Below are 115,343 nucleotides of genomic sequence, written 5' to 3'. Positions count from 1 at the left end.
AGTCCATCTCGAGCAGGGGCCCGTAATGCGGGCCGCCGGCCGTCACCATCACATGGTCGATCGGTGACGACAGATCCTGAAAGAACCCCTGCAGGGAAGCGGTGTCGTTGGCGTCGAAGGCTGCGGCGCGTTGCGCGCCGAGTTCCCGCGCCGCCTGCTCGAGCCGGTCGGGATCGCGGCCGGTCAGGATGACATCGGCGCCCTCCGCCCGGGCGCGTCGTGCGGTCTCGAGCCCGATGCCGGCGGTGCCGCCGATCACGACCACGCTCTGCCCGAGCAGTTCCGGTTGCCGCGGCTTGGATACGGGACTGGTTCCGCTGGTCATGATCCCTCCGAAAGGTGGTGTCGTCGCCCGATGCCGGGTCGCCTCTCGTCCCGACATGCAATCGCCAGCCGGCGCCCCGCTATCCGATGCTTCTACAGCCACCGCAGCAAGGCAAGAAGCACTCCTCCCGTGCCAGCTGGGCGCACCCAGATCAAATACAGTCGCGGCCGTTGACGGGCGATCAGCGTCGTCCAGCCGATCCCAGGTAACGCCCGCAGGGTAGTTTCCAGGTCCCACACGGCCACCCGTCTTCGAGCGGTTCCGGTTCGTCGAACCAGGGGTCCCGAGACGGGCCCACCGCGGTCAGAAGGGCATTCAGCGCCTCCACCTGGTGACCAGGATCATGTGCGGGTCCGTCGGCATGCGGCCGCCGAGCAGCCGGAGCCAGGCTCTCTCGCAAACGGAGGAGTTGAAGGCCCCGAGTTTGAGGCGTGTAGTAGGAGTGGGCGTCGCTTCCCGGCGGCGCACCCGAAATGAGAATCGCTGAAGCGACCAGGATTCGCGCACGACCGAGCTTTGCCGGTTTGCCTATGGAGACGGCTTCGCCTGGGTGCGGACGTCGCCCCGTCTCTCGATCTCTTCGGCGCGACGGAAGGTACGACCGTGCTCACACAAGCGAAGAACAAGGACCCGAGGCGTCTTCTGGCGACGATTGTCACCATCGGAGCACTTGCTGCGGTTCCCATGGTTGCCGTGGCACCACCCGCGGCGGCCGCCCCGGTGTCGGGGATCGTGCAGGTCGATCGGAACTGGCAGCACCCCCACGGCGGGGACGACGAGGACCAGGACGAGCAGGACCGGCAGGACCAGAACGAACTCGGCCCCTTCGGTGGCCTGTTCGGTCAATCCAATCCGTTCGGCGACCTGCTCGGCGGTCTGTTCGGTGGATCGAATCCGTTCGGCGGATCGAACCCGTTCGGTGGCCAATTCGGTGGAACCAACCCGTTCGGCGGTCTGTTCGGCAGCAGCTGAGCCGGCCGGACAACGCCGCCGCCAACCGGGGGGCGCCCCGTCGCGGGGGACGCACCAGTCGGCGTCCGAGAATCCTCTCCGAGGTTCGAGTCAGCCCGGGTTCGACTGCCGTTCACCACTGCCCGTCGACGTGGTTGCGGTCTTCGCCGACTGTCGGGTCGCCGAGCGCGCGGATTTGGTCCGCCGCGGGCGTGCCCGCCCCCTCGATGACCGCCGCTGTCCTGCGGCCCCGTCCTCGTCCGCGGTCGGTGTGTCCTCGCCTCGTTCGCCCTCGGACGCTGTCGTGTCCCCGGACGACACGGATGCCGCCTTCCCTCGTCCTCGTCTCGCGCGCTTCCCGGGTGGGGTGGGCGAGACGGCCGCCGAGTGGTCGACCTGTCCGTCCTCGTCTTTTCCGGTGCCGGGTTCCTCGTCGGCGGTGGCGGTAGCGTCGACGTCCGGTCGGTGGGCGCGGTCGCGACGGCCGATCCGCGTCAGTCCGGCCAGCAGGTGCTCGCCGCGGGTCACGACGCTCGCCCCACCGGCCCGGAGGCGGTCCCGGAACGAATCGCTGTGCCCGCTGCCGGTCTCGGCCGCGGCGGCGGTCGCCGTGGCGTCGAGCAGTTCGCTGCGGGCCTGCTCGCCGAGCTTGGCGATCTCCGGGGAGGAAGCCAGCAACTCCGATCCCCGGACGAGCAACTCATGGGGTCCCCGAGGGGTTCGCCCGCCGGCTCGGGCGAGTGTCACGGCCGTCGTCAACTGGCGTGTGCGCCCCAGCAGGTATCCGGCGCCGACCGCTGCGGCCAGTTCATTTTTCGTTGTCGTTGTCATGATCGAACCCTCTTGCTGTCCCTGGCCGGCGCGTTCAGGATGGGCGCGCCGATGCGCGCGGGGCGTACTCGGCGACTACCCGGCGTTCGGGGCACCCAATCACCGGCGCACGTGCGGTGCGGTCGGCGCACTCACACCGCCCATGCTCGCGGTGACCCGGTGCGGCAACGGGGTGCGGCTCCCCCGCAGGTGTGGCCTCGACCGCAGGCATCTCCCAGGCTCGGCGCGCGGCGTGTAGCTGTCCCCCGAGCAGGCCTGCCGTCAATTCACTCACAGGAAGGGATCATCCACCGTCGGTCATCTGGTCGAGGATCGCCTGTTGTGCCTGCAGTTCCTCCTCCTCGGTGATCTCCCCCCGTTCCCGCGCCTCCTCGAGTTCCTCGAGTGCCCGGCGGGCGCGCGCCGGATCGTGCATCTCCTGCTCGACCTGCCGCTGGATCAACTCCGCCAACGAGATGACCCCCTTGACCGGCTGCAGCGGCAACGTGACGATGAACGAGAACAAGCCCATGCCTCAGCCCTACCCTTCCGGCTTCTGTGTCACCACGAAGTCGTACGCCGCCTGCGGTCCGAGCAGCTTTATCTCCACCCGGCCCTCCCAGTTCTCGGCGAGTTGCCCGACGACCTCTTCGAGCTCTTCCTGACGCTCGACGTCGGCGAGGACCGCCACCTGCACGGCCTCCTCCTCGTGCGTGGGCTCGCGCATATTGACGGACTCGACGAGGTCGTCGAGCGCCTCGACGGTGGTCTGGGTGTCCTGGTCGCGTTTGGCGGCGATCGCGTTGCTCACCAACTCCCCGAGCGCCATCCGCGCGTCGCGGCCGGCGTCCTCCGACTTGTCGCGGATCGCGTCCCTCAGTTGCGCGGCCTCCTCGCTCTCGTCGATGATCTCCCGCAGAATCGCCTTCTCCACGTACCGACCCTTGACGATGTACTGGGCCTTTCCCGCCAATTGGTCGAGTGCGGACGCGAACTCGTCCGCATGCGCCGACAGCAGTTCCTCCTTCACAGCGTCGGCGTCGCTGAGCACGGCACCGAACCGCAACGGCAGCACCGGCGCGACCCGGGCCGTCCCGTCCAGCAGGTCCGCATGCGCCCGCAAGTCCTCGGGCTTCCCGAGCGCCCGATCCACCGACAGTTCACTGACCAGGGCGGCGATCTCACCCTGGGTGACGAGGTCCACGGTGCCGTCCGCGACCCCGGTCGCCTCCTCGGCGATCTCGATGTCGGCCGGGACGATGCCGTAGACGTACACACCGGTCATCTGTTTCGTCTGCTCCGAGGTGGCCATCACCTGTCACCTCGAGTCGACTTGCGTGACACTCGTTCCCGTTCCGGTTGTTCCTCTTCTTCCCCGCCGCCCAGCAGGCCGCCGAGTTTCTCCCCCGCCGATTCGAGGGCGCCCTTCGTCTTGTGCTTGGCGGCCCCCTCGATCCCGCCCGAGACGATGTCGGACAGGCCCTTCGGCTCGCTACCGATCTCGAGCCGGTTCACCGCCTCCGCGAACCGGAGGTAGGTGTCGACACTCGCGACCACCACCCGGGCATCGATGGTCAGCAGTTCGATACCGACCAACGAGACCCGCACGTACGCGTCGATCACGAGGCCCTTGTCGAGGATGGTGTCGATGACGTCGGCGAGACTGCTCGAGCTGGGTCCACCCGCCGTAGTCATGTCGATGCTCCTCTCCTGCGCCGCGCAGGCGCCTTCTTCGCCGCGGTCCGGGTCGACTTTGCCCCGGTGCGGGTCGACTTTGCCCCGGTCCGGGTCGACTTTGCCCCGGTCCGGGTCGACTTTGCCCCGGTGCGGGTCGACTTCGCCGCGGTGCGGGTCGACTTCGCCGCGGTGCGGGTCGACTTCGCCGCGGTGCGGGTCGACTTCGCCGCGGCCTTACGGGGACGGCGTCGAGGTGGTTCGGGCTCCTCCTCCGCCTCGTCGGGTTCCTCGGCCTCGTCCTCAGGTTCCTCGACCGTTTCGCCCTCATCGGTTTCGTCGCCGGGTTCCTCGCCCGCGTCCTCCGGCTCTTCGCCCTCGTCCTCCGGCTCTTCGTCCTCGTCCTCCGGCTCTTCGTCCTCGTACTCGGCGTCCTCGTACTCGGCGGTGTCGTCGGTCTCGTCCTCAGGTTCCTCACCCTCGTCGGTCTCGTCCTCCTCCGGCTCCTCAGACTCGTCCGTTTCGGTGGGCTCGTCGTACTCGTCCTCGTCGCCCGCGTCCAGCTGCGCTTCGTCCTGCTCGTCCTCGTCGGGCTGCGCTTCGTCCTCGGCCGGTTCCTCGTCGTAGTCCTCGGACTCCTCGGGTTCGACTACCTTGCCGTCCCGGATCTCTCCGCGCCAGCCCTCGACCTCGTCGGGATGAAGGATCGACTGCGTCATGACGTGGCGTCCGAAGTGCTTCAACTCCAGGCGCGCGCGTCGCCCCTGCGCCCGCCACAGGTTCCCCGTCCTCTCGAACAACCCCTTCGGGTGATATTCGAGGATCAAAACGATGCGGGTGAGATCGGGGGTCACCTCGTGGAACGTCACCGCACCGTCGATGAAACCCTTGGCACCCTTCGACCGCCACACGATCCGCTCGTCGGGAACCTGCTCGAGAATCGACGCTTCCCAAGTTCGGTGCGAGAGGAATATCTGAGCCTTCCACTCGAGCTTCTCATCCGCCTCCTGCTCCACCCGCTCGACCTTCTTCATGAACGACGGGAAGTCGGCGAACTGGGTCCATTGGTTGTAGGCCAGCTGGACCGGCACCCCGACATCGATCGTTTCGACGATATTGGTGAGCTTGAGTTTCTTGCCCTTGCCACCGCCACCGCCGCCGGTGATCTTGTCCTTGAGGTCGGACGCCTTCTCCTTCACGGTGTCGGTCAGCCCGGAGAGGAACGACTTGCCGTCACCGTTGCCGTCCCCGTCCCCGTCCCCGTTCCCGTCGCCGTTGCCGTCGCCGTTGCCGGTGATCGCGGACAGCAGGCTTCCGCCGCCGCCCTCGGCGTAGTCGTTGAGCCGACCGGTGGCGCCCGCCACCTTGTCGGACACAGCGGAGACCGCCCTGTCGGTCACGGTGCCGAGCAGGCCCTGCGCCGCCTTCTGCAGCGGCGACACCGACGCCGCCTCACCGGACACCCCGGATACGTTCTTGCGCAGCTTCTTCGCCGCACTGTCGAGATTCGAAGTCATCACTGATCACCTCCGGGTCCGTCGTACCGGGGTGGAATCGGTGCTCGCCTTGGCACGCGTCCTGCGGACCCGGGCGAGCTCGTCGTCATCGTCGTCGGCCGACGACCGGGACCGGCCGGGCCGGGACGTGCCGCTACCCGAGGACCGGCGGCGCGGCGCGGGGCGCTTCCGGGCCCGGGGCTTGTCCTCGGTGTCCTCATCCGGCTCCTCCCCCTCATCCGGTTCCTGGTCCGATTCCTCCCACTCGACCTCCGCGTCCTCGTAGTTGTCGTCCTCGTAGTCGTCCTCGGGTTCCTCGCCGCGGCGCCGCGTCGACTTCCTCCCGCCCGCGGCGTCGCCGAGCAGGCTCTCCCCGGACTGCAGCCGCGAATTGAGCGAGTCGATGCGCTGACTGGCCGCGGTCACCGCGGCCGTCTTCGCCGCGTTCATCAGCTCGTGGCGGACCGTCTTGCCGAGCTGGGCGACCTCGGGTGAATCCGCGAGCAACTTGCGGCCCTCGTTGAGAAGACCCAACGACCCGCCGGAGGACAATTGTCTGGACGCCCCGCCGGCGGCCAGCATCAACGCCAACTTCATCTTCTTCGTGCGGCCCAGCATGTATCCCGCACCGACGGCCAACGCCATCTGACCCTTGCCTGACATCGCCCAACCCCTTTGTCGAGTGAAAAGTGGTGCACCTCGGCGCCGGCGGCGGTCTGTGATCGGATCCTGCCCGGTGGGGCGCATTCCGCCCGACTACCCCAGGTCGGCGATGCTTAATCGTCCACCGAACACATTCCCAAGCCTGCAGTCACCGCTGGATAATTCGGTGCGGGCGCCCGCTGAGGAACGATCCAACCGGTCGGGCTGCTCCGTCTGCCGGTCAGGTGTGTGAGCGCGCGAGTTCCCCCGGACCCGCGGTAGTTCCCCGACAGAACAGGAGCCCACCCCCTGGGCGCGGTCAGCACCGAGTCCCGGCGCGGAGGGTCCCCTCGACCACTGGCTCGAGCCCCGTCGCAGAGACGTCTTCGCACAGCGGCGGGCGCAGTTCCCCACTTTGCTGCGCGACTGCGACGACATTTCTCGGCCTCGCCCCGCACACTCCGCCGGGTGTCTCGCGCCCCGGCGCCCGCATGAGGGTCACGGGCTCGGCGAAAAACCGGCGTAACCCGCCCCGATCCGGGTACCCGCCAGCTACGCTGCCCCGCGGCACAACACGGACCGCGGCAGCGAGTTCCGCCCCGGCCGTCGAACCCCTTAGCCGCGGCGGAGCGCCCCGCCGCGCACGGACCGAGGCCGAGTGCTCGCCCACCCCTCCTCGGCCGCGCGCGGCCCACCCACATTCGGCGACCTGACGGCATGGGGGCCGGCGCGGCAACACCGTGTCGAGGCAGCGGGTGGTCGGGCTGCAGTACAGTGCCCGAAACTCGATCCCGGTGAGGGTGTCGAAGAGGCCCTCGGCCTGGTTCCGGCCGACGGCGCTGAGCGGCCGGCGGGCGTCGGGCCCGGTCCAGTCCTGCTTCGCTATCGCGTGGGCGTGCCGGAGCAGGACGAACATTTGCTGCCCCTTCCCGGACGAGAGCGTGTTTCTGCGGGCCAGCATTGGCGCCACGGTCGGCAGCCGAGACGCGCAACGGCGCAACAAGTTCCGGTTCGCCTCGGCGGACTCAGTCGGAGGTCGGCGGGCCGGGTGCGGGTTCGGGGGTGCGGAAGATCTGCTGCTGACCGCGTGCTTGCTCAATGCGGTCCTCAAATTCGCGCTCCGCGTCCTCGATGTCGGTGGTAGGCGGGGTGGGGGTCCCGGGCGCACCCAGTCCGGGGTCTGCGGCGTCGATCTCGTCGGAACCCGTGTGCGTGATCGGCAGGAACGGTTCGTTCATGGACACGGATTCATCCTGCCGCGACACCGGGGAACCGCCAAGTGGAGCGACCTGGCCGTCGAACGATCGGTGGCGGGATGAGGCGGTTGCGTCGACACCCCGCGCCTGCTCGAGTTCCGCGACACTTGTCGACTCAGGGTGTATCCGCCGGCGACACCCCGAGCACACGGCGTCACCGAGAAGACCGGGGCCAGTCCGCGAGGTATGACTCCCACTCGGCCAATGGTCCGGAGGGGTTCGCGTGCCGTTCCGACGATCCCAGAGGCGGGTTGGCGCCGATCGCGAGATCGACCAGGGCGTGGGCGACGGTGAGCACACTGAGGTGGTGACGGTGCGCGACGCGGAGCAGTTCGTCGAATGCCTCGGTCTGGCTGCAGTGGCGTAATGCGATCAGGATGCCTTCCGCAACCGACAGTGTTTCCCGTCCATCCCGCGCATGGTTGAGGCCCACCCCGGCGTGCCCGGTAATCGGGTGGGGTTCGGGCATCGTCGTCATGGGCCTCATCTCCGCACTGTGGCCGCACTTCCCGTCCTCGACTGCGCGTACCAGTCTCGGCGTACCCGCGCTGGGTGTCGTTCACACCCCACCGGGTGACGGTCGCCTGCGCCTTCTCGGCGACGGGCGCGCGCATGGATTCGGGCACGAGTGACCTTTCGTCTCTCGGCGCCCGGTAATTTTCGTCAGATGGCGTCGGGGAAGGTGTTCAGCGGGGTTACCAGCGGGAACGTACGTTCATCGGGCGGTCTGGGCTCCGGGTGGTGGTTTGACCCGGTCGGCGGGCTCGGCAACGATGCGTGTGTTGGATTGCAGCGGCGCAGTCTCGTCACGCCCCGCGGCACCACATTCTGGATCCGGCCGCACCGAGCAGGAGAGCACCGGATGACCTTCACTGAGCCCGACCTCGACCCCGACGTCGCCCAGGCGCGGCTGTTCCGCGACCTGCTGCACGAGGAGATCGCGGTGCTCACCGCCCGGATCGACACCACCCGAGCACGGGACGGCCGGCTCGGCGCCGAGGACCCGGAGTCGCGTGCGAGGCTCGGTGAGGCGCGTCAGCTGGTGGCCCGACTCACCGCCCGATATCCCGAGCTCCGCGATACCGGCCGCCCCACCAGTTAGTTGCCGGTGACCGGCATAGGGGATCAGCGCCGGTGAGGTGCCGTCGGCGGGGGTCTGCGCGGGGCGACGGGTCGAACCGCCCGGGGAGGCCGCGTAGCCGAGTACACCCGTTGAGGGCGCTGCCTCAGCCCCGGCGTGACGCCGTGTCGTCGACCTGTTCGTAGCGGTCGTCGAATCCGTCGGTCACGATCGTTCGGTGACCGGATGCGGGGCGAGTGAGCGCCCGGAAGAAGAGCACGAGCAGCGCTGCCGCGGCGTGTAGAACCAGCGTCACCATTGTGATCACGAAGCTTTCTGTCGAACCGCACGTCCTGGACCCACCGGCGACCTCACGATCCCAGGTCTGTGCCCGCAGATTTACGGCTGGAAGAGTAGCTGGCCGCTTCCTCGCTGGTGCGAGTGGGTCGCCCGCTGCCCCGATGGGGCCTCACAATACTGCCGCGACATGCCCGATTAGCGGTAATGGGTCATGGTGCGGAGAAAAATGCGGAAGCTGGTAGGTAGCTGGTGGTCCCCCGCCGGGCCCCGAACGAAGAAACTCCAGCCCGCGGTACGTGTGAGCAGGCGTGTGATGGTGGTGCTGACCGTCCCGTCCGCAGTGAGCTCGAGCAGGGCTGTGCGGTCGGGGTCCTCGAGGTGCGCCCAGAGGGTGTGGTAGCCGATCTGCTGGGGATGAACGGTAATGGTGGTGGACGGAATCCAGTTGGTGAAGGTGACGTGCCGGATCAGAGCGATTCCGGTCGACCCGGTGGTACGTAGTTCGAGGTTCCTCCAGCCGTGGGTGCCGCGTTCGGTGAGTTCGGTGGCCCCGATGTCGAGTAGGTCGTGTGGCGGGCAGGCGGTGGGGAGATCCAGGACCAGCCGGCACAATCCCATGGGCCCACGATAAGTGCCGAGGCACGATCTGGCAGCGGAGATCGGTAATGCCTGCGGTCGGCGCCTGTCGTGGAGACGGTGGGATTGTGGAACCCGTAGGGCGGCCGGTAGTAGGGGGTGCCGTCGACGCCGTAGTTGTCGAGTTGTCGCGGAGGAAGTTCCGGGCCTTGGTCAGTTGCTCGGCGCCGCCGGAACCGGAGGAGCTTGGTCAAGTCGGGGTGGTCTCAGGTGTGGTTGGCGAGCTGGATCTGGGATTCCCACCGGGGGGCGGCGCTGTACGGATCGAGGACCGCGGGCGTCGGGACGGGAACGAGGACGGCCCCGAAGACCCCTGACATTGCCGTTCCCCACCTCCGAGGGGTGGAGGTGGGGAACAGCAACGCCGCGGATGGGGGGACGCGGCCGTATTCGGTGGGCGGGATGTCACGGGTGGGTCACCGTGGTGTGGAACGGGTTCGGGCGCCCCGCGCCGCATCCCGTCGGTGCGGGGCGCCCGGGGGTCAGACGGTCTGGGTGGAGGATCCGGTGACCCACTGGATGGACTGGATGAGGGCGTCGAGCAGGCTGGTGGTGGGGGTCTTGACGACGAAGTGCAGGACGTCGAGCAACATGGGAATCTCCTTGATTTTCGTTGGGCCGGGATCGGCCCCGGGGTGGGGTGGGAGCCGACGCTCCTAGAGGGTGATCGGGGGTCCGTAGGCGGCGAAGGAGTCGTCGGTTTCCTTGGTGGAGGCGGTCCACTGCGAGTAGGTGCGCAGCGACACCGGGCCGCCGGCGCCGTTGATCTGGAAGTGGATGTTGTCGAGGTTGATGTTGCCGTTTCCGGTGGTCATCGTCTTCTTGTTGAGCGAGATGGCGACGATCTGGCCGGGCCGGATCGGGACCACCCAGTTGCCCTCGAGCGGGGTCTGCACGGACATGGACAGGGTGGGCAGGCCGCCGACCGGGAGGGCGAGGGACTGCTGCGGGGTGATGCCGACCTTGCCGCCGAGGGACAGGCCGTTGGAGACGTCGAGCATGTAGCCGACCTCCACCCCGACGTCGACGGTGCCGGCGGTGATCGGGGTGCCGCCGGAGGATTTGATCGCGGTGTTGCCGCCGAAGAAGACGTCCTTGTCGAACGGGGTGCCGTTGAGCGGGATCACGTCGTTGAGCCACTGGCCCGTCTGCGCGATCTCGAGGTTCGTGCCCAGCACCGTGGTCTTGGTGGCGGTGCTGTCGGCGATCGGGATCACCGCGGCGTTCGCGGTGCCGGTGCCGAGCCCGAGGGTCAGGGCGGCGAGGGAGAGGAGGGTGGCGGTCCGGGCGGGGGAAAGGATCCGGCGCAGCCGGGATGTGTCATGTCGTGTCTCTCGTGAGGACGGTCGCCCCGGTGCGCCGAACGCCTTCCGGGCGGACCATCGGGGAGGGTGTGACCGTGAGGACCAGCGAATCCACGGCTGAACTGGGCGAACCATCGCTATACTACGTGCGTCGACTTCGCGACCGGGCGGGCTCGGCAACGGTGGAGGCAATGCACCTACAACTGCTCGTCGATACGGGACGGCGCGTGCGGACATGCGCCGGCCCGCGGGTATGCCCGTGCCCGCGATCGGGTCGCGATCGACGCCTACCCCGATTGCGGCGAAGACGCGGCATCACGCTTACCCATTCACGCCGACCGGAACGGTCGCAACGTCGAAGCCCCGCGCGACGGTGCTGCCGGTCATCCAGGGGCCGTGCGGCGCAGGCGTGAGCGAAAGACGTGCTCGAGATGAGTGAATCGGATACGACGCAGGAATCGGCTCCCGAGCCCCACACCGCGGAGGCCGCGAAACCGGCGGCCGAAAGGGACTGGTGGAAGCGCCACTATACGTTCACCGGAACGGCTGTCGGGCTGGTGTTTTTGTGGTTGTCGATGACCCCGTCGCTGCTTCCACGTGGGCCGCTGTTCCAGGGATTGGTCAGTGGAGCGGCGGGCGCCATCGGCTACGCGATCGGGGTGTTCGCGGTGTGGCTGGTGCGCTACATGGCCTCGAAGAATGCCAGCCCGCCCGCGCGGCGGGTGGCGTGGATCGTGCTGATCGTGGTCGGTGCGGTGGGCACGATCGCGATGATCGTCTGGTTCCACGTGTGGCAGGACCACGTGCGCGACCTGATGGGTGTGCCGCGGCTGAGCAGGTACGACTACTTGCTGACACCGGTGCTCGCGCTTGTGGTGTTGTTCGTTCTGGTCGAGATAGGCCAGCTCATCGGCAAGCTGATCCGATTCCTGGTCCGGCAACTCAATCGTGTTGCTCCGCCTCGGGTTTCGGCGGTAATTGCGGTGCTGCTCGTGGCGGGGCTGGGCATCGCGCTCCTCAACGGCGTGGTGGTGCGGTTCGCGATGCACACGCTCAATGCGACCTTCGAGGCGGTCAACAACGAGCAGAGCCCGGACACCCCGCCGCCGGCGTCGCCGCAGCGCTCGGGCGGCCCCGACTCGTTGGTGTCGTGGGACTCACTGGGGCACCAGGGCCGCATCTTCGTCGACGGGGGGCCGACCACAGCGCAGCTGACGGAATTCAACGGCGCGCCCGCGGTCGAGCCGATCCGGGCCTACGCCGGCTTGAACTCGGCCGACGGGATCCAGGCCACCGCCGAGCTGGCCGCGCGCGAACTCGAGCGCACCGGTGGGCTGCAGCGCAAGGTGGTAGCGGTCGCTACCACGACCGGCACGGGCTGGATCAACGAGGCAGAGGCCGATGCGGTCGAGTACATGTTCAACGGCGAGACCGCGATCGTCAGCATGCAGTACTCGTTCCTGCCCAGCTGGCTGTCGTTTCTGGTGGACAAGCAAAACGCGCGTCAGGCCGGGCAGGCGCTGTTCGAGGCGGTCGACCGCCGGGTCCAGGCGCTGCCGGAGGGCCAGCGACCCAAGCTCGTAGTGTTCGGCGAAAGCCTCGGATCGTTCGGCGGCGAGGCGCCGTTCCTGTCACCCAACAACATCGAGGCCCGCACCGACGGCGCCCTGTTCAGTGGTCCGACGTTCAACAACACCATGTGGGAGGACGTCACCACCCACCGTGATGACGGCTCACCGCAATGGCTGCCGATCTATCAGCAGGGCGACAACCTTCGGTTCGTTGCCCGCCCAGACGACCTGGGACGGCCCGGCGACCTGTGGGCAACTCCGCGCGTGGTGTACCTACAACACGCCTCCGACCCGATCGCCTGGTGGAATCCCGCTCTGCTGTTCACCAAGCCGGACTGGCTACGTGAACCGCGCGGCTACGACGTCCCCGACGACATGCAATGGATTCCCGTCGTCACGTTTCTACAGGTCTCGGCCGACATGGCCGTGGCGATCGACGTCCCCGACGGGCACGGCCACCGCTACGTCGACGACGTCGCCAACGGCTGGGCCGCCGTCCTCCAACCACCCGGATGGACACCGGAGAAGACCGAACGGCTGCGGCCGATCATGCGCGCCGACGAATGAGGCGATTGGCGTTGCCGCGGTGACCAATCGGCGGCCGAAGATCGTCTCCCGCCAAGCGAGAACGAGTCGTCACCGAACACCAGCGGGGACGCGCCGGGCGCACGGGGGTCGCCACCGCACCGTGCGGGTGGGAAACCCGCGCCCGACGCTGACAGACGGGCCAGTGTCGAACGCGACGACCCCAGTGTCAGATCAGCCTTGACGATAGTGGCGCGGCGGCCGAGCACCGAGACCGGTGACTGGGCCGCGCAGATTCCCCGCCCCGGAGGCGGGGTACCCCTGTGCACGTCCGGATCGTTCACACTCACAAACGTCGTTCCGACGACACAAGCGTGGGGACACACATGGAATCATCAACAGCACCGCCCGAGCGGCCACCGACATCGACGAAACCGCCACCGCCACCCTCGGCGCCATCAGTGGCGCCGTCATCGGCAGTGTCGTCGGCACGATCAAAGGCGCGGCCGAAGGGGCCACCACCGGCGCCCGCCGCGGCAGCCACTCCACACCAGCGGCCGCGCTGACCCTGGTGGCGATCGCCCTGACCGGAATCGCGCAATGGCCGATCGTCGCCGTCGCCGGCGCCCCGACTCCGACGCAGCGGTCCGCCGGCCCGGCCCGATCAGCGGGCGGCGTCGTCGAGAATGGTGGTGGTGCGCTCGACGAGCCGCGGGACGTACCGAGTCGAGGAATACTCGTGCATCGCAGCTATGCATGAAACCTGAATGTCCTGAGGGCCTGCGACAAACTCTCGAGTTGGGGATTCAGGCAACCGTCGTGCACGGACCACCCGTGTTGGTCAGGCGAATCGGATGATCGAGAGGACTCCGACGACCAGGCAGTAGACGGCGAACGGGATCAACGTCTTCGTCGCGAAGTAACGGGTGAGAAACTTCACGGACAGGAACGCCGCGACACCCGCGACGAGTGCCCCGACAAGAATCTGTCCGTGGATGCCCGCCCCTTGCGGGCCGGCGAGGGTGGGCAGTTTGAGAACCCCGGCCGCGAGGATGACCGGGGTGGCCAGCAGGAAGGCGAACTTGGCGGCGTCCTCGTGACTGAGTCCGCGGAGCAGGCCGCCGACGATCGTCACGCCCGAGCGGCTGATTCCGGCCAGCAGCGCCAGGCTTTGGATCACCCCGATGCCCGCCGCTTCCGGATAGTTCAGGGCGTCCAGGGGGCGTTCGCGCGGCCGGTCCGGCAGTGCCTGTCCCCCTAGAGTGGCCGGCTCAACCGCCGTGGCGGCCCGCCGTCGCAGGACCTCGCCGGCCGCGAGGACGACCCCGTTGATCGTCAGAAAGACTGCCGCAGCGAGCGGTGTGGCGAACAGGGTGCGCAGGGGGTGTTCGAGAACCAGGCCCAGGACCCCGACCGGGATGGTGGCCACGATGATCAGCCAGGCCAGTCGCTCGGTGGAGGTCTCGATTCGTCGGGTACGCACCGTGGTGACGAACGCGCCGATGATCGCCACCCAGTCCCGGGCGTAGAAGATCAGCAGCGCGACGGCCGTCGCGACGTGCAGCGCGACGATGAAGGCGAGGAACGGGGTACCGGAGTCGGAGTCGCCCTCGGTGACCAGGGCCTCCCAGGATCCGCCCAACCAGGCGGGCAGCAGGACCGAGTGGCCGAGACTCGAGATCGGGAACAGCTCCGTCACACCCTGGAGGGCGCCGAGGACGATCGACTGGGGGTAAGTCAGTGCAGACACCCGGACAGCATGGCCGCCGCGGTGACGATCGGCAACCCGGACGGCACCCGTTGACTATTAGGCCGGGCACACCTCGGGGACTGCAGGACAAGGGGTTTGGCGTGCACCCACAGAGATGGCAATCGGACGATACGTGATGATCGTTGAGAATTTACTGAGAGCGGCCACGGTTTCCGGGCATTCGGGACTATTCGGGCGGAATGAACCAAACAGTTTGTGACGCAACACTTCTCGATGCCCGTTTCCGGATTGTTATATTCCGGGTCGCCGGGCGGTGGACGTTGCCCGTTCGTCGGGTGTTCACCGATGAGGGTGACTCTGTCCCGGGATCGAATCGCCGGTCCTGGCCCACGCCACACCCTCCCCGACAAGTTCCACCCGGATGCGTCATCGCACCGGGGCGACCGTCCTCACGAGAGACACGACATGAACCAGGACAGCACATCCCGGCTGCGCCGGATCCTTTCCCCCGCCCGGACCGCCACCCTCCTCTCCCTCGCCGCCCTGACCCTCGGGCTCGGCACCGGCACCGCGAACGCCGCGGTGATCCCGATCGCCGACAGCACCGCCACCAAGACCACGGTGCTGGGCACGAACCTCGAGATCGCGCAGACGGGCCAGTGGCTCAACGACGTGATCCCGCTCAACGGCACCCCGTTCGACAAGGACGTCTTCTTCGGCGGCAACACCGCGATCAAATCCTCCGGCGGCACCCCGATCACCGCCGGCACCGTCGACGTCGGGGTGGAGGTCGGCTACATGCTCGACGTCTCCAACGGCCTGTCCCTCGGCGGCAAGGTCGGCATCACCCCGCAGCAGTCCCTCGCCCTCCCGGTCGGCGGCCTGCCCACCCTGTCCATGTCCGTGCAGACCCCGCTCGAGGGCAACTGGGTGGTCCCGATCCGGCCCGGCCAGATCGTCGCCATCTCGCTCAACAAGAAGACGATGACCACCGGCAACGGCAACATCAACCTCGACAACATCCACTTCCAGATCAACGGCGCCGGCGGCCCGGTGTCGCTGCGCACCTACTCGCAGTGGACCGCCTCCACCAAGGAAACCGACGACTCCTTCGCCGCCTACGGACCCCCGATCACCCTCTAGGAGCGTCGGCTCCCACCCCATCCCCGGGGCCGATCCCGGCCCAACGAAAATCAAGGAGATTTCCATGTTGCTCGACGTCCTGCACTTCGTCGTCAAGACCCCCACCACCAGCCTGCTCGACGCCCTCATCCAGTCCATCCAGTGGTTTACCGGATCCTCCACCCAGACCGTCTGACCTTCCGCATCGTGCATCCACATCTTCATTGATGGCGCCACACTGATACGACACCGACGAGCCGGACTCCACGTCCGCGGCCGCTGTTCCCCACCTCCACTCGGAGGTGGGGAACAGTTGCCTAGGTTTGCCGGCGCAGCGTTGCCGCAAGGCATAGGCGGTGATCTCGTAGGTGACCACCAAGGGCGACAACACCGCGCGAGAGTGCGATGTCGGCGTGATGGATCAATCGGGCGAGTATCTCCGTCGCCTCGGTTCGCCGGTGAGGACGTCCGTCATCCGCGCGAGCTCGCTTCCTACTTCCGCTCGCGCATCATCGGGGGTCGGTTGATTTCCATGCTCGGCCGCGGCAGCCTCTCAGCATTCTCACAGCGCGTGGTCCGGACACTGGGACTATGGCTGGCACGCTCGACCCTGCTCACCTGATTGGTGACGGAGATTCGCGCAGAGGCATCGGCACCGGAGACTGCGGTCTAGATCCTCTCGGTGGGTGTTCTCGTCGAGTGGGGCAGGCACGGGGACTCCGCAGTGTCGTCGGAGTTCGGGAGTGTGCCGTTCTCGGCGGTCCGATGTTGCATCTTGCCGCGTCGAACGACACCGCTACCGACCCCGGGCGTCGGCGGAGGCCTGTAAACTGCGGCGCCGGTTAGCGAAAGCAGGTGCTCGCGCTCTGAGGTGAGGTCGCCAGTACTCCAGGTTGTTCGGAGGACATCGTGAAGGTTATCCGCAGACGTGTCGGTTTCGCTGCGGGGTGCGTGGCGGTAGCGGTGGTCGTCGTCACCGCGTGCGGAGAGTCCGACAACACCGCGCCGACCGGCGGGGGCCCGTCCGGTCAGCAAACCGTATCGACCTCGGCCGGACCGAACCCGAATTCCCCCGAGAACAGCCCGGCCGGTGATCTCCCCGACAACCAGGCGTGCGTGCCGTTCACCCCGCCCCGGCTACCTCCGTCTTACGCCGCGCGGTTTCTCGTACCCGGTTCCGGCTGGGAACCAGTCCCCATCGGTCGAGCAGGACCAGTCCCCACGTCACCTGCACGGCCGCGGTAATTCCACCAGCACCGCCCAGGACTGGACCACGCGTTCGAGGACTTCGCTGCCGATCAGCACCGCCCACTCGTCCGGGCGGCGGCCCGGACTCGGAGCGGCGATTGGCGGTGGCGTCAACCTCGTCGTGGCTGCGTGAGCGCCGCACCCCTGGTGAACTGATACGAGAACTGGCTCTACACGCGACATCCGCCGTCGAACACGCAACCGGACCTGAGCCCTTTCACCCCTGACCTCTCACGCGGGGCGACGTCACCGCACCACGCATTGCCCGTTCTACCCGCCCCCCGCCGATGCGCTGCAACCCGCCTGGACTCCGGGGCGCACCGGCAGCGGCGGCACGCCCCTGTCCTACCCCGTCCGTGTTCCAACCCGATCCCGACCAGTATTCGACCGGTTCGTGCGCCTCGAACACGCGCGGGGACGAGCGACGGGCGGTTCCGGACCGGGTTTGGCTGTTGTCGCGGAAATTGTTGCGGCACACCGTGGATCCAGTCACATCGCCGGTAACGAGGACGGGGTACCGAAGTGATGGTCATCGTTCCGATGGGTGGGCCTTTCAGGGACGGCGAGTCGGCCATGAGCCGGTAACCGCACCGCGAACCCGTCTCGATGCCATCGGCGCCGCATGTCCACCGTGAGGACGGGCCGGGCGAGAGCGCTTCTGCGAAGAAGAGCACAACCGTGCGGCGAGCACGAGGAAAGAGAACGGTGTGATCAGGTTGTCTCCGCACCGAGCTCGATGGCGTCGGCCTGGCCGTAGTCGGCGTCCTTCGCGGTGAGCATCGGTACGGCGTCCAGATCTCGTGTGCGCAGACCCCGCGAGCAGTTCGAACCCGTTGAGCCCGGGCGGAATCGAGGACGATTACATCGAAGCCATCCTCGATGGCTCGCCACGATCCCCCGGTGCCCCCGGCCGCCGTGACGACCATGATGCCTTCGAGTTCGGGGCCACAGCGCCAGCGCCGTCCTCACAAGTCGCGGTTCGTCGTCAACCACTCGCACTTTGATGAAACCGTCCCTCGAAGACGATGCCGCATGGGCCCAGATCAATGACAACTTCCTCCATCCGATCAACGTTCGGGTTTGCCCGTACGTGCCGATCGGGTGCTCCGCACGGTCTTCGTGTGGAGGGTGATGCCCCGCTCGCGGGGGGCGGGCCACCACCACATGGCGGGCCCGACCGTTCCGGTTCAGTGCCAACGGCGGAATGAGAAATCGCGGTACCCGAAGAAACTGGCGGTCGCAATCATGGCGGTGATCGCGATCTGTGTGGGAATCGGCGACAACCCGAGCAGCGACACAGCAACCGTCATCAGTGAGATGTTCAGGGCGAAGGCACTGAAGTTGACCACCACGAACCGCGACAGGTCGCGCAGGACGTGGCCGCGCACCCGAAACACGAGATAGCGGTACATCGCGAAAGCGCACAGCACGCTGCATAGGTAGGCGGCAACCAGGGAGAAGTGGTATCCGAGCCGCGCGCCCAGCGTCAGCTGCCAGATGATGAACCATGCCGTACCGAGCGCAGTATTGAACCCGCCGACCAGCAGGAACGCCAGTCCGCGATGCTTGACGATCCGGAGCAAGGGCCCGGGGGTCCGCGATGTGCCGTGCGGTTTCGGCGAACGCTCCGGGGTGTCGGGCTCCGTCATGATGCGCTCCGAAGAGCACCCGCCCCGTGTGTCTGCATTCGTCGCCTGCCGTCACCGAACCATCTCGCGAGTGTCTCCCTCGCCGGGGTGATCCTTGGTACACCTTGATCCCACCTATGCGGCCGCCATCCAGTCTTCTCGGCCAGAATGATCTCGCGCATGTGGGGAGTGTTCCAGTCTCGGGCGGGTAGGGGCGAGATGCGGCCCGTGTCGTTGTGCAGATTATCGATATTCGCAGCATTCGCGGTGCTAATCTGGCGCAAATTCGATCCTCGACCGAACGGTAAGGGGCTGGCCGTGAGTGATGCCGTCGTCCGCACGTCGACCGGTATCGAACGCCCGCGACGGATGTAGGCGGGTGCCGAAATTGTCCGTGGTGATCCCGGCGTACAACAATGCCGCCGTCATCGAGGACACTGTCGTCTCAATTCTCAAACAGGACTATGCCGACTATGAATTGATCATCTCCGATCATTCCTCCACCGACCGCACGATGGACGTACTGCAGCAGTTCGAGCATCACCCGTTGGTGTCATTGCACACGACGACGGCCGGTGGTGGCGCCCAGAAGAACTGGCGCAGGGTCAGCGACGCGGCGAGCGGCGAGTACATCAAACTGGTGTGCGGGGACGACGTCCTCTACCCGGGCATGCTGGCCGCGCAGGTGCGGGCGCTCGATGCCCACCCGTCGGCGGTCGCGGTGTCCTCGCGGCGCGACATCCTCGACGCGCACGGTGTGCCGATCATTCGTGGCCGCGGACTGCAGGGACTCGCCGGAGTGGTCTGCGGGGTCGATGCGATCCGCCGCACTATCCGTCTGGGCACCAACGTATTCGGCGAACCGGTCTGCGTGACGCTGCGCCGCGACGCCCTCGAGCAGGCCGGCGGCTGGGACGGCCGATTCCCCTATCTGATCGATATGACTTCGTACTCCAACCCGCTGCTCCAGGGCGACCTGGTGGCGCTCGATCAGACCCTGGCCGGCTTCCGGGTGACGGCGACCCAATGGAGTGTCGCGCTGGTCAACCAACAGGCCAGTCAGTCCAAGGCGTACAACAGGTGGTTCCAGGCGCAGGTACCCGACCGGATCAGCACAGCCGATCTGTGGCTCGGGAACCGACGTGCAGAGGTGATGGCTCTCGAGCGGCGGATGTTCTATTCCCTGTTCCGTTCGCGACTTCGGCCACCTGTGCAGGAGCACGGTCATGGCTGATCCGAATGGTGTGGACACCCTGCACACGATCTCGGTCGTGATTCCGGTCTATCGCGGCGAGAACACGATCGCGGAGCTGGTTGCGGAGATCGAACGCTCCACCACCGCGTCCACGACACCGGACGGACACCCCTATGTGGTGTCGGAGGTGGTGCTCGTTCACGATCACGGCCCCGATCGGTCCGATCGTGCACTTCTGGAGCTCGAGCTGACGAAGGATTTCCTCCGAGTGATGTGGCTGAGCCGCAACTATGGCCAGGACGCAGCCACTATCGCGGGGATGACCGCCTCGAGCTGCCGCTGGATCGTCACGATGGACGAGGACGGTCAGCACGACCCCGCGTTCATTCCGGCGTTCCTCGACGCCGCGCTGCGCAGCCGTGCGGATCTGGTCTACTCGGCGCCGAGTAACCCGCCACCGCACTCGTTTCTGCGGAATCTCACATCCAGGGCGGCCAAGAAGACATTGGCATCGCTGTTCGCTGTCCCCACGTCGGTACAATTCCAAAGTTACCGGCTGATTCGCGGTGATGTCGGCCGCAAACTGGCCGATATCACCGCCTCCGGCGTCTACCTCGACGTAGCGCTGTCCTGGGTGATCGGGAGGACCGCGACCACACCGGTCGTCTTGCGGTCGGAGGGCAGGGCTGAGTCGGGGTACACCTACCGGAGTCTGTTCTCGCTCTTCTGGAAGATGGTTCTCTCCACCGGAACCCGGGGACTGCGGATCGTCGGTGTGCTTGGTCTGCTGCTCGCGACGCTCGGGTTGGTGCTGGCGATCGTGGTGACCGTGGGAGCCTTGCGCGGCGAGGAGGACCCGGAGGGATGGGCGTCGCTGATGGTGGTCGTGCTGCTCTGCTCGGGTGCGATCTTGTTTTCCCTCGGCATGATCGCCGAATATCTGGGCGTGGTGCTGCACGTGTTGATCGGCCGTCCCCTCTACCTGACGGTCGACCCGCCTCACTCCTCGCCCCGTTCCATGCCGCACTCATCGGATTCACACGATCCGGTTTCCCGTGGGACAGAGCATTCGGAGGATGCGCCGTGATCGAGCCACGCATTCCGTTCAGCAGGCCATACCGATCCGCGTCCGAACTGACGAACCTCACCGCCGTGCTGCATTCCGATCACACGCACGGTGACGGACCCTTCACCGCGTCGGCCACCGCCAAACTTACGGCGATCACCGGCGCGGCACACGTACTGGTGACCACCTCATGCACTCATGCGCTCGAAATGGCAGGCCTGCTCCTCGAACTCGGTCCGACCGACGAGGTCATCTTGCCGAGCTTCACCTTCCCCTCGGCGGCCACCTCTGTGGCGTTGCGCGGCGCGACCTGCGTGTTCGTCGACATCGATCCCACCACCGGAAACATCGACCCGGCGGAGGTCGCCGCCGCGATCACGCCACGAACGAAGGCGATCTACGTTATGCATTACGGCGGGGTTGCCGCCGACATGGACGCACTGCTGGCCATGTCCGCGGAGCACGGCCTGTCGCTGGTCGAAGACAACGCACACGGACTCGGTGCCCGCTGGCGGGACAGACAGCTCGGAACTCTAGGGACACTGGGGACGCTGAGCTTTCACGACACCAAGAACATCCATTGCGGTGAGGGCGGCGCACTTCTCATCAGCGACGCGGTGTTGCTCGAACGCGCAGAGATGATCCGCGAAAAGGGCACCGATCGTGCCCGGTTCCTGCGCGGGCAGGTCGACAAATACGTGTGGCAGGAGATCGGTTCGAGCTATCTACCCAGCGAGTTGAACGCCGCCGTTCTCGATTCGCAGCTCGACGAGTTCGACACCATTCAGGCGGCCAGACAGCGCGTGTGGGATGGGTACGCACGGGCGCTTCCGGAATGGGCGTCGGCGAACCGCGTCCAACTCATGTCGACTCCGGTCGAACGCGAGCACACCGCGCACCTGTTCTACCTCCTGGCGCCGACGCCGCAGGACCGCGACGACCTCATCGAACATCTCCGAGCACGAGGAATCTCGGCGCCGTTCCACTACGTGCCGCTCGACTCCAGCCCTGCGGGGCTGAAGTTCGGGCGGGTTCACTCTCCGTGTACGCGCACCGCCGACTTCTCGGCCAGGTTGATCCGATTGCCGCTGTGGGCGGGCATCACGGACTCGCAGATTGACCGGGTCGTCCTCGGCGTCACCAGCTTTCGCGCACGGGGCTGACCGACCCGGCGGTGGCGCCTGCTGTCAGGAGTGAACCATCTCGGGCGTAGCTTTCTCCTGTTCATGCTGTTCACGACGGCGGTTCCGCACGAACAGCCATTGCAGCGCGGCGATACCCAGCAGCCCGGCGGCGGCGGTGGCGGCTCCGATCAGGTGTCCGGGTGCCTCCCAGCCGACTACGAGCTCGGTATCCGTGGTGCCGGCGGGCACGTCGACCGCGACGAAGGTGCCGTCCACCGTGGTGAAGTCGACAGGTTCGCCGCCCAGTGTTGCCCGGTACCCCGGCCAGGCCAGTCGCGCGAATACCACCTTGCCTCCCGTGTCGGAGCTGACCCGCAGGGTGCTGGTTTCATTGGTCTCGGACACCGACTCGGCGGTCACCCCGTCGGTGTGTGCGATCCGCCCGTTCACACCCGAGATGGGTCCGCCGACCCGTTCGAGGACGAAGACCTGGTCCTGGACCTGCGGGTAGTCCACCCACGTCCACCCGGACGGCGCAGCCGACTGCCGAATGTCGGGGTACTGTGCGCGCTGGAGCACAACCCGATCGAGTTTCATCAGGTCGGCGAGGGTTTTTCCGGTCGTCGGTTCCGCAGTGAAGAGCCACCGCATCGCTTCAGGGCAGGTGGACCCGTCCCAGCGCATGCACAGTAGGGACGAGAAGGCCGCATAGCCGACCGGCGTGTAGGCGTTGACGTAGTCGAGCTCGAGGTCTTTCGCGTAATTGCCGAAGACCAGCGCCTTGTAGGCGCCGTCGAGGGTTTCCTCCTCCTTCTTCACCAGAGTGCGGTCACCGAGCTGGAGGGTCGAGCCCGCCCACTCGGGAAACGCGGCCTGCGCCTGCGCCCGGCTGCCGGGGAGGTTCCACGACAGCGGATGCGGGCTCGCCATCAAAACCTGGATGAACAAGACCGGCAAAACCGAAACCATCAGCAGGCCGCATACCGCGGCGGTCCCGAACCGGCGGACCACCCACAACGCGAGCGCACCGACCACGAGGATCGCCACCGCCCACGCCACATGACGCTTGGTGACCGCTGGCTGCGACGACGCCGCCCGGACCACCATCACGACCACCAGGACCGCCGCCGCCGTGGATCGACCTCGCAGGTCGCTGGTGGTGCCGTGCCTGCTGAGCAGCACGCACAGCAGGATCAACGCGCCGAGCGCCACCATCGGCAGCACCCGGGCAGGCCAACGCAGAGGACCCATCACCCCGGGACCCGCGCTCCACAGCAGGGCGACGATCAAGAAGACCGGCACCGCAGAGATTTCCCGCAGGGACGACCGGACGGCCCCCCAATTGACGAACGCCAACGCCGGGATCAGGAACCAGGCGATATACGTCGACGGGTACGGCTGAATCGTCTCACCCCATGGCAGGACGGGCAGCGTCGAGGGCAGACTGGCGTTGAGCGATTCCGACCACGGGGCGGTGAACACATTGTCGTTGACGATGCTGGTGCCGCCGCGCCAGGTCACCGACGAGGAGAGAACGCCGGGCAGGTAGGTGATCGCCCCGGCCGCGGCCGCGCATCCGGCGGCCATCGCCAGCCGCAGCGGCGGTCTCCAGCGTCGTTGATAGATACCCTCGCCGAGCATCACGCACGCGATCATGACCGCGGACTCGAGGCCTGGGTAGATATAGCCGACCGTGATCGTCAGAAACAGGAAGACGAACACGGGTACGGGACCGGACCTCCCACGCGTGTATCGCACCGAACTCGCCCAGGCGTGTGTAAGCCAGGCAGTCCCGGTCAACGCCGTTACCCACGTCGCCTGATCGTAGAAGAGCACGAAACCGGTGAAAGGGAACGCCGCCCCCGCAACCGCGGCCCACGGTGCCCGCGCCCCGTACTCGAGGCAGATCCGGTATACACCGAGCGCCAGGATGACGGAGAACACCAGTTTGACCACCGTCGCCAGAAGGATCAGGTTGTCGACGGAAGGCGAGATCAGGTTAATCAAGGCCTGCGGCGGATTCCACAGCCCACCCTGGCCCTCGACCGGATAGTTTCCGGCCATCCACTCACCGGGCACGAGCCCGGGGACGAGGTGACCGTTGCGCATCAGGTTGCCGAGCAGGACCCAGTTGGGGACCGCACCCGACTCGGTGTCGTCGCTGTAGAAGAAGCGGTTGTCGGCGAGCACGACCAAAACGAAGCCGGCGATTACCGTCACGACGACGACCGAGCCCCACCGCCAACGCTCATCCCAGAAGGTTGGCGTACGAGAAACGGTCACAAGATAACGATCCTAGCGAGTTCCGAATCCACGGAGCCGCGTCGCGCGTCCGACGCGCCGGGTCGGGTCGGGTCGGCCGACATCAGTGTCAATGGTGTTCTGTCCGGCGGTCGCCCGCCACACCGCCTATGGACTGATGGACATACAAGTTGCGGTGGACCGCACCTGATCGAAATGGGATATCACACTCAACAGCTCCGTCTCGGCGAGGGCCTCGTAGACGGGCCGGGTGATCGGGAGGATGAGGACACGCTGGACCACGAGCGGTCCGGCCAGTGACCGTACTCGCCGACCTAGGCGAGCGGCTGGGCACCACACGAGACCTGTTCTGCATCCCCGAGAGTCATCACGCCACGCGGATGCTTTCGGCGGCGGCTCACTCGAGTGCGGTCAATAGTGCGGTGAGTCTCTGTGTCTCGGTGGCGGGATCGGGTCTGCTTGCTCGCACGGACTGAAGGACGGCGTCGATTCGGCCGTCGAGGACGCTCCACGCCGTTTGGTCGGCGGGGCGCAGTGTCGCCTCGTCGTCGTCCCACGCAGTTTCGAGGTCCTTGATCCGCGCCTTGGCGTCAGCCTGCTGCCCGGCCTGCACCTTGGTGAGCGTGTCCTGGGCGATGGTGCGGAACTTCGCGACCTGTGCCGGTGGGAAATGCGCGGTCGCCTGTCCCGGGTCGAGTGTCGCGGTCACCGGCGGCGTACCGGATTCGTCCTCCTCGCTCGCCACGGTCGCGTGTGGCTGCCCGGCCGCCCAGATGAGCACTGCACCGGTGGTGACCGCGACTGCGGCGTAGTACCCGAGCATGATCCGTTCGCGGGCCGCAGTCGTGGTGACGGTCGGAGTGTGGGTCCGTTCGTGCTCTTCGATGACGTCGCTGCGGGTGAGGGTGAGGTACCCGACCGTCGCGAGGATCGCGACGAGGAAGACCACACTGGTCAGGGCGGTACCCCACCCGAGGCCGTGTTCGGCCGAGGGGGACGCCAGCCAATCGCCGAGGTTCGCCCCCAGCGGACGAGTGAGGATGTAGGCGAGCCAGAACGACAGCACGGCGTTCGCGCCCAGCCGCCAGCCGAACACGATCAAGACGATCAGACCGGCCGGCAGGAGCACCGATACTCCCGGCCCCCAGCCGGTGAGCTCGAGGGTCCAGTCACCCGCGGCCGTGCCGAGCGCAAAGGTGACCAGCACTGCGAGCCAATAGAACAACTCCCGACCAATCGTGACGATGCTGTGGATCGACAATGTCCGCTCCCGGGCGTACCAGACGCCGAAAACGACGGCGAGTGCCCCTGCGAAGATGCTCGTGCTCACCGCGAGCGGAACACCCAGAGCGTCGGTGAGAATGTCCGTGTAGAGCGTGCCGGTCACGCTGAGCACAACAACCGTCAGCCAGTAGGCGATCGGCACGTACCGGTCCAGGCGAAGCTGCCATCCCAGCACCGCGCCAAGTATCACCGTGAAGATGAGGGCGGTCGTGTTCAGACCGACACCCAGAGTCATGTCGATCCAGTCGGCGAAGCTCTCACCCACGGTCGTGCACAGGATCTTGATGACCCAGAACCACACCGTGATCTCGGGCACCTTACTCAGCATCGTGCGCCCAGTCGTGGCAGCCGCGGATCTCGTCGTCTCGGTCACAACCCCCGACCGTAGAGACATGTCGCTGAGCTCGCGCTGAGAGTCTCCGTCACGGCCACACTCGGCATGAACATCGCCGGGCACAGGAACACGTCGAGGTCACCGAAGTACGCCTCCCGCGAGGTGCGGGCAATCATTCGCCGACATTTCCCGGTGAGGAATTCGGGTGCCACCACGAGCAATGTTCCGCCACTTGGTAGGTGAAGAACATCTGGACATCGAACCCGACGGTCTCGTGCACGTTCTCGGGCTCGATTCCGTCGGGACAGCCGGGCACGATCTTCGCTCCCGCCTTCACAATCCCGTCGCCGGGCGCCGTAGCCCACCGCGCGATCGGGATGCAAGCGGTTCGTTCGATGCCACCATCCGTTCACACGTCTCCGGTGGCCCAAGGAAGTCACATGCACTCCGGGCTCAGGCACCACCGGCAGCGTCGGGTGAAGGACACGATCATCCCAAGACGTTGACGGCGCGCGCGAGGACTAGCGCAATGGTGGCCAGCGCCACACCGGATTGCACCAGCATGGCGAGTTTGGCCCACCGGGACAGCGGCATCGTGTCGGTCGGGCTGAATGCGGTTGCGTTGGTAAAGGAGACGTAGAGGTAGTCGGCGAATCGAGGTTCCCAATCCGGGTGGGTCATCGTCGGTGCACTCATCTGCGGGAACAGGAAATCCGGATACTCGTTGAGTCCATGAGCACGGGCAGCGGGACCGCCCCTGTCGAGGTCCCAGTACCAGAGGCTGAACACAATGATATTCGTCGCATAGACGGCGCCACCAGTGGTCAGCAGCCCGACCGCATCGGTGCTGCCGTTGCCCGACACGAGATCGTAGATCAACACGATCACCGAGTAGGCGTTGGCCAAGCTTGCGACACTGATCAGCGCGAGACTCGTCGCGCGCAGCGGCCGCGACAACCGGTCGATGCGCGCCGGATTGAAAGCGATCAACGTCACCAACAGGACCGCCTCGGCCGTGGGCAACAGAAACCGGAACGACAGGTTCAGCCGATCCGGCAACGCCAACTGCAAGCCGATTGCCACCAACACCGCGGCCGACGCTGCCCACCGCGACTCACCCACAGTCATCCGACGCCACGCCGGGACCCCACCGTGCGGATGTGCCTGTTGTCCGTTGCCGTCGTCGCCTCTCGGCCCGTCCGGCCCCGGCGGTGTCGGTGGCGTCCGTGGTGTGCTCACGGAAACATCGTGCGCTCGAACCCCTGCGTTTGTCTCTCGCCGCGAGTGATAGCGATTGGCGACAGCATCCCGAAGCAGCGCGAGACCGTGCCGCTCCGACAGCACAACGGCGGCGCCATGAGCGGCCTTGGTGCGCTCGGTGACGGCATCGGTCACCGCGGTCGGGGCAATGTTGCCGGTATCGAGGCCGAGGAACCCTCAGTGTCACTCACCCGCCCCGTGGTCGAGTGGGGTTGCTGTGTTCGCGGCGCTGGTCACGGTTGTCGCGCTGGTGTTGGTCGGGGTGAGTCAACAGATTGCGCTGACCGTCCAGCCCCTCGAGTACGGCGCCGCCTTTCTGGGACTGTATGCGGGCGCCCATGTCGCGATGAGGTTCCTGGCGCCGTGCGCGGACCCACACCCGGTCCTCTGGGGTCTGCGCCCTGGCGTGTGCCGCAGTCTCCGCGATCATCGGGACGGCGCACGCATCTCCGTACAGTGATGACGTGCCCGATGCCGCCGTGATCATCATCGTCTCCGCACGCCCACGCACCGTCGCTGTGGCGTATCGGGGGTTACGGTGACCCTGTCCGGATTCACGGCGCCATGGTGGCTGCTGTTCGCCGTCGCCGTGGTAGCCCTGCTGGCCGGCTATCTGTGGGTGCAGCGCCTGCGACACGTTCACGTTCTCCGGTTCACCAACCTCGCACTGCTCGAGAAGGTGGCCCCGACTCGACCGAAATTGTCCCGACACGTCCCGACCGCACTTCTTCTGGTCGGGCTTGTGATGCTGACCGTGGCGATGGCCGGACCGACCGCAGCCAAGCGGGTCCCCCGCAACCGGGCGACGGTGATCCTGGTGATCGACGTTTCACTGTCGATGCGGTCGACCGATGTTCAGCCGTCGCGGTTGGCGGCGGCGCAGGACGGGGCGAAGTCGTTCGCGGACAGCCTCACCCCGGGCATCAACCTCGGGTTGGAGTCCTTCGCCGGAACCGCGTCGATGCTGGTGTCCCCGGTTACCGACCACAACGCGACGAAGAACGCCGTCGACCATCTCCAACTTGCCGAGCGCACCGCCACCGGTGAGGCGATCTTCACCGCGCTGCAGGCGATCGACCAGCTCAGTGAGGTGCTCGGCGGCAGCGATCAGCCACCGCCCGCCCAGATCGTTCTCGAATCGGACGGCAAGCAGACCGTCCCCACCAACCTCGACGACCCCCGCGGCGCGTTCACCGCGGCGCGGCTGGCGAAAGAGAAGAACGTTTCCATCTCGACGATCTCCTTCGGCACCACCCACGGCACGGTGGACATCCAGGGTCAGCCGATTTCAGTTCCGGTCGACGACGCCTCGCTGCGGCAGATCGCGGACCTGTCCGGCGGCGCTTTCTTCTCCGCGACCAGCGCCGACGAACTGCAAAGCAGCTACCAGAGCCTGCAAGAACAGATCGGGTACGAAACCCAACTCGGCGACGCGAGCCGACCCTGGCTCATCCTCGGATCGGTGTTCACCGCCCTCGCGGCGGGAACGGCCCTCGTACTCACCCGGCGGCTACCGTAACTGGCAGCGCCGACCGGTGTCGGTGCGGAGCCGTCGGTGTGACCGCGAAACGCACGTGCGCATGGTCCCGCCCGAACCTGGTCGCCAGCTGTGCCGCGGATCGCCTCACACCGGTCGCCGCCGATTCATGTCACACTGATTCGGGTGTTCGATAATCTCGGCTGGGACCACCTGATGATCTTGGCTGTTGCCGCGTTGGTGATCTTCGGTCCCGAGCGTCTGCCTGGCGCACTTCACACCTTTTTCGGCGTCATTCGCAGTGCCCGCGAATACGCGACGAACGTCCAGCAGCTACTCACCGAGGAGTTGGGCCCGGAATTCGACGAGCTGCGCAGGCCGCTGACGGATATGCAGCAATTGCGCGGCCTTACACCCCGGGCGGTCATCGCTCAGCACCTTCGCGGTGGCGACGCGGCCCTGCCCGAGAGCGCCGACCCGCACCATTCCGTATTCCCATCGACCGGTCCCGAAGCGGCCGCATCCAACCCGGCAACAGCACCGTCCGGCGGGCGTGAGGCTCCGCCATACGACACGGACGCCACGTAACCGCTAGCAGCGTCGTCGGGAAACGACGCTTCAGGTGGTCGGCACTCGACTCCGCGGTTTCGAGATTCGGTCGGCTGTGGACAAGTCGAGGCCTCTCGACAGGCAACTCTCCGATTCGGTCCCCGCACCGCCACGCTCAGAGGATCGTGCCTCCCAGGCCGGTCACCGCCGAGGCGCTCCGGGACGGGATATTCGGAATCGTCATCTGGGCTGGGCCTGCTGCGGGAACGATTCCGCCGCGGCCGACAGCACGAGTGCCGCGGTGCGCGCGGTGCAGCTATCGACCGGTCTGAACATGGACGTGGTGCCGATGGCGATGGATTACCGCCCTGTCTGCTCGGTGACCGCTGACCGCTCCCGGGGTCAGTCGACACACGGGACCGTGCCGCCGTCGATAGGTGAGCCCTGATCTGGTGTGGGCGTTGCGGGTGTGCTGGTCGCGGTGGGTCGGGCAGTACCGGGACTCGCTGCTCGTGTCGAGGGTCCGGACTGCATCACGAAATTCTTGGCCGACGCGTTCGAACTCGCCGGTGGCGTGAAGGTTCGCCCGAGAACTATCCGTATGTGGCCGGACGGAAGGGTCCGATCGGGGGCGATATTTAGATCTCCGAGCAGTGCCGACGCGGTGCGGGCGTCGACGTCGGCGCCCGGACCGTAGGTCACCGAGGAATCCGTGCCGTCCCGGGACGTGGCATTACCGACTGTGCCCGCCGCAAAGCCGTCCGCGATCAGAGCCTTCGACACGTCGGTGGCCAAACCCGGTGTTTCGCCGGCATTGACCACGTCGACAGTGCTGGTCGGTGGTTTCGCTGGACTGGTCGTTGTCGGTTCGGGCACTCCGAACGCGGCACGCACCTGTGCTCGGATTGCAGGTATGTCGACGATGTTCACATCCTGGCCGTCGATAGTGTCGTACCGGACGACGGGCAGGGTCTGGAACTCGGTGGTGCTGCCGGCGACCTTTCCCAGCTGCTGGGCATAGCTTCCGATGTCCCACCCCGACGACAGGACGACGTCCTGCTTGGCGACGTCGAGCAGGTTTTGCAGTTTTCCCGGGTTGACGAAGGTCCCCGCCGATTGCAGCTTGTGCATCGCCGACACCAGGAATGCCTGCTGCCGGTGCGTGCGGTCGAGGTCTCCGTTGTCGAGGCCGTGCCGCTGCCTGACGAACGCGAGCGCTTGGGAGGCGTTGAGTGATTGCGGTCCGGCCGGGAAACTGGCACCCGAGTAGTCGTCATCGACGGGATGGTTGAGGCAGACGTCGACCCCGCCGAGCGCCTGCGCCACATCGTAGAAGCCGGCGAGGTTGATTTCGGCGAAACGGTCGATGGGCACACCGAGGAAGTCGCGGACCGTCTGCAACGTTTCCGCGCGGCCGGCCTCGCGGCCCTTCGTTTCGAGGGTCTGCTTGTCGGTCACCCCTGTCGCGGTCAATCGTTGCTCTGTGTAGTACTTCTCGAGGCCGTAGGCTTCCTTGATCTTCACGTGATCGTTGTCGGGGATGCCCTTGACGGGGACGTAGTCGTCTCGAGGAATCGAGAATGCGGTGATCTTGCTGCCGTCGTCAGGCACGTGGAGCAGGATCAGCGTGTTGGTGTTGTACCCGCCCTCCTCGCCGTCGCCGGCGTGCAGTTGGTCGAGGATGGCCTGCGGTAGGTCGTTTCCCTGCTGGTCCTTGCGCGAGTCGAGGCCGATCAGCAGGACGTTCGTGGCCCCGTCCTGCGACCTGGGCCCGTCGCCGAGCGCGTCCGATGTGGTGAGTCCATCGGTGAAGGCCCGCAACTGGTACCAGCCGAAACCCGTACTCACCAGGACCATCAGCGCCGTCGCGGACACGACGATCCGCCAGCCTCGACCCGCGCGCGGGTGCGGTGCCATGCGGTGACTGGGCGCGCCGCGGCGCCGAACCGTGTGGAAGTCCATCTCACCGCCGTACTGGATCGAACGGGTCCCGAAACTGTGGTACCCGGCGCGCCGGCATACGCGCCCCGGTAGGACCGCTGCCGTCGCGAACTCGTCACCCAAACATTATCCGATGCTCCGACAGTAGCTCACGGGCGCTCGCACGCGAGATCGGTCTGCGGGCGGATCATCCAGCTGCGCAGCGCCTTCCGATATCGGATCGGGATGGGTTCGTGACCCGCTCCGTGAATCGCGCGGCGGCTGCGAACCATGGAGGGGGTCACGATCCCGGCAGGCCGGTGTCCACGGGACCGATCTCCGATCGACATTGACAGCAGATTCACAGCCTGGCGGGATCTGGTTACCAGGAAACGCTCCTATGCTCGCGCGGGAAGGGCAATGCATCCAGCGAAGGACCGGACATGACGCACGACGACGCGGCGCGCGAACCAGACGAGGCCACCCGAAGCACACCGACTCCTCCGGGCGGCGACGGCGTGAAAGAGCAGTGGCGGGCATCGCGATTGCTGAGGATCGGGACGCTGATAATCGGAGGACTACTGGTCCTGGGCGTCGGATTCGGCGTAGGCCTGGCGACCGGCCTGTCATGGAACCACGGTGGGCACGGGGGTCACTCGATGCACGGCCACGGGCACCACATGCGCGATGATCAGCGTGGCGGGCCCGATGGGCGCCACGTCGGATCCGGTCCGCAGCAGGGCGAGGACGGTTCGAGGACCGCCCCGACATCGACCACCACCGCGCCGTCGGGGACCGGCACAGCACCGTCGACGACATCGCCGACGCCACCCACACCGTGAGGCGTTCGCTGTCGACGAAAGATGCTCGCCGGCGCGGGCAGTAGGACGCATCGAGTAGCGACCGGGCGCGGACCGGGGTGCGATCCAGTCTGTATGCACCCCGGCGAGGCACCTGACCCCCGGTCGCGAGAGGGCAGTGCAGTGGGCGGAAGAGGCTTGCGCCGCCCAAGGAATACGAGCGCGCTGAGCATGGTGAGCGGGGGCCATCCTACGTGAGAACCTGCATTCGTCGTTGCTCACCGAGTCGCGTCGCCAACGGGGTGCGCTCGCCGGTTTTCTCGCTGCCGCGCGGACCCAAGCCCCGCGGCCGGGCCCACCGAGAGCGAGTTGGTTGCGGAGAATGCGCGGCTGGCCGCGGAACTCGAGCAGGCCAGGGAGGTGAAACCAGACCGGGACCGCCGCCGCCAGGCCTCACACCCACCGAATGTGAAACCGGAACTGGTTGCTCATCAACCGAATTCGGTGTGGTCTCGGGACATCACCAAGTTGCCCGCGCCCGGTGCCAGGCCGAGTCCACCATAGCGGTCCGTCCAGGCTATCCCTTAGGCCTTATCGTGGCACAGCCGATCTCCGTTCCAGTGTCACGACCATCTGACCAACTCGAGAGAGGTTCCGAGTACGCCCCCCCGTATCTGGGTGGCATGGTCGCTGCCCCGGAAGCATGACCCTGGAGAGCGCGGTTCGCGATACGGGCGAAGTCGCGGGCGTCTCGGCCACCGTCCGGCGCCGAGAGGTGGTGGCGGGTGCGGTGCCGATGGCGGCGAACCGTGCGGTGCCGCCAGGAATCCATAGGGTGGCGACCCGCGCAAATCATCCGACGCCGAGCTACCCTGGCCTTGACGGTTTGGTTGTGGCGCAACAAAAGGACCGATTTGTGAAGAAGATGACCGTCCGCGTCGCGGCCGGATGCGTAGCTCTGCTCACTGCTGGTGGATGCGGCGATGACGGTTCGGCCCAGGATTCTGCGCGGGAGGGCACCGCTGCGCCGGCATCGGCTGTGGTGACGTCGACGCCGATCAAACATCTCGTCGTCCTGTTTCAGGAGAACGTGTCGTTCGATCACTACTTCGGCACTTATCCGAAGGCAACCAATACCGATGGCACTCCGTTCATGCCCGAACCGACGACACCGGAAATCGACGGACTCACCCCCGCACTACTGCACCAGAATCCGAATGCCGAGCAACCGCAGCGCCTCCAGCCCACCCAGGCCGGCACGTGTGACCAGGACCACGAGTACGCGGATGAGCAGAAAGCGTTCAACGGCGGCGCAATGGACAAGTTCGTCGAACACACCGAGGTCGCGGACTGCACTAAAGCCCCCAGACTTTACGGCCGTAACGGGCTTGTCATGGACTACTACGACGGAAATACGGTCACTGGCCTGTGGAATTACGCACAGCATTACGCGATGAGTGACAACTCGTTCGGTACCGTCTTCGGACCGTCGACTCCGGGCGCATTGAACCTCGTCTCGGGCCAGACCCACGGCGGTCACGCAGTCACGTCCGACACCCACCAACCTACCGTCGACCCGTCGGTAGTGGCCTCCGTCGACGCCGCCGGTGTCGGCACCGCGATCGAGGATCCAGATCCCGCGTTCGACGACTGTTCCAACGCAAGTCATACGACGCAGAAAAACCTTCTTGCGATGAGCGGTAGAAACATCGGCGACCTCCTCAACGACAACGGCGTGAGCTGGGGTTGGTTCCAGGGCGGATTCCGACCCACGTCCATCAAGAATGATCTGCCGGTGTGCGGTGCCAAGCACATGAGCATCGCCGGCCAGGAATCCACCGACTACAACCCCCACCACGAACCGTTTCAGTACTTTCAGTCGACCAGCAACCCGAAGCACCTTCCGCCGGCGTCGGCCACCGATATCGGGCAGAGCGATCAGGCAAACCACCAATACGATCTGACGGACTTCGACACCGCCCGCACATCGGGAAACCTGCCGTCCGTCAGCTTCCTGAAGGCGCCGAATTACCAGGACGGTCACGCAGGCTACTCCGATCCACTCGACGAGCAGCGTTTCATCGTCGACACCATCAATAAACTCCAGTCCTCGCCGGAATGGAGTAGCACCGCCGTGGTGATCGCGTACGACGACTCCGATGGTTGGTACGACCACAAGACGCCGGACATCATCAATGGATCCCAGGACCAGGCGGTCGATGATCCGGCATTGTGCGGTTCGGCGCCGGTCATCGGTGGGTATGCGGACCGGTGCGGTTACGGTCCGCGACTTCCACTTCTGGTTATCTCACCGTTCAGCAAGGTCAACTCGGTCGACCACACTCGCACCGATCAGACGTCGATCCTCAAACTAATCGAGGACAACTGGAACACCGGCAGGATCGGTGACTCGTCTTTCGATGAGCAGGCGGGCTCGCTCGCCGGACTGTTCGACTTCGCCCACCCGCACAACGACGTCCTCACCCTCGACCCCGGTACCGGCGCCGTCCGATAGCAGTACCGGCCGGCTGACCGATTGCCGCGCGGGTGTAACCACCTGCCCGCACCCAACGATGGCTCTCGTTGCGGTCCCACCGATTGAATCGCAGCACTCACCATGTGTTCGGACACATGCGTTCGGACACATCACGTGCCGCGGCCGGTGCGCGTAGGTGGAGGGTCGAAGGCGCACCCGGATCCGTCCACTCCCTGCCTGGGGGCGTGGGTGCGCAGGGGATCGGCGCGCGCGTCCGAACGATGACCGGCTGGGCGCCGGAAGAAGCGTCCCCTCCCCCACATTGTCGTCACATCTTCAGCGCCGGAATGCCATCCAGCACAGTGCTGCGGCGAGATAGATGGCGACCGCAGCGATGATCGCTGCGACGAGGATTCCGATGTGCCACATCGTAGTTTTCATCGGCATCGTCGTCTACTTCCTCCGCGGGCGGACCCGGCCTGTCCCGGTGTCCTCCCCACGCCTATGGCCGCGATCACGGTGTCGCGCTCCATTCGCCGGAGGATTTCGGTGGCCCCGCTCGAGTATGCACCCAGGGTCCTGTGAGGACACTGAGTGGCGGTGACCGTCCGTCCGGCGGTAGCGGCTGGCGCGGGTACACCGTTCGGCACCCGCTGAGACCACGCTGAGAATAGTCGTCAGCCGGTTTCGGAAAAGGCTGCGATGGAATACGTTCGAGTCGCTGACTATCGCTGCAACCGATACGAGTCAGCGCTTCGGGTGCCATTCCTTGGCGAGAGATGGCCCTCGTGATTCGGCTCCCGCCGGCGGCTTATCCAGAGCAGCGGCGGGAGCCGTCGGCGGGCGCACCGAATAGGGCAATGTCGCCGACGCGGTCAGAACTCTTGGGTAGCAACAGCATCGAAGCACAGGTCGGTGCCCGCCCACAGGTACATGGTCGGTGGAATCGGATCACCGGCGGACGCCGTGTCCGTGCACGCGGCGCCCGTGCCGATTGCCGCGCCGAGGAGGGCCGGGATTTCGCTCGGTACCGGAACCAGGAGGTTGGTCCGGCCGGAGGCCAGTGGCCGCCGACGATACCGGCGGCACCGACGGCCAAGGGGCAATGGCCCGAGAGCAGCGAAAGACAACCAGTGCGGTGGCCAGGTTCGCAGGTCCATGTTGTTCCCGGCGAGATAGACGAGGTCCCGGTTGCCTTGGTGCGGGCGCGGCGGTGTATTGCAGCTGGTTCTTCGCACTTCCCCACCGCTGATGGTTGTTGCCCGGTCGATCCCCGGAACCAGGGCGGCGTGGTCGACGATCAGTGCCAGATTCTGGCGGACCGAGACAATGCGTTCATCCACGACCGCGTCCCGGTCCCGGCTCCGAACACGGCCACCGCGACCGCCGGCGCGGGCAAACACGCGGCGTCCTGCAGCCCTCACTGGTGCCGCTCCTTTACGCACCGCTAAGTGTGGTTGAGAGAACGTTGAGGAAAAAGCGTCCCTGACATCGGGTCGTACAATGCTCCATCTCGAACGAGCGACACCGTGCTGGGACGCGTCCGAATGAACCACGGGGCGCACGATTGGGTCGCCGTTGGGCCTTGCGTATGAAGACCGCGATCCGACAACCGTTATGGCTGAAGGAAGACGTCGTGGAGAGTGACGGTTCGGAGTTTGCGGTCGCGGATGATCTGGACGAGATGCGGATACACGTGGGTGACGGGCAGGTAATTGAGGTGTCCGATGACGATTGCCTGCGGGGTGAAGTACTTGTCGGCCATCTGCATCAGATAGTCCTCGGTGATCAGCTGGGAGTCGGACAAGGATCCGAACCACAGGGTGGGGACGGTGTATCCGAGGCTCGGGGCCACCGCATCGTTCCGGTTGCCGTACGGAACACGAAATAGATGAGTCGGATGCCCGTGTCCTTCGCGAATTGGGTGTAGAGGCGGACGACCTCGCTGTTCACACCGTCGTCGACGGTGAGCACGAGAAGATCCCCCGTGCCCGGCAGTGGTCAACGCGCCGCCGCCGGGTAACCGGACCCTCGACGCCGGCGGCGGTGGCGGTAATACCGGCGGACTCGCCGGAGGGGCGCGGGTACCGAGGGTGGCCCGGCTCGGGGCGATCGGGGCATTGCTTCGCCTGCCGTCGCGCGGCCGCTGATTGCATACGTAGATCGGAAATGGAGAGAGCAGTGCGAGCGGGACTCTTTCGAGGCCACCCACCAACAACACAGTTCGCCTCTCGGAGTATGCATCTCGACTCCTGTGAAAACGCTGAGAAGTCACGTCCACCTGTGTGGAGGGTCAAGCAGCTTCAGGGAACGGAGTGGTCGCTGAGAACGCGCTGAGAACGGCGACGTACGTCCTTCCTTATGGGATTGCGCTGAAATACTATTCGCAAGCCGCCGTCGTTCGCTGCAACCGATACGAGGCGGCGCACCTATCCTCACCACAGGCGACGCGGGGCTCGGTGCTGCGGTCAGTGCTCGATGTCGCCTCACCTCCACCGGAAGCACGTGGGCGGGTTCGGCCCGCGCGTGGTGGATGCAGGTGTGCGAGGTCTTCGCGATGATGGGCCGTTGTTTCCGACGTGATTGGTGTGGAACGAATTCAATAACTTCGGCGTTCGGCAGTCTCCCTGTTGGGGTCGATCAGATCAGCGGGGTCGGGCGAAGGACGGACTGCGACGCTTTCAACCGATGTCGTGTTCTGGCCGGTGCAATCCATGACGACTGTGCAGAGGCTCCCCCGAGGGGATGCTGGTGAGCTTGACGGTCTGCGTCGCCTTCGGCGCCAGAGTGACCTCTTTTGACGAGATCGTCGCTCTGGATGGGTCCAGGACGCTGAAATCACAATGTAGTGCCGCGTCGTCGCCCTTCGCGATCACGGTCACTTGGCCCCGTCTGCCGATCGCGGTCATGGTCGCGTCGGCGGATGCCGCTCCGGCTTCCGGAGGAGCAGAAGGACTCACCGACCCCGGACGAACCGGCGTTGCGGGCCGGTCGCGGGTGGACACGCCGGCGGGTGAAGCATGGCGGGTGTCTGCGCTGCGCCAACTTCCTTCCCGGCCCGTCGAAAGCCTCGGGACCGGCCGATTAGGCCCCCGGAGGTTCCGCATCGGCGCCTGCTGCGGGATCGGCTGACATGCGCCTGCACGCGATCGACCGAATGATCCGAGCGATCGTGCTGCTTCTGGTTGGCCGTGGGGACTATTCAGCTCCGGACGTCGAAGATTCATGTGAAAGAGGCATTCGACGACGAACTTCCCAGCCTGTTACTCGTCAACATCGCCGCCGTCGTGTGACTGATCTGGAGTAAACGGCTGTTCGGTGTCCGTGATGGGGGCCGCAGATATCCCGAGGAGCCCTCGAATCAGGAAACTCGACACGGAGGCGCCAGCTGTCCAGCCGGCCGACTGACGTGACCCGCTAGACGCCGACCGTGGTCGGCCGCGGGATCCGCGGAGATACGACGCGGGGCATCAGCCTTCTCCTCCAGCGGAGGAAATGCGGCTCCGCGCACCATCGACAGCAACACCATCGCCCCGGTCACCACCATCCAGATCGGCAACGGATACAGAATGATCCGCTCGGTCAGGCCGAAGTGCACATTCGGAAAGGCGAGAAGTATCCCACCGGCAAGTCCGGCGAGAGCGCACACGGTCGACCAGATCGCCGTCCATCGCCTCCGGTCCCACAGTCCCCACGCGACGAGGCCGAGCACGACGTGTCGAGCCACGAACGCGGGCAGCACGGCGGCCAGGTGGATCAGGGGCCCGTAGTTCGCAGGGAACAGCCCCGTCGCAGCGGTGCTCAGTCCGGTGACGACTGCCAGGGTCATCGTCCATCGGTGTAGGCGGCCGCGCGGCAGGTGTCCGCGTAGGAGAATCGCGCCCACCGTCATCAGGAATCCGATGGCGACGAAGGACAGGTTCATGAACGAATGAAGCGGGGAACACACCTGGCTGCAGTTGGTGACACCGAGGTCGCTGATCGAGTTGTAGACGAAGCTGTACGGCGTGGTCCACGCCTCTGCAGTCAGGGTCTCCGATAGCAGATACCCGATGGCAAGGGTCCACAGGATGCCGCCGGCAATCCGTCGATAATCGTGCGTCGTCATACTCTGCTTCCTGCGAATGCGCGGCGTGGGCGCTGGCGGGTGGGCATATCGATCCCCGGAGCCCGGTGGCGTCGACCCCTGTCGAGGGTACCCGATTCGTGACCGCTCCGTAATCTAACTGTTACCTGCCACCGCTCCAGGAAGTGCGACTACCTCACCCGGTGCCGAGTTTGGGGCGGGCTCGGCGGATCCGCAGGGAGCGCACAGCTACCCCACACCATCGACGCTCAATCTGGACCGGTCCCCCACCATACAAACGTCGACATGACCGCGCCCACCCGAGCGTCACACCGCACCGGAAGAACCCTCACAGCACGAGATCTATTCTGGCGAAACGTCATAAGCGATTCGATGTCGTGCGGACACCCTTGCGCGAAGAGCCGACAGGCCGCCGAATCTGTTGCACGAGTGAGCAACTACCCTCGCTCGGTGGGTGGCGATAAGTCTCCGTTCTTCGGTTGCACGCCGGACCGGCTGGACGAACTCAGGTCGACTGCGAAGTATGCACCCGACACCCTGTGAGGACGCTGAGAGACCGGGAGTGCCCGTCGGCAGCGGCACTGGCTGCCGGGTGTGGCTGAGACTACGCTGAGAATCACCGGGCCGGAGCGTTCCGTATCTGTTTGCAGTGGAATTACATTCAAGATCTGTCGATCGCTGTAGCCGAACATCAGTACATCCGGGGATCGTTCCGAGGAGAAGGCGGGACCCCCGGTGCAATCGGGCTCCCGCCGGTGGTGACCCCAGATCACCGGTGGGAGCCTTCGGTGTGCTCACTCGCGGGGAAGCAATCCTCGCGGACGCGATTCGAAGACCGATTTCACTGATACGGCGAGCATCCTCCCCTCTCACTGGTTACCCTCAGCACCTACACATTTCGTCGGGAATCCAGCATGAATGGGGTCGGTATGACGAACGTCAGCCCATCACGGACCGGGCACAAGCGCATGAAGCGAACACTGGCGGTGGCCGCGATCGCCGTCCTTTCGGTTGTCATGGGCGGTGGCACCGCCTCAGCCGGGGTGGACAATTCCAGTTCGGTCGTCGACGCGCGAGGCAATCGCATCGAGGTCTTACAGGGCGACACCCAGTTCCAGGTCGTTCCACCACTCGATGGTGTACCCACGTCGGTGGAGTTCTTCCACAACGGGTACGCCGGGGTCAATATCACCGGGCCCAACGCCGCGGGGTTCAAGGGCACCAAACTCGCCATCGGCTACCAGATCGGCTACCCGATCGCATTGTCCGGCGCCACCATCGTGCTTCACTCGCCCGGCCTCGGGTTCGTGATCGGCGCGAGCAACGGAATCGACCTCGGCCTCGTCCCGACACCCTCGCTGGACTTGCACGCGTCGAACCACGCCGACCTCGCAGGGGACATCATCCCGTCCCAGGAACTGGACATCGACCTCAAGCCCGGCGGCATCACCACCGTTCCGCTCCTGGAGAACCAGTCGTTCGACGGACCGGCCGCCAGCGTGCGATTGCAGGGCATCCACGGGTCCATCTCCGGTGCGCTCGGGGCGGTCACCATCCGGCCGTACGCGACCGCGGTCACCGCGCAGGGTGACACCGTCACGACCTACGGTGTACCACAGAAACTCAACTAATCCGTCACGTCGTAACAGAGCTCATCGGCCGCCCGATCGGTATCGGGCGGCCGATGCCATGCAGGGCGCTGACCCGGTGAGCCTGGAAGCGGTCAGCGCTCGAGCTGAAGCCGAACCGTCGCCTCGGGGATCGCCGCCGTCCCCCGAATCGGTGGAACGTCGAGCGGCCGAGGAGGATGACTCCTCGCCACGGATTCTTCCTGCCGCGCATGCCGGCGTCGGCGCCGCCCTCGAGTCGAGGGCCACGCCTGCCGCATCTGTCACGGAATTCGGGCAAGCCGCGACTCGATACCCATGGCGAAGAACAATGTTCGTCGAGAGCGAACGTCACGGTGTGGGTGTCGGCACCGCGGTCGTCGACGGCGTTGCGCTGGTCCCCGGCGGCGCGCTGGTGGTCGAGGTCGGGGCGGTCCTCGAAAATTCTCGCCCCCTGCGAACCGAACCCACCACTGATGATCTCGGTGGGAATGGGTTGTTCGAGGTTGAACCCGAACGGCAAATCGATACGCATTCTGCGGTGGCGAAGTCCGGTGGACAAGCCGGTCGACGAGCGCCTGGACCTGTCGCGGATCTAACGCCGCATACGCCGACGGCCGCGGCGCACTGCCCTACGATCCGCGGCTGATGGTGCGGATCCTGCTCTATGGCGACACCACCGGAGTGCGCTCGTCGCGGGCGATCGAACGTGAGTGCACCGATAAGGTGTCGTTCGGTGGCTCGCGGCCGGCGTTGCCCCGGCCTATCGGGCGACCGCAGGGTTCCGCAAGCGGCACTGTCTACGCCTCGCCCCGCACCTCCGCGCATTTCGGACCACCTCGACCGGGGACCAGGTGCCCGGGCGTGACCGGACAAGCGGGTAACACCCCAGACCGAGAAGTGCCGCGGCGAAGTGCCCGACCGCCGTGAAGTTCAGATCCACGAACAGCGGGACCCCGAAGAATGTCAGCACCCCCGCGACATAGAGGTAGCGCCACGGCGCGGCGATCCGGTAGGTGAGCACCGCAATCACCCCGGCCAGTCCGTAGCTGACACCGTAATCGAGGGTGGCGGCCGCGGACGCGGGAGCGTAGCCGCGGCGGATCGCCCAGTACAGCGCCCCTTCACTGAGGTATGTCGCACCGACGTGCGCGATGACCACCACGCACAACCACCGAAGTGTCCCCAGCCAACGCTCCGCTGGCACGTGGAAGACGTTGAACGAGATGAAGTAGGTGAACCAGCCGCCGCCGGCGAGCCAGAAGGCGCTCGAGATCAGTACCCGAACCGGGTCCTCGGCAAGATGATGCAAGTTGGTCGAACGATTACCCAGCACCACGTCCAGGACGTCCGGGGGCAGGTGCCTCATCACCACCGATGTGACCAGGAGTATCGCCAGCCAGATGTAGGTACCGGGTGCCCGCCGAACATAGGTCCACGCGGCCCGCGGAAAGGATCGAAGACGTGACGAGAGAGGGACCTCCATCAGAACAAGTGTGCACCGGCCCCGCCCCCTTCGCAGCACAGGGGGAGGTGCAGGTGCGGCTGCAGGATCAGCGAAACTGTCAGCACAGCTGAGCCCGAAAATTGTGGTCGGCGGCGAAGGTGGTGTGCGCCGATCATCGATCCCTGGCCTCGCCGGAACGAACTGCAGCATCCGCAGGCAGCTGAACGCCGAAGGGTCAGGAGATCAGCCCGAGCCGTCTCGCCAGCCAGTCCATCTCGGTGGACAGCCCGGCGGACCAGACGGCGAAGTTGTGGCCACCGCGGACCTCCGCATAGGACACGTCCATCCCCGCCCGCCTGGCGGCGTCGTTGGCTGTGCGGATCCGCGGTTTGAGTTGGTCGTCGTGACTACCGACCACAAAGACACCGGCCGAGCCGGGATAGCGATGCGCGGCAAGCAGATCGAGGGGATTGACCCTGGTGAACGCGGACTGCTTGCCGCCGAACGCGGCGTCCAGGGTGCGCTGATGATCACCGAGGGTGGGCTCCGGGTCTCCGGAGAGGTCCAGGAAGGTCGGATATCTCTGGGGGTAATTGGTGGCCATCTGCAGCGCGCAGGTTCCTCCCAACGACAGTCCGCCGATCGCCCACCCGCCCGGGTCGGGATCGACCTGAAGGTGCGCTGTGGTCCAGGCGGGCACATCCTCGGCGAGGTAGGTGGCGGCGTGACCGAGACGGGAATCGACGCAGAGCGGGTTGCCCCAGGTCGACCCGGTCGAGTCGGCGACCACCACGACCGGTCCGAGCCCGCCGTGATGGCGGGCAAAGTCGTCCATGGTGGCGGCGAGCCGGCCCCCGGTGAGCCAGTCCTTCGGCTGGCCGGGTTGGCCGGCCAGCAGCACCAGTACCGGAAACTGCGGTCGCGGCTCGGTGAAATAGGCCGGGGGAAGATAGATTTCGGCGCGACGAGCGGAGAACCCGGAACGGTCACCGGGGATGATTGCCGCCGTCACCCTGCCCGACCTCGGCATGTCCGCCGGTGGTGTCCAGACCGATTCGACGGGGCGACCGGAGATCGGTGTCGGCGTGGGCGGGGGAACCGCCCGGAAGTCGATGCGGGTCGCCTGCTCGAGCCCGACGGCGGTCTCGACCGTGGGATACGCAGCGAAGAACAGATTGACCTGGACGGCGCCGGCGACGACCACCGCGACAGCGGCCACCACCGACACCGCCGCCGCCCGGACCCGGCGAGTGGCAGTGAGAATGCGGGGCACCAGCAACGCCACCGCCCACAGCGCCAGGGCCACCCACAGGTAGACGGTGAGGGGGATCGGGTCGGGAAGTGGACGCCACACCCGCTCCACCCCGAACCACAGGCAACCGGTGAGAACCCCGGCCCCGGCGGCGGCCAGCGGTATCGCCCGGCGACGGAACCACCTCGCCCGCCCGGTCAGCAACCAGATTCCTCCCACGCCTCCGATGACGGTCACCACCAGCGGCACCGGCCCCGACAGCAACGACAGATCGGTCAACACGTGCACCCGCAGAACTCCTGATCTCTCACAATCACCGTTCTACTCGTTGCCGCCGACCGACGGGCCCCACGCTGTGCATCAGGCACACCATGACCCGGTCGAATCGGAATTTCGGACGGGACCCCACCGAGATGCTGCGCGAGCACCGGAAACCCGCACCGTCGGGGTCCGGCGGGCAGCGACAGGAGTTCGCGCCCCGACACCTTCGTAAAGTGGTGCCATACCTACCGGCCCACCGAGCACCGACTCGCACCGCGTCGGTGTGCGGGGAAGGGCACCGGCGGTGAGCGTGTCCGGGTTCACCTCCCCGTAGTGACTGCTGTTCGGAGCCGTGGTGCTCGCCCTGTTGGCAGGTTACCTGCCCGCACTGGCCGTCACCGCGGTCCATCTCCGCGAGCGGCAGACACGTCCGCTCACGACGCTCGTCCCCGCCCTCGCGCTCGTCGTGGCAACAGGGACCATCGTTGAGGTCTACCGCATTCGGCGAATCGGGTTCGCGCCGCCTGGAGCGTTTTCCGGATACGGCCACACCACCCCTGGGGAGCTCACCGTGACCGGGCACAATGTTGCGATGCTCACTCATCGCCGCCGCACGGTCCTCGTCTCGGTTCTCGTGCTCGTCTCTGGGGTTGTCGCTGCGTGCCAGACCATGTCCCCGCACGCGGTACCCGAGCAGGCCTCGACGTCCACCCCTGAGGCGGCCGCCGCACCGCCGCCTCAGGGGACACCGGACTGGCGGATCGCGAACCTGGGCTCCGAGCACGCCATCGAGGGGTACGCCGATCAGACGAGCGTGACCCCGGGACAGCCGCTGCACCTGTACGTCTCGACCACCGCCCGCACCTTCACGGTGACCGCCTACCGGATCGGGAACTATCTCGGATCCGAGGCCCGCCAGGTGTGGCGGTCGGATCCGCACCCGGGATCGCAGCAACCGGCCGCCGCGGTAAAGCCCTCGACCAACACCATCACCGCCCAGTGGCAGCCGACCCTGACCGTCGACACCAAAGGGTGGGACCCAGGGGACTACCTGCTGCGACTGGACGGCGACACCGGCGTCGGCCGCTTCGTCCCGGTCACGGTGCGGACCCCGTCGAACGCCGGCCGTATCGTCGTCGTCAACGCGGTCACCACCTGGCAGGCCTACAACCGGTGGGGTGGCTACAGCCTCTACGACAGCCCCAGCGGGAAGAAATCGGAACGGTCCCGGGCGGTCAGCTTCGACCGCCCCTACCAGTCCGACACCATGCAGGGCGCTGGCGACTTCCTCTACTTCGAGATGCCGTTCCTGCTCTTCGCCGAACGCTCCGGGCGTCCGCTCGGGTATGTCACCGACGTCGATCTGCACGCGGACCCGCACCTGCTGGACGGGGCGGCGGCGGTGATCACCCTCGGGCACGACGAGTACTGGTCGGCGAACATGCGCAACAACGTCACCGCCGCCCGCGACCAGGGAGTGAACCTCGCGTTCCTCGGCGGCAACGAAATGTACCGGCACATCCGGTTCGAGGATTCGCCGGTGGGCGCGAACCGTGTCGAGGTCGACTACAAGTCCTTCGACGAGGACCCGGCCAGTAGGACTCATCCGCTCGACGCCACCCAGGAATGGCGGAGCTCACCGAATCCGCGGCCGGAGAGCGTGATCCTGGGCAACTACTACCAGTGCAACCCGGTCACGGCGGACATGGTGGTGTCCGACGCGAAGAACTGGCTCCTCGACGGGATCGTGGCCGACAGGCAGAAACTGCCGGGCATGGTCGGCAACGAGTACGCGCAGATCGACCTGGACGTGCCGACGCCGCGCCCGATCGAAGCGTTGTTCCATTCACCGCTCACCTGCCAGGGCAAAACCGGTTTCGCCGACGCCAGTTACTACACCACCCCGAGTGGAGCCGCGGTGTTCTCCACCGGCACCCAGTGGTGGATCTGCGGACTGGATCCGGGCTGCACCAAACCCGGGACGGCCGCCCCGGAAGTGGTACGCATCATCAGCGCCATCACCACTCGACTCCTCGACGCGTACGCCGCCGGGCCGGCCGGCGCCACGCACCCGGCCGTCGACAACCTCGTCCGGGTCGGCATACCCGGCGCCACACCCCTGACCGCCCCGATCCTGCCGGCCGCACTCGTCCCGAACTGACCGCCCGGCCGGCTCGGACCTCCCGGGTGACCGTCCCGGTGGACACCACATCGACGACAACGCGATTCCAGCGCCCGCGTCGACCGCAACCGCCCGGGAGGGCACCTTCCCTGGACGAACCGTGCTCGTCATTCACCGGCGCCCCATCTTCCAGTGTGTGGTGGCCATGACCGCCCGACGACAAAAGCCTGGTCACCGCCGGCAGTAACGAGGCTCACCGGATCACTCCGGTCGGGGACACGGTGGACATGGTCGGAGATGTCGTCGACACCGACGCCGTCGGACACATCCTCCACGTCACCACCGCCGCCGACGTCGGTACGGGCGCGGTCGACGTCACGGGCCGGACGCCCCAAAGGCGAGCGAGAAGACCGTCCATTCGCCGGATGTCTTGGAAGGATGGATGTGTCGAACCGAAGGTCGGGGTGCCGGAGGAATGACCTTGTGACCGATGTCGTCACCGTCGACGAGCAGGTCGCTCCCGGCTGCGTCTGGAACGCCACCTCGACCATGGCCGATCGGCGGTGTGGCGGGCGCTCAGGAGCTTGCGGTGTCCCCCACGCCTGGCGCGGTGACCCCGCCCAGGTTGCCCGAATATCGGGACGGGGACACCGCGGTGCGGTGGGAGATCGCCGGCGACGGCCGCGGCGGGGCGGTGCTGGTCTTCACCCAGGTGTGCGGGAACCGGCAGGACCCGTCGGCAAGTCCTCGCCGGGCCGGATGGTGGGGGTGGGGCTATGGATTATCGCGCGGGGGTGGGGAAACCTCCACACCGCCGGTGTCGTGTTCGGGGCCCGTCGCCGGGCTGCCGGCCGGAACGCGTTCCCGGAACCGCGCCGCCTCACTCGGCCCCGGTGTGCCATCGGGGTCGAGTTCACCGTGGTAGGGGCCCGGCTTCGGGCGGGGTGTTCCGCCGGGGAAGGCGAGCCGCAGGATGGTCCGGTGCACCATGGTCCACTGCTGCACCAGCGGCCCGGAATTGTAGGGCAGTGCGTATCGCTCGCAGATCTCGCGCACCTTGGGGGCGACCTCGGCGTAGCGGGTACTGGGCATGTCCGGGTAGAGGTGGTGCTCGACCTGGTATCCGAGGTTGCCGCTGATGATGTGGAACAACGGACTGCCCTCGATGTTCGCGGCGCCGACAAGTTGGCGCACGTACCAGCCGCCCCGGGACTCGTTCTCGACCTCGTCGGGACTGAACGTGTAGGTCTGATCCGGGAAATGCCCGCAGAAGATGATCCCGTGCGCCCAGACGTTGCGGATGATGTTCGCGACGGCGTCCGCCGCCAGGGTGGTCAGGAACGTGCGTTCCGCGCCCGGGACGGTGCGGTCGAGGACGTCGGCGATGGTGGACAATCGCCCGGTCGGGCGCAGCGCCCGCAGTCGCCGCCCGATGCGCGACGACCTCGGTTGACCGATCCGGCCCCGAAAGGCGAGCTGGGCCAGGCCGAACGCACCGGCACTGACCAACGGCCAGCCCACGTAGTCCTTCACGATCTGGGCCCGCGCTTTGCCGGCGATACCCTTCAGGTCCTCCCAGACCTCGGACCACGATTTCTCGCCGGCCCGCAGGGCCTCGAGGTCCATGTCGTGCAGCGCGACTCCCCATTCGAAGAAGGCCATGAGCAGCACGTTGTAGAACGGTTGCGCCAGGTAGACCGGGTGCCACTTCTGATGGGGGTCGATCCGCATGATCTCGTAGCCGAGGTCCTTGTCCTTGCCACGAATGTTGGTGAAGGTGTGGTGGATGTAGTTGTGCGAGTGCTTCCATGCCTTCGCGGTGGATGCGGTGTCCCAGTCCCACGACGAGGAATGGATATCCGGGTCGTTCATCCAATCCCACTGGCCGTGCATGACGTTGTGACCGATCTCCATGTTCTCGAGAATTTTGGCCATCCCCAGGCATGCGGTGCCCGCCAGCCAAGCGGGTTTGAACGCCGACCCCAGCAGCAGCACCCGGCCGGCGACCGCCAATTGCCGCTGGACGGCGATCACGTTCTTGATATAGCGGCGGTCGCGCTCACCGAGGTCGGAGTAGACCGCGTCGTGGAGGGCATCGAACTCTTTGGCCAGCGCTTCGATGGTGTCCTCACTCAAATGCGCGAGGGGGCTTTCGACGTCGATACTCACCTCAGTGGTTCCTTCCTCTATTTACAGTTCGATCTCGATGTCGCCTTCCGCGGTGTTGATGCAGGTGCGCACCACCTGCCCGGCGAGGTCGGCCACCTCGCCGGTGCGCAGGTCGCGCAGTCGCCCCGATTTCAGAGTTCCGGTGCAGGTGTGGCAGATCCCGATCCGGCAGCCGTAGGGCAGCGTGGCTCCTGCTTCTTCTCCAGCGACCAGGATCGGGGTACCCCCATCGCACTGGGTTTCAATCTCGCTTTCCAGGAAACGGATCGCTCCGCCAGAGCCTTCGCCGGCATCGCCGCCGATGATCGGCTGGAAACGCTCGAGGTGCAGCCTGTCGGGGTCGCCGTGCTTCTTCCAGTGCTCGACCATCGCGTCGAGCATCTCCCCGGGCCCGGACAGGAACGCCTCACGCTCACGCCAATCGGGGCACAGCGTCTCCAGTTCAGCCGGCGTCATGCGGCCTTCCTTCTCCGTCAGCCGCACCCGCAGGTCGAAGCCCTCCCGGCGGCGATCCAACTCGCGCAACGTGGAGTCGAACATGATCTGCTCGGCGGTCCGGTCCGAATGCACGGCCACCACGTCACCGAGGGCGTCGTGGTGGTCCAGATGACGCAACATGCTGATGATCGGGGTGATGCCGCTGCCCGCGCTGAGAAACAGCAGGCGGTCCGGCAGCGGGTCCGGAAGGGTGAACACGCCCTCGACCTCGCCGAGTCGGACGATGTCGCCGGGGGCGAGCTGCCGGACCAGGTACGGGGAGACGGTGCCGGTGGGCACCACCTTCGGGGTGACACTGATCAGACCGTCGTCCGCGTGCGGGTCGGACGTCAGCGAATACGCGCGCCAGTGGTAGACCCCGTCGATGATCACGCCGAGGCGCACGTACTGCCCGGCCCGGTGCCCGGCCCATTCGTGACCCGGCCGGATCACCACCGTGGCCGCGGCCGCGCCGGCCGGTTCGATCCGCTCCACCCGCCCGCGCAACTCCCGCGTGGTCCACAACGGGTTGATCAGTTCGAGGTAGTCATCGGGCCGCAACGGACTGAACAGATGCCGGACCGCACGCAGGAACCGTCTCCGCGCCTTGGGGACCTTGGGACGCGCACCACGCTCCGCCATTCGCCCACCGTAGACGACCGTGCCCACACCGATCGCCACTTCTCTCCAGAATTCGACACGGTTCGCATCGCGGCCGCGCATACCGCGGTGAACCATGGGAAGGTGCGCGGCGCACGGCGAAAACGGTGCATCGCCGGAACGGTGGTCTCCGCGACCCGGAAAGGGATTGGTATCAGGTGGTTTCGGGTGTCGCCGGCTTCCGTGCGTCGTCGGGACCCTCCGTCGAGTCTTCGGTGCCGGGGTGGTCGAGGGGTTGACGATCGGCCTCCGGGGTGAAACCCACCTCGACCGTTTCCTCCGGGCGGCGTTCCTCCATCTTCGCCAGCAACTCCATCGCGGTCTTGTCCTGCGGGGTGAACGGCGGCTGGGTCATCGAGCGGGGCCAGAGCCGGTACCGCAGGACCACGTTGATCTCGGCGGCGAGCAGGGTGAGCCGGGCACCGAGATACAGCCAGGACAACAGCCCGAGGACGATCGCGAAGAACCCGTACACGTCGGTGGCGTGGGTGAGGGTGTAGCGGACGAACCAGTCCCCGATCCGCTGCAGGATCTCCCAGAACACGGTGGCAATCATGGCTCCGACGGCGACGTCCCGCACCCGCACCGTTTTCGAGGTCAGCACCGTGAAGCACGTGAGGAAGACCGCAAAGTTGACTCCCGCCGCGGCGACCGACGTCCACGCCCCCGACAGCGGCCCGAAGCGGGGCGCGAACCCGACCAGCGTGGTCGAGACCAGGATCCCGACCCCGAGCAGCACCAGAATCGTCAAACCCCGCACCCGGCGGCCGACGAACCCGGGCCAGTCCTTGAACGGGACATTCCAGACCGTGTTCATCGCGTTCTGCGCGGCCTGCCCGAGCCCCTGGGCACCGTAGAGAGCGCCGAGGATCCCGAGGGCGAGGGCGAACCCGTTGCCGCGCAGCGGGTGGGTGGAGCTGCGTAGCTGGGTGCCGAGGATCGGGAAGTCGGCCAGAGCGGAGTTGATCACCCGCTGTTCGAGGTCCGGGTGGCCGCCGAGGACGAACCCGAGGATCGTGGAAAACAGCAGCAGCAGCGGAAACACCGCGAACAGTCCGTAGTAGGCGATGATGGTGGCCTTCCCGCCGGCCTGATCGTTGCCGAACTTCTGCACCACCGCGAACGGCAACCCCAACACCGTGTGCTGTTGCTGGAAACGGTCGACCCGGCGCACCACCACTTCCACCCGGTTCATCCGCTGCACCCTTCTCTCCCGGCACCGCCCTCCGTCCGTACCCCGATTCTCCGCCGACCAGCAGCTCGACCGGGCCCGGGGATGTCCTCCTGTCGCCACCACGACCGGCCGGGCATCCGCAGTAACTGTCGATCGAGTCAGTGCCACCCACCGCCAGGCACCGCGTCTGTCCCCAGCGTCAGCGCGCTCTGTCACCGAGGCCGTTGCCGACGAGACCTCGGGTTCGGTCACCACTGCCGTGCAGCGCGTGCGCGCCCGTCGGCCCGACTGCATCCCTGCCTACGACATCGAACCGTGGGGAGCGGCCGGGCTATCCGGAGTAGTTCCGCCTACGCCTGCTCCCTGAGCACACGCCGGGCGGCGGGCCAGAACTCGAACCCCGCGGCCATCAGTCCACCGAGCCCGATGAGGACCGCCGCGGCGTCGACGCTGGTCCGCCCCTCCTTCGCCCAGTAGACGTCCTCCAGGTCCAGCAGCAACGCCAGTTCGTCGACGACGAGCGCGGTACCGACGCCATACGAGATCGGCACCGTCGGGTGGTGGCGTTGCTTCTCCGAGCCGCGCACCGCCACGGCCCCGACCCCCGCCAACGCGACGATACCCAGGTTGTAATGATGGAAATGGCGGCCGTGGACACTCATCCCGCCCCCTGCCGGTCCGTGCCCGCCCCTGATCCAATGGGTCAACGCCCGCACCACCGCAAATGTCAGCGTGAAAGCGCCCCACGACACCACCGCCGCCTGCTCACTCGCATCGAGATTCCGCCCCCATTCGGCACGCAGCCGGCTCCAGCGACTGCGGTGGGATGCGCTATCGAGCGTGCGATTGGTCACCGATCAATCGTGCCACTGACGCGGGTGGTCTATCAGGCGATCGTCTAGCGAGCATCGGCCTCGAAGGCGGTCGACATTCCCGGCGCCCACGGCGCCGACTCGACCGGGGTGAGTCCGCACGATTGGAAATGGTCGGACAAACGGCTGATGGCACTGTCGAGCTCCGCGATCTGTGCCGGGTCCGCGCCATCTCGTGATCGCCGGTCGAATTCGGCAGGCACACGGCGATCGCTCGCAGTCGCGTGCCGACGTGCTCCCGCCCACGGCGCCGACTCGACCGGGGTGAGTCCGCACGATTGGAAATGGTCGGACAAACGGCTGATGGCACTGTCGAGCTCCGCGATCTGTGCCGGGTCCGCGCCATCTCGTGATCGCCGTCGAATTGGTCCAGGCACACGGCGATCGGCTCCTCGGTGCCGAGGCGGATCAACGTGTAGTCGAGTGAGCCGACGACCACGTTGTCGATGTCGACCGTCATGGTCAGTTCGGCGAACCAGTCCAGGCCCACGTTGTCGATGTCGACCGTCATGGTCAGTTCGGCGAACCAGTCCAGGCACGCGTCGAAATCGCTGTGACCCACGCTCCGGAACCGTACCCGCGGCGAAAACCACTATCGCGCATCATCGTGCTCCATGCCGAACATCCCGGCTCAGGCACGGCCGAGCGCCGAGGGTCAAGTCGTGCCCGGCGTGTGCGTATCGACTCGGCGGCCGTGGGTGGATTTGTCGGATTTTCGACCGATACTTGCCGCTCGACGACGGGCTCACGCAACTGCCTGTGGTTGAACGCAATGACCAGGCTGCGGCTGCCCCGACTCAGCAGGTTCGATCGTATTCATGGAGGTAACGGACGCGAGCAAAGCAGCGATATAAAAGAGCTGACCCCGAGTTAAGAAGGATGTAGTCGAACGCGGACGATACGGCAATCCGCGCCGCAATATCGGAACCCCGAACCCCGGGCCGCCACGACCCTGCCCCGCATGAGGCGTCGTCGCCCAACGACCCCCGGTCGCATGTGAAGGGATCCTCTCAGGTGGATTCTGCAATGCCACTCAACGACCCTGCTCGCGACATGGACGCCTTCCCACTGTCGTCGGCGCAACGCGGGATGTGGCTCGCGCAACGGTTGGCACCCGACGTCGCCCTCTGCATCGCCCAGTACGTCGAATTGCACGGGCCCCTCGACCTCGATCTTCTGAACGAGGCGTCGTTGGCGGCGGGGCGGGAGTTCCAGTCCACCTACCTGAGAATCTTCGAGGTGGACGGTGAGCCGTTCCAGGTGATCGACCCAACCATCGAGTTGTCTACGGATTTCGTCGACTTCCGCACCGCGGCCGCCCCGGTCGGGGCGGCTCACGCGTGGATGGAGCGTGACTACACGAGCCCGATCGATCTCACGCGCGATATGTTGGCCAAGTCGGCGGTGCTGCAGGTCGGCGAGCAGGACTACTTGTGGTACAGCCGGATTCACCACGTCGCGCTCGACGGATACGGGGCGATGACACTCGTGCACCGGATCGCCGCGCTGTACACAGCCGTGACGGAGGGCCGTTCGCCCGAACCCAACCGCGCGGCAGATCTGCGAACCCTGTACGCCCTCGATCAGGAGTACCGGACGTCGCGCCGATTCGAGTCCGATCACGCCTACTGGGCCGGGCGGATCGCCGAGATGAGCGAGGGCGCGAGTTTGTCGCCGGTCGTCGCACCTGCCGTGGCGAAGAGCACCCTCGCGACGTCAGCCCTATCCGACGACGCGGCCAGAAGGCTCGCCCGATCCGACGACGTTTTCGGGGCCCCCGCCGCCCCGGTGGTCGTCTCGGCATTCGGTTCCTACCTCGCGCGCATGACCGGCAGCGACGAGGTACTCGTCAACCTCCCCGTTTCGGCCCGGACGACAGTGATGCTGCGCCGCTCCGGAGGAATGCTGGTCACCGTCGCGCCGCTGCAGGTGAGCACACGATCCGACGAGACCCTCGCCAACTTGATCCAGCGGGTCCAGTGGGAGGTGACGGGCGCACTCCGCCATCAGCGGTACACCCTCGAGGACATCCGCCGGGAGGCCGCGAGCCGGAAGGCCGCCCGTGTTCTCGCGGCACCGATGGTCAACGTCATGCTCTTCCATCCGAAGATCACCCTCGGCACACTCGCCGGCGAATTCCACGTGGTCACGTCCGGGCCGGTCGACGACCTGCTGGTCAACGTGTATACGAGCGGAACGCCCGAGAAGACGATGGTCGAGTTCCGGGGCAACCCCGGTCGATACAGCGACGAAGACCTGCATTCGCATCACCGGGCCTTCGTCGGATTGCTCGAGGAGTTCCTCACCGCGAACCCCGCGGCTGCAACCGCGGATCTCCACGCCGAGACGGCGGCGGAGGGGGCACGACGCCGGCGAAGAGCGGTTCAGTTGGAATTCTGGAGGAATGCGCTCGACGGGCTGTGCACCGAGCCCATCCTCCGAGCCGATCATGTCCGCCCCGGCCACCGGGATGATCTCGACGGCCGCGTGGTCAGGCGCGTCCCCGCCGACGTGCACCGCAAGATCCGGGGCCTCGGTGGGGTCTGTGCCTTTGCGAGCTACTCCGTCGTACACGCTGCCCTAGCCGCGCTGCTGGCTCGGCTGAGTGGTCGAGGCGACGTGGTGGTCGGCACCCCGGCAGGCCCGCGCGGGTGGCCGCTGATCCTGCGGTCCCGGGTCGACACCACATCGACCTTCGGCGAACTGCTCGTTTCGGCACACACCATCGAGGTGGCTGCTTTCCGACACGCCGAGATCCCCTTCGACGATCTCGCGACGACACTGGGTCTGCCGCAGCCGCCGAGCGCTTCGTACCCATTTCAGGTAGCCCTCGAGTTCGCCCGCACGGGGCGGGCGAACGAGGCCGCCCGCATGCCGGCCAATGGTGGAACCGCCCTGAACGTGACGTGCACCGAACACGGTCCCGAAGCGGGCATCGACGTTGAGGTCGCCTTCTCGACCGCGTCGTTCGACCCGGCAACGATCCAGACCTTCACCGATCAACTGGTCCGCATGCTCGAAGCCGCGACGGCCGAGCCCGACGTCGCGGTCGGGGATCTCGTGTTCGCTACGCCCGCCGCGCTGGCCGGACTCACCCCCGCAGTCGGTGAACCCGCCCGCCCCGTACAGCTGTTCCCCGATCTCCTGACCGCCGCAATGCAGGCCGAGCCGAATACCGTCGCCGTGGCGGACGGCACCGAGGAGCTCACCTACAGCGAACTCGATCGACACTCGAACAAGCTCGCCCGCCTACTCGCCGAACGTGGAGCGGGTCCGGAAACCGTTGTCGCCCTCGCACTCCCCCGCTCGATGGAATTCGTGATCGCGGTGTGGGCAACCGCGAAGTCGGGCGCAGCCTTCCTGCCGGTGGATCCGACCTATCCGGCCGCCCGCATCGATCACATGCTGACCGATTCCGGCGCACAGATCGGGATCACCACATCCTCGTACCGCGCGGCGTTGTCCCGGGCCTCCGCGGCGTCCTGGATCGAACTCGACGACGCGGCCACCACCGCCGACGTCGAACGGTGCCGCGCCGACGCCTTTGTGGCAGCGGACCGGTGCCGACCGCTGCGACCGGATCATCCGGCATATGTCATCTACACTTCCGGGTCGACGGGAGTCCCGAAGGGCGTGGTAGTGACCCATCGCGGTCTCGCGAACCTGGTGGCCGCGGAACGCGAAGGCCTCATGGGAATTCCTGCGGCCCGGGTCTCGCAGTTCGCGTCGCCGAGTTTCGACGCCTCCCTCTTCGAATCGCTGTTGGCGTTCGGGTCCGGAGCGCGGCTGGAGATCGTCCCGCGTGGTGTGTTCGGCGGCGCCGAGCTGACCCGGATCCTCACCGAAAAGCAGATCACGCACGCGGTGCTGACTCCGACCACGCTGGCGGCTCTCGACCCTGAGGACCTGCCCACCCTGACGCATCTCATCGTGGCCGGAGAGGCGTGTCCGCCGGACGCGGTGGCGCGGTGGTCGCCGGGCCGTCGCGTTTTCAACGCGTACGGGCCGACCGAGGCCACGATCATGTCCACCCTGGCCGGGCCGATGGCGTCCACCGATCCTGTGACGATCGGCGGGCCGGTGCGCGGCATGTCCGTCGTGGTTCTCGACGAGCGACTCCATCCCGTCCCGCCGGGGGTCTCGGGCCAGCTGTATCTCTCCGGTCCGGCCCTCGCCCGCGGATATCACCGGCGCAACGGCGCGACGGCGGCTCGATTCGTCGCCGACCCGTTCGGGCGTCCGGGCGATCGGATGTACCGGACCGGGGACGTGGTTCGCTGGACGAGGAGGGGTCGCGTCCTCGAATATGTCGGCCGGAGCGACTCCCAGGTCAAGGTTCGGGGATTCCGGATCGAACTCGGTGAAATCGATGCCGTGCTGACAGGCCACCCGGCCGTCGGTTTCGCGGCCACGGTCGACTACGACACCGGGACCGGGGAGACCACGCTGGTCTCGTACGTGCGAGCGGCGACCGGCGACGGGCTGGATCTCGCCGCCGTCGATCGTCACGTTCGGCAGACCCTTCCTCAATACATGGTGCCCCTGCTCGTCCCCATCGACACGATTCCCCTCACCCCGGGCGGCAAGCTCGATCGGAAAGCGCTCCCCCCACCGTCCGTCCGCACGGGTGACGGCCGACGGGCACCAACCACACCGACGGAAGAGACGATCGCGAGGGTCTTCGAGTCCGTGCTGGGTGTCGAGGGCATCGGAGTGGACGACGACTATTTCGACCTCGGCGGTAACTCCCTGACCGCAACGCGAGTCGTCACCCGGGCAAATGCCGCCCTGGGCACCCAGATCGAGGTCACCGAATTGTTCGACGCACCGACCGTCGCGGCGCTCGCCGCCCGGATCGAGAGTGCCGGCCCGCGAGGCGCCGACCGACCGGCGCTCCGCCCGTTTCCGCGACCAGAGCGGATTCCGCTTTCTCCCGCCCAACAGCGGATGTGGTTCATCAACCAATACGACACCACCTCGCCCGCCTACAACATCCCCCTCGTCGTGCGACTCGCCGGTGTTCTCGACGTCCCGGCGCTGCTGGCCGCGGTCGCAGACCTGGTCGAACGCCACGAATCGCTCCGTACCGTCTTCCCCGCCTCGGTCGACGGCCCCCATCAGGTTGTCGTGACCGCGGCGGAGGCCGTACCGGAGATCCACCCCGTCCCGGTGCGCGACGAAACCGACCTGGACGGGCACCTCGCCGAGATCTGCGCCTCGCGATTCGATGTCAGCGAAACGGCGCCGCTGCGCGCCGCCCTGTTCGAGCTGAGCGAGACCGAACACGTGCTTGCGCTGGTCATCCATCACATCGCCGCCGACGGAGCGTCCACGGCCCCGTTGGCACGGGACGTGACGACCGCGTACACCGCGCGCATCGCCGGACGGCCACCACAGTGGGAGCCCCTCGAGGTGCAGTACGTCGATTACACCCTGTGGCAGTACGAGTTGCTGGGGAGCGACGACGATCCCGGCAGCACGGTGTCCCGCCAACTCGACTACTGGTCCGAAAACCTGAGTGGGCTACCGGAACTCCTGGAGTTGCCGACCGATCGCCCCCGTCCCGCCGAGCAATCGCTGCGCGGTGGACGTGCGGAGTTCCACATCGGTGCGGAGCTGCACGGTAACATCCGGGCGCTCGCCCGTCGCCACACCTCCACGGTGTTCATGACCGTGCACGCGGCCCTTGCGGTGTTGCTGGCACGGTTGAGCGGGTCCGACGACATCGCCATCGGCACTCCCGTTGCCGGTCGGGGGGAGGCGGCGCTCGACGACGTGGTCGGCATGTTCGTGAACACCTTGGTCCTGCGCACGCGTATAGATCACGCCGCGAGTTTCACGGAAACCGTCCAGCAGACCCGAGGGGTCGACCTGGCCGCCTTCGGGCACGCCGACATCCCGTTCGAGCAGTTGGTGGAAACTCTGGAACCCCAACGTTCGGCCGCGCACTCCCCTCTGTTCCAGGTGCTTCTCGAATTCGAGAACATACTTCCCTCAGGCCGGGGACTGTACGACCTCGAGCTTCCCGGCCTTCGCATCGATCCGGTGGAGTACGACGCGGGCATCTCCAAGTTCGACCTCCAGGTGTGGCTCACCGAGAACCTTGCTGACGACGGAACACCGCTCGGCATGCGGGGTGGTCTCGTCTACGCCGCCGCCTTGTTCGACCCTGACACCATCAACACGTTCGCGGACCGATACGTCCGGATTCTCGAGGCCGTCACGACCGATCCGGACGTCCCTGTGGGAGAGATCGACCTTCTCGATGCCGGGGAGCGGGAGGCTGCACTGACCGCGTGGCGCGAGCCTCCCGCGGCGCCCGTGGCCGGCACTCTCGTAGACGAATTCATGCGCAGCACCGCACGGTATGCGGATGCCGAGGCGCTGACTTTTGCGGGCGAGACCCTCTGCTACTCCGACCTCGTGGCCCGCGTCAACCGATGGGCCCGTTATCTGAAACGCCGCGATGTCGCATCCGAAACCGTGGTAGCGGTGGCACTTCCACCCTCGATCGACGCTGTGGTCGCGACGATCGCCGTGCTCGTCGCGGGTGGCGTCTGTCTTCCACTCCAGATGTCCTGGCCCGCCGCTCGCATTGCGCATTCCCTCACGCAGGCGGGGCCCACCCTCGTCCTGACCCGGCGCGCCGACGCCGCCGATCTACTCGGTCTCGGTGCGACACCGGTTCTCGTCGATGCGCCCGACGTGGTGGCGGAAGTCACCGAGATCTCGGCAGCACCGGTCACAGATGCGGAGCGGGCCTACTCGCTCCGGCCGGACTCGGCCGCGTATCTCGTGTTCACCGCCGGGTCCACTGCACGCCCGAAACCGGTGACGGTGACGCATCGCGGCCTGATCTCCGCGTTCGAGAAGACACCCGGCACGTGGGGATTCGACCGAACCGACGTCTGGGCGATGGTGCCTTCGCACGCCGTCGACCTCATGCTCTGGGAGTTGTGGGGTGCGATTCTGCACGGAGCTCGCCTGGTGATCGTCGACACCGAGACCGCACGCTCACCGCAGGATCTGTGTACCCTGCTTCGACACGAGCGGGTGACCGTACTGAGTCAGACTCCCACCGCGTTCGAGCAGACAGCACACGCATGGACGTCCACAGCCGGTGACCCCGCGGCACTCCGATTGGTGGTCTTGACCGGTGAGCCGCCCACGAAGGATCTTCTCTCGTTGCTGTCCTCCTGGGTCGAGACTACGTCGTCGGCCGTCGTCGACCTGTACACGGCCACCGAAACCCTCACGTGCCTCGCTTCCGCGACGGCAACCACGGCGCGTGAGGTGGGCGAGATCGCTCTGCGACCCTGCCCGGATCGACGCACCGTCGTGCTCGACCGCAGGCTGCATCTCGTGCCGAACGGTGTCATCGGCGAGTTGTACGCCGGCGGCGCCGAACTGGCACGCGGGTACCACGCCCGGCCTGCGCTCACCGCCACACATTTCGTGGCGTGCCCCTTCGGGGACCCGGGGCAACGCATGTACCGCACGGGTGATCTCGCGCGAGTCACCCGCGACGGACGCCTCGAGATGCTGGGACGCTGCGACTTTCAGCGACAACTGCGTGGTTACCGAGTCGCGGCCGACGAGGTGGACACGGTCTTGCGCCAGCATCGATCCCTCGACGGATCTGTCACCATCGACCACACTCGCACCGCCGGCGAGTCGATCCTCGTGTCCTACGTCGCGGCGGCACCCGGAGCCTCCGTGGACCCGGCCGCAGTCCGAACGTACGCAGCGACAACCCTGCCCGCCCACCTGGTGCCGACCGCGATCGTCATCGTCGACGCGTTCCCCCTCGACGCCGCCGGTGCCATCGACCACGCAGCGCTGCCCGTTCCACAGTTTCTCGTGGACATCGCGGAGTTCCGCGCCCCCAGATCAGTGCACGAGGAAGCAGTCGCCGGAGTCTTCGCCCGCGTGCTCGGCAACGAGGGTGTGGGGGTCGACGACAACTTCTTCGAACTCGGCGGCACCTCCCTCATCGCGACGAAGGTCGTGGCCCGGCTCAACTCCGCTCTCGGCACCCAGATCGGAGTGCGCACGCTGTTCGAAGCGCCGACGGTGGAGGCTTTGGCGGCGATCCTCGAGAAGTCGGAAGACCTGCCCACGGACCGCCCGGCACTCGGACCGCGCCAGCACAGTGAGCCCGCCCCGGTATCCTTCGCGCAACAGCGGATGTGGTTCGTCAACCAGTTCGACACCACGGCAGCCACCTACAACATCCCCATGGTCGTGCGCATCGAGGGACCGCTCGACGTCGATGCGCTCCGCGCGGCACTGAGGGACGTCGCCGGCAGACACGACGCTCTGCACACCGTCTATCCCCTCACCGAGAACGGCCCCATCCAAGTCGTGTCACCTCTCGAGGACATGCCTCTCGCGGTGGCACCGATCCCGGTAGCGGACCAATCCGACCTCGACGAGCGCATTCACCGCGCGGTTGCCACCGGCTTCGACGTCACGACGGAGCTCCCGCTGCGCGCCTTCCTGTGGCAAGTCGACCCACACGTCCACGTGCTGGCCGTCGTCGTCCATCACATCTCGGCGGACGGCACATCGCTGGCACCGCTCGCACGCGATCTGACGGTCGCGTACACCGCCCGCAACCAGGGCAGCGCACCGGAGTGGCCGCCGCTGCCGATTCAATACTCCGACTACGCGGTGTGGCAACGCGAAATGCTCGGATCCACCGACGATCCCGATTCACCCATATCGGCACAACTCGACTACTGGCGGTCGGCGCTGGCCGGTCTTCCCGACCGGCTCGAACTTCCCCTCGATCATCCCAGGCCCGCGACCGCCTCCACTCGCGCCGCCACGGTCCGGTTCGAGATTCCACCGGCCGTCCACCGACGGATCGACATGTTCGCACTCGAACACGGCGTGACACCTTTCGTCACCGTGCACGCCGCTCTCGCCGTCCTGCTCTCACGCCTCGCCAATTCTGCTGACATCGCCATCGGATCTCCGATCGCCGGTCGCGGCGAAGAGGCTCTCGACGAACTCGTCGGAATGTTCGTCGGCACCCTTGTCCTGCGAACTCGCATCGAATCGGCAGCATCGTTCGACGAGGTGCTCGCTCGCGTCCGCGACACCGATATCGACGCGTTCGCCCACGCCGACATACCGTTCGAGCGACTGGTGGAGGAACTCAACCCCGCCCGCTCGGCCGCGGCCCACCCCTTGTTCCAGGTCATGCTCTCGTTCCAGAACATGGAGCGGCCGAAACCGGAACTGCCCGGACTCGCCGTCTCCGTCGTCGATCTGGACGCACACCTGTCGCAGTTCGACCTGAACGTGGTGCTTCGCGAGCACGTCGACGGCGCCGGATCCGCGGGCGGAATCAGCGCACAGATCGTCTATGCCACCGATCTGTTCGACGAGCACACAGTTCAACGGTTCGCCGACCGATTCCTCCGCGTGATCGACACCGCCCTCGCCGACCCCACGGTCGTCGTTGGTGACCTCGAAGTCCTCGACGACGCCGAGCGCGACCTCGTCCTGGAGCGATGGAACGCGACGGTGCACGAGAGTCCGGAGGAGACGATCGTCGACCTGTTCGACGCTCAGGTCGCCCGCACTCCCGACGCGGGCGCAGTGCTATTCGAGGACCGGTCGATGACGTTCCGGGACTTCGACATGTGGGTGAATCGGCTCGCTCGCGAACTGATCTCGCGAAATATCGGTCCGGAGAACATTGTCGCGCTCGCGGCACCGCGGTCGTTCGAACTGCTAGCCGGACTCTATGCCGTCACCAAGACCGGGGCCGCTTTCCTGATGCTCGATCTCGGCAACCCCCCGGAGCGCATCGCCTATCTTCTCAGGACCTCCACTCCCGCGCTCGTGCTGATCGGGGGCGATGCCGACATCCCCCTGCCCGACGGACTTCTCGGTCTCAGGCTCGACAGCCTCGACGTCTCGGGCCACGACTGCGCGCCGATCACCGATGACGATCGAGTCGCGCCGTTGCGGGCCGGCAACATCGCCTACATCGTGTTCACGTCCGGATCGACCGGCAACCCGAAGGCGGTGGCGGTCTCACACGCCGCGATCACCAGTCAGTTGATATGGTCCCGATCCCAGCTGCCGTTCGGCCCCGGTGATCGCACGGTCCAGAAGGCGCCGATCGCCTTCGACGTAGCGGTCTGGGAGTGCCTGGCGCCCCTGTGTGCCGGCGGGTCCCTGATCCTTCTGCGGCCGGACGGACACCTCGATTTCGACTACCTGACGGCCACGATGACCGCCGAGGAAATCACCGTCGTCGAGTTCGTACCGTCGATGCTCGCAGTGTTCGTGGACGACACCCGATACGCTCTGCCCGCTTCGCTCCGGCGAGTCCTCTCCGGTGGCGAGACGATCTCCCGCCTGACCGCGGAAAGCGTGCTGGAACTCGGTATAGGACTGGGCAACATGTACGGCCCCGCCGAAGCAGCCGTCACAGTCACCTACTGCGACGTCGACGCGAACGACGACGACCCGACCGTGCCGATCGGCGCGCCCGTGTGGAACACCCGCATGTACGTCCTCGACCGGCGCCTGCACCCCGTGCCTCCCGGCGCTGTCGGCGACCTGTACATCGCCGGAAGGCAATTGGCCCGCGGCTATCTCGGCCGCACGCCGCTGACCGCAGCGCGCTTCGTGGCGGATCCGCACGGCACACCCGGGACGCGGATGTACCGCACCGGCGACCGGGCCCGCTGGACCGGCCGGGGACAGCTCGAGTACCGGGGGCGTAGCGACTTCCAGGTGCAACTGCACGGCTACCGGATCGAACCCGGAGAGATCGAGAACACCCTGCTCCGGCATGCCGGTGTCGCGCAGGCCGTTGTAGTTCTCCAACAGGACGCCCACGGTACCGCGCACCTGATCGGTTACGTCGTAGCCACAACGGGAACCGAACTCGACGGTGCCGATCTGATTGCCCACCTCGCCGCCACCCTTCCGGCTCACATGGTTCCCACCGCGGTGATTCCCCTTACCACGCTCCCACTGACGGCGCACGGCAAGGTCGATCGCGACGCGTTGCCACAGTTCGACTTCGCTGCACGATCATCGAGCCGCCCGCCGGCAACCGACATCGAACGCGTACTCGTGTCGGTGTTCACCGACGTCCTGGGACTCGACGAGGTGGGCATCGAGGATTCGTTCTTCGCCCTGGGCGGCGACAGCATCATGGCCATCCAGTTGGTCGCGCGCGCCAGAGAAGCCGGAGTCGTCCTGAAGCCGCGAGATGTGTTCGAGCACAGAACCATCAGCAGGCTCGCGAGGGCCATCGAATCGACGGTCACGGAATCGCCGGTCCTCGAGGAACTACCCGGGGGCGGGACGGGCGAGATGCCCTTGACCCCGATCGCGCACTGGCTGCTCGCCCGGGGCACGGACATCGGCAGGTTCTCACAGGCCGCTCTCTTCACCGCACCTCCCGGACTGGACCCGGATTCTCTCGCCGGCACCGTGCAGACCGTCCTCGACCGCCACGACCTGCTCCGTGCGCGGCTCCTCCGGGCGGCGTCGCCCCGGGATGCGGCCATGGAGGTTCTGCCGGCTGGCTCCGTGACCGCTGCCGACCTGCTGCACCGAGTTCCGGTGGGCGAAATCGAGGGTGCACGGTTCCAGTCGATCGTCGACTCCGAGTTACGCTCGGCCACAGCGCGTCTGGATCCCGACACTGGCATCATGATGCAGGTCGTCTGGTTCGAATCCACCGACGACCACCCCGACCGGGGACGGCTGCTGTTCGTCATCCACCACCTCGCCGTCGACGGAGTGTCCTGGCGCATCCTCGTCCCCGACCTCGCCGCCGCCTGGGCCGCCGTCAGCACCGGCACATCACCCGCACTCCCACCGGTCGGCACCTCCATGCGCCGCTGGTCCCACGCCCTCACCGACACCGCCCCCGACCGCGCCCACGAACTCCCCCTCTGGCTCGACATCCTCGATGGCCCCGACCCCCCGCTCGGGTCCCGCCCCCTCGACCCGACCCTCGACACCGAGAACACCACCGGGACGGTCACCGCCACGACCTCACCCGAGGTCACCGAAGCACTCCTCCGGGACATCCCGCGACAGTTTCACGGCAACGTCGACGACGCACTGCTCACGGCCCTCGCCCTCGCGGTCAGCACCTTCAGACGCAGACGCGGCCACCCCGCCGACAGCACACTGCTCAGCCTCGAAGGTCACGGACGGGACAACACCCTGATCCCCGGTGCCGACCTCTCCCGCACCGTCGGCTGGTTCACCACCATCCACCCCGTCCGCCTCGACCTCACCGGCATCGACCTCGGCGACGCCCTCACCGGCGGACCCGCCGCCGGCACCGCCCTCAAAACCGTCAAGGAACAACTGCGCACCATCCCCGACCACGGCGCCGGATACGGACAACTGCGCTACCTCTACCCCCACACCGCCGACCGACTCCGCGACCTCCCCGAACCCCAGATCAGCTTCAACTACCTCGGCCGCTTCACCACCGCAGGAGCCACTGCGGGCATGGATTCGGGAGAGGTTAACTCGGGCTGGAGTCCACTCGACAGCGAACATCTGGCGCCGAACGAGGGGTCACCTCTGCCGTCCCCGGCGGTCGTGAGCATCAACGCCGCGGCGGTCGGACCTGCCGGTGATCAGCAGTTGAAGTCCACCTGGACCTTCGCGGCCGGGGTGCTGACCGCCGGCGACGTCACCGAACTCGCCGAACTCTGGACCCGAGCACTCACCGCACTCACCACCCACACCCGCACCCCCCACGCAGGCGGACTCACCCCCACCGACCTCGACCTCATCACCCTCGACCAACACACCATCGACACCCTCGAAACCCACTACCCCACCCTCACCGACATCTGGCCCCTCACCCCCCTCCAAACCGGACTCCTCTACCACTCCGAACTCACCGACACCCTCGACACCTACACCGTCCAACTCGTCCTCACCCTCCACGGCCCCCTCGACCCCCACCGACTCCACACCGCCGCCCGCACCCTCCTGCACCGCCACCCCAACCTCCGCGCCGCCTTCACCCACACCCCCGACGGCACCCCCACCCAAATCATCACCGACCACACCGACCTGCCCTTCACCCACCACGACCTCACCACCCACGACCCCCACCACCGCAACACCACCGCCGACCAACTCCTCACCACCGACCGCACCACCCGCTTCGACCTCACTCACCCCCCACTGATCCGCCTCACCCTCATCACCCTCACCCCCGACGACCACCGCCTCGCCATCACCAACCACCACATCCTCCTCGACGGCTGGTCCACCCCCCTGCTCCTGCACGAACTGCTCCACCTCTACACCACCGGCAACGACCACCACCTCCCCCACACCACCCCCTACCGCGACTACCTCACCTGGCTCACCCACCGCGACACCACCGACAGCATCACCGCCTGGAAGAAAGCCCTCGACGGCATCGACGAACCCACACTGCTCGTTCCGCCCGACGTGGCCGGTCGGCGGACCGGTCCCTCGGCCGAGCGTGCGGTGACGCTGACAGAGGAGCTGACCGGGGCACTGCGGTCACTGGCCCGCGACCAGAACCTCACCCTCAACACCATCCTCCACACCGCCTGGGGCATCGTCCTGTCCACCCACACCCACCGCAACGACGTCGTCTTCGGCACCACCGTCTCCGGACGCCCACCCCACATCCCCGGCATCGAAACGATGATCGGACTGTTCATCAACACCATCCCCGTCCGCATCACCCTCCACCCCACCGACACCCTCACCGACCTCCTCCACCGCACCCACACCACCCACACCAGGCTCCTCGACCACCACCACCTCGGCCTCACCGACATCCACACCGCCACCGGACCCGCCGCCACCTTCGACACCCTCACCGTCCTCGAGTCCTACCCCCTCGACACCACCACCCTCACCACCACCCCCGACACCACTGGCCTCCACGTCATGGCCGCCGATACCTTCGATGCCACCCACTACCCGCTCGCCCTCGCCGTCACGCCGGACTCTCGGTTGCATCTGCGAATCACCTTCCAGCGCGCGCTCTTCGACACCGCTGCCGTCGATGCTCTGCGCGGTCAAGTCGCCAAGGTTCTCACGTCGATGGCGGCAGATCCCGCGATGCCCTTGTCCCGGCTGAACCTGCTGGGGGAGAGTGACTTCGAGCTGCTCGTGCCCGCCCGTGGCGACCACCGAGCCTCACCTCGCACGTTCGCAGACATCCTCACCGCCGCCCGTTTCCCTGACACAGTCGCGTTGGTGGACGGTGCGAGAGAGTTCACCTATGCCGAGGTCGAGGCGCGGTCCGATCGCCTCGCCACGGCGCTGATCGAACTCGGTGCCGGTCCCGAAGACCTCGTCGCCGTCGCGATACCGCGTTCGGCGGAGTCGGTACTCGCCGTCTGGGCGGTGGTCAAGACGGGCGCCGCTTTCCTCCCCGTCGACCCCACCTACCCTGCCGCCCGGATCGAGCACATGCTCGCCGACTCGGGGGCCGTACTCGGTCTCACCCTCACCCGTCATTGCGACGAGCTACCGGACACCGTCGTCTGGGTCGAACTCGACGAGGTCCGGCAGGACCGCCCTGCGCACCCACTCGATGTGTCCCGCATTGCGCCGGCGAGTGTCGACGGCATCGCGTACACCATCTACACCTCGGGCTCCACCGGTGTGCCGAAAGGTGTACTCGTGCCGCACCGCGGACTGAACGCGCTGGCGGAGGAGTTGCGCGACCGAGCGAGGGTGACCTCCCGATCCCGGGTGTTGCACTTCTCGTCGCCGAGCTTCGACGCATCTGTTCTGGAATACGTGCTGGCGTTCGGAGTGGGGGCGACGATGGTGATCGTGCCGCCGACGGTGTACGGCGGGCACGAACTCAGCCGGATCATGGCGGAGAAGAAAGTCACCCACGCATTTCTCACTCCTACCGCACTCGCTTCGATCGACCCCCGGGATGTCCCGGATGTCGATTGTGTCCTGACCGGCGGGGAGGAGTGTCCACCTGGGTTGGTGCAGCGGTGGGCGACCGGACACCGGGTGCTCAACGCTTACGGACCGACGGAGGCCACCGTGGCGGCCGACATGACGTCGGACCTGACCGCGGCGGAGCCGGTGACGATCGGTGGCCCCCTCCGTGGTGTCGCCGAACTCGTCCTCGACCGCCTGCTGCAACCGGTCCCGATCGGTGTCGCCGGAGAGCTCTATATCGCCGGCGACGGTCTCGCGCGTGGCTACCATCGGCGGTCCGGGCTCACCGCCGCACGGTTCGTCGCCAACCCGTACGGCGAACCGGGCGAACGCCTGTACCGGACCGGTGACCTGGTGCGGTGGACGAGTGACGCACATGCACTCGAATACCTCGGCCGGAGCGACTTCCAGGTGAAGGTCCGAGGATTCCGGGTCGAACTCGGCGAGATCGACGCCGCGCTCACCCGTCACCCCGCCGTCGCCTTCGCCGCCACGATCGCGCGCACAACCACGACCGGTGACACCTCGTTGACGTCGTACGTGCTGTCCGCCACCGATCGGACCGTCGACCCTCCGGGACTGGTCTCGTATCTCGCCGAACAGCTTCCCGCCCACATGGTTCCGGCAACGATCGTGCCGGTCACGACGATCCCTCGCACCCCTGCCGGCAAACTCGACCGGGCCGCCCTCGAAGCCGGCGCCGTCACAGCGATTTCCGGCACCTCCACCCCGGCGGAGGCTCAGCCACCGGCGACACCCCTGGAAGAATCCATCGCCGGCATTCTGGCGGCGGTCGTCGAATCCCGGCGCTTCGGTGTCGACGACAACTTCTTCGACGCCGGCGGCAACTCGCTCAGCGCCACCCGGGCCGTGGCCCGCATCAACAATGCCCTGCACACCGACATCGGCGTCCGCACACTCTTCGACGCCCCGACGCCCCGCTTGCTCGCGCGGGCGTCGGTGCGACAGCAGACGGGCACCCGGGCCCGCCCCACTCTCGAGATCTCGGTCCGACCGCAGTGGGTTCCGGTGTCGCCGGCGCAGAAACGAATGTGGTTCCTCAATCAGTACGACACCGCATCCCCCGCATACAACATCCCGGTCACTCTTCGCCTCCACGGAAGCCTGAACGTCACTGCCCTGCGTCAGGCGCTGACCGACGTCATCGCTCGGCACGAGACCCTCCGAACCCTCTACCCGGTGCACGAGGGCCAGCCGATCCAATACGTGCTCCCGCCCGAGCGAGCACTCCTCGACCTCCACGCGATTCCTGCGACGGAAGAGCAAGTGCCTGCGTATATTTCCCGGTTCATCGGGACCGGGTTCGACGTGACCAGCGACCTTCCCGTCCGAATCCAGCTGCTCGAACTCGATGCCGACGCCCACATCCTGACACTCGTCGTCCACCACATCTGTGCCGACGGCCAATCGGTGAGCCCCCTCGTTCGCGACGTGGTCGCCGCCTACGCGGCCCGTATACGGCGGCGGGCACCCGATTGGCCACCGCTGCCGGTCCAGTACGCGGATTACACACTGTGGCAACACGAACTGCTCGGATCGGACGACGACCCAGAGTCCCTCGCCGCCCAGCAGTCCACATTCTGGGCGCAGACGCTGGCCGACCTCCCGCACGTCCTCCGACTGCCGACCGACCGCCCCCGGCCCGTCCAGCGGTCCCTGCGCGGGGCGTCATTCCGTTTCGACATCGGCCCCGACATACACGGCCGACTGGCGACGGTGTCGCGCCGTCACGATTCCACGATGTTCATGACGGCTCACGCCGCTCTGGCGGTGTTGCTGGCACGGCTGAGCGACAGCGCGGACATCGTCGTCGGGACGCCGATCGCAGGCCGCGGCGACCCGGCCCTCGACGACCTCGTCGGAATGTTCGTCGGGACCCTGGTGCTCCGCACCCGCGTCGACCCGGCCCTGGCGTTCGACGATTTCCTCGACCGCACGAGGGACGCCGATCTCGGCGCCTTCACCCACGCCGAGCTCCCGTTCGAACGACTCGTGGAGATGCTCGCGCCAGATCGTTCGACCGCCCATTCACCGTTGTTCCAGGTTCTTCTCGAATACCAGAACAACGACTCCCTCACCCTCGAGCTGCCCGGTGTGACCGCCGACGTCATGGACGTCGAACTCGGCGCGGCAAAGTTCGATCTGCAGCTCACACTGGGGGAAAGACTCGGTTCAGACGGCGAACCCGCCGGCATCTCGGCCGCTTTCACCTATGCCACCGACCTGTTCGACACCGCCACGATCGAGGATTTCGCGAAGCGTCTCGTCCGCATACTCGACGCCGTCGCCAACAATCCCCGTCTCGTGATCGGTGATATCGACATCACAGACGAAGTCGAGCGTCAGACGGTGCTGACGGCCTGGAATTCGGAAGGCGTGAACGACGAGACGACCCTCGCCGACCGGTTCACCCGGACCGTGCAGCGCTTCCCGGACGCGGATGCGGTCACGGTCGGGAACACGACCCTGAGCTACTCCGAATTGAGCGAACACGCCAATCGGCTGGCACGCCATCTGATCTCACTGGGGGTCGGCCCGGAATCACTGGTCGCCGTCGCGCTCCCCAGGTCCGTCGACCTGATCGTCACCATCATCGCCACCATCGAGACGGGCGCGGGATACCTCCCGCTCGACATCGACAACCCCCGCGATCGACTCGCATTCATGCTCGCCGACGCGGCGCCGGTATGTGTGGTGACCACCAGCGAGCAGGACTCGGCGACACGTGGCTTCGGCGTTCCCCGGGTGCTGCTGGACTCCGCCGAGGTCGCTGGCCACGTGGCCGCAGCCGCACCCGGCCCGGTGACCGATACCGAACGGACCGCGCGGTTACTGCCGGACGCCGTTGCATACGTGATCTATACGTCGGGATCCACCGGTCGCCCGAAAGGTGTGGTGGTGTCGCATCGGAATGTGGCGACATTGTTGGCGAACACCCTGCCGAGCTTCGACTTCGACGAGCACGATGTGTGGACGATGTTCCATTCCCACGCGTTCGACTTCTCGGTCTGGGAACTGTGGGGTGCATTGCTCTTCGGCGGCAGGGTCGTGGTGGTCGACCACTACACCGCCCGGTCTCCGGGCATGTTCCTCGAACTCCTGCGACGCGAACACGTGACCGTGCTGAGCCAGACCCCCACCGCCTTCTCCCAACTCCTCGAGGCCGACCGGCGGGCCCCGGGCCCGGACGACCTGGCGCTGCGTCACGTGGTCTTCGGTGGCGAGTCCCTCGACCTCGGCTACCTCGCCCGCTGGTACGACCGGCACAGTGATACTCGTCCGCGGCTGGTGAACATGTACGGCATCACCGAGACCACGGTGCACGTCAGCCTTCTGCCGCTCGATCGTTCCGTTTCCGCCCCGTCGACGGGCTTCCCGATCGGACGGGCGATACCCGGATTGCAGGTCTCCGTCCGCGACCGGCGGCTGCATCCCGTTCCGCCGGGAGTGGTCGGTGAAATGTACGTATCCGGACTCCAACTGGCGCGCGGCTATCTCGGTCGTCCGGATCTGACCGTTTGCCGGTTCGTGGCGGACCCGGACGGAGCGCCCGGGCACCGCATGTACCGGACCGGGGACCTCGCCCGCTGGAACCGACAGGGCCAACTGGAATACCTGGGACGCAGTGATCTTCAGGTGCAGCTACGCGGCTACCGGATCGAACCCGGCGAGATCGAATCCACCCTGGTGCGTCATCCCAGTGTCGCACAGGCAGTGGTCCGGGTCCGGGGCGACGAGCACGGCGCAGACCGGCTCATCGGCTATGTGGTACCCGATACCGCCGAAACGCGGGAAGCCGGGAACGTCGACTCCGACGAGGTCCTCGAATTCGCCCGAACACAGCTCGCCGCCCACATGGTGCCCGCCATCCTGGTCGTCCTCGACCGGCTGCCACTGACGGCCAACGGCAAGCTCGATGTGCAGGCGTTGCCGGAGCCCGATTTCGCCAGCCACGTCACACCCGGCCGGGAGCCGGCCACCCCGGCGGAGAAGACATTGTCTCGGTTGTTCGCCGAGGTGCTCGGACTCCGCAACGTCGGAGTCGAGGATTCGTTCTTCACCCTCGGCGGCGACAGCATCATGGCCATCCAGTTGGTGGCACGGGCAAAGGCCGAAGGTGTCTTCGTGTCACCGCGTGATGTATTCGAGCGCAGATCGGTAGCGGCTCTTGCCGAGGTGGCACATGCTGCCGATACCGTGGGACTGGAAGAACTTCCCGGGGCGGGTACCGGGGACTTCCCCCTGACACCCATCTCGCGCTGGCTGCTCGACCGCGGCGGTGACGTCAGCCGGTTCTCACAGGCCGCCCTCCTCATCGCGCCCGCCGGACTCGACCTCGACGCTCTCACACGCGCCGTACAAGCAGTCCTCGATCACCACGACATCCTGCGGGCGCGGCTCTGCGACCCCGGTCCCGGCAGCGAACCGGCGATCGAGGTGCCGCCGGCCGGAGTCGTCCAGGCCGGGGCTCTGGTGTCCCGAATCGCGGTCGACACTGTCGCCGGCACGCCGTTCACGGCGCGGGTGGCAGACGAAACAGACAGTGCGGCAAGCAGGCTCGACCCCCGGCACGGTGTCATGATGCAGGTCGTCTGGTTCGAATCCACCGACGACCACCCCGACCGGGGACGGCTGCTGTTCGTCATCCACCACCTCGCCGTCGACGGAGTGTCCTGGCGCATCCTCGTCCCCGACCTCGCCGCCGCCTGGGCCGCCGTCAGCACCGGCACATCACCCGCACTCCCACCGGTCGGCACCTCCATGCGCCGCTGGTCCCACGCCCTCACCGACACCGCCCCCGACCGCGCCCACGAACTCCCCCTCTGGCTCGACATCCTCGACGGCCCCGACCCCCCGCTCGGGTCCCGCCCCCTCGACCCGACCCTCGACACCGAGAACACCACCGGGACGGTCACCGCCACAACCTCACCCGAGGTCACCGAAGCACTCCTCCGGGACATCCCGCGACAGTTTCACGGCAACGTCGACGACGCACTGCTCACGGCCCTCGCCCTCGCGGTCAGCACCTTCAGACGCAGACGCGGCCACCCCGCCGACAGCACACTGCTCAGCCTCGAAGGTCACGGACGGGACAACACCCTGATCCCCGGTGCCGACCTCTCCCGCACCGTCGGCTGGTTCACCACCATCCACCCCGTCCGCCTCGACCTCACCGGCATCGACCTCGGCGACGCCCTCACCGGCGGACCCGCCGCCGGCACCGCCCTCAAAACCGTCAAGGAACAACTGCGCACCATCCCCGACCACGGCGCCGGATACGGACAACTGCGCTACCTCGACCCCCACACCGCCGACCGACTCCGCGACCTCCCCGAACCCCAGATCAGCTTCAACTACCTCGGCCGCTTCACCACCAGCCCCCCGGGGACGTCCGAGATCACGGGATGGATGCCGGACACGGACACCGAACTCGAGTACGTGGCGTGTGGAAAAATGCCTGTGGCAACAACACTCGACATCAATGCACTTACCACCGATTCGGCGGACGGACCCGTGATGCGGACGACGTGGCTCTTCCCGACGGGGGTGCTGACCACCGGCGACGTCACCGAACTCGCCGAACTCTGGACCCGAGCACTCACCGCACTCACCACCCACACCCGCACCCCCCACGCAGGCGGACTCACCCCCACCGACCTCGACCTCATCACCCTCGACCAACACACCATCGACACCCTCGAAACCCACTACCCCACCCTCACCGACATCTGGCCCCTCACCCCCCTCCAAACCGGACTCCTCTACCACTCCGAACTCACCGACACCCTCGACACCTACACCGTCCAACTCGTCCTCACCCTCCACGGCCCCCTCGACCCCCACCGACTCCACACCGCCGCCCGCACCCTCCTGCACCGCCACCCCAACCTCCGCGCCGCCTTCACCCACACCCCCGACGGCACCCCCACCCAAATCATCACCGACCACACCGACCTGCCCTTCACCCACCACGACCTCACCACCCACGACCCCCACCACCGCAACACCACCGCCGACCAACTCCTCACCACCGACCGCACCACCCGCTTCGACCTCACTCACCCCCCACTGATCCGCCTCACCCTCATCACCCTCACCCCCGACGACCACCGCCTCGCCATCACCAACCACCACATCCTCCTCGACGGCTGGTCCACCCCCCTGCTCCTGCACGAACTGCTCCACCTCTACACCACCGGCAACGACCACCACCTCCCCCACACCACCCCCTACCGCGACTACCTCACCTGGCTCACCCACCGCGACACCACCGACAGCATCACCGCCTGGAAGAAAGCCCTCGACGGCATCGACGAACCAACACTGCTCGTGGGTGGAGAGACGGACCCCCAAAGACCCACCTTCCCCGAGGAATTCGTACTCCCCCTGGACGCGGAACACACCGGGGCACTGCGGTCACTGGCCCGCGACCAGAACCTCACCCTCAACACCATCCTCCACACCGCCTGGGGCATCGTCCTGTCCACCCACACCCACCGCAACGACGTCGTCTTCGGCACCACCGTCTCCGGACGCCCACCCCACATCCCCGGCATCGAAACGATGATCGGACTGTTCATCAACACCATCCCCGTCCGCATCACCCTCCACCCCACCGACACCCTCACCGACCTCCTCCACCGCACCCACACCACCCACACCAAGCTCCTCGACCACCACCACCTCGGCCTCACCGACATCCACACCGCCACCGGACCCGCCGCCACCTTCGACACCCTCACCGTCCTCGAGTCCTACCCCCTCGACACCACCACCCTCACCACCACCCCCGACAGCACCGGCCTCCACGTCACCGACGTCCGGGGCACCGACGCCACCCACTACCCGCTCGCCCTCGCCGCAACCGCGGGAATCGCACTTCACCTGAAGTTCGAATACCTTCCCGCCGCACTCGACCGCACCACGGTCGAATCCCTCGCGCGGCAGGTGATCCGCGTGCTCGAGACGATCGCCACCCGTCCGGATCTTCCACTCGCTCGGCTGCACCTGCTCAGTGACACCGAGGTGCGCGAACTCCTTCCCGCGCGTGGTGATGTCTCCGGGCCCGACAGGACATTCGCCGACATACTGGCCGACGCGGCCGCGTTCGACCCTGCGGCACCGGCACTGTCGTACGACGGTCGGATGGTGTCCTACCGCGAGCTCGACGAGACATCGAATCGGTTGGCGCGCCTACTCGTCGAGCAGGGAGCGGGCCCGGAGTCGTTCGTTGCCCTCGCGATTCCCCGGTCGATCGACTCCGTGGTCGCGACCTGGGCGGTGGTGAAGACCGGTGCGGCCTTCATGCCCCTCGACGTAACCTATCCCGACGCCCGGATCGAGCACATGCTCGCCGATTCCGGTTCCACACTCGGTGTCACGCTCGAGGCCCATCGGAGCCGCTTGCCGCTTACCGTCCGATGGATCGTCCTCGACGACCCGGACGTCACCGCGACGGTCGGGCGCTACCCCGCGACCCCGGTCGGCGACTCCGAACGGCGGATGCCGCTGCGGGTAGATCACCCCGCTTACCTCGTCTACACCTCAGGGTCCACCGGCACTCCCAAGGGAGTGGTGGTCTGCCATCGTGGACTCGCGCCCCTCGCGGCAACGCAGGCCGGCCTGACGGGATCGGATCGACGGTCGCGTGTCCTGCACTTCTCGTCGCCCACATTCGACGGTTCGATCTTCGACTATCTGCTGGCCTTCGGGGTGGGGGCAACGATGGTGATCACCGCGCCGACGGTGTACGGCGGCAGCGAGCTGGCCCGGCTGCTGGCCTCCGAACAGATCACCCACGCGTTCGTTCCCACGGCGGCGCTGGCGTCGACCGATCCCGAAGACCTCGACTCCCTGACCGATGTGGTGGTCGGAGGCGAGGCGTGCCCGCCCGGTCTGGTTTCCCGTTGGGCCCCGGGTCGCCGGCTGCGCAACGGCTACGGCCCGACCGAAACAACCGTGATGTGCAGTATCAGTGAGCCGATGTCCGTCGGATCCCCGGTGACAGTGGGGGGCCCGATCCGCGGAGTCGCCGAACTCGTCCTCGACTACCGGTTGCAGCCGGTCCCGGCCGGTGTTCCCGGTGAGCTCTACATCGCCGGTGGCGGGCTCGCCCGAGGTTATCACCGGCGTCCCGGACTCACCGCCGCGTCGTTCGTCGCCAACCCCTTCGGCGAACCCGGCGAACGGATGTACCGGACCGGTGACATAGTGCGCTGGGACAGCACATCCGACGCCCTCGCCGTCGAATACCTCGGCCGGAGCGACTTCCAGTTGAAGATCCGCGGTTTCCGCATCGAACCGGGCGAGATCGACAACGCACTCACCCTGCATCCCGAGGTCGCCTACGCTGCCACCGTCAGCCGGCTGGGACCTACCGGAGACGCGATGCTCGTCTCCTACGTACTGCCCGCCGAGGACACCGACCCCCAGCCCGCCGAGCTGCGCACCTACCTGGCCGATCGTCTGCCGTCGCACATGGTCCCCGCCACCGTCGTGACGATCGACGAGATCCCGTTGACACGCGTCGGCAAGCTCGACCGCTCCGCGCTTCCCGAGCCCCGGCTCGACTCGAACACCCCCCGATCGCACCGCGCCGCAACACCGGTGGAAGAAATCGTGGCGGACGTCTTCGCCGTCGTTCTCGGCGTCGGCCACGTCGGCATCGACGACAACTTCTTCGACGCCGGCGGCAACTCGCTCAACGCCACGCGTGCGGTCGCCCGCGTCGATGCGGCCCTGAACACCGATCTCGGAGTCCGCACTCTGTTCGAGAACCCGACGCCACGCACCCTCGCCCACCAGCTGGCGCGACGGTCGGGTGAACCCCCGCGTCCATTGATTGCCGGACCCCGCCCACCCGTACTGCCCCTCTCACCGGCACAACACCGGATGTGGTTCCTCAACCAGTACGACACCGCCTCGCCCGCCTACAACATTCCCGTTACGCTCCGACTCACCGGCGAGCTCGACACCGACGCACTCTCGGCGGCACTCACCGATGTCGTGGCACGGCACGAAGCGCTCCGCACTATCTATCCGCTGCGCGACGGACAGCCCGTCCAGCACGTGCTGCCTCCCGAGGATGCAGTCCCGCACGCCGACATCGTCAATGCCACCGACGACGACCTGACGCCCCGCATCTTCCGGTTCGTGACCACGGGGTTCGACGTCACCGCCGATCCCCCGTTGCGCTGCCGGCTGCTCCGTCTCGCGCCCGAACACCACATCCTCGTCCTCGTCCTGCACCACATCGGCGCCGACGGCCAGTCGATGGCCCCGCTGACCCGGGACTTCGTCACCGCCTACGCCGCCCGGACGCGTCACGAGCCGCCCCGCTGGTCACCCCTCCCCGTCCAGTACGCGGATTATGCTCTCCGTCAGAACGAGTTGTTCGGGACGCCGGCCGGCCCACACAGCCTGCTCGCGAGCCGGCTCGAGTACTGGACGCGCACGCTCGACGGACTGCCCGAGGTTCTGCCCCTTCCCACGGACAGGCCACGACCACAGCAGCGAACCCTGCGCGGCGACCGGTGGGAGTTCCGCATCGACGCGGACGTGCATCGCGCCCTACGCTCGATGGCACATCACCGAAACACCACCCTGTTCATGACGGTGCACGCGGCACTGGCCGCGCTGCTGTCGCGGCTGACCGGGACCTCCGACATCGCCATCGGTACCGCGGTCGCGGGCAGGCCGGAACCGGCACTAGACGATCTGGTCGGCATGTTCGTCAACACCCTCGTCCTGCGTACTCGCGTCGAGGCCGCCGGTACCTTCACCGATCTCCTCGCGCACACTCGCGAAACCGATCTCGGCGCGTTCACCCATGCCGACCTGCCGTTCGAGCGACTCGTCGAGACTTTGGCTCCGGTTCGTTCCACCTCGCACTCCCCGCTGTTCCAGGTGTCACTGGAGTTCGAGAACACCGCCCGGCCCGCGCACCTCACCCTGCCCGAGGTCGAGGTCGAGGCCGTCGACGTTGCGACGGCGATCGCCAAGGAAGATCTCGAGCTCCTGGCCGTCGAGGAGTTCGACAGCGGCGGTGCACCTTCGGGAATCGCTGCGGCCTTCACCTATGCCACCGACCTGTTCGACTCCACGACGGTCGCGGGGTTCGCGGAGCGGTTCATCCGCATCCTCGAAGCGGTTGCCGACGACCCGGATCAGCCGGTCGGTGACATCGAGATCGTCGACCCCGTGGAGCGCGAACCGGATGTCGGCGCCCAGGGACCGGATCCCCGGCCGTGGCCGGAACTGCTGTCCGATGCGGCCCGGATGGGGGGCGATGCCGTGGCCGTGAGTTGCGACGGACGCGACATCACCTACCGTCGACTCGACGAGCGTTCCAGTCAGCTGGCCCGACTTCTGGTCGATCGCGGGGCAGGGCCGGAAACCTTTGTCGCTTCGGCTCTCCCACGATCGATCGAGTCGGTTGTGGCCCTGTGGTCGATAGTGAAATCCGGTGCCGCCCCGGTGCCGGTCGACCCGACGTACCCGGCCGACCGCATCAACCACATGCTGACGGATTGCGGAGCCATACTGGGCGTGACCTCGTCCACGTATCGGGCACGCGTCCCCGATACGGTGCCCTGGCTGATTCTCGACGACCCGGACTTCGAGGACTCCCTCTCCGCATATGATCGTACGGCCCTGGCTGATTCGGATCGGCTCGCTCCGTTGAGGCTCGCCCATCCCGCGTATCTGATCTACACCTCCGGGTCGACCGGGACACCGAAGGGCGTCGTGCTCACCCACACCGGACTGGCGAATCTGGCCGAACACGAACGCACGCAGCTGACGGTCGCAACCGGCGCACGAGTATCCCACCTTGCCTCACCCAGCTTCGACGCATCGATCTTCGAGTTGACGATGGCATTCTGCGCCGGCGCTCACGTCGTGATCGTGCCGCCCCTGACCTATGGCGGACCAGAACTGACCCGGCTCCTAGACGGCGCCCGGGTCAGTCACGCCTTCATCACCCCGACCGCGCTCGCTTCCCTCGAGCCCGGTGGTCTCGAATCACTGCGGGTCCTGATTGTCGCGGGCGAGCCGTGCCCTCCAGGGCTGGCCGCGCGCTGGGCACCAGGCCGGCGCATGTTCAACGCCTACGGCCCTACCGAGACGACGATCATGTCGCACATCAGCGAACAGCTGACTCCGGGCGACCGGGTCTCCATCGGCCATCCTGCCCTGGGATTCGTTGTCGCGGTACTCGACAGCCGGCTGCATCCCGTCCCATCGGGAACGCCCGGCGAGCTGTACCTCGCCGGGCCCGGGCTCGCCCGTGGATACCACGGGCGACGGGCCGAGACCGCACGGAACTTCGTCGCCTGTCCGTTCGCCGGCGTGGGTGAACGGATGTATCGCACGGGGGATCTGGTGCGCAAGCTCCCCGACGGCTCGCTCGAGCATCTCGGTCGCACCGACTTCCAGATCAAGGTCCGGGGATTCCGGATCGAACCGGGCGAGATCGATTCCGCACTGACAGCTCGGCGGGACGTGGATTTCGCCGTCACACTCGGCCGGCCCGCCCCGGGCGGAGACACCGTGCTGGTCACCTACGTCGTTGCCCGTCCCGGTTCCACCGTCGACGCCGAGAACCTCGAGGAGTACCTGTCCCGGCGGCTGCCCGCGCACATGGTTCCGGCGGCCTTCGTCAGGCTCGAACACGTCCCGTTGACCCCCGCCGGAAAGCTGGATCGTGCCGCCCTGCCCGAGCCAGAGTTCCATTCTCGCACAGCAGCATTCCGTCCACCTCGGACATCGGTGGAGCGCGACGTGGTTGATGCTTTCGCGGAGGTCCTCGGCACCGAGCAGGGACGGTCCGTGAGGATAGGTGCCGACGACGACTTCTTCGCCCTCGGCGGTACCTCCTTGACGGCGACCCGGGCGCTCACCGCCCTGCAGGAGCGGCTCGGTCGCACAGTCCCATTACAGGCTCTGTTTCTCGATCCCACCCCGGCCGGGCTGGCCGCACGGATCGACGCGCGATCCGCACCGGACACGGTGGACGAGGCACTACGGGTACTGGTGCCGCTGCGTCCGACCGGCACCGGACAACCACTGTTCTGTGTGCACGCCGGAATCGGTCTGGCATGGGCGTACACGGCGTTGGTGCGCCACCTCTCACCGGGTCGACCCGTATACGGTCTGCAATTGCCGTCGATCGGCGGTGGACCGGAGTTCGATTCGATCGAAGATCTGGCCCACCACTACGTCGCGGAAATCAGGACTGTCCAATCGGCGGGTCCGTACCATCTCCTCGGATGGTCGCTGGGCGGGACCATCGCCTACGCGGTGGCGACGGAGCTGCGCCGCGACGGCGACGACGTCGCCTCCCTCGTCCTCCTCGACAGCTACCCCGGGAACGCGGACGACACACCACCAGCGCAGCTGGGTATCGGTCAGCTCCTCGAAGGTCTCGGCGTCGACGCCGGAACGAATGACGACGGCGAGCTGACCTACGCGCGAGCAGCAGAAGTCGTCGAAGAGGTGTACGGGCCTGCGGCGGCTCTGACACCCGAGCACCTGCGCCGGATCAACGAGGGATACGAACGCTCGTCTCGTATGCTGGCTCGCTTCACGCCCGAGGTTTTCGACGGGGACGTGCTCTTCTTCACCGCCGCGAAAACGACGCCGGGAACGGACGCAGCCCTCGACGCCTGGCGACCCTCGATCACCGGAAACATCCGTGAACAGCGGGTGCCGTGCGCTCACAACGACATGATGCAACCCGAACCCGCACTGCAGATCGGCCCGATCGTCGACGCCTATCTGTCGGGCGGCGCGTAGAGCCTGTCGAGGGTGGCACAGATGCCACTGATACTCGGGTGCAGATACAGTTCCCGCATCGGAAGCACCGGCAACCCCTGACGGCGCATCATGCTGTCGGCTTTGATGGCGCACAACGAGTTACCGCCGAGCTCGAAGAGGTTGTCGTCGGCAGCGACCGGCACCCCCAGCACCGATTCCCAGATATCGGTGAGCCTTTCGGCCAGTCCACCCGGAGTGGATACATGCGGCGCCGGAGAGCGCGGCGCGGGCCGATCGGGTTCGGGAAGACGGGCCACATCGAGCTTGCCGTTGATCGTGAGGGGAAGGGCGTCGACCACTGTGATGGTGCGCGGCAGCATGTACTCCGGAAGGAACCTCTGGGCCCGCTGCCGAATCGGTTTGCCGTTCTCGCCCGAGAGAACCACATATGCGTCGAGACCGAAGCCGCCCGGCGCGCCCTCACTTCCACTGGATACCACCGCCGCATCGACGACGGCCGGATCGTCGAGCAGCACACTGCGCACCTCACCGAGTTCGACCCGGAAGCCGCGGATCTGCACCTGAGTGTCCAACCGGCCGAGGTGTTCGAGCGTGCCGTCGCGACGGAGTCGACCCAGATCTCCGGTTCGGTACAACCTTCGGTTCCCGCACGACGGCACGCGGAGAAAACGCTCCGCGGTGAGCTCGGGCCGGCGGAGATACCCGAGCGCGACCCCCGCACCGCCGACATATATTTCGCCGTCCACACCCCGCGGAACCGGTCGTCCTCGTTCGTCGAGCACGAACACGTACCAACCGGGCAGCGGCCGTCCCACCACCCGGGTGCCGGCCACGGCGTCTCCGCGTGTCACGGTGTGCGCCGTGACGTGCACGGTCGTCTCCGTTGTTCCGTACATGTCGACTAGTCGGCATCCCGACTCCGGATACCGGTCCATCCAGGGCAGAAGCGCCCGCGCATCGAGCGACTCGCCACCGAAGACGACCAGGCGCAGCGCATCGAGCCGATCGAGCTCGCGGTCGGCCTCCGCGAGTTGCGCGAAGGCCGAGGGGGTTTGACTCAGGACACTCACCCGCTCGTCCGCGAGCAGTGCGTGGAATTCGACCGGCGACCGAGAAATCCAGTAGGGCACGATGACGAGTCGCGCTCCCGTGAGCAGCGCACCCCAAATCTCCCAGACCGAGAAGTCGAAGGCGGACGAGTGGAACATCGACCAGGTGTCCTCGCGGCCGAGACGAAGGTCCGCAGTAGTGGCCGCGAAAAGCGCCAACACAGCGCGGTGCGGAATCATCACACCCTTCGGCCGACCGGTGGATCCGGACGTGTAGATCACGTAAGCCGCTGCGTCCGCGTCGAGCCCGTCCCCGTCCCCGTCCGTATCCGTGGCGTCGTCTCCGGTCGATGCCAGCTCCCCCGGTGAGATCACCCGAATCTCGCTGCTCCACAACGGGTCCTCGACCTCGGTGACGACCAGTTGCACGTCGGCGTCGTCAGCGGTGTACGCGAGCCGGTCCGCGGGATGCCGCACATCCATCGGGACGTACGTCGCACCCACGTCGAGCACCGACAGCATGGCGACGATCAACTCCACGGACCGATCCAGGCAGATACCGACGCGGTCACCCGGGCGGATGCCGCACATCCGGAGGCCGGCTGCCGACCACCGCGACTGTTCGTCGAGTTCGGCATACGTGAGCTGACGATGACCGTGCACCACGGCAATCGCATCGGGCTGCTCCTTCGCGCGAGCCCGGAACAACGCCTCGATCCGACCGGGACCTGGGACGGCCGGCGCGACCACCTCGAGACCCACCCCGGAATCCATCTGTTCCCCCATGGGAAGGTCGCCGACGCGAACGTCCGTCCCCGCGCCGCGCATCTGATGACACATCTGCATTACGTGCCGCCCGAACTGCTGTGCAGCCTCGTCGTCCACCACGTCCTGCTGACGATGTAGCTGGAGCACGACTGCGCCGGTGGCGTCGACGACGGGAGCCAGGGTCAGCGGAAGCGGTGCGGACTGGCACGCCAGCCAGTCCCGGGCGACCCGGGGGAACGTCCCGGAGGTACCCAGCACACCGACTCCGACCGCACGAATGCCGCGCGGACCGTAGGCAGCGTCCGTGTCCAGGGGAGCGCGAGCGTCCTGATCGAGCGAGTCGATCGCACTGCGGAGGACCTCCTGCAGCACAGCGTTTTCGGAGCAGTCGACCGTCTGCACCGTGCAGTGCCAGAAACTGCCCAGGACCCGCGGCGGGCGATCTCGATCCTCGCACCATGCCGCCACTCGCACGGTGTCACGATGCTCGTACCGGCCCAGGACCAATGCGGCAGCGACGATGATCGTGGCAGTGACATCCCCATCGATTCGCCCCAGCGCAAACGCGTAGGACGCCGGTCCGGAGCGCTGTTCGACTGCAGCCCAGGGGAATCGATGGCGTCCCGCACTCGCCGACGGCAACGAATCGAGGGCTTCGCCGTCATGGTGCTCGCCGAGCGGCCCCGCCGATACGGCTTCGACATCCAGGTCGCCGGTCAGGACGTCACTCATCGTGGCGAGCGACGTCGCATCCAGATCCCGGCGGTCCGCTGCGAGAACCAGGTCGGCCACTCCGTCCGAGTAAAGCAGCAGGACGGCCCGGACCCCGCGCCCGTTCGTGCCGACCGGCCGCCGCAACTCGCGTTCTCGACGACACCGTGCGGCGGCATCCGCGGCAGATCCGTCCACCCGTTCGATCCACAAGCGCGGGGCCGCAACCTCATCCCCCCACCATCGGGCACTCGCGGACTCCAGCACCGCTGCTGTCGCATCGGGATCGACACCGCTGGTTATTCGCACCGACTGCGCATGGCCGTACGCCGTGCGCGCCAGCCCAGCCCGACCCCAATGGGATTGGTGCATAGGGAGATTCTACCGAAAAACGCTCCCCATCATAAGCGCCGAAGTGCCACCTCTCGACCCGCCGTCATCGCGCCGTGAACCCGCCGTCCACCGTCACGACAGTGCCGGTGATACGCCGCGAGTCGTCGGAGGCGAGCCATCGCGCAGCGGATGCGACGTCCTCGGGTTCGATGAGCGCGTTGATCGGCTGCGACTGCACGAACACGGATTCATGCTCATCCACCTCCAGACCGAGCGAGCGCGCGATCTCGGCCAGCATCCTGCCCTCGAACGCGGGACTGTCGCGCACCGAACCAGGACACAGGGCGTTCACCCGGACCCCGCTCGGGGCATAGTCGAGCGCGACGGCCTTCGTCAGTCCGATCAATCCGTGCTTGGCAGCCACATACCCTGCGAAGCGGCGGTAACCGACGATGCCCGCTGTCGACGAGATGTTGATGATGCTGCCGCTGCGCTGCGTGACCATGATCTTTCCGGCGACGGCGATCGTGCGCCATGCGCCGGAAAGATCGACGTCGAGCATCAACTGCCACTCGCCCTCTTCGATCTCATGTGCCAGTTTCCCCGAGGGCGCCGCGATCCCGGCGTTGTTGACGAGAATGTCGATGTGGCCGAACCGTTCGTGTGCGGCGTCCACCGCGTCCCTGACCTCGCCCAGCACGCGCACGTCGACCGCGCTCGTCAGCACCGAGACCCCTTGGGTGCGACACAACTCGGCGGTGTACTCGAGCTGGCTCGGTGAACCGAGTGGGTACGGAACACCCGGCAGATTCCGCGCGACATCCACGAGCATCAGGTCCGCACCCCCGGCGGCCAACGCCACCGCGCACGCCCGGCCGATGCCCCTGGCCGCCCCGGTCACGACGGCCGCCTTGCCGTCCAGACTCGGACTCATCGGGGAACTGGCCCCGTGAGCTGGGCAGCGACGAGGCGCAGCAGAGCGTGCGGGTGATCAGTGAGGTACATGTGGCCGCCGTCGAGTTCCAGCACCGAGGTGGCGGCCGTGGTAGCCGTTTTCCACTCGGCGGCCTGAACCGAGCTGACCAAGTGATCGTCACGACCACGCAGGGCTGTGATGGGAATGTCCAGAAGCGGGTGCGGTGGGGGCCGATATCTCTCGTGCATGTCGACGTCCGCGCGCAGGACCGGTAGCAACAGCTCACGTAATTCGGGGTTCTCCAGAGCCGGGTGCGTGTATCCGGCCAGTTCGTGGACACGGGCCAGGAACTCGGTGTCATCGAGCAGGGCTGCGCGAATCTCGCGAACATGTCGCGGTCCCGGTGCCCCGCTGACAAACAGCCGCGTCACCGGCACACTGCCCTCCGCAACCAGCCGATGCGTGAGTTCGTAGGAGAGAACGGCACCCAGGCTGTGCCCGAACACTGCGACTCTCTGGGCACCCTGCCCCTCGGAAAGCGCGCGGGACAAGAGATCTTCGACGGCCGCTGCGACATCGGTCAACGGCGGTTCGACGAACCTCTCCTCCCGGCCCGGCAGTTGCAGGGGCACGACGGACAATCCTTTGGGGGCGAACCCGCGCCAGCCTCGAAAGAACGAGGCCCCCGAACCCGCGTAGGGCAAGCACAGGAGCATCGTGTCATCCATGGCTCGACTCCGTTCCGACGAAACAGAGGATGTCCGGTTCTGTCGACCCTAAGCCGCGCGTCACCCCGGTAGGGGCGGATTCTGCGATTGACTATCGAACTGTCTGCAGGTGTGCCCATCACTGTTGGCGATGACTTTGGTGTCCACACCCATCCACAGAGTTGTCCACAGGGCATATCGGCTAGGTTACGATCCAGCCTGTGACACCAGGCACCCTCACGAGGGCAATCCTCCGCATGAACTACCAGCTTGCGCGCATCCCGCTGCAGGTCGTCGAGAACGTGGGAATGGCACAGTTGGACGAGCAGGCACCCGCCCGCCTGGCCTACGAGCAATTCCTCATCGACTGCGACCGTGCCGCCGCCTATTTGCTCAACGACGAGAACGCGGCAAAGCGCGCCGCAGACCTGAAACGACATACGGCCGCTGTCCGGCTGCTGATCGCCCGCCAGCAGCGACGCGCCCATCGTGACGCTGTGATCATTCTGGCCGATCAGCGCGCACGGTTCGTTGAACGTCGCCGCCGCCCGACAGACCGCGCCTGACTTCCCACTCACCAGATGTGCCGCTACTCTCTGTGTCGGGTCAGCGCGTCGAGGGTGCCGACCACCCAGGTGGGGTGCTGAATTGTCGCGCAGCATCAGGGCGTGTCGGCGGCGCTGGCCCACCATCTCGCCGCCATCGACTCCGGGCCGCCGGGGCGGGCGGATCGGCCGAATTCAACCTCCCCGGCAGCACTTCTCGGCGAGTTCTTGCCATCCTCAAAGCCCGGATTTGGGCCATCCTTGCTGTTTGGTCGACCCCGGCCGCGCATATCGGCCGGGGTCTTGCCGCCACGTCAGCGGGAGGCGACAAGTGGCGCCTGTTGGTGCGCGATGCGGACGAACCCCCCTCGAGACCAAGCCGAGCGCACGTAAAACCGACCACATGCCCCGGAATGCGGGGGCTTGATGGGAGAACCCCGCCAGCAACGGGGGGTTTGCTGGCGGGGTTCGTATCACCGACTATGAGGTTGAGATGGGGTGCGTCGGCGCCTATCGACAACACCACGAACAACAATCGGCGGCAAGACGTATGCCCGAATGGATGGCCGAAGAATCTCACAGCGGTTAAATCGTGAAAGGCAAGACGAGGCGCCCCTGCATCTGCTAGCGCGCGCTCGACGAGTTCTCACTGCGACGATGGGAGCGTCGGCCGTATGAGCGCACCCCACCGGTCGCAGGCCGCGGGACTTGGCCGAGGGGTTCCGCACACCGGGCGGTCGAGGCTTCGATCCGGCCCCGGGGGCCTCGTTGAAGGGTTTGCATTCGTTCGAGGACCCGCAGTTGATCGTCCACTTCTTCCGATTGGCCAGGGTACGGCTCACGCCGTACTCGGGAGCGCAGCCGGCAGCGGCTCGAATGCCGCTGTCTGCGCGGCGGGCGATTATCGGTTCGGGGAGACGAAGCCACGTCGTACACCGGGAGCGGGTTTGTGCGTCCGGGCACCGGTCGAGGTGGCCGACGCCTTCATGGCCGGGTTGCCACGGCCGACCGAGACCTGCTGGCCGCTAGGACCGATCGGCAGCAACAAGCTCTCGCTGCAGCCAGCTGACCCGCATCGACTGCCGGCCCCGGCCGGCGAGTGCCCTGGCGCCTTGACGGCCGTGGTCGCAGTTCCGCCGATCACGGTCACCGCGACCTGGAGGAGCAGTCTGTCACAGGCAGAGGAGGAAACGGCGACGAGCCGCGGCATCGACCCGGCGGCATTCGTTCCACTTGCGGGATCCACTGCTCGCAATCCAGTGCCGAGTGTGAGCCGGCCAGAACGAGCCCGGCGCCGCCTAGAATGGGGGTTATGCGCCCGCCTTCGCTGCATCGGGCGAGGTGATCCGCGGCGGGGCTGCGCGTGAGCGGACCCGTGGGAGGTGGCCATGCAACCGTCCGACCGGATCCGGGTGCTGCCGCGGAGGGCCCGGGTCATGATCATTCTGACGGTGGCTCTCGTTGCGTTGCTGGTGATCGGGCCGCGTCTGGTCGTGGGATATACCGATTGGCTGTGGTTCGGTGAGGTCGGCTACCGCCGCGTGTGGGGAACGGTCCTGGTCACCCGGCTGATCCTGTTCACGGCGGTCACGCTGCTGGTGGGTGCGGTGATCTTCGCGGCCATGGTGTGGGCGTACCGGTCCCGCCCACTGTTCGCGGCCTCGGCGAAGGATCCGCTCGAGCGGTACCGGACGGTGGTGCTGGGCCGCCCGCGGTCGTTCACGGTGGGGATCGCGCTGCTGCTGGCGCTGCCGTTCGGGCTGCACGCACAGGCGAGTTGGGAGACGGTGCAACTGTTCCTGCACGGCGGCGGCTTCGGCACCGTAGACGCGGAGTTCGGGTACGACATCGGCTTCTACGTCTTCGACCTGCCGTTCTACCGCCTGATCCTGACGTGGCTGTTCATCGCGGTGTTCCTGGCATTGCTGACCGGCCTGGGAACCCACTACCTGTTCGGCGGGATCCGACTGGCACCGAGCGAGGACCACCTCATCGACGTGTCCCGGCCGGCGCGCATCCAGCTCGCGGTGCTCGCCGGCACGTTCATCGCGCTGAAGGCGGCCTCCTACTGGCTCGACCGGTACTCCTTGTTGTGGAGCGGCCGGAAGGAGCCCACCTTCACCGGGGCCGGATACACCGACATCAACGCGGTGCTGCCGGCCCGGCTGATCATGGTCGCGATCGCGGTGCTGTGCGCGGTCGCGTTCTTCGCCGCCATCGTTCTGCGGGACCTGCGGATCCCGGCGATGGCCACGGCACTGCTGGTGCTCTCGGCGATCCTGGTCGGCGGAATCTATCCGGCGCTGATCGAGCAGTTCTCGGTCCGCCCGAACGCCGCCGACCGGGAGAGCCCCTACATCGAACGCAACATCGCCGCGACCCGACAGGCCTACGGCCTCGGCCCGGACCGGGTCGAGTACCTCGACTACCCCGGGGTGGGCACCCGACCGCCCCGGGACATTCCCGCCGACGTCACCACCATCGCCAACGCCCGCCTGCTGGACCCGACCGTGCTCTCGCGCACCTTCACCCAGCAGCAGCAGCTGAAGAACTTCTACGGCTTCCCCGAGCACCTCAACATCGACCGCTACACCATCGACGGACAACTCGCCGACTACATCGTCGCCGCCCGCGAGCTGTCCCCGAACAGCCTCAGCGGCAACCAGACCCAGTGGATCAACCGGCACACCGTGTATACCCACGGCAACGGATTCGTCGCCGCCCCGGCCAACCGGGTCAACGCCGCCGCCCGCGACGCCGCCGGGCAGTCCACCAGCAGCGACAGCGGATACCCGCTCTACGCGGTCAGCGACATCGCCTCCCAGGCCGCCGGCCACCAGCTGATCCCGGTCGAGCAACCGCGCATCTACTACGGTGAGGTGATCGCAGAGGCGGATCCCGACTACGCCATCGTCGGCGGCCCGCAGGGTGCGCCGCCGCGCGAGTACGACACCGACACCGCCCAGTACACCTACACCGGCACCGGTGGGGTGCCGGTGGGCAACTGGGTCAATCGGTTGGCATTCGCCGCCCGGTACGGCGAGCGCAACATCCTGTTCTCCGGCGCCATCGGGCCCGAGTCGAAGATCATCTTCAACCGGGACCCGGCCACCCGGGTCGAACACGTCGCCCCGTGGCTGACCACCGACAACAACCCGTATCCGGCGGTGGTCGGCGGCCGGATCGTGTGGATCGTCGACGGCTACACCACCGCCGCGCACTACCCGTACTCGCAGGTCGGCTCGCTTGCCGAGCCGGCCGTCGCCGGCACCGGCCGCACCCAGCTCCCCGAGCAGGTGTCCTATGTGCGGAACTCGGTGAAGGCCACCGTCGACGCCTACGACGGCACCGTCACCCTCTACCAGGTCGACGAGAACGACCCGGTCCTGCGCGCGTGGATGAGCGCGTTCCCCGGCACTGTGCAGTCGGCAGAGGCGATCCCGGCCGAGCTGCGGGCGCACTTCCGCTACCCCGAGGACCTGTTCCGCCTGCAGCGCGACCTGCTGGCGAAGTACCACGTCGATGATCCGCGGGAGTTCTTCACCACCAACGCATTCTGGTCGGTGCCCAGCGATCCGACCGCCGACACCGGCGGGGAACAGCCGCCGTACTACGTCCTGGTCGGCGACGCCGGCACCGCGGCCCCGTCCTTCCGGCTCACCAGCGCCATGGTCGGCTTCAACCGGGAATTCCTCTCCGCCTACCTCTCGGTGCACTCCGACCCCGAAAACTACGGCAGAATCGACATTCTGCGGTTGCCGACGGACACCCAGACCCAGGGCCCGCGCCAGACCCAGAACTCGATGATCTCCGACACCCGCGTCGCCTCCGAGCGCACCCTGCTCGAGCGGTCCAACAAGATCTACTACGCCAACCTGCTGACCCTGCCGATCGCCGACGGCGGCATCCTCTACGTCGAACCACTCTTCACCGAACGCCTCACCAGCACCGCCGAGGCCTCGACGTTCCCGCAGCTGGCTCGGGTCCTGGTCAGCTACCGCGAACCCGGCACCGGCGGGGTCCGCGTCGGCTACGCCCCCACCCTCGCCGAGGCGCTCGACCAGGTCTTCGCCGCCGGCACCGGCGCCGCGGCCACCGCCCCCGGCGGCGATGCCACCACACCACCACCTACCGGGGGGCCACCGCCGGCACCCCCACCGGACACCCCGCCCGCCCCACCGCCGGCGGCATCGGAACAGCTGACCGCCGCGGTCCTCGAACTCAACGCCGCCCTGGCCAACCTGCGCGAGGCGCAACACACCGGCGACTTCACCACGTACGGCGCGGCTCTGGATCGACTACAACAGGCCATCGACACCTACCTGGCCGCGGGCGGAACCCCGCACTGACCCCTCCCCTCGACTCAGTGGTGGCGTGCCGCGTGTCGAGCGTCCCTGTCAACGACGACCACGCCGAAGAGGCCGACACCACCTCGACGCCCGCACCATGCAATGCCCGCAGCGCCAGTGCACCCGCAAGATCGATCCTGAGGAAACGAGAAGACGAGATCGCGAAGCTGGTGGCAGAAGGATTGAGCAACCGCGCCATCGCCGAATCCTTGGTGCTGTCTCCACGCCCCATCGACGGCCACGTCGAACGCATCCTCATCAAGTGAGGCTTCGCATCACTCACACCGATCGCCTCATGGGTCGCCTCCCAGAAGAGATGACGCTCCGGATGAAGTCATCTGACGGGCCCCGAACAAATGGAAGGCGGTACGCGTCGGAAAGCCCGAAGTTGGTGTTCCTTCCTCGCTACCGCTTCGGACCGAGGGGAGGAATGGTGATGACACAGGGAGTCGACACGGATGGAACCCGGATAGTGATCGGCGTTGACCCGCACAAGGCATCGTGGACCGCGGCGGTGATCGACACCGCTCAACGGCTGCTGGCGACGATCCGCGTGCTGGTCAGCGACAACGGATACCGATCGCTGCGCCGATTCGCACGGAAATGGCAAACCCGAGCGGGCGATCGAAGGGGCGACCGGGCTCGGCGGATCCTTGCCAGGAAACTGCCAGGTTCGTGCCAGCTGAGATCCAGGATGCGGGCCTGAACTGGTCGACACAGTCCACTCACGGAGAGGCGGGTGTGGCCACGATGAGACCTGCACTCCAACATGATTCGCTCGACAGTCTCGCCGCGGCGGCGGCAAAGGGCAACGATGAGGCAATGGCGCGGCTGTCGGCGGCCGTGCGGCCGATGGTGGTGCGCCGATGCCGCGCCGAGCTCACCCCCGGAGTCGCGGACATGGTTGCCGACGTCGCCTGGACGTCAGTCTTGCGCACGCTCGGGGGCCACACCATGCCGGACGAACCGTTCCTCCGCCTCGTGTGCGCGACGACGACTCGGCTGATTGCGCGAATACCCACGTCGGATCGCCGCGATCCGGCATCGACCGGCCTCGCCGGATTGCCTACACCCGAACGCGACGTTCTGACGTTGCGATTGATCCTCGGACTCGACATCGAAGACACCGCAACCTCACTCGGTCGTACACCCGGCGAGGTGCTCCTCGATCAACATCGGGCACTGCAGACATTGCGCCGCACGCTCGCCGGGGTCGGATCCGGTGATGTATCACGAGATGATGACCGCCTCCGTGGGTGATGACCGCGACGGCGAGAGTCCGGTCCTCGTCGCCTGCTCACCCCGAGTAGCCGGAGAGGTCGTACACGGTGGCCGAGCCGACGGTCTCGGCGGGGAAGTGGGCCGCCACCCAGTCGGCGATCTCGGAGTGGCGGCTGTCGGCCCGCCCGGTGTTCGCTGCTCCCCCGTCTGTCCCCGGCGTCGAATCCTGCGGGCGGTCGTCGCCTCTGCTCTGGACGATGTAATAGGTCACCCGGTGATCGGTGATGTCCCGAATGAACTGGTCGAGCGTCGGGGTGGGGTCGGTGCCGGTGAACCCGCCGATCGCCATCACCGGGGTATTGCTGGACAGTTCGAGGGCGGCGGCGGGCGACGAACGGTCGATCGCCGCAGACCACGTGGTCGTGGTCGCCGCGAGCAGGGCATCGAGGTGCGGATCGGCCGGGGCGTCCCCGAACCGGCCTCCGCCTCCTCCCAGATTTCCGGGCGGATCGGTTGCGGCAGGTCCGACGGTGGGGCCGCCGCCGGCGTGCGGTTGTCCGATCGTCGCGATGGCATACGCGGTGGATCCCCCGAGCGATGCGATCACACCGGCCGCGAGCGCCGCTGCGGTGAGCCAGCGGGCCCGGCGCCCCGCCGGGGTCAGCGCTATCGCGAGGGCGGAGATCACCGCCAGCGCGAGCAGCGTCCATCGCAGCGGTGGGAACCAGCTGCTGTTGCGGCCCAGTATCCAACAGGCCCAGATCCCGGCGGTGAGCACGAGCGAGGCCATACCGGCTCGTCCCAGCCATGATGCCCGCTTTGCCCACATTTCGCCGGCACCGACCGCGAACGCTCCCGCGATCGCCGGGGCGATGGACAGGGTGTAGTAGGGATGGATGGTGCCCTGCATGTAGCTGAGTACGAGCCCGTCGACGATCGTCCAGCCGCCGAATACGATCACGCCCGCCCGCACCAGGTCGGTGCGTGGTGTCCGCCACCGCGACGCGACGACGAGGGCGGTCGCGAGCAGTGCCGCGGGCAGCAGCCAGCAGATCTCGAACCCGAATTCACCGGTGAACAACCGGGGCAGTCCCTGCACCTGACCACCGAACCCGCCGAATCCCCCATGAGCGGATTGCCCGGTCATCGCTCCACCGGCATTCGGCACCTCCCCTGTCCGGAACGGGGATGCTCCTGGCCCCGGTCCGGGCCCCTGTCCGCCGCCTTGGTGGTTGCGGCCGAGAACGCGGGCGAACCCGTTGTAGCCCAAGACCAGATTCATGAAGCTGTTGTCCGTCGACCCTGCCAGGTACGGGCGGGAGGATGCGGGCCAGAGCACGGTGAGCAGTACGTACCACCCGGACGACACGACGAGCGCGGCCGCTGCGCCGATCAGATGCGCCAACCGACTGCGCACGGGGGCCGGAGCGGCGACGAGGTAGGCGAGCCCGAGTGCCGGCAGCAGCATCAGCCCCTCGAGCATCTTGGACAGGAATGCGAAACCCAACGCGACGCCGGCCACGGCGATCCACCTCGCACTCGCCCGTTCGGTCGCACGCACCGTGCAGTAGGCAGCAGCCGTCATCAGCAGCACCATCACCGCGTCGGGATTGTTGAACCGGAACATCAATGCGGCCACCGGGGTCAGCGCGAGCGAGGCGCCGGCGAGCAAACCGGCACCTCGGCCACTGATCCGCGCCACGGCCGCGTACAGCAGGGCGACGGCACCGACCGCCATCATCGCCTGCGGGATCATCATGCTGGCGCTGCTGAAGCCGAAGATCTGCCCGGACAGGCCCATGACCCATTGCGAGAGGGGTGGCTTGTCGACGGTGATGAAGTTTCCGGAGTCGAGCGATCCGAACAGCAACGCCTCCCAGTTGGCGGCGCCTGCCTGGGCGGCGGCAGCGTAGAACTGGTTCCCCATTCCGTTGACCGTGATGTTCCACAGATACATCGCCGCCGTACCGACGAGCAGTGCCGCCAGTCCGCCGCGCTCCCACCGGGTGATTCCAGGGAGGCCCAGGGGTACGAGCGGGGGTGCCGATGGTGTCGTCGTCGTTGTCACACCACATTCATGCACGCCCGGTTGTACGGGGCCTGTCAGCAACCTGGGAGTCTGCTGGCAATGGCATCGGCTGTCGACCGTTTCGATGCCGGAAATTGACCCGCCATCGCCCTTCCGGGGGAACAATCATGCGGTGAGTCCCCTGAGACGGATCGCCCGAGCACTCCTCGCGTTCGCGCTGGTTGTCGTCATCGGAACGGTCGGTTACCTCGTCCTCGGCTTCGGGCTTCTGGACGCGCTTTATCAGACCGTCACCACGATCACGACCGTGGGATTCCGCGAAGTACACGCGCTCACCGGTGTCGGACAGTTGTTCACGATCGTCTTGATCCTGGCGGGGGTAGGCACCGCGCTCTACATGTTCGGCGTCCTCCTCGAGGCGCTCATCGAAGGCCATCTGCGCCACCTCATGGAAAGACGGCGAATGGATCGACGCATCAGCCGGATGACCGGCCACATCATCATCTGCGGCTGGGGTCGGGTGGGCACTGCGAGTGCGCAGCACGTCACCTCCCTCGGCCGGGAAATCGTCGTCATCGACCGCGATCCCGACAGGCTCCGGGACGTTGTACATCCCACCGTCGTCGGCGACGTGACGGACGACCGCACCCTCGAAGCTGCCGGCATCGCGCATGCGCATGCGTTGATCTCCGCACTCGACACCGATGCTGACAATGTCTACGTCACGTTGTCGAGCAGGGCGCTGCGCCCCGATCTGGTCATCATCGCGCGCGCCCGCAACGAGGGATCGATGTCCAAACTCGTGCGGGCGGGAGCGAACAGGGTGGTCAACCCGCAACTGATCGGCGGCCGCAGGATGGGATCTTTTGCCCTGCAACCTCACGTGGCCGAATTCTTCGACGTCGTCATGCACGACGAAAGCCTGGACTACCGGATGGAAGAAATCACGGTCGCGGTCGCATCACCGTGGGTGGGATGTACGCTCGCGCAGATGCGACTCCAGGAGACGAGTGGCGCGTTGCTCCTAGCTGTGCGGCCTGTTTCGGGTCAGTTCGTCGCCAATCCGGCACCCACCCTCACACTCGAGTCCGGCACGATTCTGATAGCCCTCGGCACACCCGACGAGCTCGCGGCGGCACGCCACCACGTCAACCGGTGATGCCCGGCCGCAGGGCATTGTGCGGCAGTGAGTGGGCCCCGGCATCACGGATTTCACAGCGAATCTTCAGCGAGCCGGTGCTACCGTCGCGTCCGCGGTCGTAGCTGATCCCCCACGTGGCACCCAGTCCTGTCGACCGCGGCGTCGAGCGGCGGAAACGGACCGCTCGTCCCACGGCGTGCACGCAGCTGACACCTGCTCACGCCAGGGCACCACCTGCCCTCGTGCGTGGCCGCCCCATTCGTCGCTCCCGCGCGGACAAATCGCCCAAATTTGTTGAATACAAGGCGATTTCGTGAACTTCTCATCATTACGAGGACGCCGCATTCCCCCACTGGATACGCTCGGCGTTCCTTCTCGTCTCGATCGAAGTGCACTCAGAATGGGGTAGACATGAAAGACACCGGTACCTCCCGCCGTGGGTTCCGAATCTTCACTCGCGCAGTCGCAGTCGTGGGAATCGCGGTGCTGGGACTGACCATGAGCAACGGCACCGCCATGGCCGGGGTGGACAATTCCAGTTCCGTCGTCGACGCGCGAGGCAATCGCATCGAAGTCCTGCAGGGTGATACACAGTTCCAGGCTGTTCCGCCGCTCGACGGGGTGCCGACCAGCGTCGAGTTCTTCCACAACGGTTACGCCGGGGTCGATATCACCGGACCGAACGCCTCGGAGTTCAAGGGCACCAAACTGACCGTCGGCTACCAGATCGGTTACCCGATATCCTTGACCGGCGCGACCATCGTCCTCAATTCACCTGGATTGGGGTTCGCGATCGGTACCAGCAACGGCATCGACCTCGGGCTCGTCCCGGACCCCTCGTTGAGCCTGAATGCGAGTAACCACGCCGATCTCGTCGGTGACATCATCCCGTCGCAGGAACTCGACATCGACCTGGAACCGGGCGGAATCACCACCGTGCCGCTCCTCGAGAATCAGTCGTTCGACGGTCCGGCGGCCACGGTGCGGATGCAGGGAGTTCACGGTTCGATCTCCGGCGCGGTCGGTCCGGTCACCATCCGTCCGTACGCCACGGCAGTCACCGCCAACGGTGACACCGTCATGACGTACGGTGTGCCACAGAAACTCAACTGAGCTGCGTGTCGATATGGCCGAATAACAATGAGCGCGTGTGTTATTCGCGCCTGTACACTCGATGCCGTGCGTAGCGTTTCCACTCCGCTGCGCACGGCGTGGCATCCCGCCGACGCGGAATTCAGTAGTACGGCGAGCACACCGAAGGCTCCCGCCCGTGCAAATTGGTTCTGCGCCGGCGGGAGCCTTTGTACCGGCCCCTCTCCACTCGCCTGAAGAGGAGGGCCGATCTACTGCCTCGTATCGGTTGCAGCGATGGGCAGCACGCCAATGCTATTCCAGCACAAGCCCGTAACAAAACCCCGCGCCTGCCATTCTCAGCGCACTATCAGGAATGACGATCCGCTCCAGATCGTCGTGGCGCTCAGCCATTTCACACAGACGCGACCGGAGCCCGTTTCTCAGCGAATTCTCAACGAGCGCAGCATAGGATTCGCGTCCGATTATTGTGCTCTACCGGGGTGCGAGCCGGTCCCCGGCCGTCGCGGTCATTCCGACGGTGGCGAGACCGAGCAGTGTGCCCGCCAGTGCGAGCACGAGCGGGGCCAGCGCCGGGGTTCCGCCGACGGCACCGGTCGATGCGAGCCAGAGATGTTCCCATCCCGGCAGGGCGGTCCAGTCGTATCTGTGGTCGAGGACCCCGGTCTCGAGGTTTGCAGCGACGTGCTCGTACACCCCGAACAGTGCGGCGGGCACCGACACCGATGAAACCACCCGTGCCTGGAGCACGCCGAGACGTGTCGGTGCGAGTGCCACGACAAGCCCCGAAACGGCGATCACCGCCAGGACGTACCAGGGCACATACTGAGTAGCGGTCTTCCAGTGGCGTAACGAGGCCAACTCGACGGCAACGAAGATGCAGGAGAGTAACGACAATCCGAGCAGCCACCGTTGGAACCGCGCGACCAGCACGCCCCCTCTCGCGTCGTTGCCGGCGGTAGCGGCCGGTGACACCGGATACGTCCCGGTCATCGCACGCACCGGCTACTGCGGGGCGAGGACACCGAGGATGGTGTGGAGCGTCTGCTGATCGATGCCATATTTGCCGAGTTCCTTCGTGAGGGTGTCGGAGATGGTGTCGGGCGTGTACGGCCCGTATTCGGTGACCTCCTTGGCCCACTTGTCCGCGTTGGCGACCCCGGCGGCAGTGAATGCGGCCGCGATCTGACTTTCGCTGGCAGTGTTCGGATCAACCTGAGACACTGTGGCCCCGGTGGTCGAATCCGTCGAACTGCTGCGGGCGGCGGTCGAAGTCGACGGTACGGCAGACGCGGACGGTGTGGAGTTCCCGGAGCCGTCACCATTTCCTGAACTGCATCCGGAAACGATCGCGACAACAACGAGAAGCGGCGCGGCGATCAGGGCGAGACGTGAGGTCATGCCCGGACGCTACTCGGCGTCAGCGCGGGAGAACTCGGCTTCCAGCTGGGAACATGCTGGGAGTCTCTACGCACGCGGGCGACCGATGAGTTTCGCTTCGGCGCGAGGTCAACCTCTAGGACGAAACATTCCCGTATCCCCACCCGGAAGGAGACGACCGTGCCGCACACATCATTGCCTGCCTGCAGACCGGGCCCGTTGGACAGATCGTTCACGGCCACGTTGATCCGCGGCCCCGGCAAGGGAGCCTGGACGTACGTGGTGATGCCGGACTCCGCGACGTATTTCGGAACTCGCGGCCTGGTCAAGATTCGCGGAACGATCGACGGTCACCCGTTCCGAAGTTCGTTCATGGCCCTCGGCGACGGCACCCACAAGCTTGCCGTGAAGGCCGACACCCGGACGGCCATCGGAAAGGGTCCCGGCGACACCGTCACCATCCACCTCACCGAACGCATCGAGTGATCCGGTGGACAGGCCACCGATGCGATGCTCCGTTCTTCGACCGCGGTGCTGAGGTCCGTCGTAGCGTAGGACTGCCACGGTCAGCGACCGGCACTCGGCGACCAACAAGAGGAGTGCCTCACGATGTTCGATCTCGAACCCGCCACCGACGTGATGGCCGCCCTCGTCAGCGGCGTACGCGACGAGCAGCTCACCGCACCGACCCCCTGTCCGCAGCTCACCGTCGGTGATCTCCTCGACCACGTCGACGGGCTGTCGTCGGCCTTCACCGCCGCCGCGACGAAGGCACCGCTGGACGAAGGCAGCCAACCCCCGTCCGCCGACGCCGCCCGGCTGGGCACCGAGTGGCGCCATCGTATTCCGGAGCGATTGGCCGCACTGGCCGTTGCCTGGCGTGAGGACACGGCGTGGTGTGGGATGACCAAGGCCGGCGGGCTCGACCTGCCAGCCGACGTCGCGGGAGCCGTCGCGATCGATGAGATCGTCGTGCACGGCTGGGACCTCGCTGTCGCCACCGGGCAGAGCTTCAGCTGCGACACGGAACTGCTCACGGCCGCGTACGAGTTCGTGAAGGCGTCTGCCGAACAGAACCCCAGCGGCACACCGGGTCTGTTCGGACCGCCGGTGGCAGTTCCGGAGTCCGCACCGCTCATCGAACGGCTGATCGGCCTGTCCGGCCGCGACCCTCGATGGGTAGCCGACCCGACATAGCTGATCCTCGAACCGGTTCCGACCCGCGCGACTGCCGTGTGCTCGTCAGGTCCTGAGTTCGCGTGGACGAGTGAACACATCCACGAGCGCACCGTTGCGCCACACCGTGATCTCGATCTCCCGGTCGATCGCATCCTCGACCATCAGCTTCTGAACCGCGGTCGTCGTCACGATCGGTTCGCCGTCGAGTTCGACCATGATGTCGCCGCGCCGAAGCCCGGACTCCGCGGCCGGACTGCCCCGGGACACGCCGGCCACCTGCAACCCGGTCTTCGACCCGATCCGCTGCTGCAGCGTCGGCGGCAACGGAACCTGCATTCCCGCGATCCCCAACCAGGCCCGCCGCACGCGCCCGGACGATATCAGTGCGGCGATGATCCGCCGTGTGGTCGAGTTGATCGGCACGGCCAGCCCCACCCCGATCCCCGCGACAGCGGTATTCACCCCGACCAGCCGGCCCGCACTGTCGGCCAACGCGCCCCCGCTGTTCCCCGGATTCAACGCCGCATCGGTCTGGATCACCTCATCGATCACGCGCCCCGACTCCGTCGGCAACGAACGGCCCAGGGCGGACACGATGCCCGCCGTCACGCTGCCCGCCAGACCGAGCGGATTGCCCAGGGCGACGACGAGTTGTCCCACCCTCAGCAACGCGGCATCACCGAGTTCCACCGGAGGCGGAACATCGCCTCGGGCACGCAGGACGGCCAGATCGGACAACGGGTCACGTCCGACGACGTCGGTGCGAACCGTGGTCCCATCCGTGAACGCCGCCTCCGCCTCGCTCGCACCGGCGACGACGTGCGCACTCGTCAACAAGAGTCGGTCGTCGGTGATGACGGTCGCGCTTCCCGATCCACTCCCCCGCGACGTGCGCACACCCAGACTGGCCACACTCGGCAGCACGGCATCGGCGACCGACACCACCGTCCGCGAGTATCCGTCCAACTCGTCGAGCTCACCCATAATCACTACAGCGCCGGGACGCCGCCGGCTATGCCCGCGTTCGCTCCAAGCTGACACTCCGGGGGAGCGCGTACCGGTCCACTCGGCTGCGTCTCCGATCCCGGGTCGGCCCGAAATGCTCCGCACGTGTCGTCCACGAGCGCTAGCATCGCCGATCGTGACAACATTGCGCGCCGTGCCGATCACCTTTTTGCGAATCAATTACCAATTACTGCGCATCCCTTTGCAATTGGTGGGACGCATCGCGACGACGCAACTCGACGAGCAGGCACCGAGCCGCCTCGCCTACGAACAACTGCTGATTCGATGCGACCGGGCAGCCGCGTACCTCCTCGACGACGAAGACGCCGACGACCGTGCAGCAGAGTTGGACCGACACACCGCCGCCGTCCGCGTCGCAATCACCCGTCGGCAACAGCAAGTCGATGCCGAGAGCGCGACACTCCTCGATCTCCAGCGTGCACGGTTCCACCAGCGCCGCCGGCCCCCCGGAGGCACCGACCCGGCGTGACCCTCTCCCGCGTGCGAAAGGGCACGCACAGGCAGATCTTCCGTTGTACCTGTTCAGCCGCACGCCGGGGTCGATCCGTGGCATTGTAAATGCGGGTACGAATCCAATCGTGAGTGCGGCAGTGTTCGTCGCGAGAGCGCTGCCGGAGCCGAAGTTCGTTGCAAAAGGCATGATCCGCTATCACTCGACGGGAGTTCAGCACATGGCAACGCACACCCACCTCGGGCACATCTTCCACATCGCCGGCGCGCCGAAAGTGACCGAAGCCGCGGCCGCTCTGACATCGATTCCCGACGGTGCTCTGGTGCTCGACGACAACGGGCGAATCGTGTTCTGCGGGGATCGAGTCGAGATTCCGTCGGACTACGAGTCCGCCACGGTGCACGACCATCGCCCCGGTTTTCTGCTGCCGGGATTCGTCGACACCCACGTCCATTTTCCGCAGACCTACGCAGGCGATTCCTACGGCGGCGGCCAGCTGCTGGAGTGGCTGACCCTGTGCATGTTCCCGTCGGAGGCGAAGTTCGCCGACCCCGAGTTCGCGCAGCAGGCAGCCGTCGAATTCACCAACCGCCGTATCGCGGCCGGCACCACCGCCGCCATGGTGTTCGGATCGGCGTTCCCCCACGCTCAGGATGCACTGTTCACCGAAACGAAGAAGGCCGGTCTGCGCATCGTCAGCGGTCGCGGAATCCAGACCGTCGGCGACGAGACCGCGCGGCCGCTGATGACCTCCGAAGAGGACGCCATCCGCCTCACCCGCGAGGAAATCGACAAGTGGCACGGCGCCGACACCGGCGATGTCGCCACCGCGCTGCTGCACGTGGCGATCATCCCGCGGTTCTCGCTGTCGGTGACGCCCGAGACCTTGAAGAACCTCGGCGAGCTGTACGACGAGGTGCGCGACCGCGGGGTGTACGTGCACTCCCACCTCAACGAGAACAATCGCCCCAGCACCGGTGAGGTCGATTCCACCAAACAGACCTATCAGGTGAACTCGTACCTCGACACGTACGACGGGAAGTTCCTGCCCGGCTCGGCGGTCGGCGGAAAGAGCCTGCTCGGCAGGCGGACCATCCTCGCGCACTGCGTGCACTGTCAGGATGCCGAGCTCGAACGGATGGCCGAGACGGGTACGTCCGTCTCGCACTGCCCGATCTCACAGCTGTTCCTGGGGTCCGGAACGATGCCCTGGAAGCGCACCGTCGCGTCGGGCGTCACCATCTCGGTGGGATCCGATTTCGGCGGCGGCGACGAATGGCTGATTCCGCGGGTCCTGGGCGATGCGTTCAAGGTGCACATCACCGAACCGGGTGATGACGGGGTGTCGATGCATCCGGCCGAGATGTTGTTCATCGGCACCCTCGGCGGTGCCCGGGCCCTGGACATGGAGAACAGGTTCGGCAACTTCGACGTCGGGAAGGAAGCCGACTTCATCGTCGTCGACCCGTCCGGCACGCCCGCGCTCGACCATCAGATGCGCAACGCCGTCCGCGCCGCCGATCCCGACCTGGCCCGCGATCAGACCCTGTTCGGGCTGCTGATGGGGATCCGCGAGTCGTCGATTGCCGAGGTCTATGTCGCCGGGCGCCAGGCAACCTCGTCGTCGTAGATCACGATATGGCGTGACCACCGCCGCAGAACGATCACCCTGTCTGCGGCGGTGGTTGCTGTCGGCAGGAAACACGCGCCATGCATGCGTCAGCTCTGGGGATTCACCGAGGAATGGTGGTTGGCGATCAACCAATTTCCGTTTTCGTACCGATAGACCCATGACACCCGGGCCTCCACGTCTTGACCGTTGGAATTGATGACCCAACGGCCCACATTATAGGCGAGGTTGCATTCCGAATACTTGAAGCTCTCCACCATTCGGCTGGTGGCGTTGGTCTTGATCAGGTTGACGAAATACGCCGTGATCTCTACGGGAGTGTCGGCGATCGGCACCGAAAGTGTAGGCAGCAGTACTGCATCCGAGCGGTACAGCGCGGCCACCTTGCTCGCGTCCCCGGATACCAGCGCATCATTCCATTTCGTAAAAAGCGCATCCAACTCGCTGTCGGTCGCGCGGACACAATTGCCGTCGTCAGCCGACGAATTGCCCGACGAACACGAGACTGCAGACATCGCCACTGCGAGAATGACTAAGCCCACGCCGCACGGTTTGGCATTCATACCAACCTCCGTTGAGAATGACGGGTACGGAAACTGACCGAACGAACCAATAAAGCGTAGCTGTCGGATCACGTATTGCGGACTCGATTCTCTTCGGAACAAAAGTGCATTCTCCGCCCGAATTACGTCCATCCCAGTGCAGTACCGAACCTCGCACCCGTATCCTCTCCGTCTGGAAGTACCGACGGCGCGGAGCCACGCCAGCGGGAGGGCGGGGCCGGAGCGCCGCGACGGCCGGATACGAAGGAGCGAGACGATGCCGATGGCGCCGTTCGACCCCATCCACCGCGATCTACACACCGGCTCACGCCTGGATGTACGAGACCATCGTGGCACCGGCGGTCTACAACTCACGCCATGTCATCGACGAGCACTTTCTGCGGTTTCTCGCACCGTGGGCTGATCCCGGAACCCAGCGGGAACGCCCCGAGCGTTCCCGATCAGCTGCGCCGAATGTGGTTCGACACGGCCGGAACTCCCTCCCCGCACCAGATTCCGGCACCGACGACCGCATTCGGCTCGGACCGCGTTCTCTACGGCAGCGACTACTGCTGGACCCCTGCGACCCGCCCGCCAGATCGCCTCCCTCGACGCCGCCGAGCAGCCCGCGCCCGCCACGTGGCGGTCGTCGACCACCCGCAACGCCCACAAACTGTTCCCTCGGCTCTCTCAGACCGTGAGCAACCGCTGGAAGAACTCGCGGTAGCGCTTGAGCGCGAGACGAAGATCCTCCGTCGAGCCCTCTTCACCGCGAGCCCACTGCTCCTCGAGACGCGAACGTGCCTCCGAGAAGCCGGTTGTCAGCCGGTCGACGACATCCTGTACGAGGCCGTCGGCCTTCTGGACGCACTGTTTGGGATCGTCGACGAAGCTCGACTGCACCTCGTCCCAGCGTAGTCGGAGGACCGAAAGCTCGTCCTCGGCGAACAGTGACTGTCCAGACGAGGTTTCGTCCCTCGCTGCCGGCGGTTCGGTTCCCGGAGTCGCAGGTTCGGCTGCCCGAGCCGGCGGCCCGGTCTGCTCGGTCGAGCGTTCGGCTGCCTGGGTCGCGGGTCCGGTCTGCTCGGTCGGAGGTTCTGCCGCCTGAGCCGGAGGTCCGGTTTGCTCGGCCGGACCGGCGGGTGCGGGTGCGGGTGACGACTCCGCCACCGATCCAATGTTCTCGGGTTGCTGATCCTGGGTGGTCATGCGCGCGTCTCCTCTGGCTTGTCTTTGGTCTCGTCCGTCTCGAGCAATTTTTCGAAGAGTGCGCGGTAGTGCACGAACGCCTCGCGCTGCTTCTCCGTACCGACGTCGCCCTGCTCCTGCGACAGAAAGATGTTGTGCGCCGTGCGGTAGTTCTCGACGACTTTCGGGTGGTCGACCGAAATGTCCGCAGCCCGCTGGTCGAAGTCGTCGATCGGGTAGCCCCGTTCGCGCATGACGTGGATCACGAGTCGGTCCGCAGCTCCGACCGCGCTGGACGGATTGTCGACGAACTCGATCTGCACCGTCCGCCACGAGTCCGCGTACTTCGCTCGCGCATCGGGCGACAGCGGCACGATATCGAGCTTCTCTCGCTTTCGTTCCCGTGCGGCGAGTTCGTCTTCCGCGGCGCTCTGGTCGCCGACCTCCCCGACGGTCCGCTCGTATTCGGGACCGAATCGTTCCTTCAGCCGTTCGGTCCTCTTGCGACTGCTCACCGAGCGGGACGCAATGACCGCCAGCACGGCGATCACGACGACCGCCGCGATCAAGATCCATCCCCAAACAGGCATTTCCTCAGACCTCCTCGTCCTACGACGGAATACCCCGAATAACTCATTCGAAAAACGGCACTTCTGTCTGCGAGAACGATGCAGACGCGACCGGACGTACGCCCGGCTAACGTCCGGCGCTCACAGCCGTATATGCCTTTCGTGATGGGGGTAGTTGCTGATCTGGTGCGGGAGATGACCGAGGTGATGACGTCGCGGTTTGCCGCCGGTACGGGCAGCGCAGGGCCGGTCGCCGTGCCGCCGCGGCGGACCGCCCGTGACTGCCACCGCTGCGCTCGGGGATCGAACTGCCGACATCGCTACGCCGGATCCGTCTCGGACGGTGATCCGGGCGCTGCGCAACTCGGACTGCAGTTCACCGATGGATTCGCCATTGCGGCCTTCGCCCCAGTTCCGCAGTGCGTACAGCGCCCTGATCGACTCGGTCGTCTACGCACATCTCCCCTGCGAGGGTGAGTATCCCCGGGCAGCCCACCGTCGCGTGATTCGTGACATCGGCTCCTACGCAACGACGATCAGTGCACCTCCCGTCGTCGCCGCGGTGGGTGGCATCGCCGAGAAGCATCTCGACAGGTTCGACGTCATCGATGCGATCCGAGCGTACGACGCCGCCCATCACACCAACTTTCTGATCACCTGCGCGCGTACTTCGATTCGGACGCGAACGTGTCCAGGGCCGCGGACCGAGTGCATGTGCACGGCAATACCATTCGCTACCGGCTCACCCGTCTCACCGAGGAGTTCTCTATCGACTTCGACGATCCGACCACACGCCTGAGGCTGTGGCTCCGTCTCGTGTCGACAGACGCCATGTGAGGACGGGCATCGCCGCGGCGGCGAGTGCCGCGGCGAGCACGATGCCCGAGGCGACCAGCAACGCCAGGTGGTAGCCGTCGGACAGCAGCGGCGTGACGAGAAGCGGGCCCGCGATCTGGCCGAGGCTGTATCCGCTGGTCAAGATCGCGACCGCTCGTGGGAACTGGAGGTCGGCCCCGATCGCCAGCGACATCTGGCTGATGCCGAGGAATGTTCCCCCGAACAGGAACGCGGACATCAGGGCCGGCCAGATGCCGTCCGCCACCGCGGGCAGCGCGATGCCGACGGCCTGAACGACGAGCGCGATCACCAGCAGGATCGGACGGGACCATCGTCGGCCGAGCAACGCCCAGAGCGGACCGGATGGCAACGCCGCCAACCCGACGAGCACCCAGGCGCCACTGCCGGCGAGGCTGCCCGCGGTCCGATTGATCGCCGCGACGAGGAACGTGCCGGCAATGATGTAGCCGACGCCCTCCAGGAAATAGCTGACGAAAAGAGCACCGAACCGGCGGAACACTTTGCCGCCGAACTGTGTCCGCTCCGCGGCGGTCGCGGTGGCCGCGTGTGTCGGTGCAAGCGTCCACGCCGCCGGCGTGCAGACCACGGTCAGCAGCGCCGCCGCCCACCACACCGAACCCCACGTGCTCAACGACCGCAGGATGAGGACGACGAGCCCGGACAGCGCGATGCCCGCTCCGATTCCGCCGAACGCCCAACCCGACAGGTGCGCCGCGTGCCCGCGCAGAGTGGAATGCATGGCACTGACGGCGATGACGAAGACCATCGCACTGGTCACACCCGCCCCGAATCGCAATATACCCCAAGCTGTCTCGCTGGACGTCGCCGGCATCAGCGCCAACGTGGCGGCCAGGACGAGCATCGAGACGCGCATGGCCACCGCCGAGCGCACCACCGCGGGGAGGACGATTCCGGCGAGCGCCCCGAGGAGATAGCCGAGATAGTTGGCCGTCGCCAGGGCGGCGCCCACCGACGGTGTCAATCCCGCCTGGGCCTCCATCAGAGGCAGAACCGGGGTGTAGACGAAGCGTCCGATGCCCATGGCGGCCGCCAATGCCGCCCCCACCTGGCCGACCGTGAGCCACGGGGATGTCGGTGTTCGGAGCGTGATTCGCGTGTCGGCGCTACCTATTGCATTCATGCCTTCTCTTCCAACGGCGTTCGGGGGACTCGCCACCGATCTAGCGAGCGACGGATTTCAGCGACGCCGGGCGCCTGGACTCGTGGGTGTGGAACAGGAACCGCGACAGGGCCGGTGTCATCGTCGAATCCTTACGGCGGACAAAGAGCGTCTCCGCACGCGAGTCGGCCGGCGCGAGGTGATGCACCTTCAAGGACGACGCCAGCGGCGACGCGGTCACCACACCCAGGGGCAGCAGGGTCACGCCCATTCCCGCGGCCACACACCCGAGGACGCCCTCGAGAGTTCCGAACTCGAGGACGTCCGGCGCCGGCAGTTCGTGCTGTTCGAAGAGCCGCTCGAGTCGGGCCCGGTAGGCGCAGCCGGCCCGCAGGACGAGGACCTTGTGCCGCCGTCCGTCGGCTCGCGCCGAGTCCAGATCCACGATGCGGACACCGCTCACCAGCACCAATTGCTCGATGAACACCTGCTGGGAGACCAGATCCGGATGCCGCACCGGTCCGCAGACGAAGGCCCCGTCGAGTCGATGCTCGAGCACCCGGGCGGTGAGGGCGTCGGTCGTGTCGGTCGTCAGGATGAAGTCGACACGGGGGCATTCTTCGCTGAAGGCGGCCAGCACCCCGGGGAGCCGCAAACCCGCGGTGGTCTCCATGGAGCCGATCGCGAGTCGACCGGAAGGATCTCGATCGTCGCCGACGACCTGCGTCACTTCGCGTACGAGCCGAGTGATGTGTTCGGCGTACGGCAGCAGACGTTCGCCGGGGTTCGTCAGAGTCACTCCACGCGCATGGCGGCGAAACAGTTCCACTCCGAGTTCGTCTTCGAGCGCCCGGATCCGTGAGCTGATGTTCGACTGAACCGTCAGAAGTTCTTTCGAAGCCCGGGAGATTCCCCCGGCGCGGGCTACGGCCAGGAAGAAGCTCAGGTCGCCGATGTCCATGACACTTCGCGTGCTTCTCGCCACAGGTCCCGGACGATCACTTCGGCGGGGGCCGACCGGGCACTGCGGTACCCGACGCCGGCCCACAGGGCGAGGCCCTGCGGGTCGTCAGCGGCGCCTGCCGCGGCCCGCAGCCCACTCGTCAGCAGGTGGACCTGCGGATATGCCGTCACCGCGTGGGCATCGAAGTCGGTGATGAAGTCGTTGACCAGGCCACGGGCGGGACGACCCGAGAACGCGCGGGTGACGACGGTTTCGGTGAACCGGTCGTCGTGCAGCGCGGCGCGGTGAGCGGGCTTGGTGCCCGCCTCGTCGGCGTCCAGGAGCGCGGTACCGATCTGGACTGCAGCCGCACCGGCCGCGAGCATTGCAGCGACGTCGTCTCCGGTCGCTATTCCGCCGGCGGCAACGATGGGAAGGTCGACGGCGGCGCGGGCCGCGTCGACCAGGTCGCGGGTCGAACGTGGGTCCGGCTCCGCATCTGCGTCGAGCGTCGCCCGATGCCCGCCAGCGTCGACTCCTTGCAGACAAATCGCATCGACTCCCCGCTCGGCGGCCGACCGCGCCTCATCGACATCCGACACCGTCGCGACCACGGCACCGCCGGCAGCGTGCAACCGATCGACGACGTCTCGTGGCGGAAGCCCGAACGTGAAGGACACCACGGGAACGGCAAGCTCGACCGCGAGGCCGACCTTGGCTTCGAAGGCGTCGTCGTCGTGGTCGACGACCTCGGGCAGAACCACCTGCCTGCGTTCGGCGAGCGGTTGCAACCGCTCCCGGTAGGCCTCCACCGCGGCACGGTCGGCCAAGGGGCGGCCGGGGACGAAAATATTGAGACCGAACGGTGCGCCCGTCAGCGCGCGAACCGCATCGACCTCACGCCGAACCGCCTCGACGCTCTTGTACCCGGCGGCAAGGAAACCGAGGCCACCGGTAGACGAGACCGCAGCAACGAGTTCGGGGGTGCTCGGCCCTCCCGCCATGGGCGCCCCGACGATGGGAATTCTGAGGTCATCCTCGAAATCGAACACCAGGATCCTTTCGGTCGATGGATGGGCGACCGCCGCGGTTCACGCCGTTCTCACCCTCCCGTCCACAATCGTGCACCGCTGCGTCGGGGAGCGGAAATGCCGTTTCGGCTGGATCTATGCTTGGCAGTTATGACCATCGAACTGCGGCATCTGCGGGCGGTCGTGGCGGTCGCCGAGGCGGGCTCGTTCACCGCTGCGGCGACCGCGGTGCACATCACACAGCCGGCGCTGACGCGAACGGTGCAGCAACTCGAGGCCTCGCTCGGAGTACGGTTGTTCGACCGGACCTCGCGTGCGCTCGCCCTCACCGAGGACGGCGCCGGGTTCGTCGAGAAGGTGCGCGTCGTTCTCGGTGATCTCGATTCCGCGGTTGCGCTGTACACCAACCGATCCCTCGCCCTCGGCTTCAGTTGGCTTCTCCCCGATCCGTGGGCGCAGCAGGTGATCGACGACGTCGAGAAGAACTCTCGGGCCACCGTCGTTCCGCGTCGCTGCGACGACCCGATCGCCGCACTGAACAACGCCACCGTGGACGCTGCCGTCGTCCGCCGGGATGTCCCGGGTGACGAGTTCGTGCAGCATCCGTTGTTCGAGGAGCAGCGGATCGCGGCGGTCTCGGCGGCCTCGCCACTCGCCGGGCGCGAGTCCATCGACTGGGCCGAGTTCGGAACGCTTCCTCTGGTCATCAACACCCTGAGCGGAACCACATCCGAAGATCTGTGGCCGAACCACGACGGTCCGGTGGTGACCTGCTCGAACTTCGACGAGTGGCTCGAACTGATCGCCGCGGATCGCGGCGTGGGCACGGTTCCGGAAGTCGCCCGGAGGCGCGTGACACACCGCAATGTCCGGTTCATCCCGCTGGTCGGTGCTCCGCCCGCGGTCGTGAGATTCGTGTACCGCCGCAACCGGGTGACGCCACTGCTGCGGGTGTTGCGGGACGCCGCGATCCGCAACTCTCCCCCGCCCATCGGTTCCCCCGTCCGTCAACCCCGCTGACCGTTCCCGCAGCCACGCAGTTGCGAGATCTCCCGCTCCAGTTCCGTATTACGGGTTTGCAGGACGTCGATTTCATCCTGCAGTCCCTTCCGGGCCAACGTGAGCGATTCCCCCATTCGGGCCTCGCCGTACTTCGGGGGAATGTTCTTCGTGCAGTTCCGGTCCAGCGCCTCGACGTGGACGACGAGCGCGCGGTCACAGCCGGCCTTGAAAACCCCGCCGGGGGTGGTGAGGAGCCCAGCGACGAGATCCGGATCGTCGGCGCGCTCGACGACCTCGGCCCGCCCGTAGACCTTGACTCTGGTGCGGGTGGGGTAGTCGATGAAGAAGAGGGCGACTGCGTCGTTCGCGTCGAGGTTGCCGATAGTGACGAACTGCTGATTTCCCGGATAATCCGCGAGCGCAATCGTCGAGGAGTTCAGCACGTGTACGAAGCCGGGCGGGCCGCCCCGGTGTTGGATGTAGGGCCACCCGGAGGGCGTCACCGTCGCGATGAAGAACGAGTCGGCAGCTCGGATCAGTGCGGTTACCCGGGTGTCCAGTTCGTCGGGCCCGCCGACGTTTTCGCCCTGCGCTCGCCTCCGCCCGTACCGGTGGATGCTTCCCGTCGCCTTCTGCCGCTCGGCGACCGGGGCGGTGAACGCGATCGCGCCGTACCGGGGCGTGCCGTTCATGATGTCGCGGCCTCCGGCGCCGGAACGGATTCGCGCGGGTGTTCCGCTGTCGCCGAGATCGATTCGGCTGCGTACTCGGAGTCGATTTGCTTCCAGGCTTGCCGGACGACCGGACTGTCCACTCCGCGCCGCAGCGTCAGCACGAACACCAGTGCCGTGATCGCAGTGACCGCGATGGGATAGATCAGACCGGCGAGCACGTTGCCGGTCGCGGTGTTGAGCGAGAGCGCCACCAGAGGGGTGAAGCCACCGAACACCCCGGTCCCGAGGTGGTAGGCCAGGGACAGTCCGGTGTAGCGGATCTGTGGTGGGAACAGCTCGGACAGGAATGCCGCCGTGGGCCCGTAGATCATGGTGACGAAGATGACCTGGATCGTCAGAGCCAGGACCATCTGGAACTGGTCGCCGTGGACGGCGGCGTGACGAATCCACGCGAACAGCGGAAGGTAGCCGGCTGCCGAAAAAACGAGGCCGCACAGGATGATCCGGGTCCGTCCATGCTTGTCGGACAGCTTTCCGAAGAGGACGAAGAACGGTGTCGCGATGACCAGTGCGATTCCGACGGAGACATTGGCCGTGAGGAAGTCGATCTTCAGGATCGTCTGCAGGAAGTACAGCGTGTAGAACTGGCTCGTGTACCAAGCGACTCCCAGACCTGCCGTGACCCCGAAGAGCACCACGAGCAGCAACGCGAAGGCCGGTTTGTGCGCGACGGCGTCCCTGATCGGGGAACGCGAGAGGTTCCCACTCTTTCGCATCTCCTCGAACACCGGCGACTCGTGCATCTTCATGCGGATCTTCAGCGAGAACAGCACGAGGACCGCGGACAGAAGGAACGGGATCCGCCAGCCCCACGAGTTGAATGCACCCTCGCCCAATCCGACCCGGCAGAGCACGATGACGCCGATCGACAGGAGCAGACCGCCGGTCGCGGTGGTTTGGAGAACACTCGTGAGGGCGCCGCGTTTCTCCGCCGGGGAGTTCTCGGCGATGTAGACGACCGCGCCCCCGTACTCTCCACCGATCGCCAGTCCCTGCAGCAACCGCAGCGTCACCAGCAGTATCGGCGCAAGGATTCCGATGTGGTCGTAGGTGGGCATCAGTCCGAGCATCGTGGTGGCGCCGCCCATGATGAGCAGGGTGGTCATGAACGTTTTCTTGCGTCCGATCCGGTCCCCCATCCGGCCGAACACGATGGCGCCGATGGGGCGTACGACGAATCCCGTGCCGAAGGCCGCGATCGTGACGAGAAGTGCTGCGGTTCCGTTTCCTTCGGGGAAGAAACATCCCGGAGAAGACAACGGCGAGGCTGCCGTAGATGTAGAAGTCGTACCATTCGATCAACGTTCCGACGCTGGACGCGGCAATGATCTTACGAAGACTGCTCTTCGGGACACCGCTGCCGGGAAGGGGTGGTGAGACGGACTGGCTGGCCATGGGGAATCCTTCTGGAGGGACACGCAGAGTGGGGTGTGCGAGGTTGCGTCCATCGGGTGCTAGGAGCCGATGGATACCAGGTCGTGGGAACTGCGGCCTAGGATGGCGGCGGCGGTGCCGACCATGTCGTCCATGATCGACGCGACGGTCTCGACGCGATCGATCTGACCGATGACCTCACCGATGATCAGATTCGCGACGTCGTAGTTCTCGGCCTTCACCGCTGTCAGGAACTGCTCCTGCATCTCCCGGAGCGCGTTCCGCAGGCCCGGCTCGTCGCCGTGCCATCGTCGGATGAAGCCGTTGTGCAGGACTCTCCCCGAGTACCGGGTCGGCCAGGGCTTCTCGCGCACGATGTCGAAGGCGCTCTGCCTGATCGTGTCGTCCCCACCCGCCCGCAGCGCGCGGTGCTGGGCCGCACGCGGAATCGCCGCCTCCTCGGCCGCCCAGAACCTCGTCCCGACGAGCGCGCCGTCGGCTCCGAGCGCGAGCGCGGCCGCCAGGCCCCGGCCGTCGCCGATTCCGCCGGCCGCCAGCAGCATCACCTCCGGCGACTCTCGCTGAAGGTAATCGGCGATCTCGGGAACCAGGGTGAACGTCGATCGGGTTCCCGTTCCGTGGCCGCCCGCTTCTCCGCCTTGAGCAGCGATGACGCTCGCACCTACCTCGATCGCGCGGCGCGCCTGCGCGAGATTGTGTACCTGGCAGATCAGCGGGATTCCTGCGGCGCGAATCGCAGGCGCATGCGGCGCGGGGTCGCCGAACGAGAGGAAGACGGCCGCCGGTCGGTAGCCGATCGTCTTCTGGAGGAGCTGCGGTTGCTGCGCCATTGACCAGGTGATGAAGCCACAACCGACCGCGTCGGCCATCACGTGGTCGAACTGATCCTGCAGCCAGGTTTCGTCACCGTATCCGCCGCCGATGAGTCCCAACCCACCTGCCTCGGCGACGGCAGTAGCCAATCGCCGATCGGAGACGTAGTCCATGGGTGCAAGGACTACCGGGTGTTCGATTCCGAATTTCTCGGTCAGACGGTTCTGCAGACTCATGCTGGGCTCCTCCACACATTCCCGACGTGTCGCCGTGTTCTCCACGTGCTGCACGTCACACCGGACGCTTTGCGACAACGCTAGAAGCCGGCAGAACAGGGGTCCAACGGTTTGTACCGAAGCTTGCGTTCTCCGGGACAGAACGCTCGCGGAGCCGATCGTGCCGGACTGGGATAGTCGAATCATCGGACACTGGAGGTTATTTCGGTGATCGAGCAGGGATGCGCCAGTGCCGGGCCCTCATGCCACGTGCGCATCGCGCAGGTTCGCGGCCTCCGCGAGAACGTCAGGATCTGCGGTCCGTTCGTGGACTACGCCGATCTCGGCAAGGATTGCGGCCCGGACCTGTCCGAGACTGAGCGACGGGTTCAGGTCCGTGAGGGACGCCGCCGTGCCGGGGTCGAACTCGAGGTCGAGGGCGGCGTTGACGTCGGTGAGCACCGCGCGCACCGGAGCCGAGTCGGAGACGACGAGTTCGAAGCCGAAGAGCCACGCCCCGGCGACTATTCGCTGCGCGGTGCCCGCCAGCTTGACGCGACCGGCGCCGTTCACCGTCCACTCACCGGGGCAATACTCACCGGGGACCGGTCCGATCCGGGCATCGACCCCCAGTTTCCGCAGCACGGCGACGAGTCGTGGAGTGATCCGCTGGAAGCGCGGGCGGGCTCCGAGCATGCCTTCCGAGTCCCGGGAGAAGATCTCCACGACGAGCGTCTGTTCGTGGTACGCCGCCGCGCGACCGCCTGCGCCTCGGACGAGGGGGGTGAATCCGTGTTGCCGTGCCACCTCGGCAGCGACCGGAAACTGCGGTCGGACAGCATCGAGCCGGCCGAACGACAACGTCGGTGCGGGACTGTAGATGCGGACCAGTGCAGGGGCATTCGGCTCTCGCGCGGTGCGACGGAGAAGCGCCGTCGCAAGGGCGGCGTCCGACACGGGATCGTCCGGAAAGTGCGTCGTCAGCAACTGCTCGATCGTCATGGTCGTCCTGCTCACTCCGCTCCGACGTCACACCGCCCGCTCTCGCACGCGCAGGCCCTTCCAGTGTCACCGAGGCCGAGGTCGTCCGCACGATGATCGGGTTTCGCGGATATCCCCGCGGCCCCTCCCCACGAAGCCCTACCCTGAACACGCCGAAATGCACTCCCCCTGGATACCTGCGTACGGTGCGCAGGGCCCGCGCGCCGAGAGGTCGTCACGATGCTCCTCAGATCGAGTGTGGTCGTCTTGTCCTGCGCCGTAGCCGCGGTGCTGTCCACTTCGCCCGCCCAGGCCACGCCGTCTTCGGGCGTGACCGCGCAGATTCTGTTCGAGACCACGGTTCCCGCGGTCGCCGGCAGCTCAGGGGGCACGCATCTCACGCTGCGACGCATCGAGATCGCCCCGGGCGGCACCACGGGATGGCATTACCACGACGGTCCGGTGTATGCGTTCGTGGAATCCGGCGTGCTGTCGCGCACCTTGCAGGACTGCACGACAGCGGTGACGACCACCGGCCAGGCCATCACCGAGGACCACGGCAGCGATCACGTCCACGAGGGCTCGAATCTGGGATCGGAACCACTGGTCCTGCTCGCGTTCTACACCGAGCCGGAGGGCAAGCCTCTGTCCGAGGACGCGCCGGCACCGGCCTGCTGATCGTCACGTGGCCGGTTGCTCATCGGGTCACCGCGACGATCCACTCGACCGCTCCGGCGATGTCCTCGACCGTTGCCGTCGCCGACGGCAGCGGGGGACGGCGGACCATCAGCACCGGGACCCCGAGTTCGCGTGCGGCGTCGAGTTTCGCGTCGGTCTGCGTGCCGCCGCTGTTCTTGGTGACCAGGACGTCGATGCGGTGCTCACGCATCAGCGCGGTCTCGTCGGCCACAGCGAACGGTCCGCGGGCGAGGAGCAGAGTCGACTGCGGCGGCATCGCCACGTCGGGCGGGTCGATTGCGCGCACGAGAAACCACAGTGCGTGCAGGCCGGCGAAACAGTCCACTTCCTGCCTGCCGATGGTGAGGAAGACTCGCGTGCCCAGGTCGGGCAGCTGTCCGGCCGCCGCGGCGAGGTTCGCGGCGCACACCCAGTTGTCGCCGGGCCGCGGGGACCATGCGGGACGTCGCAGCACGACGAGAGGAATCCCGCAACGGTCGGCGGCGTCGGCGGCGTTGGTCGTGATCCGTGCCGCGAACGGGTGCGTCGCGTCCACGATCGCGTCGACGCGATGCCCGCGCAACCACTCCGCGAGGCCGTCCGCTCCCCCGAACCCGCCGACCCGGACGTCACCGACGGGCAGGCGCGGATCACGGACCCGGCCCGCGAGGGAGGACACGGCCTCGATACCCGGAGTGTCGGCGAGTGCCGCGGCAAGCGCTCGGGCCTCCCCGGTGCCGCCGAGGATCAGAATCCGAGCCACAATCAGTGGGTGCTGCGCTCGCGTGCAGCGGAATACAGGTAGCTGTCCGGAAAGCCTTCGGCGGCAAGCACTTTCCCGACGATCACCACGGCGGTCTTCGTGACGCCCGCCGCCTTCACCTGATCGGCGATGGTGGCCAGGGTACCCCGCAGCACGATCTCGTCGGGACGCGACGCGAACGCGACGACTGCGGCGGGACAGTCGCGGCCGTAGTTCTCGGTGAGTTCCTCGGCGATCTGATCGATCCGGTGCGCACCCAGGTGCACCACCATCGTGGCGCCGCTGCGGCCCAGCGACCGCAGGTCCTCACCCGCCGGCATCGCGGTGGACAGTGTGGACACGCGGGTCAGCACGATCGACTGCGAGACACCGGGAACGGTGAGTTCCCGACCCAGCGACGCCGCCGCCGCGGTGAACGCCGGCACCCCGGGCACCACCGTGTACGCGACCCCGGCGGATTCGAGCCGGCGGACCTGTTCGGCGACGGCACTGAAGATCGACGGGTCACCCGAATGCAGTCGGGCGACGTCCTGACCGGCCGCGTCGGCCTCGATCAGCAGGGCGATGATCTCGTCGAGACTCAGCCGTGCACTGTCGATCACCCGGGCCCCCTCGGGACATTCCGCCAGGAGTTCGTGCGGTACGAGGCTGCCCGCGTACAGGCATACGGGGCTCGCCGCGATGATCCGCTGCGCGCGGACCGTGACCAGGTCGGCTGCGCCGGGGCCTGCTCCGATGAAGTACACCGTCATGCCGCATCACCTTTCGACTGCTTCGTCACCGACCACTGCGCCACCGGCAGTTGCGGCCGCCACGCGGTGAACCCACCGAGCGGCTCGCCGCGGTACACCTGAAATTTGCGGAGCTGCCCACCGCACCGGGAGAACCACTGCAGCAGAAGCGCTTCCGACTCCGCAGTCACAGCATTGACCACCAGCCGACCGCCGACCCGGAGCCGGGACCAGCACTCGTCGAGCAGACCGTCCTGCGTGACACCGCCGCCGACGAAGATCGCGTCGGGCGCGGCCGATGCGGGTGGTACGACTCCGAACGCGGCGGGTGCGTCGCCGAACACGGCGAGGGACGGCACCCCGAGCGCTGTCGCGTTCGCCTCGATCTGATCGCCCCGGGCCGCGCTGCGTTCGAAAATCACTGCCCGGCAACGCGGATGGGTGCGCATCCATTCGATCGCGACGGTGCCGGACCCGCCTCCCACGTCCCACAGCAACTCCCCGGCCGCGGGGGCGAGCGCGCACAGCGTCAGGGCGCGGATCTCGTGTTTCGTCATCTGCCCATCGCCCGTGAATGCGACGTCGGGCAGTCCCGGCATCCTGGTCAGCCGGGAGGTATCGGCGTCGGCTCGGCAGTCGATCGCGATCACGTTCAGCCGGGGCCCCGGTTCGTGCGCCCATCCCGACGCGGTGCCGTCGAGCCTCGATTCGCCCGGGCCGCCCAACTCGCCGAGCACGCTGAGGCGCGAGGGTCCGAACCCGCGCTCGGTCAGCAGATCCGCCACAGCCGCGGGGGTGTGTTCGTCCCGGCTCAGCACCAGCAGTCGCGTCTGATCGCCGAGTGCGGGCAGGAGTGTGTCAACGGGCCTGTTCACGAGACTGACCACCGGCGTCTCGTGCGCCGCCCAGCCCAGGCGGGCACAGGCCAGGGTGGCCGAGGACGGATGAGGGATCACCCGCACCCGCTCCGCGCCGAGAAGGTCGACGAGCGTCACGCCGATGCCGTGGAACATCGGGTCGCCGCTGGCCACGACGCACACCCGCCGGCCGTGGTGCTGCTCGAACAGGCCGGGCAGCGCGGGGACCAGCGGCGACGGCCAAGTCACCCATTGCGCGGCGAGGTCGGGAAGCAGGGCGAGTTGACGCGCGGAACCCATCACGACGTCGGCGCCCACGATCTCGCGTCGCGCAGACGGCGCCAGACCGTCCCACCCGTCGGCGCCGATCCCGACGACGACGATCGGGTCGGTCATCGCGGCATCCGGCGCCAGACGGCCTGCGGCAGCAACCGCATGACGAAGAACACGGGGCGCAATCGTCCCGGCACCCAGACTCGGCTCGCACCGCGGTGCAGGCTGCGCACGACCGCATCCGCGACCTGAGCGGGTGTGCTCGACATCGGAGCCGGGGACATGCCTTCGGTCATCCGGCCGATCACGAACCCGGACCGGACGAGAAGGAGCGAGACACCGCTGCCGTGGAGGGCATCACCGAGACCCGAGGCGAACCCGTCCAGGCCGGCCTTCGCGGACCCATAGACGTAGTTGGCGCGGCGCACGCGCACACCCGCGACCGACGAGAACACGACAATCCGCCCCGACCCCTGTTCGCGGAGCAGGGTGGCGAGATGCGTGAGAACACCCACCTGCGCCACGTAGTCGGTGTGGACCACGGCGACGGCGTGCCGTGCGTCCCGCTCGGCGCGCGCCTGGTCGCCGAGAATGCCGAACGCCAGCACCGCGACCGCCAGCGGGCCGTGGGCATCGACGACGGAGCGCAGCAGCTTCTCGTGGCTGTCGAGATCGTCGGCGTCGAATTCGACGCAGTCCACCGCGGACGCACCTGCGTCGAGCAGCGACTGCCGTTCGGCGGCGAGTTCGGTGCTGCGGCGGGCCGCGAGAACGATCGTCCGGCCGGGCGCAAGCCGCGAGGCGATCTCGAGGCCGATTTCGCTGCGACCGCCGAGGAGGAGGACCACCCCGTCGTCGCCGGGCTTCCCATTGTGCTTCTTCGATCCCACGCTCACCCGTCCAGTGTCCTGGATTACCGTCGGAGCATGGACCGCACCCCCTCCACCTCGATCCGCTTGACCGATGCGGCGCTCACCTTCCTCGGCGAATACCACCTCGGGACGCTCACGACGCTCCGCAAGAACGGCACCCCGCACGTCGTCGCCGTCGGCTTCACGTGGGATCAGGAGCGCGGGCTCGCTCGGGTCATCACCAACGGCTCCTCGCAGAAGGCCCTCAACGCCGCACGCGGCGGGTACGGCGCCGTCAGCCAGGTGGACGGACCGCGCTGGATGACCCTCGAGGGCCCGGCCCGGGTCCTGACCGACCCCGAGTCGGTCGCCGACGCCGTGGCCCGCTACGCAGCCAGGTACCGCCAGCCCCGGGTGAACCCGACCCGGGTGGTCGTGGAAATCGCCGTCAGCCGCGTACTCGGCTCGGCTGCGCTGCGTCACGACTGAACCGCAGCTTCCACGGAACCAGCGCGGACTCGAGCTGCACGGCCAGGCTCATCTTGGACACGCCGTCGGTGCGCTCCTCGAACCGGATCGGGACCTCGGCGATGGTCATGCCGCGCTGCACCGTCCGGTAGTTCATCTCCACCTGGAACGCGTACCCGTTGCTCTGCACGCCGTCGACGTCGATGGCCCTCAGCGTGTCCGCATGCCATGCCTTGAACCCGGCGGTGGCGTCCTTGACCCGCAACCGCAGGATGGCGTTGACGTAGAAGTTCGCCCACGCGGACAGCGCCTTGCGATGCCAGGGCCAGTCGCTCGCGACCGCCCCGCCCGCCACGTAACGGGAGCCGAGCACGACGGCCGCGTCCGTCGTCGCCAGCGTCTCCACCATCCGCGGGATGGCCTCGGTGGGGTGCGACAGGTCGGCGTCCATCTGGATCACGATGTCGGCTCCCTCCGCCAGCGCCCGGGTCATCCCGGCGACGTAGGCGCGCCCGAGACCGTCCTTCACCGTGCGGTGCAGCACTCCGACCGGGATCGGGCCGCTCTGCGCGAGCGCGTCGGCGACATCGCCGGTGCCGTCCGGCGAGTTGTCGTCGACGACGAGCACGTGCAGGTTCGGGATCTGCAACGCCGCGAGAAGCTCGACGATCTTGGGCAGGTTGTCGCGTTCGTTGTAGGTGGGTACAACGACGGTTACCTTCGGGGCGACGCTCTCCATGACACCTTCGTGTGATCTGTGATCCCGCCGTGCCGTGGACGGGCAGCGGCGAGTGCGGTCGTGAACAAATGGGAGATGTTACTACCCGCGCCGCACCGCCCCCGCACGCTCCCGGCGCTCAGCCCGGAAGGACGGTCAACCCGTGGGGCCGGGTGTTGACCGGCTCACAGCCGTC

At 66.8% G+C, this 115,343-nt stretch carries 79 protein-coding genes and 4 pseudogenes (2 of these 83 running past the window's edge); 31 read left to right on the top strand and 52 right to left on the bottom strand.

The annotated features are described in order from the left end of the window. Positions 1 to 325: the 5' portion of an SDR family oxidoreductase gene (locus H0B43_RS32815; RefSeq protein WP_185724140.1), read on the bottom strand. The gene continues 431 nt to the left of window position 1, outside the view; the window shows 325 of its 756 coding nt (coding positions 1–325); the start codon lies at positions 323 to 325; the stop codon falls past the left edge of the window. Positions 326 to 928: 603 nt separating this feature from the next. Between H0B43_RS32815 and H0B43_RS32810 the strand changes: the two genes are divergently transcribed. Continuing rightward, on the top strand, positions 929 to 1,297 hold the full coding sequence (locus H0B43_RS32810) for a hypothetical protein (RefSeq protein ID WP_185724141.1): 369 nt from the start codon (positions 929 to 931) through the stop codon (positions 1,295 to 1,297). A gap of 90 nt (positions 1,298 to 1,387) precedes the next feature. Here the strand turns inward: H0B43_RS32810 and H0B43_RS32805 are convergent, their stop codons facing one another. From H0B43_RS32805 to H0B43_RS32765, 9 genes are all read right to left on the bottom strand, one after another. Beyond that, positions 1,388 to 2,107, bottom strand: coding sequence for a hypothetical protein (locus H0B43_RS32805; protein WP_185724142.1), 720 nt, complete (start codon positions 2,105 to 2,107; stop codon positions 1,388 to 1,390). Positions 2,108 to 2,390: 283 nt separating this feature from the next. Continuing rightward, on the bottom strand, positions 2,391 to 2,618 hold the full coding sequence (locus H0B43_RS32800; RefSeq protein WP_185724143.1) for a gas vesicle protein GvpG: 228 nt from the start codon (positions 2,616 to 2,618) through the stop codon (positions 2,391 to 2,393). Between the two features lie 9 nt (positions 2,619 to 2,627). After that, positions 2,628 to 3,398, bottom strand: a complete 771-nt coding sequence (locus tag H0B43_RS32795) for a GvpL/GvpF family gas vesicle protein (RefSeq protein ID WP_185724144.1) — start codon at positions 3,396 to 3,398, stop codon at positions 2,628 to 2,630. Continuing rightward, positions 3,398 to 3,781: a gas vesicle protein GvpJ gene (gene gvpJ, locus H0B43_RS32790; RefSeq protein ID WP_185724145.1), complete on the bottom strand. Its 384-nt coding sequence runs from the start codon at positions 3,779 to 3,781 to the stop codon at positions 3,398 to 3,400. Before gvpJ ends, H0B43_RS32795 begins: the two co-directional genes overlap by 1 nt. After that, positions 3,778 to 5,277 carry an SRPBCC family protein gene (locus H0B43_RS32785; protein ID WP_185950090.1) on the bottom strand — a complete coding sequence of 500 codons (1,500 nt, stop codon included), beginning with the start codon at positions 5,275 to 5,277 and terminating at the stop codon, positions 3,778 to 3,780. Before H0B43_RS32785 ends, gvpJ begins: the two co-directional genes overlap by 4 nt. 6 nt (positions 5,278 to 5,283) lie before the next feature. After that, on the bottom strand, positions 5,284 to 5,919 hold the full coding sequence (locus tag H0B43_RS32780) for a hypothetical protein (protein ID WP_185724147.1): 636 nt from the start codon (positions 5,917 to 5,919) through the stop codon (positions 5,284 to 5,286). Between the two features lie 298 nt (positions 5,920 to 6,217). Then, positions 6,218 to 6,814, bottom strand: coding sequence for a histidine phosphatase family protein (locus H0B43_RS32775; RefSeq protein WP_185729714.1), 597 nt, complete (start codon positions 6,812 to 6,814; stop codon positions 6,218 to 6,220). A 109-nt stretch (positions 6,815 to 6,923) separates the two neighbouring features. Beyond that, positions 6,924 to 7,136, bottom strand: coding sequence for a hypothetical protein (locus tag H0B43_RS32770; RefSeq protein ID WP_213016450.1), 213 nt, complete (start codon positions 7,134 to 7,136; stop codon positions 6,924 to 6,926). Between the two features lie 172 nt (positions 7,137 to 7,308). Further along, the gene (locus H0B43_RS32765) at positions 7,309 to 7,632 is read right to left on the bottom strand and encodes an ANTAR domain-containing protein (protein WP_252189670.1); all 324 of its coding nucleotides are present in this window, start codon (positions 7,630 to 7,632) and stop codon (positions 7,309 to 7,311) included. A gap of 384 nt (positions 7,633 to 8,016) precedes the next feature. On the opposite strand from H0B43_RS32765, the gene H0B43_RS32760 reads away from it, so the two are divergent. Then, entirely contained in the window at positions 8,017 to 8,256 is a 240-nt protein-coding gene (locus H0B43_RS32760; RefSeq protein ID WP_185724149.1) for a hypothetical protein, read from the top strand. 124 nt (positions 8,257 to 8,380) lie between these two features. Here H0B43_RS32760 and H0B43_RS32755 read toward each other — a convergent pair whose 3' ends face one another. The 3 genes from H0B43_RS32755 to H0B43_RS32745 form a co-directional block, all read right to left on the bottom strand. Further along, positions 8,381 to 8,542, bottom strand: coding sequence for a hypothetical protein (locus tag H0B43_RS32755; RefSeq protein ID WP_185724150.1), 162 nt, complete (start codon positions 8,540 to 8,542; stop codon positions 8,381 to 8,383). 167 nt (positions 8,543 to 8,709) lie between these two features. Continuing rightward, a complete protein-coding gene (locus H0B43_RS32750; protein WP_252189671.1) occupies positions 8,710 to 9,132 on the bottom strand; it encodes a hypothetical protein in 423 nt (140 codons plus the stop codon). A gap of 674 nt (positions 9,133 to 9,806) precedes the next feature. Beyond that, positions 9,807 to 10,589: an MspA family porin gene (locus tag H0B43_RS32745; RefSeq protein ID WP_185724151.1), complete on the bottom strand. Its 783-nt coding sequence runs from the start codon at positions 10,587 to 10,589 to the stop codon at positions 9,807 to 9,809. 296 nt (positions 10,590 to 10,885) lie between these two features. Here H0B43_RS32745 and H0B43_RS32740 point away from each other — a divergent pair, with 296 nt between their 5' ends. Continuing rightward, entirely contained in the window at positions 10,886 to 12,592 is a 1,707-nt protein-coding gene (locus H0B43_RS32740) for an alpha/beta-hydrolase family protein (RefSeq protein ID WP_185724152.1), read from the top strand. A 235-nt stretch (positions 12,593 to 12,827) separates the two neighbouring features. After that, entirely contained in the window at positions 12,828 to 13,310 is a 483-nt protein-coding gene (locus tag H0B43_RS40960) for a hypothetical protein (RefSeq protein WP_213016518.1), read from the top strand. Between the two features lie 81 nt (positions 13,311 to 13,391). Here the strand turns inward: H0B43_RS40960 and H0B43_RS32730 are convergent, their stop codons facing one another. Then, complete coding sequence (locus tag H0B43_RS32730) at positions 13,392 to 14,300, bottom strand: undecaprenyl-diphosphate phosphatase (protein WP_185724153.1); 909 nt, start codon at positions 14,298 to 14,300, stop codon at positions 13,392 to 13,394. 426 nt (positions 14,301 to 14,726) lie between these two features. Here H0B43_RS32730 and H0B43_RS32725 point away from each other — a divergent pair, with 426 nt between their 5' ends. Continuing rightward, a complete protein-coding gene (locus H0B43_RS32725) occupies positions 14,727 to 15,404 on the top strand; it encodes an MspA family porin (protein ID WP_185724154.1) in 678 nt (225 codons plus the stop codon). Positions 15,405 to 17,818: 2,414 nt separating this feature from the next. Here the strand turns inward: H0B43_RS32725 and H0B43_RS32720 are convergent. Beyond that, positions 17,819 to 18,280, bottom strand: coding sequence for a GtrA family protein (locus H0B43_RS32720; protein ID WP_185724155.1), 462 nt, complete (start codon positions 18,278 to 18,280; stop codon positions 17,819 to 17,821). A 304-nt stretch (positions 18,281 to 18,584) separates the two neighbouring features. Between H0B43_RS32720 and H0B43_RS32715 the strand changes: the two genes are divergently transcribed. The 3 genes from H0B43_RS32715 to rffA are packed head-to-tail and all read left to right on the top strand — an operon-like array spanning position 18,585 to position 21,683. Further along, entirely contained in the window at positions 18,585 to 19,493 is a 909-nt protein-coding gene (locus H0B43_RS32715; protein ID WP_185724156.1) for a glycosyltransferase family A protein, read from the top strand. Continuing rightward, entirely contained in the window at positions 19,486 to 20,541 is a 1,056-nt protein-coding gene (locus H0B43_RS32710) for a glycosyltransferase (RefSeq protein WP_185724157.1), read from the top strand. The genes H0B43_RS32715 and H0B43_RS32710 overlap by 8 nt, the downstream gene beginning before the upstream one ends. Then, positions 20,541 to 21,683 carry a dTDP-4-amino-4,6-dideoxygalactose transaminase gene (gene rffA, locus H0B43_RS32705; RefSeq protein WP_397517504.1) on the top strand — a complete coding sequence of 381 codons (1,143 nt, stop codon included), beginning with the start codon at positions 20,541 to 20,543 and terminating at the stop codon, positions 21,681 to 21,683. The genes H0B43_RS32710 and rffA overlap by 1 nt, the downstream gene beginning before the upstream one ends. 24 nt (positions 21,684 to 21,707) lie before the next feature. Here rffA and H0B43_RS32700 read toward each other — a convergent pair whose 3' ends face one another. The 3 genes from H0B43_RS32700 to H0B43_RS32690 form a co-directional block, all read right to left on the bottom strand. Then, positions 21,708 to 23,927 carry a hypothetical protein gene (locus tag H0B43_RS32700; protein WP_185724159.1) on the bottom strand — a complete coding sequence of 740 codons (2,220 nt, stop codon included), beginning with the start codon at positions 23,925 to 23,927 and terminating at the stop codon, positions 21,708 to 21,710. A gap of 376 nt (positions 23,928 to 24,303) precedes the next feature. Further along, entirely contained in the window at positions 24,304 to 25,563 is a 1,260-nt protein-coding gene (locus H0B43_RS32695; protein WP_397517432.1) for a hypothetical protein, read from the bottom strand. Positions 25,564 to 26,013: 450 nt separating this feature from the next. Beyond that, a complete protein-coding gene (locus H0B43_RS32690; protein WP_252189673.1) occupies positions 26,014 to 26,919 on the bottom strand; it encodes a hypothetical protein in 906 nt (301 codons plus the stop codon). 127 nt (positions 26,920 to 27,046) lie between these two features. Between H0B43_RS32690 and H0B43_RS32685 the strand changes: the two genes are divergently transcribed. The 3 genes from H0B43_RS32685 (at position 27,047) to tatB (ending at position 28,849) form a co-directional block, all read left to right on the top strand. Continuing rightward, complete coding sequence (locus H0B43_RS32685; RefSeq protein ID WP_185724161.1) at positions 27,047 to 27,244, top strand: hypothetical protein; 198 nt, start codon at positions 27,047 to 27,049, stop codon at positions 27,242 to 27,244. A gap of 78 nt (positions 27,245 to 27,322) precedes the next feature. Beyond that, positions 27,323 to 28,303 carry a VWA domain-containing protein gene (locus H0B43_RS32680; RefSeq protein ID WP_185724162.1) on the top strand — a complete coding sequence of 327 codons (981 nt, stop codon included), beginning with the start codon at positions 27,323 to 27,325 and terminating at the stop codon, positions 28,301 to 28,303. A 144-nt stretch (positions 28,304 to 28,447) separates the two neighbouring features. Further along, complete coding sequence (gene tatB / locus H0B43_RS32675; RefSeq protein WP_185724163.1) at positions 28,448 to 28,849, top strand: Sec-independent protein translocase protein TatB; 402 nt, start codon at positions 28,448 to 28,450, stop codon at positions 28,847 to 28,849. A 363-nt stretch (positions 28,850 to 29,212) separates the two neighbouring features. Here tatB and H0B43_RS32670 read toward each other — a convergent pair whose 3' ends face one another. Beyond that, the gene (locus tag H0B43_RS32670; RefSeq protein ID WP_185724164.1) at positions 29,213 to 30,727 is read right to left on the bottom strand and encodes an LCP family protein; all 1,515 of its coding nucleotides are present in this window, start codon (positions 30,725 to 30,727) and stop codon (positions 29,213 to 29,215) included. A 1,235-nt stretch (positions 30,728 to 31,962) separates the two neighbouring features. Here H0B43_RS32670 and H0B43_RS43280 point away from each other — a divergent pair. Together H0B43_RS43280 and H0B43_RS32665 are read left to right on the top strand one after the other, a co-directional pair. Further along, positions 31,963 to 32,070, top strand: a pseudogene (locus H0B43_RS43280) (IS3 family transposase); the annotation flags it as partial. 385 nt (positions 32,071 to 32,455) lie between these two features. Then, the gene (locus tag H0B43_RS32665; RefSeq protein WP_185729718.1) at positions 32,456 to 34,045 is read left to right on the top strand and encodes a phospholipase C; all 1,590 of its coding nucleotides are present in this window, start codon (positions 32,456 to 32,458) and stop codon (positions 34,043 to 34,045) included. An 836-nt stretch (positions 34,046 to 34,881) separates the two neighbouring features. On the opposite strand, the gene H0B43_RS32660 is transcribed toward H0B43_RS32665, so the two are convergent. From H0B43_RS32660 to H0B43_RS32650, 3 genes and pseudogenes are all read right to left on the bottom strand, one after another. Further along, on the bottom strand, positions 34,882 to 35,349 hold the full coding sequence (locus tag H0B43_RS32660) for a hypothetical protein (protein WP_185724165.1): 468 nt from the start codon (positions 35,347 to 35,349) through the stop codon (positions 34,882 to 34,884). A gap of 272 nt (positions 35,350 to 35,621) precedes the next feature. Beyond that, positions 35,622 to 36,104: pseudogene (locus H0B43_RS32655) on the bottom strand (polysaccharide deacetylase family protein); the annotation flags it as partial. Positions 36,105 to 37,367: 1,263 nt separating this feature from the next. After that, a complete protein-coding gene (locus H0B43_RS32650) occupies positions 37,368 to 38,114 on the bottom strand; it encodes a DUF998 domain-containing protein (RefSeq protein WP_185724166.1) in 747 nt (248 codons plus the stop codon). A gap of 908 nt (positions 38,115 to 39,022) precedes the next feature. Here H0B43_RS32650 and H0B43_RS32645 point away from each other — a divergent pair. Continuing rightward, positions 39,023 to 39,724, top strand: a complete 702-nt coding sequence (locus H0B43_RS32645) for an MspA family porin (RefSeq protein WP_185724167.1) — start codon at positions 39,023 to 39,025, stop codon at positions 39,722 to 39,724. Between the two features lie 4 nt (positions 39,725 to 39,728). On the opposite strand, the gene H0B43_RS32640 is transcribed toward H0B43_RS32645, so the two are convergent. Next, positions 39,729 to 40,235 (bottom strand): hypothetical protein, encoded by a 507-nt coding sequence (locus tag H0B43_RS32640; protein ID WP_185724168.1) that lies wholly within the window; start codon positions 40,233 to 40,235, stop codon positions 39,729 to 39,731. Positions 40,236 to 40,266: 31 nt separating this feature from the next. Here H0B43_RS32640 and H0B43_RS41895 point away from each other — a divergent pair. Further along, a pseudogene (locus tag H0B43_RS41895) lies at positions 40,267 to 40,512 on the top strand (transposase); the annotation flags it as partial. Here the strand turns inward: H0B43_RS41895 and H0B43_RS32635 are convergent. After that, positions 40,464 to 41,186, bottom strand: coding sequence for a rhomboid-like protein (locus H0B43_RS32635; RefSeq protein ID WP_185724169.1), 723 nt, complete (start codon positions 41,184 to 41,186; stop codon positions 40,464 to 40,466). The pseudogene H0B43_RS41895 and the gene H0B43_RS32635 overlap by 49 nt on opposite strands. A gap of 196 nt (positions 41,187 to 41,382) precedes the next feature. Continuing rightward, entirely contained in the window at positions 41,383 to 42,687 is a 1,305-nt protein-coding gene (locus H0B43_RS32630) for an alpha/beta hydrolase family protein (RefSeq protein ID WP_185724170.1), read from the bottom strand. Between the two features lie 328 nt (positions 42,688 to 43,015). On the opposite strand from H0B43_RS32630, the gene H0B43_RS32625 reads away from it, so the two are divergent. Further along, entirely contained in the window at positions 43,016 to 44,821 is a 1,806-nt protein-coding gene (locus H0B43_RS32625) for a N,N-dimethylformamidase beta subunit family domain-containing protein (protein ID WP_312033637.1), read from the top strand. A gap of 735 nt (positions 44,822 to 45,556) precedes the next feature. Here the strand turns inward: H0B43_RS32625 and H0B43_RS32620 are convergent. From H0B43_RS32620 to H0B43_RS32605, 4 genes are all read right to left on the bottom strand, one after another. After that, positions 45,557 to 46,951: an acyl-CoA desaturase gene (locus tag H0B43_RS32620; protein WP_185724171.1), complete on the bottom strand. Its 1,395-nt coding sequence runs from the start codon at positions 46,949 to 46,951 to the stop codon at positions 45,557 to 45,559. 21 nt (positions 46,952 to 46,972) lie between these two features. After that, complete coding sequence (locus tag H0B43_RS32615) at positions 46,973 to 48,070, bottom strand: ferredoxin reductase (protein ID WP_185724172.1); 1,098 nt, start codon at positions 48,068 to 48,070, stop codon at positions 46,973 to 46,975. A 172-nt stretch (positions 48,071 to 48,242) separates the two neighbouring features. Further along, the gene (locus H0B43_RS32610; protein WP_185724173.1) at positions 48,243 to 49,283 is read right to left on the bottom strand and encodes a YihY/virulence factor BrkB family protein; all 1,041 of its coding nucleotides are present in this window, start codon (positions 49,281 to 49,283) and stop codon (positions 48,243 to 48,245) included. Positions 49,284 to 49,612: 329 nt separating this feature from the next. Next, the gene (locus H0B43_RS32605; RefSeq protein WP_185724174.1) at positions 49,613 to 50,116 is read right to left on the bottom strand and encodes a hypothetical protein; all 504 of its coding nucleotides are present in this window, start codon (positions 50,114 to 50,116) and stop codon (positions 49,613 to 49,615) included. 1,044 nt (positions 50,117 to 51,160) lie between these two features. Between H0B43_RS32605 and H0B43_RS32600 the strand changes: the two genes are divergently transcribed. Next, positions 51,161 to 77,908: a non-ribosomal peptide synthase/polyketide synthase gene (locus H0B43_RS32600; protein ID WP_185724175.1), complete on the top strand. Its 26,748-nt coding sequence runs from the start codon at positions 51,161 to 51,163 to the stop codon at positions 77,906 to 77,908. Here H0B43_RS32600 and H0B43_RS32595 read toward each other — a convergent pair. The 3 genes from H0B43_RS32595 to H0B43_RS32585 all read right to left on the bottom strand — a co-directional run bounded on the left by H0B43_RS32595 (position 77,887) and on the right by H0B43_RS32585 (position 82,395). Further along, complete coding sequence (locus tag H0B43_RS32595; protein WP_312033638.1) at positions 77,887 to 80,616, bottom strand: amino acid adenylation domain-containing protein; 2,730 nt, start codon at positions 80,614 to 80,616, stop codon at positions 77,887 to 77,889. The genes H0B43_RS32600 and H0B43_RS32595 overlap by 22 nt on opposite strands. 238 nt (positions 80,617 to 80,854) lie before the next feature. Then, positions 80,855 to 81,685 (bottom strand): SDR family oxidoreductase, encoded by an 831-nt coding sequence (locus tag H0B43_RS32590; protein ID WP_185724177.1) that lies wholly within the window; start codon positions 81,683 to 81,685, stop codon positions 80,855 to 80,857. Then, entirely contained in the window at positions 81,682 to 82,395 is a 714-nt protein-coding gene (locus tag H0B43_RS32585) for a thioesterase II family protein (RefSeq protein ID WP_185724178.1), read from the bottom strand. Before H0B43_RS32585 ends, H0B43_RS32590 begins: the two co-directional genes overlap by 4 nt. A gap of 236 nt (positions 82,396 to 82,631) precedes the next feature. Here H0B43_RS32585 and H0B43_RS32580 point away from each other — a divergent pair, with 236 nt between their 5' ends. The 4 genes from H0B43_RS32580 (at position 82,632) to H0B43_RS32565 (ending at position 88,528) form a co-directional block, all read left to right on the top strand. Next, on the top strand, positions 82,632 to 82,940 hold the full coding sequence (locus tag H0B43_RS32580; protein ID WP_213015304.1) for a hypothetical protein: 309 nt from the start codon (positions 82,632 to 82,634) through the stop codon (positions 82,938 to 82,940). Between the two features lie 1,367 nt (positions 82,941 to 84,307). Further along, positions 84,308 to 87,268 (top strand): UPF0182 family protein, encoded by a 2,961-nt coding sequence (locus H0B43_RS32575; protein WP_185724180.1) that lies wholly within the window; start codon positions 84,308 to 84,310, stop codon positions 87,266 to 87,268. 32 nt (positions 87,269 to 87,300) lie between these two features. Continuing rightward, on the top strand, positions 87,301 to 87,534 hold the full coding sequence (locus tag H0B43_RS42935; protein WP_312033639.1) for a LuxR C-terminal-related transcriptional regulator: 234 nt from the start codon (positions 87,301 to 87,303) through the stop codon (positions 87,532 to 87,534). A 484-nt stretch (positions 87,535 to 88,018) separates the two neighbouring features. Beyond that, positions 88,019 to 88,528, top strand: a complete 510-nt coding sequence (locus H0B43_RS32565) for an RNA polymerase subunit sigma (RefSeq protein ID WP_185724181.1) — start codon at positions 88,019 to 88,021, stop codon at positions 88,526 to 88,528. 37 nt (positions 88,529 to 88,565) lie between these two features. Here H0B43_RS32565 and H0B43_RS32560 read toward each other — a convergent pair whose 3' ends face one another. Further along, positions 88,566 to 90,557, bottom strand: coding sequence for an ArnT family glycosyltransferase (locus H0B43_RS32560; RefSeq protein ID WP_397517434.1), 1,992 nt, complete (start codon positions 90,555 to 90,557; stop codon positions 88,566 to 88,568). Positions 90,558 to 90,642: 85 nt separating this feature from the next. On the opposite strand from H0B43_RS32560, the gene H0B43_RS32555 reads away from it, so the two are divergent. Together H0B43_RS32555 and H0B43_RS32550 are read left to right on the top strand one after the other, a co-directional pair. Further along, complete coding sequence (locus tag H0B43_RS32555; RefSeq protein ID WP_185724182.1) at positions 90,643 to 91,677, top strand: potassium channel protein; 1,035 nt, start codon at positions 90,643 to 90,645, stop codon at positions 91,675 to 91,677. Positions 91,678 to 92,070: 393 nt separating this feature from the next. Then, positions 92,071 to 92,772, top strand: a complete 702-nt coding sequence (locus H0B43_RS32550; protein ID WP_185724183.1) for an MspA family porin — start codon at positions 92,071 to 92,073, stop codon at positions 92,770 to 92,772. A 453-nt stretch (positions 92,773 to 93,225) separates the two neighbouring features. Here H0B43_RS32550 and H0B43_RS32545 read toward each other — a convergent pair whose 3' ends face one another. Further along, on the bottom strand, positions 93,226 to 93,744 hold the full coding sequence (locus H0B43_RS32545) for a hypothetical protein (RefSeq protein WP_252189674.1): 519 nt from the start codon (positions 93,742 to 93,744) through the stop codon (positions 93,226 to 93,228). Between the two features lie 12 nt (positions 93,745 to 93,756). Continuing rightward, a complete protein-coding gene (locus H0B43_RS32540) occupies positions 93,757 to 94,152 on the bottom strand; it encodes a hypothetical protein (protein WP_185724184.1) in 396 nt (131 codons plus the stop codon). A 159-nt stretch (positions 94,153 to 94,311) separates the two neighbouring features. On the opposite strand from H0B43_RS32540, the gene H0B43_RS32535 reads away from it, so the two are divergent. Continuing rightward, positions 94,312 to 94,617, top strand: coding sequence for a DUF1905 domain-containing protein (locus tag H0B43_RS32535; RefSeq protein ID WP_312033641.1), 306 nt, complete (start codon positions 94,312 to 94,314; stop codon positions 94,615 to 94,617). A gap of 123 nt (positions 94,618 to 94,740) precedes the next feature. Then, entirely contained in the window at positions 94,741 to 95,328 is a 588-nt protein-coding gene (locus H0B43_RS32530) for a TIGR03086 family metal-binding protein (protein WP_185724185.1), read from the top strand. Between the two features lie 45 nt (positions 95,329 to 95,373). Here the strand turns inward: H0B43_RS32530 and H0B43_RS32525 are convergent, their stop codons facing one another. Then, complete coding sequence (locus tag H0B43_RS32525; RefSeq protein ID WP_185724186.1) at positions 95,374 to 96,294, bottom strand: S1C family serine protease; 921 nt, start codon at positions 96,292 to 96,294, stop codon at positions 95,374 to 95,376. Positions 96,295 to 96,409: 115 nt separating this feature from the next. Here H0B43_RS32525 and H0B43_RS32520 point away from each other — a divergent pair, with 115 nt between their 5' ends. Together H0B43_RS32520 and H0B43_RS32515 are read left to right on the top strand one after the other, a co-directional pair. Continuing rightward, positions 96,410 to 96,805, top strand: coding sequence for a hypothetical protein (locus H0B43_RS32520; RefSeq protein ID WP_213015303.1), 396 nt, complete (start codon positions 96,410 to 96,412; stop codon positions 96,803 to 96,805). Positions 96,806 to 97,007: 202 nt separating this feature from the next. Then, positions 97,008 to 98,417, top strand: a complete 1,410-nt coding sequence (locus H0B43_RS32515) for a guanine deaminase (protein WP_185729725.1) — start codon at positions 97,008 to 97,010, stop codon at positions 98,415 to 98,417. Between the two features lie 89 nt (positions 98,418 to 98,506). Here the strand turns inward: H0B43_RS32515 and H0B43_RS32510 are convergent, their stop codons facing one another. From H0B43_RS32510 to H0B43_RS32500, 3 genes are all read right to left on the bottom strand, one after another. Continuing rightward, positions 98,507 to 98,980 (bottom strand): DUF4440 domain-containing protein, encoded by a 474-nt coding sequence (locus tag H0B43_RS32510; protein WP_185724187.1) that lies wholly within the window; start codon positions 98,978 to 98,980, stop codon positions 98,507 to 98,509. A 669-nt stretch (positions 98,981 to 99,649) separates the two neighbouring features. Then, on the bottom strand, positions 99,650 to 100,168 hold the full coding sequence (locus H0B43_RS32505; RefSeq protein WP_185724188.1) for a hypothetical protein: 519 nt from the start codon (positions 100,166 to 100,168) through the stop codon (positions 99,650 to 99,652). Continuing rightward, entirely contained in the window at positions 100,165 to 100,737 is a 573-nt protein-coding gene (locus H0B43_RS32500) for a hypothetical protein (protein WP_185724189.1), read from the bottom strand. The genes H0B43_RS32505 and H0B43_RS32500 overlap by 4 nt, the downstream gene beginning before the upstream one ends. A 666-nt stretch (positions 100,738 to 101,403) precedes the next feature. Between H0B43_RS32500 and H0B43_RS41885 the strand changes: the two genes are divergently transcribed. After that, complete coding sequence (locus H0B43_RS41885) at positions 101,404 to 101,553, top strand: helix-turn-helix domain-containing protein (RefSeq protein ID WP_312033642.1); 150 nt, start codon at positions 101,404 to 101,406, stop codon at positions 101,551 to 101,553. On the opposite strand, the gene H0B43_RS32490 is transcribed toward H0B43_RS41885, so the two are convergent. The 3 genes from H0B43_RS32490 to H0B43_RS32480 are packed head-to-tail and all read right to left on the bottom strand — an operon-like array spanning position 101,483 to position 104,689. After that, on the bottom strand, positions 101,483 to 102,715 hold the full coding sequence (locus H0B43_RS32490; protein WP_185724190.1) for a YbfB/YjiJ family MFS transporter: 1,233 nt from the start codon (positions 102,713 to 102,715) through the stop codon (positions 101,483 to 101,485). The two genes, H0B43_RS41885 and H0B43_RS32490, sit on opposite strands and share 71 nt — an antisense overlap. A 40-nt stretch (positions 102,716 to 102,755) precedes the next feature. Beyond that, the gene (locus H0B43_RS32485; protein ID WP_185724191.1) at positions 102,756 to 103,655 is read right to left on the bottom strand and encodes a LysR substrate-binding domain-containing protein; all 900 of its coding nucleotides are present in this window, start codon (positions 103,653 to 103,655) and stop codon (positions 102,756 to 102,758) included. After that, positions 103,637 to 104,689, bottom strand: coding sequence for a nitronate monooxygenase (locus tag H0B43_RS32480; RefSeq protein ID WP_185724192.1), 1,053 nt, complete (start codon positions 104,687 to 104,689; stop codon positions 103,637 to 103,639). Before H0B43_RS32480 ends, H0B43_RS32485 begins: the two co-directional genes overlap by 19 nt. 129 nt (positions 104,690 to 104,818) lie before the next feature. On the opposite strand from H0B43_RS32480, the gene H0B43_RS32475 reads away from it, so the two are divergent. Further along, entirely contained in the window at positions 104,819 to 105,688 is an 870-nt protein-coding gene (locus tag H0B43_RS32475) for a LysR family transcriptional regulator (RefSeq protein WP_185724193.1), read from the top strand. On the opposite strand, the gene H0B43_RS32470 is transcribed toward H0B43_RS32475, so the two are convergent. The 4 genes and pseudogenes from H0B43_RS32470 to H0B43_RS32455 form a co-directional block, all read right to left on the bottom strand. Next, complete coding sequence (locus tag H0B43_RS32470) at positions 105,676 to 106,362, bottom strand: pyridoxamine 5'-phosphate oxidase family protein (protein ID WP_185724194.1); 687 nt, start codon at positions 106,360 to 106,362, stop codon at positions 105,676 to 105,678. The two genes, H0B43_RS32475 and H0B43_RS32470, sit on opposite strands and share 13 nt — an antisense overlap. After that, a pseudogene (locus tag H0B43_RS32465) lies at positions 106,359 to 107,799 on the bottom strand (MFS transporter). Before H0B43_RS32465 ends, H0B43_RS32470 begins: the two are co-directional and overlap by 4 nt. A 59-nt stretch (positions 107,800 to 107,858) precedes the next feature. After that, positions 107,859 to 108,848 (bottom strand): nitronate monooxygenase family protein, encoded by a 990-nt coding sequence (locus H0B43_RS32460; protein ID WP_185724195.1) that lies wholly within the window; start codon positions 108,846 to 108,848, stop codon positions 107,859 to 107,861. Positions 108,849 to 109,088: 240 nt separating this feature from the next. After that, the gene (locus tag H0B43_RS32455; RefSeq protein ID WP_185729726.1) at positions 109,089 to 109,829 is read right to left on the bottom strand and encodes a lipoate--protein ligase family protein; all 741 of its coding nucleotides are present in this window, start codon (positions 109,827 to 109,829) and stop codon (positions 109,089 to 109,091) included. Between the two features lie 219 nt (positions 109,830 to 110,048). On the opposite strand from H0B43_RS32455, the gene H0B43_RS32450 reads away from it, so the two are divergent. Beyond that, a complete protein-coding gene (locus H0B43_RS32450) occupies positions 110,049 to 110,486 on the top strand; it encodes a cupin domain-containing protein (protein ID WP_185724196.1) in 438 nt (145 codons plus the stop codon). 19 nt (positions 110,487 to 110,505) lie between these two features. Here the strand turns inward: H0B43_RS32450 and H0B43_RS32445 are convergent, their stop codons facing one another. From H0B43_RS32445 to H0B43_RS32430, 4 genes are read right to left on the bottom strand one after another with little or no spacing between them, the layout of a single operon-like run. Then, positions 110,506 to 111,249: a cobalt-precorrin-6A reductase gene (locus tag H0B43_RS32445; RefSeq protein ID WP_185724197.1), complete on the bottom strand. Its 744-nt coding sequence runs from the start codon at positions 111,247 to 111,249 to the stop codon at positions 110,506 to 110,508. A 2-nt stretch (positions 111,250 to 111,251) separates the two neighbouring features. Next, complete coding sequence (gene cobM / locus H0B43_RS32440; protein ID WP_185724198.1) at positions 111,252 to 112,001, bottom strand: precorrin-4 C(11)-methyltransferase; 750 nt, start codon at positions 111,999 to 112,001, stop codon at positions 111,252 to 111,254. After that, entirely contained in the window at positions 111,998 to 113,233 is a 1,236-nt protein-coding gene (cbiE, locus tag H0B43_RS32435; RefSeq protein WP_185724199.1) for a precorrin-6y C5,15-methyltransferase (decarboxylating) subunit CbiE, read from the bottom strand. Before cbiE ends, cobM begins: the two co-directional genes overlap by 4 nt. Beyond that, positions 113,230 to 114,006 (bottom strand): SDR family NAD(P)-dependent oxidoreductase, encoded by a 777-nt coding sequence (locus H0B43_RS32430; protein WP_185724200.1) that lies wholly within the window; start codon positions 114,004 to 114,006, stop codon positions 113,230 to 113,232. Before H0B43_RS32430 ends, cbiE begins: the two co-directional genes overlap by 4 nt. Before the next feature lie 30 nt (positions 114,007 to 114,036). Between H0B43_RS32430 and H0B43_RS32425 the strand changes: the two genes are divergently transcribed. Beyond that, positions 114,037 to 114,450 (top strand): TIGR03618 family F420-dependent PPOX class oxidoreductase, encoded by a 414-nt coding sequence (locus H0B43_RS32425; protein ID WP_185724201.1) that lies wholly within the window; start codon positions 114,037 to 114,039, stop codon positions 114,448 to 114,450. Here the strand turns inward: H0B43_RS32425 and H0B43_RS32420 are convergent. Continuing rightward, positions 114,410 to 115,168, bottom strand: coding sequence for a polyprenol monophosphomannose synthase (locus H0B43_RS32420; RefSeq protein ID WP_185724202.1), 759 nt, complete (start codon positions 115,166 to 115,168; stop codon positions 114,410 to 114,412). The genes H0B43_RS32425 and H0B43_RS32420 overlap by 41 nt on opposite strands. 118 nt (positions 115,169 to 115,286) lie before the next feature. Next, positions 115,287 to 115,343, bottom strand: partial view of a Xaa-Pro peptidase family protein gene (locus tag H0B43_RS32415; protein WP_185724203.1) — the final stretch only. 1,083 nt of this gene lie beyond the right edge of the window; only the last 57 of its 1,140 coding nucleotides appear in the window; its start codon lies off the right edge, out of view; the stop codon is at positions 115,287 to 115,289.

The sequence above is a fragment of the Rhodococcus sp. 4CII genome, from assembly GCF_014256275.1.
Lineage (GTDB): Bacteria > Actinomycetota > Actinomycetes > Mycobacteriales > Mycobacteriaceae > Rhodococcus_F > Rhodococcus_F wratislaviensis_A.
The sequence above is the reverse complement of the archived record's forward strand: the minus strand, read 5'-3'. Positions and strand labels throughout refer to the sequence as shown.

What these genes read in the sequence shown, in the direction of transcription:
- H0B43_RS32805 (WP_185724142.1), bottom strand. Translation starts at nt 2,107, where the DNA reads ATGACAACGACAACGAAAAATGAACTGGCCGCAGCGGTCGGCGCCGGA.
- H0B43_RS32800 (WP_185724143.1), bottom strand. Translation starts at nt 2,618, where the DNA reads ATGGGCTTGTTCTCGTTCATCGTCACGTTGCCGCTGCAGCCGGTCAAG.
- H0B43_RS32795 (WP_185724144.1), bottom strand. Translation starts at nt 3,398, where the DNA reads ATGGCCACCTCGGAGCAGACGAAACAGATGACCGGTGTGTACGTCTAC.
- gvpJ (WP_185724145.1), bottom strand. Translation starts at nt 3,781, where the DNA reads ATGACTACGGCGGGTGGACCCAGCTCGAGCAGTCTCGCCGACGTCATC.
- H0B43_RS32785 (WP_185950090.1), bottom strand. Translation starts at nt 5,277, where the DNA reads ATGACTTCGAATCTCGACAGTGCGGCGAAGAAGCTGCGCAAGAACGTA.
- H0B43_RS32780 (WP_185724147.1), bottom strand. Translation starts at nt 5,919, where the DNA reads ATGTCAGGCAAGGGTCAGATGGCGTTGGCCGTCGGTGCGGGATACATG.
- H0B43_RS32775 (WP_185729714.1), bottom strand. Translation starts at nt 6,814, where the DNA reads ATGTTCGTCCTGCTCCGGCACGCCCACGCGATAGCGAAGCAGGACTGG.
- H0B43_RS32770 (WP_213016450.1), bottom strand. Translation starts at nt 7,136, where the DNA reads ATGAACGAACCGTTCCTGCCGATCACGCACACGGGTTCCGACGAGATC.
- H0B43_RS32765 (WP_252189670.1), bottom strand. Translation starts at nt 7,632, where the DNA reads ATGACGACGATGCCCGAACCCCACCCGATTACCGGGCACGCCGGGGTG.
- H0B43_RS32760 (WP_185724149.1), top strand. Translation starts at nt 8,017, where the DNA reads ATGACCTTCACTGAGCCCGACCTCGACCCCGACGTCGCCCAGGCGCGG.
- H0B43_RS32750 (WP_252189671.1), bottom strand. Translation starts at nt 9,132, where the DNA reads ATGGGATTGTGCCGGCTGGTCCTGGATCTCCCCACCGCCTGCCCGCCA.
- H0B43_RS32745 (WP_185724151.1), bottom strand. Translation starts at nt 10,589, where the DNA reads ATGGTTCGCCCAGTTCAGCCGTGGATTCGCTGGTCCTCACGGTCACAC.
- H0B43_RS32740 (WP_185724152.1), top strand. Translation starts at nt 10,886, where the DNA reads ATGAGTGAATCGGATACGACGCAGGAATCGGCTCCCGAGCCCCACACC.
- H0B43_RS32725 (WP_185724154.1), top strand. Translation starts at nt 14,727, where the DNA reads ATGAACCAGGACAGCACATCCCGGCTGCGCCGGATCCTTTCCCCCGCC.
- H0B43_RS32720 (WP_185724155.1), bottom strand. Translation starts at nt 18,280, where the DNA reads ATGACGGAGCCCGACACCCCGGAGCGTTCGCCGAAACCGCACGGCACA.
- H0B43_RS32715 (WP_185724156.1), top strand. Translation starts at nt 18,585, where the DNA reads ATGCCGTCGTCCGCACGTCGACCGGTATCGAACGCCCGCGACGGATGT.
- H0B43_RS32710 (WP_185724157.1), top strand. Translation starts at nt 19,486, where the DNA reads ATGGCTGATCCGAATGGTGTGGACACCCTGCACACGATCTCGGTCGTG.
- H0B43_RS32670 (WP_185724164.1), bottom strand. Translation starts at nt 30,727, where the DNA reads ATGGCACCGCACCCGCGCGCGGGTCGAGGCTGGCGGATCGTCGTGTCC.
- H0B43_RS32665 (WP_185729718.1), top strand. Translation starts at nt 32,456, where the DNA reads ATGACCGTCCGCGTCGCGGCCGGATGCGTAGCTCTGCTCACTGCTGGT.
- H0B43_RS32650 (WP_185724166.1), bottom strand. Translation starts at nt 38,114, where the DNA reads ATGACGACGCACGATTATCGACGGATTGCCGGCGGCATCCTGTGGACC.
- H0B43_RS32645 (WP_185724167.1), top strand. Translation starts at nt 39,023, where the DNA reads ATGACGAACGTCAGCCCATCACGGACCGGGCACAAGCGCATGAAGCGA.
- H0B43_RS32640 (WP_185724168.1), bottom strand. Translation starts at nt 40,235, where the DNA reads ATGCGTATCGATTTGCCGTTCGGGTTCAACCTCGAACAACCCATTCCC.
- H0B43_RS32635 (WP_185724169.1), bottom strand. Translation starts at nt 41,186, where the DNA reads ATGGAGGTCCCTCTCTCGTCACGTCTTCGATCCTTTCCGCGGGCCGCG.
- H0B43_RS32615 (WP_185724172.1), bottom strand. Translation starts at nt 48,070, where the DNA reads ATGGCGGAGCGTGGTGCGCGTCCCAAGGTCCCCAAGGCGCGGAGACGG.
- H0B43_RS32610 (WP_185724173.1), bottom strand. Translation starts at nt 49,283, where the DNA reads ATGAACCGGGTGGAAGTGGTGGTGCGCCGGGTCGACCGTTTCCAGCAA.
- H0B43_RS32600 (WP_185724175.1), top strand. Translation starts at nt 51,161, where the DNA reads ATGCCACTCAACGACCCTGCTCGCGACATGGACGCCTTCCCACTGTCG.
- H0B43_RS32590 (WP_185724177.1), bottom strand. Translation starts at nt 81,685, where the DNA reads ATGAGTCCGAGTCTGGACGGCAAGGCGGCCGTCGTGACCGGGGCGGCC.
- H0B43_RS32585 (WP_185724178.1), bottom strand. Translation starts at nt 82,395, where the DNA reads ATGGATGACACGATGCTCCTGTGCTTGCCCTACGCGGGTTCGGGGGCC.
- H0B43_RS32580 (WP_213015304.1), top strand. Translation starts at nt 82,632, where the DNA reads ATGAACTACCAGCTTGCGCGCATCCCGCTGCAGGTCGTCGAGAACGTG.
- H0B43_RS32575 (WP_185724180.1), top strand. Translation starts at nt 84,308, where the DNA reads ATGCAACCGTCCGACCGGATCCGGGTGCTGCCGCGGAGGGCCCGGGTC.
- H0B43_RS32565 (WP_185724181.1), top strand. Translation starts at nt 88,019, where the DNA reads ATGAGACCTGCACTCCAACATGATTCGCTCGACAGTCTCGCCGCGGCG.
- H0B43_RS32555 (WP_185724182.1), top strand. Translation starts at nt 90,643, where the DNA reads ATGCCGGAAATTGACCCGCCATCGCCCTTCCGGGGGAACAATCATGCG.
- H0B43_RS32550 (WP_185724183.1), top strand. Translation starts at nt 92,071, where the DNA reads ATGAAAGACACCGGTACCTCCCGCCGTGGGTTCCGAATCTTCACTCGC.
- H0B43_RS32545 (WP_252189674.1), bottom strand. Translation starts at nt 93,744, where the DNA reads ATGACCGGGACGTATCCGGTGTCACCGGCCGCTACCGCCGGCAACGAC.
- H0B43_RS32540 (WP_185724184.1), bottom strand. Translation starts at nt 94,152, where the DNA reads ATGACCTCACGTCTCGCCCTGATCGCCGCGCCGCTTCTCGTTGTTGTC.
- H0B43_RS32530 (WP_185724185.1), top strand. Translation starts at nt 94,741, where the DNA reads ATGTTCGATCTCGAACCCGCCACCGACGTGATGGCCGCCCTCGTCAGC.
- H0B43_RS32525 (WP_185724186.1), bottom strand. Translation starts at nt 96,294, where the DNA reads ATGGGTGAGCTCGACGAGTTGGACGGATACTCGCGGACGGTGGTGTCG.
- H0B43_RS32520 (WP_213015303.1), top strand. Translation starts at nt 96,410, where the DNA reads ATGCTCCGCACGTGTCGTCCACGAGCGCTAGCATCGCCGATCGTGACA.
- H0B43_RS32515 (WP_185729725.1), top strand. Translation starts at nt 97,008, where the DNA reads ATGGCAACGCACACCCACCTCGGGCACATCTTCCACATCGCCGGCGCG.
- H0B43_RS32510 (WP_185724187.1), bottom strand. Translation starts at nt 98,980, where the DNA reads ATGAATGCCAAACCGTGCGGCGTGGGCTTAGTCATTCTCGCAGTGGCG.
- H0B43_RS32505 (WP_185724188.1), bottom strand. Translation starts at nt 100,168, where the DNA reads ATGACCACCCAGGATCAGCAACCCGAGAACATTGGATCGGTGGCGGAG.
- H0B43_RS32500 (WP_185724189.1), bottom strand. Translation starts at nt 100,737, where the DNA reads ATGCCTGTTTGGGGATGGATCTTGATCGCGGCGGTCGTCGTGATCGCC.
- H0B43_RS32490 (WP_185724190.1), bottom strand. Translation starts at nt 102,715, where the DNA reads ATGAATGCAATAGGTAGCGCCGACACGCGAATCACGCTCCGAACACCG.
- H0B43_RS32485 (WP_185724191.1), bottom strand. Translation starts at nt 103,655, where the DNA reads ATGGACATCGGCGACCTGAGCTTCTTCCTGGCCGTAGCCCGCGCCGGG.
- H0B43_RS32475 (WP_185724193.1), top strand. Translation starts at nt 104,819, where the DNA reads ATGACCATCGAACTGCGGCATCTGCGGGCGGTCGTGGCGGTCGCCGAG.
- H0B43_RS32470 (WP_185724194.1), bottom strand. Translation starts at nt 106,362, where the DNA reads ATGAACGGCACGCCCCGGTACGGCGCGATCGCGTTCACCGCCCCGGTC.
- H0B43_RS32460 (WP_185724195.1), bottom strand. Translation starts at nt 108,848, where the DNA reads ATGAGTCTGCAGAACCGTCTGACCGAGAAATTCGGAATCGAACACCCG.
- H0B43_RS32455 (WP_185729726.1), bottom strand. Translation starts at nt 109,829, where the DNA reads ATGACGATCGAGCAGTTGCTGACGACGCACTTTCCGGACGATCCCGTG.
- H0B43_RS32450 (WP_185724196.1), top strand. Translation starts at nt 110,049, where the DNA reads ATGCTCCTCAGATCGAGTGTGGTCGTCTTGTCCTGCGCCGTAGCCGCG.
- cobM (WP_185724198.1), bottom strand. Translation starts at nt 112,001, where the DNA reads ATGACGGTGTACTTCATCGGAGCAGGCCCCGGCGCAGCCGACCTGGTC.
- cbiE (WP_185724199.1), bottom strand. Translation starts at nt 113,233, where the DNA reads ATGACCGACCCGATCGTCGTCGTCGGGATCGGCGCCGACGGGTGGGAC.
- H0B43_RS32425 (WP_185724201.1), top strand. Translation starts at nt 114,037, where the DNA reads ATGGACCGCACCCCCTCCACCTCGATCCGCTTGACCGATGCGGCGCTC.
- H0B43_RS32420 (WP_185724202.1), bottom strand. Translation starts at nt 115,168, where the DNA reads ATGGAGAGCGTCGCCCCGAAGGTAACCGTCGTTGTACCCACCTACAAC.